The sequence below is a fragment of the Enterococcus sp. LJL99 genome, from assembly GCF_054871725.1.
Genome location: NZ_JBTXLT010000004.1, coordinates 230,687 through 337,679, shown reverse-complemented (window position 1 = coordinate 337,679; position 106,993 = coordinate 230,687). Strand labels below are relative to the sequence as shown.

Here is a 106,993-nt window from a genome sequence, read left to right as displayed (position 1 = left end):
CGTATCGTAAGGTGTGTGTATGAAGTCATAGCTAAATACCTCCTAGTTGATATAATTCGTCAACACCATTATAACAGGATTTTTCACCTTCAATTTATAGTGTTGCACTTAAATTATACATTCTAGTTTACAAAAAGAACATAAGTTCGTATAATGGTTTTATAGCTAAAGTAAGGAGGGATTTTAATGAAATGTTGCTTCACAGGATCTAGTTCAAAAATAAAAATATTGACCTATTCAAAAATGCCTTTAGTTCGTTTTACCCTAAACACATCTAAAGAAACAATCAATTGTATAATTGCGACACACTCTCTAAATTTTTTGGCTGATGCTACCGAAAATACACGAATGACTTTATTTGGACATATGAATCATAAAAAACAATTTATAGTTGAAAAATACTCAATCTTGGGAACGCCAGAAACTTTATGGCATGTAACTCATTCAATCTACCCAAGTAGAGTAAAATCACCTTAGTTTAATTCGCTATTCTTTATTTTTTTTCTTCATTTAATGGTCAAAAGGAGTTTTGCTTGCTCAGAAATTATATGCTATACTATTTTTGAGATTTTTATAAATCTCACCACCTTTCATAATAATTATAAAGAAAGGAGGATCATTATGACGTTTGGTACAAATGTATTAGAGTATCGTGTAGCTCTTGATACCCAAAAGAATTTGTTTATGGCTATTGATGTGAATGACCAATCAAACATCGCCTATGGTATCACGATTACGCAAGCAGTGACTGAATTACAAAAATCAACTATTTAAGGGGTGTTATCAAGCTAAATGAGCGATTCGAGTTTTAATATGATTTAAAGGCATCAGGTGGATAATGACACAGATGTCTTTTTTAATATACTTTTTTGAAAATCAACTTGATAGAACTAAAAAAAACACCTAGCAAAAAGCTAGATGTTTTTGAATGGACAAATTAGTTTTTTTCAACATTAACAGCTTGAGGTCCACGATCTGAATCTTCAACGTCAAAGCTTACAGGTTGACCTTCTTCTAATGTTTTGAATCCGTCTCCTTGGATTGCTGAGAAATGTACGAATACATCGCTACCATCTTCACGAGAGATAAATCCAAAGCCTTTTTCTGCATTAAACCATTTTACTGTTCCTTGTTCCATTCCTGTTCCTCCTCGTGCTTAAGCACAAAATATTGTAACATTGCCCGTACGATAGAGGGTTTTTAAATAAAAAACTTCTATGATGTGCCAAACAAGATTACCCTTTCATTGTACACGCGCCCCCCTGTTTTTGCAAGAAAACTAGCTATTCTTCCGTAAAAAAATTTTCTTCTCGCATACTGATATAGACCTTTTGACCAATAATGATATGGTCTAAAACTTCGATTCCCATCATCTCTCCACATTTTTGAATACGTCTAGTAAATTGAATGTCACTTTCAGACGGTGTTGGGTTACCTGAAGGGTGATTATGAGCTAGAATGACTCTTGCCGCTGAAAACTTAACGGCTCCTCGAAAAATCTCTCTTGGATGTGCCACACTTTGATTTAAGCTCCCTTTAAAAATTGTTTGGCGCTTAATTACTTCATTTTTTGTATTTAAATATAAACAAATCAAATGCTCTTGCTGAAAATCTTGCATCTCTATCATCAAATTTTGAGCAATTTGATAACTTGACGAAATTTTACCAAATTTTTCTTGAGTACTTTGCTGAATCCGATAACCAAATTCAAAAGCAGCTCGTAATTCAATCGCTTTGATTCGACCAATTCCTTTGATTGTCATCATTTCAGTGATGGTTGCATTTCGTAGGTCATACAAATGAATAAAATGATTTAAAAAACTAGCCGAAACTTCCATTACGTTTTTATTTTTGGAACCAGTTCGTAGTAATATCGCCAGTAATTCTTGATTGGATAATGCTTTTTCTCCTACTTCTTCTAAACGTTCTCTAGGCAAACAATCTTCAGGCATTTCTCGAATAAATAATCGCTCTTTTTTCAACAAAAAAACCGCTCCTTTTTTTCTTTATAATTAAAGATACGCAAAGGAGCGATAAAATCATTTTGCTAAATAAGAAGGAACTTTTTTTAAACTATCAAAAATCGCAAGTGTCTTCGTCTCTATTTCAGGTGTAGGTTCAATTAGGTCTGGAATCATAATTACCGGAATTCCTGCAGCTTTAGCAGCTGAAATACCATGTTTTGAATCCTCTAAAACTAACGTCTTTTCGGGTTTTGTACCTAAAAAATCAACTGCTTTATTGAAAATTTCTGGATCTGGTTTGGCTCGAGTCACATCTTCTGCAGAAAGGATACCTGAAAAGCGATCTTGAATCTCAGCGTTAGAGAGTAATAACTCAATTGCACTGCGAACATTACTTGAAGCAACCACTCGAGGAATTTGAGCTTGATCCAAATAATCTAACAATTCTAAAACGCCATCTTTCAAAGGAACTGCACCAGAAGCGAAAACTTGGTAGGTATCTTCGTAAGACCGACGGATAAATTCATCGACTGTTTCTTTTCCATGTTCTTGATAGATTTGATGATAATGAGCTTTCACTTCTTCATCTGAAACACCGATAAAATCCATATAAAGTTCTTTTGTATAAGGGATACCCATCTCATCTGCAATTTTTTGCGTTGATTCATAATAGACTAGCTCTGTATCAAAAAGCAAGCCATCCATATCAAAAATAACACCTTCAAATTTATTCATTACTTCCTCCTACATTTAATAATAATTCTCTCACTTGTGAAACAAAATAAAGTGAGCCAGTAACAAGTAATAAGTCATCTTCTGCCATCTTTTCTAAAATTTCGCCTAAACCAAATTGCCATAATGAAACAATTTCTGTATGCTCATCTTCATAATGCATCATTTTTGATAACTCGATAGCTCTTGGATAGTCGAATGTTGTCAAATATAAATGAACTTTCGGGATGGTTTTCAACTTCGTTAACATTTGATTGATGTTTTTAGTCGCTAATGCTGAGAATAATATATTGATTTCTCGATTTGGAAATTCTTTTTTTATGTTATCGACTAATCGATCAACTGCATGGTCATTATGAGCGCCATCTAAAATAATTAATGGCTCTGCACTTAGTAATTCCATTCGAGCAGGCCAAAAAGCTTTTTTTAGTCCATTATAAATATCACGCTCCGCTAAGTTAAGTTGCTTGATTTGACCATATAAATAGAAAAGTTGAATAGCTACCGCCGCATTTTCAGTTTGATGATGACCTAGTAACGGTACTTTAACATTCGTTAACTTACCTGCCGCTCCATAAAAATTGAATACTTCGCCCCACTCTTTATCCGGATGTAAATATTCTAATGTATATTCTTTGCCGTAGCGATAAATTTTGCTTTCCATTTCATCAGCTTTATCTTGAATAACAAGCATCGCTTCTTCGCCAATATTTCCTGTAACTACTGGGATATTTTTTTTGATAATTCCTGCTTTTTGAAAAGCGATTTTTTCAATTGTTTCACCTAAAATTTCAGTATGATCTTTCCCAATCGTTGTAATTGCTGTCAACATAGGGTGAGCAACATTGGTACTATCTAACAGTCCACCTAACCCGACTTCAATAATAGCGACATCCACTTGCTCCTCATAAAAATAATCAAACGCCATTGCTGTTAACGTTTCAAATTCAGTAATTCCTGCTGTTTCAGGTTCTTTATCCAATTCATTCACTAAGGATTGATATTTTTTCACATAAGAGATCAATTGCTGCTCTGAGATTCCATGACCATTAATTGCAATTCTCTCGTTAAATTCTTCAATATAAGGGGACGTAAAGGTTCCAACTGTTAATCCTACTTCTTGTAGCATGCAACGTAAATAAGTCACTGTTGATCCTTTGCCATTAGTTCCTGCAATATGAATCGTTGGTACCTTTGTTTCTGGATGTTCAACAAGATTTAACAACGCGGCTACACGATCCAAACCAGGCCTTGTTCCAAAAGGTAGTCGACTGTGGACCCAATCAATTGCTTCTTCTATCGTTAAGCTCATTTTTTTCACTCCTCACACCGTTCATTATAACGAAACAAAAGTGGCTTTTCACTAATAAACATCTGATTTAGTAAAAATAGTTTTAAATTTCCTTTTTGAAATCGGATTCTTAGGATTTCACTCTATCCTACTATAAAAACTATGATAAAATGAACATATTGTCTAATAATACCGAGTGAAGTGAAACAAAGTAAAAATTAGCCTACCAGTAATTACTTAAAACTTATTATTATTACGATAACACTCGAAAAACAGAGGAATTCGATAACCATCGGACTTACTTGCTTCTCGAAGCAAACCATTCTTTGTTCCAACGGCTAAAAAAACATTACGAAACTTATCTTTTAGAACGTCTTCAGCGATTTGCTTTCGACTATCAGATGTTTATTCAATTATTTAGAAACAGAGGAATATATATGTCTAAAAAACGAACTACCTTTTTACGATTAATGAGTTTTCTGCTCCCTTTCGCACTCCTTCTTACTCTTTGGTTGATTTTGGGCTTAGCTCCTTTTGGTAAGAACAATCTTTTGGTAAGTGATCTCGGGACGCAATATCTTCCTTTTTTGAGTGCCTTCAAACAATATTTTGAGAGCGGAAATCATTTGACCTATTCCTTCTCAAATGGCATTGGTGGCTCGATTTTATCCTTAGTGGCTTACTACGTAATCAGCCCTTTTAATTTTCTAGTGTTCTTTTTTTCTTCTAGTCAGCTCCCTATTGCAATTTTATTAATTATCACCTTAAAAATTTCATGTATGGGTAGCGCTATGTTTTATTATTTACAAAAAACCTATCAGCGAACTACCAGTGGTTTGCTTCTCTTTTCAACTTCTTATAGTCTTTGCGGGTTTGTCATTGCTTATAGTTTAAATTTCATGTGGTTGGATGCGTTGATTCTATTACCTTTACTGATTTTAAGTATCCAACGTTTATGGGAGCAAAAAAAATGGGGTGCTTATAGTATCCTACTTTTTCTGACAATTATTACCAATTACTATATGGGGTATATGATCTGTATTTTTGCGGTTTGTTATAGTATGTACTGGTATTATCTTTCACCAAATAAAAAAACTAAATCAATCTGGCGCTTTTTTAAATCGGGGAAACTATTTTTCCTTAGTTCGTTTCTATCTGGTGTTAGTACTAGCTTTATCTTACTACCCGCAATTGAAGGGATGCTTCAAACAAAAAAAACTGCATTTGATTTATCTACTTTCTTTCCAAAACCAGTTTTTGGTTTCTCATTTTTATCTCAATTTGGACTGGGAACAATCAATTTTGATTTACGTTTAGATCATTTACCTAGTGTTTTTTCTGGCTTATTAATGACACTGTTGTTCATCACTTATTTCACTTTAAAAGAAATTTCTTTTAAAGAAAAAAAAGCAACCCTACTGGTGATGGGTTTTATCTTTTTAAGTTTTTGGTTAGAAGGATTAGGAACGGTTTGGCATATGTTCCAAAATCCAGCTGGTTTTCCTTATCGAAATACCTTTATTTTTAGTTTTTTACTAATCAAATTTGCTTATGAAGCTTACCTTAAATTAAAAGATGGCGCTATTTTGCCGCTAAAAGTCCCGCTTATTTTTTCTGTTTTACTAAGTATTGGTCAACTTGCCCTAGCAATAAACCATCAGACTTTTCTTTTATCTAACAGTTATTTTTTTATCAGTCTTTTCTTTATTTGGTTGTTCTACTTTATTATCTATGTTCAGCAGAAGACACATTACTTCAAGAAAAGTCTCTCCATCCTGTTGTTAGCACTCGTTTGTTGCGAAATTGGTACAAATTACTGGATTTCTTTAAAAGATATTCCTTTTGGTAATCAGCAAAATTATGCAACAATGTATCAGCAACAAAGTCAAATTATTCGTAATCTAAAAGCTAAACAACCTGAATTATTCCGAATTAAGCAAACATTAGACTCTACTGCTTCTGGCTACAGTGAAAAAAATAATGGGTATAATAACTCAATTTTATTTGGCTATGCGGGTGTTTCGAGTTATACATCAACTCTAGAAGCATCTACTCAAGATAGCCTGAATATTTTAGGCTTATATGCTAAAAATGATCGTCGAATTGGGTATGTGGATAATTCAAAAGTCATTAACTTCTTATTGAATGTCCCATATGAAATTACTCCTGAAACGCTTGATAAAGAACCTTTGGAAGCATTCGAAGAAACGACGGTCTATAAAAATGATGAAGCAATTGGCATGGGAATCTTAGCTGCTGATACATTAAAAGACTTAGAATTGACGACCAAAGATCCTTTGAAAAATCACGAGGATATCTTACAACAATTTAGTCCAAGTACAGAACCGTATTTTGAAAATGTTAAAAAGTTAACAGAAAAAACAACAGCTAATTATTACCAATTAGAAGCACAAGTCAATACAACAGGAGATCTCTATGCCTATATCCCGCATATCAATTGGAAGAATGTCAGCGATATTGAAGTGAATGGTAAAAAAATTAAACCTACTATTGCGATTGCTACCAACCAACTTTTTAATCTCGGTTTCTTTAACAAAAATGAGCCGGTGACTTTAACGATTTACTCTAAGAAAAAACTTGATTTGACCGATTGGACGTTACAAACTCTTAACCAAAATAAATTTGATCAACTTGTTTCTGAAAAACAAGAGCAGTCACTTTCGCTACATAAAGAAAATGGCCGCTATAGTGGACAAATAACGGTCGACGACGATGATAGACTTCTGTATTTATCGATTCCATTTGATAAAAACTGGACGGTCAAAGTCGATGGAAATAAAGTCGCCACTTTCCCTGTTTTAGAAAACTTTACTGGAATCAACTTAGCCAAAGGAACTCATCAAGTGACTTTTCAGTATCATCAAAAAAGCTTTACTCTAGGTATTATGATTAGCATTTTAGTTCTTTTTAGCGTATCATTTTACCAACTGATCAAATGGCGATTAAAAAAAAGAACAACCTCTTCTAATCAGTAGTTCTTGTTCTTACAAGGAGCTATACAAAATGAAATCGATTATCGCATTTTTAAAACGTGTTATCTATCTACTACCAATTTTTGGAATTATTGGTTTTACTGGTTTAGTAGCTTATGGCTATTCAAAAGGAATCTTCCATTCTGTTCATACGTTACAAACCTTTATTGGTCAATTTGGCGACTACGCTGTTGCATTTTTTATTGTCTTACAGATTTTGCAAGTCATCGTTCCTATCTTGCCTGGCGGTATTTCTTCCGTCGTTGGAATGTTAATGTTTGGCAATATTCAAGGCTTGATTTATAGTTATATCGGCTTAATCATTGGCGATATTCTAGTTTATTGGATTGCTCGTTATTACGGAAAACCTTTTGTTAAATTGATTCTGAGTAAAAAACGCTATTCTCAATTTGAACAAATGCTTGACCGACCAAAAGATGGCATTAAGAAACTCATGATTATTACCTTATTAGTTCCTTTTGCTCCAGACGATTTGGTTTGTTTAGTGGCTGGTTTGACCGACTTTCCGTTTAAAGAATACACCAAGATTTTACTCCTTTTAAAACTATGGTCTGTTGGAACATATAGTTTTGCAATTCTATTTATTTTTGAGAAATTTTTGATGATCTGATTATAGAAATCATTCAAAAAAGCAATCACTAAGGTTTTGTTTTCTAGTTAATAGAAAACGGCCTAAGTGATTGCTTTTTATTCTTTTATTTAGCCAACTGTTTTCAATTGGGCAATTCGTTCTTTCACGATTTCTTGTTTTTCTAAGTAGTCTTTTTCTTTCGCTTTTTCAGCAGCGACTACTTCTTCTGGAGCATTAGAAACAAAACGTTCATTGGCCAATTTCCCTTGTACTCGTTTTACTTCTTGTGTCCATTTTTCTAATTCTTTTTCTAAGCGAGCAATTTCTTCCTCGATATTTATCAAACCAGCTAATGGTAAATAAATTTCTGCGCCAGTTAAAACGGCAGACATCGCCAATTCTGGTGCAATGATATCTGGACTAATCGTCAACTCTTCGGGATTACAGAAACGTTCGATATAGTTTGTATTTTCTGCTAAGAAGGTATTGATTTCTTTATCTGTTGTTTTGATTAATAACGTAATTGGTTTTGAAAGGGGCGTATTTACTTCTGCGCGAATATTTCGAACGGAACGAATCACTTCTTTCAATACTTCCATCCCTCTAGCAGCTGTTTCATCTGATAATTCATCTTTAACCACTGGATAAGCTGCAACAACTAATGATTCCCCCTCATGAGGAATATTTTCCCAAATTTCTTCTGTTACAAACGGCATAATTGGATGCAATAGGCGTAAGATTTGATCTAATGTATAAACCAAAATACTCTTAGTTGTTTGTTTGGCAGTTTCATTTTCCCCATAAAGAATTTCTTTACTCATTTCAATGTACCAATCACAGAAATCATCCCAAATAAAGTTGTATAACTGACGACCAGCTTCACCGAATTCAAAACGGTCAAATAAATCAGTCACTCGTTCGATGGTCTCATTTAATCTAGTTAAGATCCAACGATCAGCAACCGTTTTGTCCCCACTAAAATCAATTTCTTCAACAGTCATTCCTTCAACGTTCATAATTACGAAACGACTAGCATTCCAAATTTTATTGATGAAGTTCCAAGAGGCATCCATTTTTTCATAACTGAAACGCATATCTTGGCCTGGAGCAGAACCGTTAGACATAAACCAACGTAAAGCGTCCGCACCATACTGGTCGATGACTTCCATTGGATCGATTCCATTCCCTAAAGATTTACTCATTTTGCGACCATCTTCTGCTCGAATCAATCCATGCATCAAGACATTTTTAAACGGTGCTTTTCCAGTAAACTCTAAACTTTGGAACATCATTCGACTTACCCAGAAGAAGATAATATCATAGCCTGTAATTAAGGTACTCGTTGGGAAATATCGTTGGTAATCAGAAGCCTCTTCATCTGGCCAGCCCATCGTTGAAAATGGCCATAAAGCAGAACTAAACCAAGTATCTAATACGTCTGAATCTTGAATCCAATTTTCTGCATCTGCCGGAGCTTCCATTCCAACATACATTTCTCCTGTTTCTTTATGGTACCAAGCAGGAATTTGATGTCCCCACCAAAGCTGACGGGAAATTACCCAGTCGTGAACATTTTCCATCCAACGTAAAAAGGTTTGATTAAAACGTGGTGGGAAAAATTCCACTGCATCGTCTGTATCTTGATTTTTTATCGCTTTTTCAGCTAATGGTGCCATTTTTACAAACCACTGAGTAGATAAACGTGGTTCAACAACAACACCAGTACGTTCTGAGTGACCAACACTGTGCGTCATTTTTTCGATTTTAATCAAGCGACCGATTTCTTTTAGATCAGAAATAATTAGTTTACGGGCTGCAAAACGATCCATCCCTTGATATTTCCCAGCTAATTCATTCATCGTTCCATCTTCATTCATCACGTTGACACGTGGTAAATCATGACGATTCCCCACTTCAAAGTCATTCGGATCATGAGCTGGCGTGATTTTTACTACGCCTGTTCCAAAATCCATTTCAACGTATTCATCCGCAATAATCGGTATTTCTTTCTCTACTAATGGTAAAGTCACTGTTTTGCCAATCAACTCTTGGTAACGCTCGTCATCAGGATGAACAGCAATCGCAGTATCTCCAAGCATTGTTTCAGGTCTAGTAGTAGCAATTTCCACAACACCAGAACCATCAGTCAACGGGTAGCTCATATGATAAAAAGCACCCTCTACATCTTTATGAATTACTTCAATATCAGATAATGCCGTTTTTGCTTTTGGATCCCAATTAATGATATACTCCCCACGATAAATCATTTCTTTTTCATAAAGAGCAACAAACACTTTGCGTACTGCTTCAGATAAACCATCATCTAACGTGAAACGCTCACGCTTATAATCTAAAGAAAGTCCAATTTTTGCCCATTGTTCACGAATATGGCTTGCATATTCTTCTTTCCAATCCCAAACTTGTTCCACAAATTTTTCGCGACCTAAATCATAACGAGAAATTCCTTGCTCAGCCAATTTCTCTTCGACTTTGGCTTGTGTAGCAATTCCAGCATGGTCCATTCCTGGTAACCATAAGGTATCAAAACCTTGCATTCGTTTTTGACGGATTAACATATCTTGCAACGTTGTATCCCAAGCATGACCTAAATGTAATTTCCCAGTTACATTTGGGGGTGGAATAACGATTGAATAAGGTTTTGCTTTTTTATCTCCACTTGGTTTAAAAACATCTTGGTCTAGCCATTTTTGATAGCGCCCCTGTTCAACTTCGTTAGGTTGATATTTCGTGGGTAAATTTTTCTCAGTTGTCATAGCAATCCTTCTTTCGTTCTATTTAATTTTTATTCGTTTTATTTTAAGACAGAGTGTGAAACAAAAAAAAAGCCCTAAAATACTTTCGTATTCTAGGACGTATAATCTTACGCGGTACCACCTAAATTATGTTTGCTTGAGCAAACATCGCTTCGTTAGTGAGTTAACGATCACCACTCGAATAGTCTTACTAAATGATTCAGACTACTGACTTCCAAGCTACCTTCTGATTAACTGTGTGAAAATCTCTCAGCTTTTGATTTTCTCTCTAAAACGACGTCAATCGTACTCCTCTTGTTCACTGTCTTTGCTACATTTTACAATGGAAAAGTTTGAAAGTCAAACCGTGTTGTAAAACTACTAATCTAGCAAATAGCGAAAAACAACCGTTTCAGTTTAAGAAGCAACTAATGCTTTGGCACTAGCAATTGCTTTAGCATAATCTGGTTCTTCTGCAATCTCTGCCGAAATTTGTTCATAAATAATTTTTCCAGTAGCATCAATCACAAAAATTGCTCGCGCTAATCGACCCATTGCAGGAATGAATAATCCATAAGCTTCGCCAAATGAACCATCTTGATCATGCAACATTTCCATATCTACGCCTTCAGCTGCACACCAATTTTCTTGTTCTTCCTTCGTATTATTAGAAATCGTCACAAATTGAATCCCTGCAATATTACCTGCTTCTTGATTAAAACGTTTTGTTTGTAACGCACAAACTCTCGTATCAATATCTGGAACAACACTAATTAAAACAGGTTTCCCTTCAAATTGGCTTAACGTTATCGCTTCATTCGCTAAATTAGGAATTGAAAAATTTGGTGCCTGTTCTCCCTCAAGTGGTTGAATACCAGTTACCTCAAGAACTTCACCTTTTTTAGTCACTTGCATTTTATTGCTCCTCTCCTACTACTTATTTGCTTTTAGTATAGAGGAAGAGAAAAAGGAAAACAAACTTCTTGCTTTCCTTTAGCGTTTTGTGAGGGAAAAATTCTCATCAAAATAAATCAAGGTTTGTAACTCGGTCGTCAAATCAATATACTGAACATTGACATGTGCTGGAACTGTTACTCGATCCGGTGCAAAATTCAAAATAGCTGTAATACCACTATCAACGATTTGATTGATTGCTTCTTGTGCATACTGGCTAGGAACGGTAGAAATGGCTACAGACACTTCGTTTGATTGAATCGTCGTTGCTAAGTCTTCCATTGATTGAACTACGATATCATCAATAACCATTCCAACTAATTCTGGATTTGTATCAAAAGCACAAGTAATATTTAAATTTTCATTTCTACGAAAATTATTCTTAATCAATGCTTTACCAAGATTCCCACAACCTATCAAGGCAATTCCTTTTTCTTCTTGCGTATTTAAAATATTACTAAATACATCAATTAAATAAGGAACATCATAGCCGTAACCACTGCGACCTAACTCACCTAAATGTGAAAAATCACGACGAATTGTGGCTGAAGGAACTTGAGTGATTTCACTAAATTCTTTTGATTTAATTCGAGTGACCCCTGAATCTCCTAGCATTTTTAAATACCGTAAATATAATGGAAAGCGTTTTGCAGTTGCTTTAGGCATCTTTTTATCTTTATATATAGTCTCCATTAGATACTCTCCTTGTTAATTCGTTCACATACTTAGTGTAGCACGGTTCAGTTTACTGGGCAACTAGTTTGTGAAACAACTATCAGAAAATGAGTAAATACTAATCAAAAAGAATGCAAAAAGAAACTCACGTATTTCTTTCAAGATAACTTCTTTTTTTTAAACTCTTATTTGAATAGAAATTTCACGAATTTTCTCATTTATTGAGCTATAAAAAAGAGCAGAAAGATTTCTGAAATTCTAACCGTCCTCATCGTTAGATTTAGACAAATTTCAGCCTACTCTTTCTACTCTGATTGCAAAAAAATGTTAACTTTATCCATAAATCTTAGTTTTTATAACAAATCTGAAAACTCTTCGGTTTGTTTTGCTTGCTCTGGTTCGACTGTAATTTCACTCACCTTAATCCCAGCTAAAGAACGTTCCATCAATCCTTCAATATCCAATCGAGCTTCATATGAACGAGCCTTATCCAATTTCGGTCTTGTTTTTGGTTGTGGTGGAGCAAAAATAGTACAACAATCTTCAAAAGGTTGAATTGCTAATTCAAATGTATCGATTTTTTCTGCAAGTTCAATGATTTCGCTCTTATCCATTGTTACAACAGGACGAACAATTGGTGTCATGGTCACTTCGTTGATTGCGACCATGCTTTGCAAGGTTTGCGAAGCTACTTGCCCTAAAGATTCGCCATTGATAATCACTAATCCTTTACGGAGTTCTCGCAGTGCATCTGTTAAACGCAACATCATTCGACGAGTAACGGTCATTAAATAGCCCTCTGGCACCACTCGCTTGATTTCTTCTTGAATTTCGGCAAATGGTACTTCGATAAATTGAATACTCCCTGCATAGGGTGCCAATTTAGCTGCCAAATCTTTCGTTTTTTGTAACGATTGCTCACTCGTGTAGGGAGGACTTGCAAAATGGACCGCTTCAATCTCAACGCCACGTTTCATCGCTAAATAACCAGCCACAGGAGAATCAATCCCTCCAGACAACATTAGCATCCCACGACCACTAGTTCCGACAGGTAAGCCTCCAGCTCCTTTGATTGTTTCAAAAGAAAGATAAACTGCTTCTTTTCTGACTTCTACACGAATATTGATATCTGGTTGTTTCATTTGTACTTTAATGTCTGGACAAACTTCAAAAACAGCTCCGCCTAATTCACGATTTAATTCATTAGAATCCAATTCAAATGAATGATCTGAACGTTTAGACGTAATTTTAAATGTTTGGCCAGGTTGGTAAACACTTAAAATAATTTCTTGAACCATTTTACGAATGGCTGGTACCTCTTTTTCTACTTGAATACTAGGTGAGAATGTTTGAATTCCAAAAATTTTTTCCAGTTTTGGTAGTACTTGTTGTCCATCTGCTCCGTTTAAAATCAAATGCATACGGTCGCGATCTGCACGAATTTTTATTTCGGGAAACGCACTTAATGATCGTTTCACATTTTGAGCTAGTTGCATGATAAATGAACGTCTATTTTTTCCTTTTGTTGAAAGTTCGCCATAACGAACCATAATTTCTGTATATTTCATTTTGTCAGTCCTTCTCTAATGATCTCTGATTTACTTGTTTGAAACATTGAACGATGTACTTATCTTTATCCGATAACAGAAAATCGTTTATATAATTGATTAAAAATGACCATGAATTGTTCTGCCTCAGCCATGGTATTACTTTCGTCTAAACTAATTCGGATTGCAGACGTCGCGATATAATCAGGAACTTTCATCGCATGTAACGTACTACTAGCGGTTTTCTTTTTACTGGAACAAGCGCTAGTAGTAGAAGTATAAATTTGCTTTTCTTCTAATGCATGAACCAATACTTCACCTCGAATATTTTTTAATCCGAAACATAAAATATGCGGTGCAAAATCAGTAGTCATCTCTGAAAATAAAGTCACATTTTTATATTCTTTCAGTGCTTCTAATAAATAACGACGAATGATCGCTGTATGATTTGGTTTTTCAGCAATTTTAGTCAAATATAAGCGTAATGCTTTTGCCATGGCAACGATTCCTGCAACATTCTCGGTACCACTTCGATGATTATTTTCTTGTCCACCACCATTTAGCAAGGGTAACAATTTTCTACCTTGTTTCCAATAAATAAAGCCCACGCCTTTTGGACCATGAAATTTATGAGCAGAAAAAGTAGCAAAGTCGACACGTGGGGTCAGCCAAGTTTCAAATGGTACTTTACCGATTGCTTGGACAGCATCTACATGAAAATGAATCTTTGGATAATTTTCTAATATTTGACTGATTTCTTGAATTGGTTGAATTGAACCCACTTCATTATTAACCGCCATAATCGATACTAAAATAGTTTCTTTGCGAATTAATTTTACTAACTCAGAAACACATACTAAGCCATGTTTATCTACAGGCGCAATCGAAACTTCAAATCCATTTTTAGCTAACTGCTTTGCTGATTCAGCGACTGCGGGATGTTCAATACTTGAAATAATAATATGACGTCCAAATGTCTTTTTTGCTAAAGCAGTTCCTTTTAAAATCCAATTATCGCCTTCTGTTCCACCACTAGTAAAAAAGACCTCATCTTGTCCAACATTAATTAATTCAGCTATTTGTTTTCTTGATTGCTGAATCAAACGATTGGACTGATTCCCTAAATCATTCAAACTAGAGGGATTACCAATAATTCGTTGACTTGTTTTTATATAGGCATCAAGTGCTTGAGGATAAATCGGAGTTGTCGCACTGTTATCAAAATAAATCATCTAAAAAACCTTCTTCTCTTAAAATTCTTTCCTATTATATACTTTCTAATTTATGAGTTCAACTATCATTTTTGTTCGTTAGACTTACTTGACTAAAGACCGCACAATGCCTGAAAAGCATTGTGCGGTCTTTAAAAGTTATTTCTTATGTCTAAATCGCATCTAAATTATTAAAATAGAAGTCTTCGATTCGTCTGAAAGCACCTGGCTCAACATGCTCAAGAGCTGTGCCAATTTCATCAAGTGCATCTTGATAACGATATTGTTTTGAGAATAAATTCAAACTATTTTCCATTGCCACGCGAATATTCTCATGTGTATGGCGATAACGATTAGCGTATTGCAACATTTGTTCTGTAAGTGCTGCAGAATTAACTAAATCATTCGTCTTTTTATCTAACATATCTAAATCTTCATTACATAAATCAGATAGTTTGGTAATTTCTTCCATATTAATTCGGATTCGATTTAACGCCTTACTTAATTCTTCAATACGGTCTGTTGCTACAAAGAAAAACTCTAAGTAGTCAGATGGTAAGCCTGGTAAACGTTGCTTTTCAACAAAACGTTTGATATTACGCAATCTGAATTCATATTGATCAACTTTTTCTTGCGCTTTTTTCTCACCTTTTCTTAAATCTTTCAATGAATCATCGATTTCAACTTGTTGATTTTCAATGTCATCTAAAATTTTATAGCAATCTTTAAAGAATGCTTGAACTTCTGAATAAGGAATTGTATGATCTTTGATTTTTGGTTCGAAGTCCTCATAACGACGAATCAATTCTTCGATTTCTGATTGGAAGCCTCTTGAACGTCCTAACTCATTATGGTTCAATGTGTAGCTTTGAGATGTATGATCTAATTCAATCATTAACTGACGATTGTTTCTTAGCGTATGAGCAATATAATCTCCAACAATTTTTTGATTGCTAGTTACATATTTTTTCGCTTTAATCTCGCGTTCCATAATATCATACAGCGCATCAATTGCATTTGCTGTATCTCTATTCGCAACTTCTACTGCATCAACTTCTGTTTTCTCTAAATCAACGGAAGAATTTTTCACACGTTTTTGAACACGTCTTAATTCGTCTTCAAAGTTTTTCTCTGGGAAAACATAATGATCTGCTTTTAATCGTTTATACCCTTCTTCAATCTCTTTTAGTTGATCTGGGAAAGTTCGATTCAATTCATCATATAGTGGCGGAATACGTCTCATAATATCATCTAACTCATACGTGTGACGTTCTGCATTTTCTAATACTTCACGTGCTTCCACAGGATCGCCAGAAGTATTCAATGTAACAAATTGAGTAAATTCGATTTCGATATTTTTGATTTGTTTTTGTAATTCAGAGTATGAAGCGCCAAATTCTTCTTTTTCATCATGAAGTAATTTGCTAATCTCTTCGTAAACATCCAAGGCTTTTTGCACTTCTAATGAATTACGTTCCTCGCTTTCACGAAGTTCTTTCAATCCATTACGAATCACTTCAACTTCTGATTCCATCTCAGCCATTGTCTCATCAGCTTCTTCAACCGCACGTTTTGCTTTCATAAATCTGAATGTTTCATTTAAGTTTTCAACTTCAAAGATTTGACTTTCAAGTTCAGCAAAAGAGCGGGTAGAAATTTCAGTCCAACGTTGATTCCATTCTCTGAAGGTATTCTGACTTTGTCCGACCATATGCATTTTTTTAACTTCATCTACTTCTTCAATCACAGGCAAATCAAACAATGCTTCTTTTCGCCTCTCTAGACTATCCAGTTTCGTTTGGTTTTTCTTTCTCATAAATAACCCAACTAGATACAATGCTGCTGCGATGATTATTATAGCTAAAACTATGATAATGATCAGATTATTCTTCATTAATGGTTCCTCCGTTTATGTGTACGTATATTAGAAGCAAGTTTAATAAATAACAAATGTCATTCACTAAAAATCGCACTATTCATTTATCAAAAAAATATTAGTGTCAAAAAAACACCTACAGAAAATTATATCATAAATCATTCAATCAAGCACTACTTAATTAGATTTTTTTGCTATTTTCTTAACTTTCTATTAAGGTTGTCTATTCGGTAATTGGTCTATTCCTCTTCTTGTAAAATTTTACAAATATCACTTAATTCAACTATTGTTCGCTGAGCCTGTTTTTGATCCATATTAAATTGCGTGTCTTGTAAAGCCCAGACAGTTAAACCAGCTCTTTTCGCTGCTAAGATTCCTCGTTCAGAATCCTCAATAGCAATACATTCTGCAGGTTCCAAACCTAGCTCAGCCACGGCGTATAAATAAATATCTGGCTCAGGTTTACTTTTTTCAAATTGTGTCCCACTAACCACAAGATCAAAATAACTACTCAACTGATCAATTTTCAATACTTCTTCGATTACATCCATTGAAGAGGAAGAAGCTAAACCAACTTTAAACTTTTTACGTTTCAAAAATCTTAAAATTTGCTTTGCATCTTCATCGATTAACGCTGTATAGTCAATTGGATGACTTTTTTTATATTCTTGATATTTTTCATTTAGCCATGATTTGTCATGCTCACAGTCATTTTCTTTAAGCACTAAATCCCACAAGCTACGCATATCGGCCCCTATCATCAGCTGAATCGGTAAATGATCGATGGATAAGTCATACTCACTTAAAAAATCTTTGCGCCGTTGATAATAGAATTGTTCGCTATCAACAAGCACACCATCCATATCAAATATAATTCCTTTAAATTCTTCAGCCACTCAGGCACACCTCATTTTAGACATTTTTATCAATCACGTTCAGTGTAACAAAAATTGAGAAAAAAATGAAGAATTTTATTGAAAGAAAATTGAAAACCCATGAAAAAGATCCTTTTTATTATTGATTTTCCACTAGATTTTCTGTATTCTTTTTACTATATGAAAAAATAATTAAAATTAGGAGTGACTAAGGTGAAAGTTACAAAGTTTGGTGGGAGCTCTCTTGCCTCTGCAACCCAGTTAGATAAAGTGTTCCAAATCGTGAAAGACGACGCTTCACGAAAGGTTATCATTGTTTCAGCTCCAGGTAAACGTTCACCTGAAGATATCAAGGTAACTGATTTATTAATTTCTTATTACAATGCTTTTTTAAATAACGAAGAGACAGCAACTCTCATTAAACAAATTATTGCTCGCTATGAAGGAATTCTAGAAGAATTAGGGATGGAAAAAGATGTTTTAGTAGATATTCAAACATCCATCGAACAATTAGAGCAATTACCTAAAGAAAATAATCCACATCTATTTGATGCCTTTTTAGCCAGCGGTGAAGACAATAATGCCAAACTAGTAGCGGCTTTCTTCCGTCATAAGGGGCTAAATGCTATATACAAAAATCCTTTAGATTTAGGCATTATTGTCTCTGATGAACCTGGTAATGCTCGTATTTTGACTTCTTCATTAGATAAAATCAATCAATTTAAAGATACAACCGAGCTATTGGTTGTTCCCGGCTTTTTTGGCTACACAGAAAATGGTGAGATTTGTACCTTTTCTAGAGGTGGTTCTGATATTACAGGTTCAATTGTGGCGGCTGGGATGCAAGCATCGATTTATGAGAACTTTACCGATGTCGATGGAATTTTTGTTGCTCATCCAGGAATTGTCCATGAACCAAAAACAATTAAAGAATTAACGTATCGCGAAATGCGTGAATTGGCTTATGCTGGATTTGCCGTCTTACACGATGAAGCCTTAATGCCTGCTTACCGCGCAAATATTCCTGTAGTAATCAAGAATACAAATAATCCGCAACATCCAGGAACTTTGATTACAACATCTAGATCAGTTAAACATGATCCTGTTGTCGGAATTGCCAGTGACCAAGGATTTGCTAGTATCTACCTAAGTAAGTATTTAATGAATAGAGAATTGGGATTCGGACGCCGATTTTTACAAATTTTAGAAGAATTAGGTTTGAGCTATGAACATATGCCATCTGGGATTGATGATATTTCAGTCATTATAAGAGAATGTCAACTATCGCAAGACATTGAAGAAGAGTTGATGGAACGTTTGCAACTTGAACTAGAACCCGATGAATTAAAAATTACACACGGTCTTTCAATGTTAATGATTGTCGGTGAAGGAATGCGTCAACGCATCGGGGTCATGGCAGACAGTGCTGTAGCCTTAGCTAAAAATCATATCAACTTAGAAATGATCAACCAAGGTTCTTCTGAGGTCAGCATCATGTTTGGTATTCGAGAAGCACAAGAGAAAAAAGCCATCCAAGCGTTATATGATACTTTTTTTAATTCTGAAGTTGACCATCACTCGAACTAAAACAGTATCAATCCAACCTCCCCCTCAACATGAGGAGAACTGTAGAAAATAAAAGACACTGTGAAAATTGATTCCATTATCCAATCAACTTTCACGGTGTCTTTTTGCTTATTCTTAACTAATTATTTTTAGCGCTAGTATTTTTTTGTTTTTCCAACAACTTTTTAATTTTCGGTTCTGGAGCCCATTCTGCTTGCCAGTTAGCTGGCTTCAACACTTTGTTCGTTACTTCATCATAATGAGGTTTACCGTCAGGAAAAAGTTTGCCCATATTCGCTTGATGAACCACAGCAAATATTTCCGTAGGGTCCACTCCTAATAAAGAAAAAGAGCCATAGGTGAAATACAACAAATCAGTTAACGCATCCACCTCGTCAACTAATGGATCGATGACTTCATGCTCCTTAGCAAGAATTTTAGTTTCAGCTTTTTTTATCGCTTGCTGGAGTTGTTCAACTTTCTCTTTAAATAACGATTGATCATTATTACAAGCCCCATATACAAATTCCACTAGTTCTTCAATTTTGAATTCTGCCCGAAAAGCCGCAGAATCTGCTGAAAAAGCAGTTGGTTGATTTGGTTTTCGATTATCAAATTGTTCATGAAACGCTTCAACCATTTCAAATGGATTATCAATTTTCATAAAAAACGCCTCCTGCTTTTAGATAATTTGGTAATGTTTTAACGCATAATAAATACCGTCTGCTTCATTTGTCTTCGTCACAAAATCAGCTATTTGCTTCACATCAGCTTCGCCATTTCCCATAGCAACACCGATTCCAACACCTTCGAGCATTTCCAGATCATTCCAGCTATCGCCAAAAACCATCACTTCTTCTAAAGAAAGATTGTACGCTTGAGTGAATTTTTCAATCCCTTTTAATTTTGATCCTCCGCTTGGAATGATGTCAACTGTATAAGGATTCGAGCGCGTAAAATGACAGTTCGCTAAATTAGTTTTTAAATAATCAAGCTCTGTTTCTGGGCTTAATAATACACACTGATAAATAGGTTGGTATAAAATGGGTAATTCTCGATATTTATATTTTCTTCTTCGTGGTGAAAGTGCGCTCAATGTATTTTTCAACGCATTTACAGGAAAAAAACTCGGAAAAATATTCGCTAATTTCGTAAGCCATTTCTTTTGCCCCATTTGCATAAAGGCACTTCCAGCTATTTCATACTGACTGCCAAATATAATCTGACGATCGTTAGTATCACAAAAAGCCACAATTTGGTCCAACGTTTCCTTCGCGAAATGGTCAGCATAAATCGTTCGCTCTTTTGTATAGACGAGCTGACCGTTGTAGGTTATGAAGACATCTAAATTAAGAGCATCAATCTGTTGGCTTAAACGAATTGGCGCTCTTCCTGTTGCTATGCCACAAATAATCCCATTTTCTTTAGCCATCGCAATCGCCTGTTTGGTTGATTCTAATACTTTTGCTTGTTTTGTAACTAACGTTCCATCAATATCGAAAAAAATAGCTTTTATCATTGGTTTCCTTTCATCCTCTAACTCGAATATAGATCCAAATAAAGTTACTCATCAAAATAAATTCATTTGTGAGGGATTCAATTTTTCATAATGAAGATTTAAACTAGCTTTCATCTCTAATAAATTTCCAGCTGCATCGCCACCGGAATTATTATTAAAAATCACACCAACTTCTTGTACTTGCCCAGAAACATTTTCTACTATTTCACTTAATTCTTTGATTTCTTTAGCATTATATTTATATAAGGTACGTTTCTTCCGCCAATCTTTGTCATTAGCCAGCCAACCTGAAGCGTTTCTACCATGAAATCTAAACAATACAAAAGAATTATTCGTTATGAGGGGAGAAAACGGAACAGGATTGGTCGGAATTTGAGGTTCATCCACAATGACTAAAGAAAATTTCTTACTACTCATAAATTGCTGCATACTATGAATATGTTTTTCTGAATACCAAGATCCATTTCGTAGCTCAATCGCTACAGGGTACTCTTCAAACCATCGATGAATTTTCTCAAGATATTGAACATTTTCTTTTGTGCAAGCAAAACTACCAGCAAATTGAATCAAAAAAGCAAAGAGTTTCCCACTATCAATCAGCGGCTGCATGCTTTTTAGAAAAGCTGAAACCATTTCTGCTTCATTTTGATAATATTGCTGCCACTCATTTTGTCCGCTAATTCCACTATAGACCTTTACAACAAAACGAAAATCACCTGAAACAGATGCTAGCCATTTTTTTACCGACTCTACTTTGGGAATGCCATAGTACGCTGTATCCAGTTCAACAAGCGGTAATTTCCCTGCGTATTCATACAATGAAGAATTTTTTTTCCCTGTCAAGGTTTCATGTTCAGCAAAAGAGGTCAATCCTAAACGAATCATTTGATTCCTCCTATCTGTTTTACTTTAGCGTACGTCCCACTCAATATTCGCTTCACAGTATGTTTGCTCTGAAATTCGAATTTCATGACGAGATACTTTGCCATTCTCCGTATTCAACACTTCAAAATAACTATCAACCGTTTGGCCATATTCAACTTCTTTATCAAATTTGATATTAATAAACTTAGGACGATAGGTCGTTAAATAATCATAGCCTAAAACATCCAAGATCCAATTAAAATAAATCGCATTATTGACATGCTGATTGCCATCAATATCAAAGTAACGAACGCGATAAGGAAGAGAAGTTCCTTGTTGGACTTTTTCAATTTTCGGCGCACGATGAATTTTTTTGATTTTTTCGCTCTCATACGGTTCAATGATTTCTTGAATGACACTACTCATTTTACGATTTTCTTTATCCATTAAAGCAAATGTCGATTGTATTTCTACACATTCGTTTCCATTTGCATCATGAATCCAAAAATTTCTATAACAAAAATATTTATTATACGCCATCGCTTGAGTTGTCACAGCGATTGTTTCCCCAACTTTAGGTAAACGAGTAATGGTAATTTCATAGTTTGTAATCACCCAACCTAAACCAAAAGAAGCAACAAAATCGGCTCCTCTATCCAAAGCATCGCTTTGTTCTTCAGATGTTTTGATAACAACTGCCAACATTGCTGGAATTGTCATTGTTTTTGTAATATCCCCATCGTAATAAGCAACTTCATAGGGGGTTGTATATTTTTTTGCCATTCAAAGTTTCCCCTTTATATCTGGTTTTCTTATTTTTCAAAATTTACTATAAAACTGATTAAATTATACCACAGAGATGAAAATAAAAATGTTTTCTCTACAAACTTAGCTTGGAATTATTTTAGTAAATAGAAAAGTGAATGTTGCGCATTATACTTACTTGGCTATCAGAACTAACTATTTTTGTTTCAGACCTCACTTTTTAACCTAACTTTATCCTTAATTTTCACTCTATCACCAAAAAAAATCCCATATATATTATTTATTTTTATAAATCCAAGTGAAAACAGATTCAATTTTCATCGTCGCTTAATTTCCAATTAAACTAAAATTTTTTATTATTTAAAATCAAATTTTTACACAATAAATTGTTATGAAAATCATTACATGATGCTTAAAGAGTATTCTTTGCCTCATTATTTAAAAACAGATGTTATTTATCGTTCGAACATCATTCGGAAAAATAAAAACGAAAAAAAAAGAAAATAAAATAAGTTCTTTTTATATTTCTGAAAGATTTTTTAAAAGAACTTTTATATTATTTGTTAAAACAAAAAGAACTAAAAAACAAACCAATTTACCAAATAGGTTGATATTTTTTCTTAATAATTGCACAGCATAATAGTTGCTTATGGTTGAATAATATCATAATATAAACAAAATAATAACTTTATAACGTTAATTTTAGGAGGATATCATGAGAATCAAAGGTGACATTGTTCGATCAATAAGAAAGCAAAAAAAGATGTCTCAGATTGTATTAGCGAATGGAATATGTACACAAGGTACCATAAGTAATATTGAAAATAAAAATGTATGTGATAGTATTGAAATTTTGGATGCCGTTTGTAAAAGATTAAATATTGATCTTGAAAGTGTTCTAGAAGACAATGATGAGAAGAAACTAGCCGCCCTATTAAATCAAGTAGAAGAACTTTGTAATACCCTTAACCATAAAAAAGCTTACTCTCTATTAAAAGAATCCGAAATTTCAATACGTGAATTTAAGAATAAGGATTTAGAGATTCGTTGGCTATATTTTATGGGTATTACTAATCTTATTGGCTTCAACAACACAACAGATAGTCTTTTCTATTTTTATCGTGCCAATGAACTTGGAACAGTCAATTCTATCTATGCGATCCTTTCCGTTAACAGCCTAGGTATTTTTTACGAGATGGAAAATGAATTGGACAAGGCGAAAGTCTACTATGAAAAATCGATTACAATGTTAGAAAATATGACTGCTGAAGTTCCAATCGAAGCGACAAAAATTTATTTTAACACCGCTAAATTCTACTCTACTATCAAAGAATTTACACTTGCACATCGAATTGCTTGTCAGGGATTGATTTTAAATAGAGTTCATCAATCGCTTTATATGCTAGATAATTTAGCTTATGAAGTTGCCTACAATGAATTTATGAAATCAACTGATTTAGAATTTCCTGATTTCTCAATGGCTAAAGAATTTGCAAAATTTAACAATAATAAAAATATTTTAGAAGTAATTAAAAAAGATGAAGATTCACTAGTCCAACTTCGTCAAGACTTACAAAACAATCTGTAGTCACTCATTGAATCGTGGGTGTAAAAGCAGCTCCTTCGAAATAAGCCGAAATTTACCAAAAATTTGAAGAGCACCAAGTAGGAATCATTCAACATCGAAAGGAAACCTTTCGTGTTTCTTGTCATTTCCGGAAATTCCTTCTTATTGCGATAAATCACGAAGAACGTAGTGATTCGATGATGCATCGTACCTACTCGGTTCTCGGAGCTAACCACTTTTGTCCCAACCTCATTTAATTAAATCTAGTAAAAAGGGGAGAAACAAATCGCCAGGGCTGTTTGTCTCTCCCTTTTTTCAATTTTTATCATTTAGATAGGCTAACTAATTAATTTTAAACCAATAACTGAAGAAATAATTAATAAGATACAGGCAATTCTGCGCCAATCTTTCGATTCACCATAGATGATCATTCCCAAGATTGCTCCACCGGCTGCGCCGATCCCTGTCCATATCGCATAAGAAATCCCCATTGATAATTGTTTCATTGCCAAATACAAAAAAAGAAAACTACCACTAAACATTGCAATCAGCAAAAATAAGGCATGGATGTCTCTATTTTTATTTACCTTGTTGATAGATCCTACACCAAACATTTCAAAAATTCCGGCAATTATTAAAGAAATCCAACTCATTTTAGTTCTCTCCTTCTGTCGTTGTCACTAACTTCAAACCAACTACTCCTGCTAATAAAAGCGCAATCAAGCCAATTTTGGCCCATCCTATTGCCTCACCATAGCAAATACAGCCAACCAATATTGTCCCAGCAGTCCCTAAGCCAACAAAAACGGCGTACGCAGTTCCAACCGGTAATGTCTTACTCGCATAAATCAACGCGTAGAAACTAATCACAATTGCTAGTAATGTGAGGAACACCTGTAAACCATTCGCACTGTGTTTCATGCCAATCACCCACAAAACTTCAAAAAAAGAACCCATTACTAAAATTAACCACTGTTTGTTCATAACAACCTTCCTCCACTCATTCAGCCGTGTGTATTTATTCATAGAAAAAAGGTGTTAACAAACAACTCTATCTCAGGCCTAAGAGTTGTTTATCAACACCTTTAAAAATAAATATCCGGCGATATCCATTAAAAGTTTTTTATTTTTTTATCGATAATAATTTTAGCACAATAAAGCTAATTGTCAACTCCTTTTATTCTTTACGCTAAAGCTCCCATTGGATCCCAAGGTGCCAAAATAGTTGGATTGGTTTCCCAAACAGCTTGTAATTCGCTAGACAGAAGCTCTTTTCTAATGACAATTTGATACGTATATTGATCCATCCATTCGTCACTCATTACGAAAAATCCTTTATCACCCACTTTTTCGCCCCAACTGTTTTCAACTTTCCATTTAGTAGATTTTCCGTCAACAATATCTACTCCTGTCAAAACCATCGCATGGGTCATCAAGCTTTCGCCATAGTCTAATCGTTCCGCTTTTGTCATTGTAAAATCTATATCGAATAAATCATTGAGTTCTAGGGCATCTAAAGACATGATGCCACTTTTACGGTTAGAATACTGACCAACATCGCAACCAAACCAAACAGATTCTCCTTGCTCTAGTTGTTTGATAGCTAATTCCTTGAATGTCGTCATATCAACATTGATATATTTAACTTCTTTACCTCCAACTACATTTCCCAACATTTCAACTGAATAGGTCTTATTATACGGTTTATCTGCTGTTGGAGCATTAATGATACTAATATAGTCATTTAAATCTAAACCAACATATTTTTCGTAAAATGTCTGTGGTGTTAAATTTTGCTCTAAATGATATTCTTGTTGCTCATCTCTGTATTCAAAATCAAAAACTTCTGGTGGTGTTCCTAAAGAAATCGCTAAAAGACTATAAACTTCTTTAAGCATTTCCTCTTTTACTTGTTGAATTTCTTTCGTTTGTTGGTTTGTTTTAACCATTGTTCTTAATACAGAAGCGTCTTTACGTAGTTTTTTATTTAGGCAATCATTCAATTCTCTGGAATTAGAACTATTACTACTTTCAGGCATCACTGTTTTTGGCACAACACCGTATTTTTGAAAAATCGATACAATCATATCCCATTGTCCACCATCTTGTTGCGGTGTTTGAAGCAGAAAAGCGACCTTTCGACTATCAGTTGCTTGATTAGCTGTAGCCAGAATATTTTCATAAAAGTAATTTGCTTTTTCATATTTGTCCCAAAAGAAAGTATAGTTTTGAGAAAACTCAAAATCTTTTAATTGAAAACGAGTCAGCATTTGATGTCTAAACGTATTTAGTGCTGCAAACATCCAGCAACGTCCACTTTGTTTTTGATTGGCAACTTTACCAGTCGCTATATCAACAGAAAAAACAGGGACATTATTCACTTGCGCTGATTGACTTTCAGCCGAAGCATTAATCCCATTTTTTATTACACTACGTTGAACCGTAGTTTTTTTATCATTTTTCAAAAAATCTTTGCGAGCTGCAGTTGTAGTTTCTTTATTGATTACTGACATTTACATTACCCTTTCTTTGTTAAGCTATCTCATCCATTATAGGACTGATTTTTTATTTACTCAAGTCATTGCAATCGCTGTGACATTTAGCATAAAAAAATACTGCAGATATCATCATTGATAGCCTATTTCTAGTAAGTATCATTTTCACTATAAAAAAATTGATTCCTCAAGCTCTTTGTATTACAATATATAATACAATTAATAAAAAGAGGTGAAAATATGTTATTGGAAATCAAGACAGAAAGTGAAACCCCTATTTATCAGCAAATCTGTGAGCAATTAATTATCGGTATTGCAAAAGGAGAGCTATTACCTGGCGAAAGTTTACCCTCCGTTAGGCAACTTGCAGATGAAATAGGTGTTAACATGATGACTGTTTCAAAAGCCTATCAAACACTCAAAAATGATGGCTATATTTTAACTGATCGTAGAAACGGAACAAAAGTGGCTACTTTTCAAAAAACAGATGAAGCCTTTTATACTGAATTTTCTAACGCTTTTGAACTACTATTGGCTAAAGCTCATATTCAACAACTAGATGAACAAGAATTGCACAAACAATTGACCGCAATTCATCAAAAATTTAAAAAGTAGAAGGTGTTCCCAATGAATTTTTTATTTTATGGAATCTTGATAACTACTAATTTGGTTATCGCATTAAGTAGTCGTATTCCTGCTAATCCACATAAAAATATTATTTTAGAAACCACACTACCTGCAGATAAACTAAAGAATCCGCTCGTCCTTGGTCTCAGTAAAAAATATAAACAGAGACTTTTGCTAGTAGCCTTTATCTTTTCGATCTTAGCAATCCCGATTATCTGGATTCCTTATGACTCAATTACAATGCTTTACTTTTTTGTGATGCTATTCGGTTTGATTGCAACTACTCAATACGTAGAAACTATCTATATTCGTAAAATGACTGAATTAAAAATAAAGAATAACTGGAGTTTACCAACACAACCACTTCTAATTGATACAAAATTGATTTTAACTAAGAATCGCAAAATGATTTCTTCTTTTTGGTTTCTTCCAACTATTATTTTAACCTTGCTAAGTCTCTTTTTTTCTTGGAAGTCATCAGGTATGGCAGGCAGTTTTTGGCTAATCGCTATATTATCAATTCTTTTTCTCGCACTATTTATTTATTTATACTACATTGTTTCCAGATTCCCTGTTAAACCACTGACAAATGATGAGAAAATCAACCAAAAAATAAATGATATCACGCGTCACTATTGGTCTCTTTTAGCCGTTGTTTCTTCGTTGATTATTAGTCCGTTGGGGTTATTGATGTCGATTTCACTTTCGACTTCCTATCAAGCGCTGATTGTGAGTTCTGCTATTTATTTATTGGCACTTTTTCTTTTTATTGCATTTACCTTATACTCTTTATTTTCAATGAGAAGAAAACAAGATCAGCTGATTGCTCAAACGAATGACTATCGTTATAGTGATGATGATCAATATTGGCGCTATGCTATTTATATAAATCCAAATGATGAACGGACGTTTATTCCAGACCGATTAGGAATGAATGTTTCTGTTAATCTTGGAAAATTAAGTGGTAAAATTATGGTTGGTGTAACGGCTGTTATCATATTCTTTGCTTTGGGAATTGCAACAATTCCTTTAGCACTAAATGATTTTACTGCAAATCCATTTAAACTTGCGATTACAAATTCAGAAGTACAGCTTTCTGCGCCATTAACGAAAACACAAAAGATACCATTAAGCTCAATTGAATCAGTTACTTTACTTGATCATTTGCCTAAAGAAGTCATTCGTATTTTTGGAACTGCAACCACTGATTATTGGACAGGCGATTTTTCTGTTGATGGTAAAGATGCGTATATGTTGGTTTACAAAAAAAGTTCACCAATTCTAGAAATAAAAACAAGTGAAAAAAATTATTACTATACAGATAAGAAAAGTGAGCAGACAAAAAGAGCAGCAGAACTTTTATTAAATGAATAATTCCCATATTCGACTAAAAAACGATCGATCTACAGTTTCTTCTCTCTTATTGAAGAGAATCACTGTAGATCGAATATTTAATTTATCTCGCTAAAAGTTTTTTTAAGAAGAAATACAATTTGTATTTAAGTGGTGAACTGATATACGTAAATTCTCCCATCAATTCAACTGCAACCCCATTAAAAGCTTCTTTGAATTTTAAAATTCCATCTGTTCCGTCAAAAACGCCTTCAATTCCATAAAAATTATACTTAGGTACGTGATTTGCCACAGAATATTTAAGCATATAATCTTGAATCAAGAATGGTGCATATAAGTTTTTGTATTCTTCGACAGTACCTGAAAATAAATAAATCGTTTCTTGCGGACAAGTGATAAATAAGGCACACGCCAAAACTAAACAGTCATCTTTAGCATTTTTTTGCATCGCTTGTGCTTCAGCTATTCGTTTATCGTATGTTTCTGCTTGAGAGGTTAATTCTCGTTTTTGATTTTCTTTCTTTTTATGGCTCATTTTTTGTGCATCTGTATTTACTCGTAAATACTCATTTATTTTTTCAATTTGTTTTTCAAGTTGTTGCTGTTGTTTGAATAAACTTTCTATGTAATTTTTTACATTTAGTTCAGCAATCAAAAATTTCGCGTTATCTCCATATATTTTATACATTTCTTGATAATACGATAATGATTTATCATGAAAATTTCTTCTTTCACTTGTAGCTTCAGTAATTTCTTTAAAAATTGGCAATTCCTCATAGGAAATACTTCTAACTTCGATGCCAAATTGCTTATTCTTTTTAAGATAGTACTTGGCTGATTTGTGATAAGAATCTTCTAAACTCTTTTCATCCATTCCTTGGATATCTTTGACGTAAATCCAAAACGGATTTCCATTTTCATTAAATCCAGTAGTTGGTTTTTCCCAAGTAAAATTCTCTTTTAAGAACAGTTTTTCAGTTTCATTTTTATCATCTGAAATTTTATTGCCTTCATTATCTACTACTTTATGAGCAATATTTGGATCAATCACTAAGTATGTTCCTTGATTCTGTTTGACAAACTTCTTTAATTTCGCCATAAATAAATCAAATTGTTCAATCATTGGTTCTACTTCAAAGCCGGCTATATTAAAAACATAGCCTATTCTTATCTTGATTCGTGTCAATAACGTCGCATAAACTATATCATTCGTTTCATTTTTTAATCCTACAAAATAAAGATCATAGCCTCTTTTCATTTTTAAATCAGCCATTTCAATCGTTTGTAAGTAATTATTTTTTTTCGCATTTTTTGAATACTCTATAAATTGTTCTCTTGTGATATCCGTCACAAATCGCATTTTTTCCTCCAATCGATAGCAACTTCAACTAAAGCTATCTGTCAAAACTTTTCTTCAGTACTATTTTACTATACTTTTAAATAAATGGAACCTCTTCTTTTAGCACCTTCACTAAACTTTAGAAATAAAAAAAGAAGCGGCACAGAATAATTACGCGCCCGCTTCTTTGTCTCTGATTAATTTACATTATGCAGAATGTCCAACAATGACATCTCCTACATAACCAAAACCAACTCTAGTCATATTTGGATTTAATTCCCAATCACGGTGTCCAGTACCCGTAGACGTTTGCATATTGGTTTCATTATACCATGCCATGATTACTGAGTTTCCAGGTGCCCACATAAAGGCAATTACTTCATCCCCTCTGCTCCAATGATCAGAAGGAATATTGAACCCTTGCATACCAGCAGCTCTACTTGTAGCATTAGCCGCTAATCCAGCATCCCAGCTTACAGGATTCAATCCGTGTGACTGACGTAATGCATTCAAGGCGTTCAATGTCGCATCCGATGAATCAGACACAACTGGTGGTGTTACTTGACTACCACCACCGCCACCGCCTCCTGCTGTAGGTGTATCAGTAGGGGTTTGAGCAGGTGTTTCACTTGGTGTTTCAACACTTGGTTGTGTACTTGTAGTTTGTGAAGTGGCAGGTGTTTCTGATGAAGCCGCTGCAGTTTCAGTAGCTTTTTGAGCTTCAGCTTTTTGTGTTGCTGCTTTTTGCTCTTCTGCTTTTTTAGCTGCTGCTTCTTGTTCAAGCTGTGCTTTAAGCGCTTCTTGTTGCTCTTTTACTAATGAATTTTTTGAACTTTCAGCATTTGATGTATCTGCATCTGCTTGTGCTTTTAAGACATTCAAATCCGCTTGTTTTCCAACTAAAGATTCTTTTTCTTGATCTAATTCAGCAGCCGCTTCTTCCATGGCTACTAAATTATCTTGAATCCCTTGTTTTTTATCTTCTACTGCTTGTTTGTCTTCTTTTTGTTGTTCGATTAATTTATTATTTGCTGATAAGATTGAAGAAATTCCTTGAACACGACTGATTGCATCGCTAATAGAATCTGAATTTAAGATTATTTCAAGCATCTTAGTTCCTTGTCCATTAACTTGAACATCACGTCCTTGCTTTTGAATCGCATCTGTTCTTTTTTCAATTCTTTTGTCTAATGTAGTGATTTCTTTTTTTAATTTGTCTGATTCTTCTTGTAAGTCAATTTTTTTCTGATTTAAAGCAACACCTTTGTCATAAATTGTTGCAATTTCTGCTTCTAGTGAAGAGATTTGATCAGATAATTCACTTTGTTTTGCTTTTAAGCTCGAGATTTCTTTATCTTTTTGTTCGATTTTCTCATCTGTTGTTTGTGCTGAACCCACAGTAGGTATTGCAATCATTGAAAGTGTCAATGAACAAATCAACACCATTGATCCTAATCTTTTTTTCAATTGATGGAGCCCCCGCTTCTTTTATTAGTATTTACTTTTACTTATTCAATACTCAACATACAATACTATAACATACTTTCTCTAATCCTAGTTACCAAAATAATTAAATCTATTTTGCAAGTTTATTACAACTCTATATCAGCACCTAAATTTAAGCGATTCTAACTGTCTTATTTCGTTTAATTTCATTTTGGAGTATCAGAAAACGATTAAAGAATTCGAATTTTTCGGAAATTCATGCAGAAATCAAGAAACTATTCGCCACTATCGTTTTCTAACATTCCCTATCTCTATAAACATTTTTGACTGAATGCGACAACATATTTAGATGAAATAAGCTACAAATCACAAAAATTATTTTGTAATTTTTGTGATTTGTAGCTTATTTCCTTATACTCGACGGTTGATAATTCACTGAATTATTGTTCAAACTGCTTCACTTCTTGTTTTGACTTTTGGATTAATTGGATCATTTGATCAAAATTTCGCGAAGCATATGCATAGAATAGTACATCAACCACAATAAATTGGTCATGCAAAGATGTAGTGGCTGCACTTCTGATTACAGCTTCATTGGAACGAACGGTTTGCAGTGGTAAATCCACTTTAGTCGCCAAAGTATTTTGCCCAAATTGTGAAAGACCAATCGTATGAACATGATATTTTTGAGCAATTTCAACTAAGCTAAGAACATCTTTTGTTTCACCTGAATTTGAAATTGCAAAGAAAACGGCATCTTTAGGTGCTGAAACTAAAATGGTTACTAAAATATGAACATCTGGAATACAAATGACTGATTTTCCAACACGATTCCACTTTTGTGCAAAATTTTCTGCAACTAAATAGGAAGCTCCTAACCCGTAAACATAAATAACCGGCGCTGCAACTAATAAATCAACCACTTGCTCAATTCGTTGATCGTTTAATAAAGAAACAGTTTCCTGCATGGATTGATACGCATTCGCTAATAATTTCATTTTTATTTCTTGAATCGATTCATTTTCAGCAATATCTGAATATCCTTCATGTGTCGGCACATCGATTTCTGCTGATAATTTTATTTTTAATTGGGTAAAACTTGGGACATCGATTTTTTTACAAAAACGAATCACCGTCGCTGGACTAGTTCCAGCCACCTTTGAAAGTTCTGCAGCAGTCATATCAATAACTGACGCGGGATCTTTCAAAATAGTCAAACCAATTTTTCTTTCTGAACTAGGTAATAAATCGATAATACTGCGAATCCTACCTTGAATATTTTCTCCACTCATTTTTTTACTCCTTTTTTCACCTTACTAGGGAATATCTGAAAACGATGATGAATCTGTAAGAATAAATTTCAACAAGAATCTGTCATTTTTATCTCAACTTCATCATAGTTAACAGATATACTCTACTATTATCTCATGAAACAGCGCTATTCTAAATAAAAATACAGTAATCATAAGAAAAAAAGAAAGAACATTTGCTTACTTACTACCTGTTAATAGGGAAACTATTCTATTACTTTTAAAGCTGAATAAATTTGTTACTTAGCCTTTAATCACTTCATTTAATTTTGAATTTTTGCTTACTTTTTTAGTAATAGGTAATTCTGCCTAAAGGAACAGATTTTTGTGCACCTGTTGCTGTCCGCACATTACTTGGACGATGATGTAATGTTTGATTAGCTAAAACTGTCATCGCAATCGCTTCTTTCGCATCCGAAGATTCGCCTAAATCTTCTTGGCGTAGGACGGCTACGCTTGGTAGCTCACTTTGAATCATTTCAATAAGTGTTGGATTATAACTTCCGCCACCACCTATGATTAGCTCTGTCTTTTCATCAATAAAAGGAGTAACTGCTTTTGCGATGGAGCGTGCAGTATACATTGTTGCTGTCGCCAACCAATCTTCTTTTGACAACTCCCATTGCTCTAATAAACTAGCTGTAAATTGTTTTCCAAAATCTTCTCGTCCCGTTGTTTTAGGGTACGGACGTTTGATATAAGGATGATCCATCAACGAATTCAATAGGTCTTCATTTACTTTCCCCTGTTTAGCAAACGCGCCATTTTCATCGTATTCTTTTTGATAAAAATGTAAGCAAAGTTCATTCATGATTACATTACCAGGACCTGTATCAAAAGCAATCAAGTCATCCAAAGAAGCCTTTTTAGGGATAACAGTTACGTTACCAATTCCGCCAATATTTTGTAATAATCTAGTACAATCGTCACTTCTAAATAAGATGAACTCTGAATACGGAACAATAGGCGCTCCTTGTCCACCCACAGACATATCTCGTTCTCTAAAATTTGAAACCACCGTTGTTTTTGTTCGTTCCGAAATAATTGAAGGATCACCAATTTGTAAAGTAGACGAGTACAATCCATCTCTTGCTACAGGAATATGAAACATCGTTTGACCATGACTCCCAATAAACTCAAGTTCGTCTAATGAGATTCCCGCTTTTTCACAAACTGCAAGCACAGCACTCGCAAACTTTTCTCCCAATTCAAAATTCAGTGAACAGATTTTTTCGACATTCGATGTTTCGATAGACAATGATTCACGGATTCGTGTTAACGTTCCTTGTTCAAAAGGTAAAGTTAAAAAATCAATTAATTTTACTGATGTTTGTTCATTTTCTCCTGAAATCTCTACTAATGCTGCATCGATTCCATCCAAAGAAGTTCCTGACATTAAGCCAACGGCATAAACCATCGCTGTTCCTCACTCTCTATTATTTATTTGACAAAATAGAGCCTATCTGAGAACTCTAACAACGAATACTTTCAGATACACTCTATTTTATGCTAAGTGTTTTATTTTACTTCATTGAAAGCAAATTTTTGCCATGGACGTAAATATGGAAGCAAGATACGATCTGCTTCAGTAATTGTTCCGACGACATTTGATTTCCCAGAGTTTTCCATTGGTAATAAGGCAATTTGTAATTCACCTGCATAATGAGCATACAATGATGTTTCCACAATGATATCGCCTGTTTGCATATCAACTGTATTGAACGGATCAAACTGATGCCCTTTATATTTCACACGACTTTGTGTAGAACGAACCACATAATCAGAAACATCTCCACGATTGAAGTGGAATTCATCTAAAATAATTGTACGTTCTAATTCAGGTGTACTTTCTTCAATTACACAATCAAACGTTAATTTGTACGGATCAATTTCACTCAATGCTTTCAACTCTGCTTCTGAAGCAAAAGAATTCGCAATGATTACGTCGTCAATCAAATCAGTTGCCCATAAATGTTTCGCTTGTGTTGTAATCGGCCATTCACGGTGCATCTCAAGTGTACATAGTCCTTCTTCTACTGGCCATGGTCCGATTGAAGCAGATGGCGAATTCACAAATGCTGCGGTATGAATGCCGTTTTCTTTATAAACTTTTGTTGTTTCAATAAAATGATCATAACTTAAACCAGTATAACGGTGTGGATAAAAATTATGACAGCCTAATAATTTATCTGGATTTGCTTGGTAGCTTAAAATATTTTCTAAATAACGTGTGCCAGAACTAATGTTTAATTCAATATCTAACTCTTGTGGATTGAAAGTCATAATTGATTCTTCATTACCAGTGAATCCCATGTCTAAGCGAATGCCATCAGCACCAATCATTTTAAAGAAAGATAGATCCTTATAGCTAATTTCTAATTCACCAAAAACTTTAGGACTTACGTCAGCAATGACTTCCATTCCTAAAGATTTAGCATGCATGATGGTTTCAGTAAAATCTTTTACGATTTTTTCTTTGCCATCTTCAACAGAAAGCAAGCATGTAAATACACGTTTAAAGTTATACTTAGCTGCTAAAGTCATATACTCTTTAATTTCTTCTACACTACTGTGGTTTGGATATACAGAAATACCTAATCTTCTCATTACAAATTCTCTCCGTTCTTTTTATAAAAATAATAGGCGCCTTTTGCGCTAGATTCTGTTTTTTCAATTATGTTCGCTTCAAATGAACACTGCTTTAAGTATTCAAAAAAGGCTTGTCTGACTAGTTCATTTTTCTCAATTACACTACCATTTAAACCAATATTGACTTCTTGATAATCTAATCGCATTTTAGCCACTGTTTTTTCGACTTCTTTTGCTAATGCTTTGCCAGATTTTAATAAAATTGTTGCTGCTGTAGGATCTACTTGAGCTAAGTCAGCAACTATTTGAGCGACTTCTGCTAGTTGGTCTTTGGTCAATTGGTACGCTACTTTGATTAGCTCCAAAACAGTCGTCACTTCAAAATGCGTATACAATCGTTGGGTCAATATACCAGGTTCTTGATCTAAATCAAACTCTGCTAAAGCATGTTGAATCGCAAGCTTACCTATGTAATAACCACTACCTTCATCACCGAATAAATGACCCCAGCCGCCTACACGATACCACTCATTTTGGCTTCTGCCAAAACAAACAGACCCTGTTCCCGCGATCACTAGAACGCCTTCTTCACCTTGTAACAAAGCGTAGTGTGCTAACTGAGCATCATTTAATAAAATAACCGGAACGTGAAAAGCAGCCAATTCTTCTGTTAATACTTCCCGCAAGCCACCACTATCAATACCAGCTAAGCCAAGAACTAATAATTGGCAATTATCAGGATTTTGTTCAGCTAAAATTTTTGTTATGGCCAACTTGATATTTGCCAAGCCTTGCTCACAATCGACTAACATATTACCAAAACCGGTTACGGTTCTTTGATATTCATTTCCGGCCAAATCATAAACAATCGCTTCTGTCTTTGTTCCGCCGCTATCGATTCCAATGATATACTTCATTTTACCACACACCTTTTTATATCAATCATTTAACTGACTATTTACAGCTTTTCTGATAAAACCTTTATTTTCGTCGAGTAGTTTAATTCCTTCTTCTTTAGTTGTGTTGGTTAAGATTCGAACGATTGCTAATTTTACTTGTTGATCAGAATCCTCAAAGTAATGCGTTGCTTCTTCTCTAGATACACCTGTTGCTTCAATAATGATATTTTTAGCTCTTTCTACTAATTTTTCATTAGTTGGTTTTACGTCAACCATTAGATTTCCATAAACTTTTCCTAATTGAATCATGCTGATAGTAGAAATCATATTTAAAACTAGTTTTTGAATGGTACCTGATTTTAATCGAGTAGATCCAGTTAAAACTTCAGGTCCCGCAGAAAGTTCAACTGAATATTCCGCATAATCACTAATTTGGCTAGAAGTATTACATGAAATGGCTCCAGTCATTGCACCGATTTTTTTGGCGTAAGCTAAACCGCCAATAACATATGGCGTTCTTCCACTTGCACTTATTCCAATAACAATGTCTTTATCAGTTAGATTACGCTCTTTAAAATCTTGTTCAGCTAGAGTTAAGGAGTCCTCAGCACCTTCCACAGCAACCGTCATGGCAGACTCACCACCAGCAATAATTCCCTGTACTTGCTCAGGATCAATACTAAATGTCGGTACGCATTCTGCTGCATCAAGAATTCCTAAACGGCCACTTGTTCCAGCACCAAAGTAGAATAAACGGCCACCTTGCTCTAAGGATTTAACAACCTGCTCAATCAAAGCCGAAATTGAATCCGCATTTTTATTAATCGTTTCAATAACCTTATTATCTTCTTGATTCATTTTCAAAACGGTTTCTTTAACAGTAAGTTTATCTAAATTTTTTGTCTCTTCATTTCTTTTTTCTGTTGTTAAATTTTCTAACATTTTTTTAACTTCCTTTATTCACTTATTTTTTGTTGCTGGATAAAGTTTTGATACCAAGTAAAGCTATCCTTCTTATATCGTTTATAAGAGCCTTCACCGTTACTATCCGCATCTACATAAACAACTCCGTATCTTTTAGCCATCTCACAACTTCCAGCAGAAACAATATCAATAATCCCCCAAGCAATATACGCTTTTATATCAACACCATCTGATTTCGCTTTCAAAATTTCAGCAAAATGTTTTGCAAAATACTCAATACGATAAGGATCGTGAATTGTGGCATCATCTTCTAAGGTATCTACCGCACCAAACCCATTTTCAGAAATAATTACTGGTTTTTGGTATCTATCGTATACTTTGTTTAACGTTGTTCTTAAACCAATTGAATCAATTTGCCATCCCCACTCACTGGCTTCCAAATAAGGATTTTTAGTCGTAACAACAAGATTTCCAGCTGTTTGTTTTCCATCTTCCTCCATTGTACTAATACTTGATGAATAGTAAGAAAATGAAACAAAGTCACAGGTATATTTTTTTAGTAAAGCAAGTTCCTCCTGTGTAGTATCTAAAACAACTTGATTCTTTTCAAAAAATGGAGTCATATAATATGGATAATAACCTTTAGAAAGGACATCCATACAAAACCATTGATTGACCTGTTCATCTTGAACAACTTTTAAATTATCCTCAGGCTTGGGTGTCAGAGGGTAGTAACAGAAGCAAGAAATCATAGAACCAAAGGCCCCTTTTACACCTAATTTTCTTCCCAGTTTGATTGTTTTTGCACTAGCTACAAATTGATGATGTAAACTTTGAAAAACATCCGTAAACGAATAATTTTCTTCCTTAGGTTTAATCAGTCCAACACCATTGAATGGACTAAAATAACCAGCATTGATTTCATTGAAAGGTAGCCAGTAATCAACATATTCTCCCCAGCGTTTCAAAACAAAGTCAGCAAACCGAAGGTACAGTTCAATGGTTTCTTTATTTTTCCAACCACCATAAGTTTCTACTATATTCAAAGGAACTGCGTAATGATTCATCGTTAGAAAGACTTTCATATTGTTCTCTTTCAATTTTTTGAAAACCTTATCATAATATTCCACACCAGTTTCATTAGGTTCTAGTTCATCCCCATTTGGAAAAAGTCGTGCCCAACTAATAGAAAAACGATAAAGATCGATTCCAAGTTCTGATAGTAAAGCTAAATCTTCTTCTACAAATTTGATTCCTTCAGAACCCTTTCTGAATGGATAAAATAAATCCGTACTTGTATCTTTCGCTTGATTGATTGCTTCTTGTGTTAATAATCTTGTTGCGGTTGTTGCATTACTAGTTCTAGGTAAATAGGGGCGACAATCTTGAGTATCCATTCCTTTTTCACCATCAAAGCCACCTTCATATTGACTAGAGGCAGTGGCACCTCCCCAAAGTATGCGAGCCATGTTCTTATAAAACCACCTTTCATTTTCTATTTATGTTGATTCTATCACTATAGAAATAAAATTTCAATTTTTTATCATCAATAACGATTTTAAAAATCATAAACGAAATTTTATTTCTAATTTCAGTATTTATGTGTTGAATTTTTTTTCATATCATGTATACTAGTCAGTGAGATGTGGTAGTGCTTTCTTGACTAATATATCAAAGCCTATCTCGCCTAAATGATCATTGATCATTTAAACACTACAAATATTGGAGGTGTGACTAGAATCATGGAATCAAGAGAAAACAAACCAAGTATCCCTAGATTTTCATTTAAAAGTTCAATGCTTTTACTTTTAGCGGGGATAGTTGGAGGTATTATTCTTCCTTATCTATTTTTTGAGCTAGGCTGGGATTCCCGAATAGCGGTTATGCTTTTCTTGCCATTACTTATTTCATTAGCAATTGCGTATTCACAATGCTTTATTGAAACAAAAGATGGTTTAAGTAAGCGTTTTATCAGAACTTTTATTATTGCTTTTATTGTTTTAGAAACAGTTTCATATTTTTGGTTGTTTAAAGGCTTTATCTTTTAAAACAAACTATTTTTATTTACAAGGAGTGGAAATATGTTAACAAAATTTACTGATTTTATTGATTCTAAGTTGGCAGGTCCAATGGAAGTACTAGCGAATCAACGGCATTTAAGAGCTATTCGTGACGGTATTATTGCAACTCTTCCTTTAATTATTATTGGGTCGTTTTTCCTTATCGTTGCCTTTCCACCGCTACCAGCTAGTTGGGGAATTTCAAAATTCTTAACTGAAAACGCTGCAACGATTCTTTTACCTTATCGTATGACAATGTATATTATGTCTCTATATGCGACTTTTGGTATTGGTGCTAGTCTAGCTAAGACTTATAAGTTAGATGTTGTTTCTGGGGGAATTTTAGCAACAATCGCATTCTTATTAACATTTATTCCTGTTAATATCCCAGCTGAAGCTTTAGATGCTGCTGGTACAACTGGTTTTGTATTACCAATGGCTAATCTTGGTGGTGGCGGTATGTTTGTTGGTATCATCACATCAATTCTAGCTGTTGAAATCTACAGACTAACAGATAAATCTAAATTTAAAATCACTATGCCTGATCAAGTGCCACCGGCTGTTGCCCGTTCATTTGAATCATTGACACCAACGCTAATCGTTATTTTAGGTATGGCTACAATTACTTATTTCATTGGTTTTGACTGGCATACAGCTATTTCTAAAGTTGTTTCTCCATTAGTAAGTGCAGCTGATACATTACCAAGTGTATTACTATTAATCTTTATGATTACTTTCTTCTGGGTATTTGGTATTCACGGTGTATCCATCATTGGTTCACTTGCTCGTCCAGTTTGGTTACAATTATTAGAAGGTAACACAACTGCTTTAGCATCTGGAGAAGCTTTACCTCATATTGGAGCAGAGCCTTTCTTCCAATGGTTTGTATGGATTGGTGGTTCCGGATGTACAATTGGTTTAGCAATACTGCTAGCATTTACAGCTAAATCTGAGTATGGTTCTAAACTAGGAAAAGCAATCATTACACCGTCTATTTTTAATATCAACGAACCAGTTATTTTTGGTGTACCGATTGTATTAAATCCAATTTTAATGCTTCCATTTATCGTGACACCTATGATTTGCGCAACTATTGCTTGGTTTGCAACTAAAGCAGGTTTAGTTGCTGCAGTTACCGTTACCGCACCTTGGACATTGCCTGGGCCAATTGGAGCATTCTTAGCAACTGGTGGTGACTGGCGTGCAGCTGTTTTAAATGTGATTCTAATAGTTGTTTCTATTATTTGCTACTATCCATTTGTTAAAATTTATGACAAAGATGAATTAGAAAAAGAAAAAGGTGCTGCAGAAGTAGCTAACTAAAAAGCTTTTATACTCTTCCGTCATAATAAAAGAGGGAGCAGTCAGAATATACGCTGACTACTCTCTCTTTTTTGTATAGATTTATTTAGTACTGATATTAGAATAAGTGATCAATTATTCTACGCTCCAACAATAAACTTCGTATCCACTAATGCTTGTTGTAATTCATCTTGTGATAGCTCTCTATCACTTTTAATTACTGCGTTCTTATTTTCTAAGCTGACAGCTACAGATTCAACTCCAGCTATTTTCTCAAAATTTTCTTTTACCTTAGTGACACATCCATCGCATTTCATACCATTAATCGTTACTGTTTTTTCCATCTTCTTTTTCCTTCTTTCAACTTAATTTATTTTCATTGTACTAAAATCGGTGTACTATTTCACTGAAGAGGGCTTAAATCGTTTCAATCTTAAAGCATTTAATAAAACTGAAACCGAACTAAAACTCATTGCAGCTCCGGCAATCATTGGATTCAATAATGGACCGCCAAACAAATGTAGCACGCCCATCGCAACAGGAATTCCTAAAACATTGTATGCAAATGCCCAAAAAAGATTTTCTTTAATATTACGAATCGTCGCTTTACTGAGCTCAATTGCAGTTGGAACATCCATCAAGTCGCTACGCATTAGAACAATATCCGCTGATTCAATGGCGACATCTGTTCCTGAACCAATCGCAATACCAATCGTCGCTTGTGCCAAAGCTGGGGCATCATTGATTCCATCACCAACCATGGCGACTTTTTTTCCTTCATCTTGCAATTTTTTGACTTCAGCAGCTTTATCTTCTGGTAAAACTTCACTTAGAACGCGCTTGATTTCCACTTGTTTCGCAATTGCTTCAGCCGTTCGTTTATTATCACCAGTAATCATAACTACTTCAATCCCCATTTGATGTAATTTTCTAATGGCTTGTAAACTATTCGCTTTAATTGTATCTGCCACAGCAATAATCCCAGCAATTTTTTGATCTTTAGCAATGTACATCGGCGTTTTTCCTTGTTCAGCTAATTCATCGGAAGCAGACACTAAGTCAGCTAAATCAATGCTGTTTTTTTTCATTAATTTTTTATTTCCAAGTAAAAATTGACTGTTTTCAATAGTAACTTCAATCCCATGTCCTGGAATAGCTTGAAAATAATCTGGTTTAACAAACACAAGTTTTTTTTCTTGCGCACGATTGACAATTGCTTCCCCTAAAGGATGTTCAGATCCTTGTTCAGCTGAAGCGGCTAAGCGTAAAAGTTCGTCTTTCTCCATCCCATTAACAGTAATAATATCAGTAACTTTAGGCTTTCCTTCAGTAATCGTTCCCGTTTTATCAAAGACAATAGTTTCAATTTTATGTGTTGTTTCAAGTGCATCACCACTTTTAATTAACACACCATTTTCAGCTCCTTTTCCAGTTCCAACCATAATTGCAGTTGGTGTTGCTAAGCCAAGAGCACACGGACAAGCGATCACAAGTACTGAAATCATAATTGTCAAAGCAAAAATCCATGATTCTTGCCCTAGAAAATACCATGCTAAACCGGAAAAAACGGCTAAAGCAATTACAATCGGTACGAAGACACCGGATATTTTATCCGCCATTTTGGCAATAGGTGCTTTAGAACCTTGCGCATCTTCAACTAATTTAATAATTTGAGCTAACGCTGTGTCTTTTCCAACTTTGGTTGCTTTAAATTCAATGCGTCCATTTTTATTAATACTCGCACCGATTATATTATCACCAACTTTTTTTTCAACAGGGATACTCTCTCCTGTAATCATTGATTCATCAATTGAAGTATTTCCAGTGACCACGATTCCATCTACCGGAATTTTTTCTCCTGGTTTTACAACTACAATGTCGCCGACTTGCACTGTATCAATTGCTAATTCAACTTCTTTTCCATCGCGTATAACACGTGCCGTTTTCGGAGCTAATCCCATCAGTTTTTTTATTGCTTCAGAAGTTTTTCCTTTAGAAACAGCTTCGAAATATTTTCCTAATGTGATCAATGTCAATATAACAGCAGCTGATTCATAATACAAAGCCATCGCGAACTGGTGATCACCAGAAAAAATCATGATTGTTCCATATAAACTATAGAAAAAAGCGGCACTCGTTCCCAAAGCTACTAGTGAGTCCATATTAGGATGTCCTTTAGCTAACGCTTTAAAGCCAACCAGAAAAAAACTTCGACCAAAATAAATAACAGGTAGTGTAAGAATCAATTGTAGTAAAGCAAAATTGGTTGCATGCATCATGGGATCTATCATTTTCGGCAAAGGTAAGCCAATCATATGCCCCATCGCAACATATAGTAATGGAATCGTAAACACAGCAGATAACCAGAAGCGGCGCCACATTCCTTGAATTTGCTCTTGTTTCTTTTCTCGTTCTTTGTCAATCGTTTCATTCGTCCTAATTTCTTCTTCAGCACCATACCCGGCATCCGAAACAGCTGTAATGATCTCTCCAGCAGTTAAAACTGTTGGATCATATGAAACTAGCATTTTCTCTGTCGCTAGATTAACCGTTACTTGTTCCACACCAGATAATTGATTCACTGCTTTTTCAACCGTTTGTGAACAAGAAGCGCAACTCATTCCTTCAATCATAAAACTTTTTTGAATACTATTTTGAATTGCTTGGTAGCCAGCATCTGAAACAGCTTTTTCAATCATCTTCTCTGAAACGGCTTCTTGATCATAGGACACCGTCAATTTTTCTGTTGCCAAGTTTACATTTGCTGTTTTTACTCCTGAAAGATCTGCCACTGCTTTTTCAACTGCTTGCGCGCAAGAAGCACAGCTCATCCCTTCAATCTCAAATGTTTTTGAACTCATGTTTGTCTCTCCTCTTTTCTACTATTCCTTATGTAAATGACATTGACATTGACCAGGTGTACAGTTACACGGAACCTCATCTACTGCTACTTTTCGTTTTTCTTTCAACATTGATTCTATCTTCTCAATATCGGCAAAGCTTAATAAACTATCCGAAATCATTGCTTCAATAACTGTCCCGATTTTTTTACTGCATACTTTACCGAGAATTTCTTGTGAAACTGTTTGGATACTTTGACGTTCTTCTACTAATGGATAATAGATAAATTTATTTCCTAACGGTTTAGTTGCAATCATTTCTTTATCTACTAAACGACTTAATAATGTTTTGACTGTCGTATTTTTCCATTCCGTTTTTTGATTAAGAAGTTGAGTCACTTCTTTGCTCGTTGTTTCGCCTTGAGTCCAAACAACTCGCATAATTTCCCATTCGGCATCTGTGATTGCTAATGAGTGATTTGTATTCATTTCCGCTTCCCTCCTCTATCATACTATTTATTAACGATTACATTTGTAGTCGTTTTTCGTTATAGCTATAGTACCTCTTTATTTTATACTTGTCAATGGATAAACGCTTATTCTATTACTTACACAAAAAAACAGCTCACAATTAAAAGATTTCATTGTGAACTGCGTCGTTTTATCGTTATTATTTTTCATTATTTCCACTAAAAAAGAGAGTTTCTTCCTTTAATAGCTCTATTAGTTTTTTTAGATATCGTCAAAGTCAAATGTATCAAAATCAATTTCTTCATCTTCTATAACTTCTTTTTCATCACGTAGATACTGATCATCCATGACTTTTATGAAAGGATAATAAATAAACATTCCTAGAACAATCAATAAAGCTTGTAAAACTGATGCCTGCCAACCACTTACCAAAAAGCCGGAAATGATTGGTGGGGTGGTCCAAGGTAATTGTAGCCCATTTGTATATGCTACTAATCCCCATTTCATTGCAAAATATGAAATAATAATATTTATAGTAGGGACTAAGGCAAATGGAATCAAAATAATCGGGTTTAAAACGATTGGTAAACCAAAAATAATTGGCTCGTTTATCCCAAAAACACTTGGAACTAAGGAAAGTTGTGATAGCTTTTTGATTCGTTGACTTTTACAAAATAGAACCATTACAAGTACTAAAGACAACGTAGAGCCACCGCCGCCAAATGTAGCAAACATATCTTGGAATTGTCCAGTAATAATATTTGGAATGTGTCGTCCATCTATATTGGCTTGCATATTTTCAACTGATAATGCTCGTAAAACAGGATTAAATACTGCTCCAACTACGCTGCTTCCATTGATTCCAAAAAACCAGAAAAAATGCAAGAACAGATATGCAACAATCATCGCTCCTAATGTGTTTCCTAAACTTAGTAAAGGTGTTTGTAAAAATTTGAAAATTACCTCTTGTAAATTTTCATAAGGAGTTAATGAAACCAACCAATTAACAGCAAACATAATAAAAATAACTACAAAACTTGGAATTAACGCTTCAAATGATTTAACAACAGTTGGAGGAACACCATCAGGCATTTTAATTGTCCAACCACGCTTAATAATTGCAGCAAAAATACGCGTCGATACCAAAGCAATAATCATTCCTAAAAATAAACCGCTTGATCCCATCCATTTTAATGGTAAACTAGCAACATCATAAACTTCCGTACTGTTTTCAGGTGTAAAAGGAGTAGAAAATGGCGTCAGTATAAAAAATGAAACTAATGCTAATGCACCTGATTGCATAGCATCAATATTCAATTGACGTCCTAAACTGTAAGCAATACCAACAACAGCTAAAATAGTCATAACATCAAAACTTGCTGAAGCAGGTACCGAAACTAGCGATTGCCAGTTATCTCCAAGAATTGGCGAAATAATTTCATTCCAATTCGGAATAGGGAAATTAGCAATCAGTAAGAAAAATGAACCTACAATTAGTAACGGTGTTGAAATCAAAAAACCATCTCTAATGGCAATTAAATATTTATTTTCTCCAATAATTTTTGCTAAAGGTGTTAATACTCTTTCCAACCAATCTAAAAATTTTTTCATCAAAGACCCTCCACCCCTTATTTTGTTTTATTTGATTTGATAAGCTTTAATGCCTCTTTTAATGCTTTTTCGCCATCCATCATACCGTAAATTTCTGGCTCAATAACTGCGACTGGAATTCCTTGTGGTGCAAACTGTTCTTTTGTTTTTTCTAATAAAAAACGGACTTGTGGCCCTAAAAGAATTGCAACTGGCTTTTCTTGCTCTACTACTTCTTTCGCTCTTGCAACTGGAAAAGCTGTGATTTGAAGTGGCATATTGTGCTTAGTCACCACTTCCATCATTTTATTGACCATAATACTGGTCGACATCCCGGCATCACAAAATAAATAAATTTGTTTTTTACTCATCGGTTCTCTCCTCCTATTTTCTTAACTTATTAATCAATTGGTGCTTTGATTCGTTTTTCATAGGCATCTAGCCATTCTTGGGTAATTGGTTCAATAATCGTTTGCTGATTTTCACCCATGTTTGCAAGGTAAATAGCTGGTCTTTCTGTATCGGTCGCCACACTAAAGGTAAATTCGACATTTGTTGCAACGCCCCATTCTCCTTGATTATTCATTGCAACTAATGAAAAGGCTCCAGCTTTTCCATAACGTTTCGTCAACTTTTCGTGAAATTCATAAACGGCTTTATCACAAGCGGCTTGAGGTGTATAACCTTCTCCCATCAAGCGCACGATTTCATAAGACAAGCAACCTTTCATTAAATCTTCTCCGAGTCCCGTTGCTGTTGCGCCACCGATTTCACTATCTACATAGAAACCCGAACCAGATAAGGGAGAATCGCCTACGCGTCCAGGTTTTTTCATGAATAAACCAGAGCTTGAAGTCCCAGCAGTCATACTACCTTGTTGATCTAAACAAACGGCTCCAATCGTATCATGCCCATCATAAGGACTTAAATTATTTTTAGCCATTTCTTCAATTCTTTTTTCCCATAAGCGTTTGGCACGATCCGTCAACATGTTTTTGCGTTCAAATCGATTCAACATTGCATATTTGGTTGCTCCTTCGCCGACTCTAAAGCTATTGAATTTCTCATCGCTTAATTTTCGAGCAACCGAGATTGGATTTTTAGTATCTGTGATTCCTGCAACTGCACCGATTTTAAAGGTATCACCATCCATAAAAGCGGCATCCATTTCTAAGATGCCTTCAGCATTTGGTAATCCACCAAAACCAACTGATTTATAATAAGGATAGTCTTCTACCGAACGAATCGTTGATTCGATCGCATCTCCCGATTTTTCTGCTTTTTTTAAAGCCTCACTGGCAGCGACAATCCCATCATGTGCCATGCGCCAAGTTGCTATGATTCCCCAAGGCATCTGCATCAAACTCCTTCTAATTGTTTAAAATTTGTGTTTTTCTATCATTTTTCAAAATAACGGTTTCATCCCTCCTTCATTATATACGATATATACTAGTTTGTATATACTGAATTATTACCGAATTTTAATTTTCAGAACAAAAAAAACACCTGGAAATAGTGCGTTAATCACTTTTTCCAGGTGTTTCGACTCATTTCAACTGAACTATTTTGTCGATACTCACATTATTTTTTTAGAATAGTAACTTTTTAGAATTCAATTGAAATTACTAAAGAAAATACAATTTTCCAGTCGCTCTCTATTCTATTTTTTAGCTAATTCATAAATAGCTCGTGTATAGATTTCTAAGTTTTTTAGCAAATCAGCCAAATCCATATACTCATTTTTATTATGAGCAATTCCTTTTTGACCTGGAAATGACGGACCAAAAGCAACAATATTAGGCATTGATCGCGCATAAGTTGCACCTGTAGTGGTTACTGGCGTCCCATCTAAACCAGTGACTGCTTCGTAAACAGCAGATAGTTTTTTTACATTTTCGTTTTCTTTCGGAAAATTAGTGCTTGGCATACTTCTAATGATTTCTAATTGATAGGACTTAGGCAACACTTTATTGATTCGTTCAATAATTTCTTTTTCCGAAAAAGTCACTGGATAGCGAATCGCAACGGATAGTTCAAATGCTTTTTCGTCATGTTTTAATTCATAAGGAGTTAAAATTAGCTTTCCAGAATCCTCATCCGCAATCGCCAAATTGATCCCTTCACCAAAATGCTTTTCATGAAATGATTGATAAATCCAACGGAAATATGCACGTAAATCGGCAGAAAGAGCTGAATGATCTTGTAATTTTTCAGCGAGTAAAGTGAGTCCATTTAACCCCATTTCAGGCGCATTTGTTGGAGAACGTTTCCCTTTTACAGAAATTTTTTCATTTGTTTCTAGAGTAACTGAAAGCTGATCTGGCACGTGATCTTTCGCTTGGTCCCCCACGATATCACCTATCATAGCAAGTTCAGTTTGTGGAAAAGGTGTGCGAATAGTTACATTTACAATTCCTCTTTCGCCATATACAACTGGATACTTACAATCAGGAGTAAAACCAAAGACAGGTGGACGCTCTTTCTTTAAATAATATGGTAAATCTGCCGAACCACTTTCTTCATCTGTTCCAAAAATAATTCGAACTGTTTTTTTAAGTGGAATTTCAAGGTCTTTTAATAATTTCAATCCATAAAGACAAGCAAAAATTGGTCCCTTATTATCTAAAACACCTCGTCCATAAAGGCGCCCGTCTTTTTCACTCAATGCGAATGGCGGAAAATCCCAACCACTTCCAGCTGCAACGACATCCAAATGACCAACAACGCCAATATACTCTTGATCATTTCCGAACTGAGCATATCCTACAGTATCATCCACAACGGCTGTCTCAAACCCATATTTTTCTGCTAAAGCCAAACCAACAGCTAAAGCTTTACGCGGTTCAATTCCAAACGGAGCATTCGGTTCTGGCGTTCCTTTAACACTGGGAACTGCTAATAATTGATTCAAATCATTTAAAAATTCTGCTTCATTTTGTTTGATCGCTTGTTGTATTTCTTGTTGTATGTTTTTCACTTTACTCACCTTTTTTCATAGTTAATTGATTGAACGATGTAATGTATTTTTAAATGTATATTTGTCCGCTCGATAATATGATTTGTCATATAAGATTGGTGTAGCCGTCATTGAATAAGTAATAGAATTAACTTTTAAAACTGGTTCTCCAATCGCGACCTCTAGTAACGGACTTAGTTTTTCTGGAACTAACATCGCCGCTATTTCTTGGTGAGAATAAGCGATTTCAATTTCTTCTTCGATTAATTTGAATAAAGAGCCTTCTAATTGCTCTTTGGTTACATTTGGTAAATATATTTCTCGAATATATAATTCTTCAACTGTCATAGGTTCATTATCAAAAGATCGTAGACGCACCAAATGATAGACTTCTTCTTTAGGGTTCAATTCTAGCGCTTCACTTACTTTTTCTGGTAATTCAGCAGCCGTTAATAAAGTCAAATCGATAACTTCTGTTTTAGATGTTTTGCCATAAGCTTTGGCTGCTTCAGTAAATCCTTGTAGACCTGCACGTCCACTTTGGATTTTTTGCTGGGACATCACGTAGGTTCCTTTTCCTTTTTGCTTTACCAAAATATTTCTCGAAATCAATTCATCAATAGCCTTTCTGACCGTTAAACGACTGACATCAAACTCTTTTGCTAAATCATATTCTGAAGGTAATCGCTGCGCACTTACATAGATTCCTTTATCTACTTTTTCTTGTATTTGACGTGCAATATCTTGAAAAACACTTTGTTTTTTAGCCATTTTTATTCTCCTATCTACCTGAACGTATTCACACCTTATTTCTATTATAATCTAAACAAATGCTAAGAACTATCTTTACATTTACCACTCGTAAAAAATGGTATTTGTAGACACACCTGATGATATACTTACAAAGGCTTGTTGATCCGATTGTTTCACTGCTTCATTCAATGCGCGCAACTCTTTTTTAGCAACGACCACAACTAACATTTTCTTTTGTTGATGATCAAAAGCACCTTCAACGTCATTGATTACTGTAATGCCACGCTTTAAGGTTTGATGTAAATAATCGATGACTATCTCTGCTTGTTGCGTGACAATCATCACTTGCACTTTTTGCTGTTTAGTATTCACATAATCAACCATTCTTCCGCTGATAAAAACAGAAAGAGCGCTATAAAATGCATATTGCCAGCCATAAAGAAAGCCCGCGAAAAATTGCACAATCAAATTAAATCCAATAAAAACAGTCCCGATACTTTTACCAGTAACTTTTCTGACAATAATACCAACGATATCTAATCCTCCTGTAGAAAAATCACTTTTTAGCGTGATTCCTACTGATAAACCATGAATCACACCACCAAAAATAGCACAGATGACAGGATCAGTCGTGAGTGATACAACGGGAATAATTTTCATGAATATTGACGTAGCAACAACGGCGATAATTGTGTAATACGTAAATTGACGATCAATTTTTAGCCATGAAAGCAATAATAATGGTAAATTAAACAGTAAAACCAATAAAGGAATCGACAATTGTATTCCTTGAGTTGTTTCCATTACCGTCACGATTAATTGTGACAAGCCCGTGATGCCATTCGCATAAATAGTTCCTGGAATCCAAAAAAAATTCAAGGCAATCGATGCTAAAAATGCATATGCTAACGCTACCAATATTTTTTGAGCGGATAAGTACTTGATTTGAATACGCCTCCTTACAACTCATTTCTCTTTCAGTATATACCTAAAAGTATATACTATCAATCAATCTTTTTTGTTTTAGTCGAATAAAACGAAAAAGACTGAATTTTAAATGATTGTTTCTCTTAGTTATTTATTTAGTAAAGTCAGCGAGTTTTCTTATTTTAATGTACAATATTAATAAGATGGCTATATTTATTTAGGAGGGGATTTTTTGTTTGATTTGGAAAAGGTACATTCGCTAAACGATTTAGAAATGATTGTTTATCAATATTTATTAGAAAATACTGAACTGATTCCAACATTAACAATCCGACAACTGTCAGCTAACTGCCATGTATCCACTTCTACGATTTTACGTTTTTGTGCAAAAATGGGTTTTGAGGGATTTTCTGAATTAAAATATAATGTTAAAAAAAATCAGATTCAAAATGCTTCACTTGAAAATTACTATGACCGAACGATACATGTAGACTCCTTTCTCAAAAAAATCAATCGGAAAAATTATCATGAAACACTAAAACCGGCAATCGACTTAATCAAAGATGCTTCACCTATCATTTTTTCTGGTATGAGTACTAGTGGTATTTTAGGAAATTACGGCAGTCGCTATTTTTCAAATATGGGAATCAATGCCCATAGCCTACTAGACCCGTTTACGCCAATCCACTCTCGAGGAATGGAGCAAACCTTAGCTATTATTCTTTCTGTATCTGGCGAAACGAATGAGATGCTTAAACAAGTCAGTGAATTTAAACAAGCTGGTGCAAAAGTTCTAAGCATTACAAATAATGAAAATTCGACCTTAGCGCGATTAGCTGATTACAACATCTCCTACTACATGCCTGAAGAACACTCGATTTATGAAGATCCTTATATCAATATTACCACGCAAATACCGGTGATTGCTTTATTGGAATTGTTGGCCCATCAAACAAGTCAAGAAATTCTTTTGGAAAAGAAGCAACAGAGCAATCCAAAAGAGTAGCCTTTTCCAGCTTAAAAAAAATCTGATGGAACAGAACCCGCTAAATTCTGTTCCATCACTTTGCCACTAATATCATCCTGTGTTGATTTTTGTTTTTTTCCTTGGTACATGTTTCTAAAAAAAGGAAAACGGTTTAAATAAAATGAATAGTCTTTTACAATATTTTTGTAAGCGTATTCCGAATTAAATACCTTACATTAGCACTTATTCAAGTATTTATTTAGACAAAGGAGAGAAGCAAAAATGAACGAATGGATTAATGAGAAAATCTTACCACCTGTATTAAAATTTGTTAATACCAAAGGAATTACTGCTTTACGAAATGGAATGCTGTACACAATGCCCTTTACAATTGTCGGTTCTATTTTTCTACTATTAGCAAATATTCCTTATGAACCTGCTGCAAATTGGGTAACTGAAAGTGGTTTAGCCGTCTACTTTAACCAAGCTTATGGTGCCTCTTTTGCCATCATGTCCCTTTTTGCGGTTATGGGAATTGCTTATTCGTATGTTAAAACAGAAGGTTTTGAAGGTTTGCCAGCAGGAATGATTGCGTTAGTTGTATTTATCCTATTTATGTCCTCTGATATTACCGATGCTGAAAGTGGCGTAACAATTGGTAATATCATCAATAAGGATTGGACTGCAGGCAAAGGAATGATCACTGCAATTTTAGTTGGATTGATTGTTGGCTTGATCTATAGTTGGTTTTTACGTCATGATATTCGAATCAAGCTGCCAGAAGCTGTACCAGAGAATGTAGCAAACTCCTTTACAGCATTAATTCCTGCAGCAGTTATTATTACAGGCGCAATGTTTGTTTATATTTTCTTTGACTTAGTCCTAGACACTACTTTCTTTGATTTTATTTATAAAGTTTTACAATCACCATTACAAGGGGTAACTGATTCACTAGGCGGAGCATTAGTCTTAGGTTCATTGATTCCGTTATTTTGGTTCTTTGGTGTTCACGGCTCTACGATTGTTGGTGGAATTATGGGACCTATCTTGCAAGCCAATTCTTTAGAAAATACCGATATCATTAATTCCGGCAAAGAATTAACGATCGCTAATGGTGGACATATCGTGACCCAACAATTTTTAGACCAATACTTGACAGTCACGGGTGCTGGGATGACGATCGGTTTAGTTATATTTATGGTATTTTTTGCAAAATCAGCTCAATTCAAACAATTAGGAAAATTATCGATTGGTCCGGCTATTTTCAATATCAATGAACCTATCATTTTTGCAACACCAATCGTGATGAATCCAATCATGTTTTTACCGTTTATCTTAACGCCTGTGGTTTCATCAATCATTATGTATTTTGCTTTGTATAGCGGTTTAGTTCCACTATTTACAGCGATTCAAGTACCATGGACTACGCCACCGATTATTTCTGGTTTACTCGTTGGTGGTTGGCAAGCGGCTCTTATGCAAATCGTTGTTTTAGGCTCAAGCTTCTTCATCTACCTACCATTTGCTAGAAAAATGGATGCAATCAATTACGCAGAAGAAACCAATCAACCAATCACAGAAGAATCACTTGAAGCAATTGAACAAAAAAACTAATTATATTATTTGAAAAGGAATGATATTGATGTCTATTTTAAACAAAAATTTTCTGTGGGGTGGCGCGGTTGCTGCTCATCAATTAGAAGGAGGCTGGAATCAAGGTGGCAAAGGAATTAGTGTGGCTGATGTAATGACCGTTGGAGCTAATGGTGTTCCTAGACGAATCACAGATGGTGTACTAGCTAGTGAAAATTATCCAAATCATGAAGCAATCGATTTTTATCATCGTTACAAAGAAGATGTTAAATTATTTGCGGAGCTAGGGTTAAATTGCTTCCGTACCTCAATTGCTTGGACTCGAATTTTTCCAAATGGCGACGAAGCTGAACCTAATGAAGCTGGGCTACAATTCTACGATGATTTGTTTGATGAATGTTTAAAATATGGTATTGAACCGATTGTGACACTTTCGCATTTTGAAATGCCCTACCATTTAGTTACTGAATATGGTGGTTGGCGCAATCGCAAATTAATTGATTTTTTCACAAATTTTGCTCAAGTTTGTTTCGAACGTTATAAGGATAAAGTTACCTACTGGATGACGTTTAACGAAATCAACAATCAAGCCAATTTTGAAGAAGATTTTGCTCCTTTTACAAACTCTGGAATCAAATATACAGAAGATGAAGACCGCGAAAAAACAATGTATCAAGCGGCTCACTATGAATTAGTAGCCAGTTCGCGTGCCGTTAAAATCGGTCATGAAATCAATCCTGATTTCCAAATCGGTTGTATGATTGCAATGTGCCCAATTTATCCTTATTCTTGTGACCCTAAAGATATGATGGCTTCAGTCAGCGCTATGCAAAAACGTTATTGGTTTACTGATGTGCATGTTAGAGGACATTATCCAACCTTTATTACCAAATATTTAGGTCGTAAGAAGTTTGATTTAGATATTACTGAAACTGATTTAGAAGAATTGAAAACTGGTTGTGTGGATTATATTGGTTTCAGTTACTATATGTCCTTTGCAATTAAAGACCATGATAAAGGGCCTGCATTTGATTACGACGAATCAAACGACTTAGTAAAAAATCCGTATGTAGAAGCTTCTGATTGGGGTTGGCAAATCGATCCACTTGGCTTGCGCTACGCAATGAATTGGTTTAATGAACGTTATGAGTTACCTTTATTTATCGTAGAAAATGGTTTTGGCGCAATTGATGAAATCGGTCCTGATCATCAAATCGACGATCAATATCGTATCGATTACCTAAAAGCACATATCGAAATGATGAAAGAAGCTGTTGAATACGATGGTGTTCCTTTACTTGGTTATACACCTTGGGGCTTTATTGATTTAGTTTCTGCTGGAACAGGAGAAATGAAAAAACGTTATGGATTTATTTATGTGGATAAAGACAATGAGGGAAAAGGAACTTTAGAACGCTCAAAGAAAAAATCATTTGATTGGTATAAACAAGTGATTGCAAGTAATGGGGAAGTTTTATAATGTGATGGTCCTTCGTAAAAATAAGTTAGCTCATTTAAACTAGTTTCAAAAATAAAAGAGGAATCTTTTGAATACTTTTTCAAAAAATTCCTCTTTTATTTGCGTGTTCACTTTCCAAGTATTTACTTCATTTTACTTATTTATACAGCTATTCGTAGAAATACTGTAAGCGGGAAGTAATAGGGTATATGTCAAATAGGGATTCACTCATGTATACTAAACAGAGTGAATCCTTTTTTCGTTTATTTACAAGCAAGTTGAACTTGTTTTTCCCAAGGCAAATAAGTTTCAAGTTGGATAGAATTTGAGCAATCCTTAAGATTGTGTAGTTTTTCAAATAAAAACGTTAAGTATTTGGTTGGGTCGACTCCATTAGATTTGGCTATATCGATCAAGCTATAAGAAATATCATTAGCTATTGACCCGCACTTGCTAAAAAATACCAGTTTTTTCTGCCAAACGTCGTTATTCGAATGTTTTGTTCGGCAAGATTATTGGACAGGGCACACCTACCATCTTTTAAAAAGTTCATCATAGCCTACGACTTTGCCCAATTTAAACCCACCCAATACATGAAAGGATTCAATCCAATTCCAAAATTCGTCAAGAACTGGCTGACTCTTTTCTAAGCGAAGATGATACTTCTCTTGTGGTGTGTTCGTTTTGATCTCCCGCTCGATTTGAAAAAGGCGATCACAATAAACAACTCCTTGATCAGCTTTCGATTGGGTGCGTTGGTATCTCTTCGATTCGAAAAATTTTCTTCAAACATAAGTCCAACAATTGACCAGTGGCACCTCGTTAACAGTCCCATACGCACTGTACGCATCGCAATGAAGATAGCCAGAAAAATCGTTCAAGAATTTCTGTGGAACGGAACGATCACGAGTCAATTCATGCTGAAATAAAATGATTGGATGTTTTGCTTGATCGATTGTTCGAAACAACCGGTAGTACGAATGTTGTTTTTCACTAGAAAGAACCCTGTAGTAGGTTTCATCCGCATGAAGTAGTTCTTCTTGAACGAGATGTTCTTTGAGCTTATTCCAAATAGGCTTTAACCATTTTTCTGTACTATTAATAAACCAATTCGCTAAGGTGCGACGTGAAACGGCCAATCCATAATTTGCCCACTCTTTTTCTTGTCGATAAAATGGCAAGCTCATTTCAATCTTTTGGTGATGTAAATGGGCTAGAGGCAAGACTGTGAGTAATGGCTTGCTTAGGAACAGGCGCTTTTTTATGGCATCTGCACCATCTTTTTTACAAGTAAGACATTCATACTCATGCTGATAATAGACTTTTTTATACATCGTTGCAGGAACAAAAATGACTTTTTCATGAACGGACATTTTACCGATAGTATGAAGAGTTGAATTGCACCAATCACACGTGCACTCTTTTCCTTTAAGTTCACAGTGCATTTCTTTTATCGGTAAATCTTTTGTCAATTCAGCTTTATAGCCAATCCTCTTTTTCTGTTTATACTGAATTTCCTCAACTACGTTTTTTTCTTCAGTTGTCTCCGCACAATTAAAAAACGTATCTTCTTCAAATAAATCGACTTTTCCCGCTAAATCACTTGTTTTTTCAGAGGAACGCCCAAATAATTTTTTCGTTAAGAAATCAACTTGTTCTCTCAGAAGAGCCAATTCCTTTGTCAAAGCCTCATTTTGCTTTACTAATTGTTCTTCAAGTTCCGTCAAACTTCTTATCACTTCATTGATTAATTTTTTCTAATAGAATTTCATTTATTACTAATAGAATATCAATCATTACTAATAATGTGTAGATAAATTCACTATTTTTTAATTTAAGATAAATACCTTGGAGTGGCAGTATCTATTTTTTTCCCGTTGATCGATACACAATCCTTCTAACAACCAACGAAGTTGTTGCTGAGTCAAGTCTTTTAGTTCTGACCGTTTTCGTGGCCATTGCAGTTTTCCCGTTTGTAGAGAAGAATAAATCCATCGCCTTCCCAATATAATCCTTTAAATCGATTGGAACGGTTTCCGCAAAATAGAAATAATGCATTGGAATACACGTCCATTTCATATTGATCCATAATAATGGAGACGAGGCCATCGATACCACGTCGCATATCTGTTTTTCCGCAGACGATATAGACAGATTCTAGCTGTTTATAATCAATGATTATGAGAAATCATCCCCTCAAGTGCTGCGTTTAAAATATAATTATTGCAGCCATTGTAAATAGTGAGTTCGATATTGTTCCTTTTAACTTGAAGTGCAACCTTTGGTTGACTAGTAGGAGAGATGTTTTGACTTGCGGATTGTTGTTTGTGTTCATCTGATTTTAAAGTGACTGGGACAATATCTTGAATTTTTTGCATATAAAAAACCTCCAATTACTCTTAGTTGATATAAGAATAACTAAAGGCTCCTTTTTATTAAAGATACTCTATTACTTTCCGCTTACGAAATACTAATTCTTCTTATCATTCTGTGTAGTCACTAACTACAGCATTTAATTCACTCATTTCTCGATTGTGATCAAATTTTACATAAATTGTTTGAAAAACACCTTTCTTACTCTTAGCTTCATCTTTATTTCCAAATAAAACAATATTGCTATTCACAGGACGCTCCTCCACTTTTTTATAATCTTTTTCAAAATTCGTTAACATTTGTTTTTGAGTTTGTTCAGGAATATCAACAATTTTAGCTACCTCTTTTATCAAACTTTCGCCATTAATTTCTGGGAACGAGAACGCCTCATTTGTTTTTGAAATAGTGATGTTTTGAAACGTCAATCGGACTTCTTTATTTTCTTTATCAAATTTATATTCTGATACTATACTTGCTGTAACAACAGGCTTTCTTTCTAAATCCATTGGATAGTATCCAACTAATTTTAATTCATCTCCAGTAGCATACAATGAGTATTCTTTTGCTTCTTCGTTTAAATCTAAAGTAATTAGCTCTTTTTTGAGTAATTCTTCTGTTTTTTCAGCAAAATTAGATACCTTTAAATTAAATTTAGTTTTCATCAGATCTAGCGCTTCTTGTTCTGTTAATTGTGGATAATCAAATCGACCGAAAGGTTTTTCTCTTGTTTCACGCCATAATAATTTTTGATGCTCAACATCTTGCGTTTTAATTTTATTTGTACATCCAATTAATGTAAAAAGAAGAACACTTGCTATTATTCCTATGAAAAAAGTTTTTTTCCTCACTTATTCTCCTCCTGAAGTCATCTCTTGTTTTAATATTTCCAATGGAATAGCTTTCGAATTTGGAAATATCTTTTCCGAAGGTATTAACAATACGTTACTTGTATCTTTTAACTGATATAAAACTACACTTTCTAAAGAATTTCCTACTGAAATTTTTTCAAATCTTTTTTCAAACAATTCTGAAACTTCTAGAACCGCATTGTTTTTAGGTAATTCTACAGTTTCTAATATTGAATCTCCTTGTTTTACTTCTATTGCTTGAGTCCATATCATTGGAGTTATATCCTCTTTATTAGCAGTATTATTTACAGAATATTTGAGTGCCAGTAAATTCGTGTTTTCGGTTCCTTTCATAGTCAAAACACCAGTTACTTGAATAGAAAAGTCATTATTTTTAAATAGAAATGTCTCATCAGAAGTTTCATCTGTCGGGCCAGCATCTGCTGTTTCTTTTATTGATTTAGCTGATTCATCAATAATTTTTGCCCTTTCCTTGTACGAACCATCTTTTGCTGAATAAAAATTTAATTGAACAATACTGTTCTCTGTTTCAATATAGTATAGATGAAGCCAACTCTCTTTTTCATCAAACATTGTATCTAAGGTATATTTAAATCCTTTATTCTTTCCAATTGAGAACTCATCCATATATATTTCGTCAACTTTTTGATACCCATATTGTTTCGCCAGCTTCTTTTTCATTTCTTTTCCAAAAGAATCATTAAACTCCATCTTTTCTTTTCTTTGTGCCATTACTAAAAGCTTTGAATTACTCTTTTTATCTTCTGCACCAAAAATAATTTCTTTACTATATTTGTTTTCAAATCCATCTTTTTTTTCCCAACTATTTGGTAACTGTATTGCATAACTTATTCCATCTGATTCAAATGTATCTACTTTTTTTGATAACGAAGCAGCACACCCAGATATTGTTACTAGCAAAAAAAACAATCCAAAAATGACTTTCTTCGTTTTCATATTATGCTCCTTTTTTGATTAAACGTTTTTTTACTTCTATGGCTATAAAAAACAAATCCGATTATACAAATCAAAAACAAACTACAGCCTATTTTAAAGCCTTGTGGTAAAAAAACAAATTTGATTGTATGTTTGCCTTTGGATAATGGAACTGTTAAAAAAGCATCTTTAAATACTGGTGTATCAACCTTATTGCCATCAACATAGATACTCCACCCTTTATCATAAGGAATAGTTGTAAATAGAACTTGTTCATTGGTTAGATTTACATTTGCAGTTGCTTTTCGTCCATTTGTTTCAATAAAAACTTCGTTCTTTTTAATTTGATCTATAGTACTTTTAAAATTATTGACGTTTAGAAACATTGCAGTAGGTTTTACTAAATTAACTACGTCTTCTCCTAAGAGCAAAACCTCTACTTTGATTTTTTGCGCTTTTTCATAATAACCCAGGTTGTAATATTGACCGCTTGCCTCTAAGTTTCCAATGCTATTACATTGCTTAGTAATGGTTTTTATATCTACTACACCTTGTCCATATAAACTCAAATAGGCTTGTGAGTTTTCAGGAACAGCTATCTCATATGTCATTTTTCTATATTTACCTGGCGTTTCTTTCGAATAGGATAGAACGGTATCATTGTCCTCTATAATAACATTCTCTTTTTTAGTCATTTTAGCTTCAGCATAAGAAAAAAGTTGCATCGATTCTTTTGATAAGTATTGTACCAATTCTGTTTGATTATTGACTACGTCCTTTTCGTAAATCCCCTTATCTGTTAACATTCCTAACGGCAATGCATACTTGTTTTCAAATAACTTATAATTTTTATTCGTTTTAACTTCTTCAAAACCAAATTTATGTGGATTTTTTTTTGCTAGATTATACTTTATCCCTAAAATAGAATCCATAACTAACGTATTATTATTATATTGAATCGTCAAATTAGTTCCTTGCGATCGAAATCCTAATTTATCTAAATATTGAGACGAGTGACGATTTCTAATTGAAGAAAACATTGAAACTCCATTGTAACCATAAACAAAGCTATCGTTTCTACCTGACTTGTCTATATTTTCGAGACGATAAAAATGTTTATTTTCGTATCGAGCCCAATCTACCAACGAAGTAATTTCATCATAATTTTCTGTGTATGCTTTTCTAGGTGTATATGACCATTCCCTAGATATTGCGTCGACTAATAATTTTGCGTTTAACGTCATTTCACTAGTGAATAAAAACATAAATAAAAGCGATGTAACTATTGGTTTTACCTTTTTTTGACCTTTTAATAAAAGTAACAAACAATAAATTAAAAGTATAATCAATGTTAGAAGTATACTCAATTTATTAATATAAAAATATCGTTTTTTGTTAGAAACTATAACAATAACAATATAGGTCAATGCTAATCCAATTATATAATTTACCAATCGATTAAAATCACTATCCTCATACTTTTCTAATCCATATCCAGCTAGTAGTAATCCTAAAAAAGACAATAGAAAACTAAATCTGAATAAAAACATGTATGGAGAATGAAATCCATGCCAAAATAAATTTAACGGCTCAATATAAACACTCGCTATTAATACAATAACTAAACCACCATAAATTAATTTATTTTTCAAGGTAATCTTAGGACTCACGAAATAAAAAATACAAAAAATAGTTGCAAATAGACCAAAATAAATAAATGGCGCACTTCCATATTTACTCGTATCATATGCACCTACCATGGTTTTTACTGGAATATCCCAAAATCCTAAATTTCTTGTAAAAAAATTAGTTGCCTCATTTAAACTTTCTCCATTATTCATTAAATCCAAAACAGTTGGTAAAATGACAATCATAGAGGCACCACCAGCCAAAAATGATGTAATTAAATAATTCAAAATAGACTGTTTATATAGTTGGACATCGGTCAGTAAACGACAAATATAGTATAGGAAACTAAACAGGCCAACCATAAAGGCAATATAAAAATTAGATATAAACAAAAGAAAGTAAAAAATAAAGAGTATTGTCAGTTTGTTTTCATCCATTAATCGATGAATTCCTAATATAATCAAAGGTAAAAAGATAAGGCCGTCCAACCACATTTGTTGTAAAGAGTATGCAATACAAAAACCACTTAATGAATAACTAATGCTTAAACAAACAATTATTTTTTGTGGTAATTTATAAATATTATTTCCCATAATCCAAAAAGTAGTACTCATTGCACCAAATTTTAGTAATAAAATCATATAAAGTGCATCAGGAATCTGCTTATTACTAAAAAAAGCAATACATACACTAAAAATTCCGTTAATATAATATGCCATCAATGACCAATAATTTAAACCTAAAGAAGCATTCCAAGAATAAAGAATATTTTGTTTCCCATGAAGTACATTATTAAAACTTGCAAAAAAAGGAGCAGTTTGAGCAAATGCATCACTTGCAAGAATAGTCTTTTCACTTCCTGGATAAATTCCAATTGAATAGTAAATACCTATCATTATAATTACTGGTACTAGTAAGCTTAAAAAGAAACCAATAAATTTCCCTTTGTTCCAAAATTTTATTTTCACTATCTTTTTTCCTCCAAAATACACTTATATCAATTTAAAAAGCCCACTTTTTTAAATGGAAAATATCGAAAGATAGCTATCCCCTCAATTTGATCTCTATTGATTAAGCCAAAAAATCTACTATCTTTCGAAATTTTACTATTATCACCTAATACAAAATAATAGTTTTTTGGAATAGTATGGATATTTCGCAAGTTTCGAGCAACTTCATCCGTAACATATATTTTTAAAACACCCTCTGGTAACTGATTTATCAGCTCCATGTCTTCATTAAAATCACTTTGTCCACTTTCCTGCACTTTCAAGTATAAGTAATTTTCTTTAACATACAGTTCGTCACCAGCAATACCCACTATTCGCTTAATATAGTATTCTGAATCTTCCATTTGAGAAGCGAACGTTACTACAGCATACCGATTTATAGATTTAGTTTTCCAAATAAGTATTTGCTCATTATTATTTAAAGTAGGTGCCATTGATTCTCCATCTGTATGATGCGTAGCACACTTCGTGAATATGACAATAATAAATAAACTAAATATAAAAATTAATGCATAATGATAAATTTTTGTTTTTAGTGATTCTTGTTTTTTGTTTTGATTCATTACCTTGTCTTTCTTGATAAACATCTATTTCTCCTTGACTAATAAGTGAAAATCCATTACACGATCAATCACTATACCCAATAATTAAAAACTTGTTGCTTGATGAAATGGGAAAAGAATAGCTTTAATAACACCCTTACTCTCTTTTGCATCTACAAACCCAAATTCTCTACTATCTATAGCATATTCTCGATTATCTCCCATTACAAAATAAGCATTATTTGGAACGGTCGTTTCTGTTGAAAAATCTAATAAAGTAAAATCTTCTGTGTACGTACGATTGTTTAAAGCAGCATCACTTTTTTCTGCTTTTATAAATCGTTCTATAACTATTTTATTATTGATCCATAGTTCATCATTTCTATATTCAACTTTTTCACCTGGTAACCCAATAACTCGTCGAACCATATGTTGATTGTTATTGGGAGACTTAAAATAGATGATATCAAAACGTTTAATTGTTGATTTCTTTAACAAAAAAGCGCGCTCACCATCGTTTATAAGAGGCGTCATCCCGTACCCAGTAATTTTAGGAAAGCCAAAAAAAAGCGATTTTAGAATTATAAAAGAAACAAAAATCACCAAGAAACTTATCATTAATTCTTTAAGTAATAAGGTTCGTTTTCTTTTTTTCTTTTTTCTCCTATTTTTTTTAGAAAGTTTGTTTACGTAATTATTCTCTTTCATGATACGTTTCTTTTTATTAGAAAAATTACGACTGGAACGATATTTTTTTCTTTTTTTTGTTATTTCACTTTTATTTAAGTCTTTTTTTTTCATTAACGTGAGTCTCCTAATTTTTTTGCTTAAGTGCAGACTCATTTACTTTAAAATATTTAAATACATCAGATTGTCTTTGTTTTAGTTTATCTATATCTTTCAAGTAAGTCGCTATCGTCTCTTTATCTTCTAATTGCTCTGGTCTAAGGTAAGATAAATTTGATCCAACAGATTTCATCGAAGAATAATAACGTTTTAATAATTTTGTTCCTTCTTCTGACATACCTATAGAAATTGGCTGAACACCATTTGAAGCTAAAAGTGATGAAACTTCTTTGAATTGAGGATAAATTTTTTCTACACTTCCTCCTTCAGATATCGTTTTAAGTTCTTTTTCCAATTCACTGGTCCATAAGTATCCCTGAACAACAATTTTGGAATCGTTGTTGGGTAACGTTGTTAATTGATAATATCTAGTATAAACTGCTGTAACAGCAAAAAGAATAATAGCGAAAAAGAAGATTATACTTCTACTAAGATATTTTTTTCCTTTTTGCAGTAGCATATTTTTTTCCCTCAGCCACTTTTTTCTTTTTTGCTTACTTTTTGGGCGTTGTTTCCATCTAGTTCCTTTTAGTATATTTTTAACTTTAAAAAAACTAAATAGACAAAATAAAGAGAAGAAAAAAGAAAGAATTGATAATGATAACAATCCGATAAAACCATACTCTAACCAAAGCATATTTTATTCCTTTCTACTTGTTCGTTTTATTCATTTTTTTCTTTTTACTTTTCTTGACTTGTTTAATTTTATTCTTTTTAGTCCTATTCATTTTTCGCACAATGAAAAAGACGAATAAGAACAGGACAATAACTCCCAATACAATTCCAGCAATAATTTTCCAATTAATGCCTCTTTCTTGAACCAACCCTACATCCTGTGTATTGTATTTATCCGCTTCTTCTTTTGTTATTTTGAAGTCTTGATTCCATTCCCATTTTTTATTATCTTTTGCAGTTACTAAAATATGTGCCTTATAGTCCCCAGTCTCCATTTTATCTCCATTCATTTCTAACGGAAATTCAATCAACGAATTAGGCGCCATACGCATATCTGTTCTTTTCGTATCATATAAAATAGCCGATGAACCTTTTTTTGATACTTCCATTTCAACGGACATACCTTCCACTATTTCTGATGTTACATTAGAAAAATCAGCAAAAATACTATTACGGTAATTTGCTAATCCAGCGTATACTTTATTTAATTTCAAATTGACTTCAACTGGTGTATCCGTTTCTTGTAGAACCATCCCAACTAAAAAAGCATATTGACTAATAACACCTTTTGCTTTTTTATTTTCTTCTTCTTCTTTCTTCGTCGGTTTAGATTTCATCGTAATACCACCAATAATCTTTCCATCATAACTTACTTCTGGCATATCGATTTCTAACAATAATGACTTTGTTTCATTTGGCGCTAACGTTATTTCATTAGGACCTTTAACAATCTCTTTGAAATCATATTTAAGTGAATCGTCATTTTTTATAGCTAATCCACCATAATCAATAACACCATTTGAATTAGTTTTTGCACCATTAATCTCTACATCTATTGTTTGTTCTTCAGATTCACTATTTGTCACTCTAATTTCAACCGTTTGCTTTTGCCCAGGTGTCATTCGTAAGTTAAAATAACTGACATCTCCTTGTTGATTTTCTGGTTTCACTACTTCATAAGTGAAATTTTGTTGTGCATTCGCGTTAACAGAAAAACCAAAGAATGCGACTATGTATAAACTGAATAAAAGAAGTAAATATCCTTTTTTTTTCATAAATAAAAATCCCTTTCCAACATCGTTATCATTTCAAAAAGAAGCTCAGCTTCGAAGTAGAGACTCAATAGTTTTCTATTTCGAGCTGAGATTCCATTATGATTAATTTAAATACTATCTGATAAAATCCAAGTGATTTCAGCTTTATATTTTCCTGTGAAAATTTGTTCTGCTTGGTTTTGTGGAATATTCAACTCAATTGATTTATCATCAGTATCTTTTAGTGTATTCCCAAAATACAATGCATATTTTCCAGCACCTTTTGATGAGGCATTGGCAGAATCATCATTTGTAAAAATATCTACGACTTCACCAGTGTCTTTTAGTGGATCCATTTTAGTATAGGCAACGGTTGGTTTTAGCGCTTCGTTTGCTTCATCTGCTTGAAGATCAGGATTGCTATATTGAATTGTTGCACCTTTAATTGTTCTTGTTTTCCCAGCTGCTGTATCTGTTTGTGTAAATGGTTGAGAAATTTTAGCTGATAATTTATAAGAATGGTTGTCAACTAAACGCTCATCTTTGAATTGCACCCAATTTGCACGACGTGGTACAGCTGTACCATCAGTCGCTCCATCATTTGCAGTAGTTGGTTTTGCAAATGATGTCACTGCCCCAGTTGTTACTTCTTGTGAAGCAAAGACCAATTTTGACATACCTTGAACAATAAATGATCCATCTGGCAAAGGTCTAGTATCTGTAGTACTTTGAGTAGACTGATCTGGCGGAACAACACCAGATGTATCTGAACTATAGCTTTTCGCTGTAAACTCAATTTCTGCATCTCCAGTTCTTGATGTATCTGCCGCTTTTACTGAACTATTAATTCCTGAAGCAGCTCCCACAGCTACAGTAGCAAGTAATGCAGTACCTAATAATTTTTGTGTTAATTTCATTTCATTTCCTCCTAAAATAATTGTTTTTCTATTTATGGCAACTCGGCTAAAATCCAAGTTAACACCGTTGAGTATGACCCTGCTTCTGTAACTGCTCCTTTAGGAACAGACAATGAGATTGCGTCATTCATCATTACAGGTTTTTTAAAAATTGGATCGATGAGCTCTTTTCCAAATTCATTTTTTCGTTGAGATAACGAATTGGATCTGTCATTAACATTTTCAGAAGAAGCTCCAAAGATAACACTCCATGTTCCAAATCCTTGATTTTCATTAGCTTGTGCTAAACTATACGTATCACCTATATTGTTCATACGAATAACTTCTTTTGATACGTTTGGCGCTAAAGATTTATCATAAATTGAATTCGTCCATGCTTGATCCAATGAAATTACTGCTCCTTTAAGCTCAACGCCTAACCTATCTTTGTTTTTAAACTGATTCTCTTGCCTTACTTGCAATGTCCATCCGGCAGCATTATCTCGATAATCAGAAATTTGAATAAAATTCCCTCTTGCTGTCGTATTATCATGGAATAATTGAGCATTAACAGAAAATTTTGCTGAGTCTTTTGTCATTTTCACTGTATCAAAATTTAAATTAGGAACAAAATCAAATCGCAAATCTCCTTTGGTCTGAGGCGTTTCCCCTGGATCTACCTCATTCTCTGGGTGTTCTGGATCCCGGATTATTGATTCCATTTCTTTATACCGTTTTAAATCAATCACAGCATCTCCTGACTTAGCGTTTTCTGCGTATACTAGTTGAGAATTCACTACTAATATTAGGAATATAGAGAGTGTAAACAAGAGCATGATCTTACAATTTTTCATTTACCTCCCTCTACTTTCTCATTCTTTTTTTTCCACCACAAAATAACGGCAAACAAACCAAGAACTATCAAACAAACTACAAGACTTTTTTGAACGAGCTCCCCAGTAGATGGTAGTTTCCCTTTGGGTTTGCTAACAATTTTGTCAGTTGAAGAAGAGGTAGAAGTTGTCGGACTTGTTGAACTTTCAGTGAAAACAATTTCTCCATTCGTTTTCACTTCCGCATCTACACCATAGCAAATATTGGGCTTTAGTACTAAAAACATACACATAACCACAAAAGAAAATAGGTAAATAGACATTCGTTTATTTTTCATATTCAATCACTACTCTCTCCTTTATAGTTATGGTGCATTTCCAACAGTAAATGTTATTTTAGCCTTATATTTACCTACTTCTTTTACTGAATTAGCAGGAATATCTAATTTAAATCCTTTACTACCTTTTTTCCATGAATTACTCACATTAAGTTGATTATCAGCATTTGTCGCTTTTTCTATTGTTTGATCCTGGTTCAATGGAAAATCAACTTCAACATTCGATCCATTATTGTATCTTAAAATATTGGGTATAACTTTTGATCCATCTGCTGACGTAAACTCTTGTGTAACTTTTGCAGTTAAAACCCACTCTTTCTTTTGAGCTCTCGTATCTGCAACAATCAATTGATTATCAATCGCTACATCTTCAACTCGAAGATCATTGTATGAAGCTGTTTCTAAACCAAAGTCTAAAAGACTAGGTGCAGAGTATAAATATAAGATTCCTTCAAACTCGTATTCTACAGTATTCCCACCAGTTGCCAATGTAAATTGTTCTGTTGGTTTTTTCACTAGTTTATACCCATCTTGTTCAATTTTTGTAATCATATCAGTAACTTCAGTTATAGTGGTAAGATCAATCGGATCTCCAATCATATTATCTGAATTTAAATAATCCGGATACCTAGTATCAACAGTCCCGTTAATCTTATATTGAACTCTTAGATCAGCAGTTGTAGGAACAATTTCTACTTCTACAGGAATATCTTTAGTAATTCCCTTTGATGTTGTTAATGTCAAAGTCACTGTTTGTTTTCCAAGTGCTGCCGTAGAAGGCAACGGCTTTTTATAAGAAACCGTTACTTTTCTATCTACTGAAGCTCCCGTGTTATCATCTGTATCCACTCTAACATTGTCTAAAAATGTTGTTCCTGGATCCGTGTATTGTGTTTCAATATCTGTATCAATAGGGATTTTTACATTCGCTTTTGGATCAGCATCTGGCACCCCTTCATATAAAACTTGCGAAACAGACCTAGTTGTCTTACTAGAAGACAATGTCTTTTTAATGTAACTATTAAACTCATAAGATGTTTTTGTACTTTCGCCTAGATCAAAATTCATAAACCCATCTGAACCTACAGTTTTATATCCATACAAATCTTTATCAAAAGAAAATTGATCATTTGCTTTTGCGACTACTTTAATATCAAATACTTTCCCATTGAATTTGTCACTTGTTGGATCTTTCGCTTCTATGGTCACTTTATTTTTATCTGTTGGATCGACAGTAATAGTAAAAATATCTGTGTATTCATCAGACGTTCCATATTGATAAATCTTTACCTCAGAAATATCATAAAAGTTGGGAACTTCACTTGTTAGTGCAAATTTTGTATTTCTATTTTCTTTGGTATTATCAGCCACACTTTGAATGATTGAATATTGTAAATTTTTATAACCATCCTCTAAATGTTTACTTTCGTTCTTCATTCCAACTACAAGAGGTGTACTTGGTCCAATTCTCGCAATAGATTCATTGGAATACAAAACACCCATCGGATTTAAGGCATTAGGAAATTGATCATCATAATTCATATTTTTCATTATCAAATTAAAATGATTTGCTTCATATAGATAGGTCATTCGACTTTCCATTAAACCAACATCTTCAGAACCACCATAAAACTCTGTTTTCCCAACTTCTGGTGAATTTTCTTTATAGCCAATCGAACAATTACTATCTTTTACATACATATTTTGAAAATCACTATCAAAAATGAATGCAACAGATTTATAAACATTGATATTAGAGAAATTCCAAGAGCCTTTCATATTAAATGCAGTTGTTTCTCCGTGTTTATAGAATTCATAATGATACTCTACCGTATCCCCATAAGAATATACATCATCGCCTATTCCATACCCTCCTGCAGAACCAGAAAAGAAATATAAATCTTCTTTTGTTTTTACATCATAATAAGATCCATTATCATTTTTTTCGGCTGGTGATACGGCAACGAAATTAAAACTAGGCTGTTTATTTCCTGTTTGTACTTTAAAATTCATTTTGTCGATAACAAATTTTACATCAATACTTTCTCCGTTATAAAATCCGGCATTTTCAACAAGGACACTTCTTTCGATATCCCCATCTGCTGGATTAAATTGATAAACAAGTGGATGTTTACTTCCTGGAGTATCATTTAATGTTTTATATACCCCAGTAGGCTTATACACAACATTATCTGTTAATTTCAGCATAGACCCATAGTCACCAGAAATCTCAGTTGTCGAGCCACCACTAACTGGAACTTTTTGAATACCAGGAGCCTCCAACAATGGAGTAAAGCCAGTAGGAACTTGACTCGCAGCATATACTACTCCATTCGTTCGACAAAATAAAATTATAAAGAATAAAATCAAAAAGGTAAGTTTAATTTTCATTTTCCCATCCTTTTGGACTATATGCATTACTCTCCTCCTTCCAATATCAATTCAAGATTAGTAACCGCCACGTGCTAATGAAATTTTTCCATAATTTTCTAATTTAAAACTTGGGTCTAACGTACCACTAATACCCAATGTTTGACTATTACATAATTTTCCGAAGCTAACAGAATAATCAGAACCACCTGTTAAAAGAGTTGCATTTGCTTCATCGTATACAGCACCCGTTTGAGTCCATGTTTTAATTCGTCTAACATTTTTAGCGTTCAGTGTAGTTTTCGTAGAATAAAATAATTTTGCATTCGGCTTTCTATTCTCAACTTCAAAATTTCTAGGAGCATCTAAATTGAAAATAGCTCCCTTGTATTCACTCTCTACAACGGCCTTTTTACTATCACCTGAAATAACTAGTTCAGCACCAGAATCTACATTTACAGTTGAACCATAATATTGTAGTTTCATAGTTGCATAGTTTCCACCACCACGACCATTTAAATGAACTTTACTACCAGATGCTAAATTAAAGGTAGGAATTTTGTTCACATAATCTGCACGTGGGATAAATTGAAATGCCACACCAGCTGCATCTACATTAAATTCAGCACCTTGTCCTACGTCTACTTTTTGTACTTTATCGTAGAACACAGGATAGTAATAGTTCACTGTACTTTGTGGTCCAATTTTTATATTAACTACAGCATCATCACCAATGATCGCTTCCCCAGTAGCTTTGCCTTTAATTAAAGCTCCATTGAAATAAAAAGCAGAGAATTGTCCATGATCTTTATTTGCTGCGACTCCGTTATAAACAGTCCCAGGTAAAAATTCTAAATCATGTACCCAAGCATTTTCAGCACGTGTATTAAGATCGTTTGTTCCGCCAAAAGTCAATTTCCCTTCGCTTAAATGAACGAAGCGTGCTCCTTTGTAAGTTATATCTTCAGCATAAACATCCCAGCCATAACTTGAAGGTCCGTTTCCAGCACCACCTGTGAAGAATCGACCGTCCCCATCATCACCAATAATGTTAGCATTTTTTACTGTAAAGGTATTTTTACCTTTGTAATTTTGTTTCCCATAAATCGAATTGTGCCCTGAATTAATTACCACACCCAAATCTTTGTTTCCATTGATTGTTACATCTCTGTTTGGAATATCTGTGATGTTCCCTTTAAATTGAATACTTTGGTTTACATTGATTACTGAAATTGATGCATTTTTTAATGCTGCTTGAAACTCCGCAATCGTAGCTACTTCTGCTGTATCTGATGCTGCTTCAGCAACGATTGATGAGCCAACAAATGGTGTCGGTACAACCACTGCAACTGCACCTAAAGCAATAGTTGCTGTCAATGCTAGCAACCCTCTCTGTAGCACATTGATTTTCTTCATTAAAAATTCCTCCTAATAGATTATTTATTGTTATGAAACTGAATCAACAATCTTACTTTGAGAATACACAACTAAAAGATACGGTCATTTATCCAGAATCATAACTTGCTATACAGAAAATGCATGTGTTGAACATTTTCATCCCTTCCTTTCAAATCATAAAAACATTTATTCATTTTTTTCTTTTAACATGTATCCTTTTGATCGAGTCGTCTTGATTTCAAATTGATCACTATCATTCACTTTTTTACGCAAATGAAACACTACATTTGAAACACGAAATAGTTTATTCTTACAATCATCCTTCCAAATTTCTTTAAATATGTCATTGTATGAAACTGTAGTATTGAGCCGTTCATATAAGATTTTAAGCAAGCGAAACTCTGTTTTTGTCAGTGATTTTTCCTGTGTATTAATCCAAACAGTTTGATTTTCTTCATTCAAAAACGAATTTTTTCTTACACTCGTTTCTATATCATCATCTGTCCTTCTAGTTCTTGAAAATGTATTTTTGACTATAAAAGGCAACTTAGCTAATTCATTACTTGTCGTTAGCACATCATTTGCACCTAATTCAAGTAAAATATCTTGTTCATGTTTTAATGGTTCTTTATAAACAATCCAAACAAACATTTCAGGGTTTAACTTTGAAAAAAGAAGCCAATCAATTATTTTTGCTAAACAATTCTCTTTAGTCAAATAAATTACTGCCCCATTTAATTGATTGAAGCTCGTTTTTTCTTTAATCGTAAGTAGCTGAAACTTCAATTCTTTGAAAAGCTGCATTAATTCTATTTCAGACTGTTCATTATCTATCAAAATTCCAAGCGATTGCATTCTATATCCTCCCTTGAAAATTTTCTTGCATGTAGGTAATCCAAGAAATATTAATTAAACACCTTTTATATAGGCTTTTTTTTTCAAGTGACGGCTTTCTTGACGGATTATAGATTTGTTTCATTATCAAAAAGTGAAACTTAATTGCTTTTTCACATCACTTTAATAAATATAATCATTTTTTTGTTTGTTATTTTTATGCAAAGAAAGTTAGATGAACTATCTAATCAAGGTGATATTCTAATATTCAGAAGATGATCGAAATTAATTAGGATAGTAAAAAAAATAATACAATTGTATTATTTTAATCAAGGTAAATTATATTTGAATCTTAAAATGACAGCGTATTAATTGGAATTAATAACAAATTTATACTAAAAAGAATCTCATAAAAAATGACGAGCTAATTAAGCAATATATCTAAAATGTTCAGTTTTACAAAGTTTTATTAATTACTTTAAATTCAACATAAATCATAGATGGGGCATTCTTTTTCGTAGTATCCTTCCTCCCACTTGTATTTATTTCTTATAAATACTTTATTTCTAAGAAATAAATCAACTGAATTTATTGACGGTTTCATTGACGGCTATCAATTTTAAACGAACAAAAAAATAGACATCAACGTTTTAAATAAATTATTTTTAGCCTCATTTTTTCTAAAATCAATTTATTTCATTGTATATCTATTACTTTTTTCTCATTTTATTATACTTTGATATAAAAAATTGAAAATAATGGTATAAAAATAATATAGACATTAATAAAAACTTATACTAATATAGTTAATATAAGACGGTATTGTAAAAATAAGCAGAAAAATATTTCTTGGATTACCTACATCTAAGAAACAAAAAAAATAAATAAAAACCAAAAAGATTACCTATTCATTCATAAAAAAATAAATAACGTTCTGATTTTAAATGTAATTTATTTGCTTATTAATTCATAACTTCTCCTCTTTAAGCATGAAAAATAGTATATTTCTAAATTTTGTTTCTCATATAACAGTTCCAATTCCCTCAATCAACTTTCCTACAACTCTTTTGAGAACGCTTTACAGCTTTCAATTATTTTCTATTTTCTTCAATATAGAGAATAATAGATTTGCCCCAGGTACCGTTTTTTACATTTAGTATTTCTTCTTCTAGTATTTTACTGAATAATCAATAACTTTCTTAGATACCAACCTATTTTACGTTGTGATAAGGGCATGACTAAATAGTTATTCCATATTTCTACAATTTTTTGATCTAATTTAGTCTGACTATTCATAACTTATTTTGGGGTGAAGTATAATTATTAGAGGATATATTTTGTCATATAATGCATGTAACTTGCGTCTTGATTGTGCCTTGTCACTCACTCAGACTGGATTTCACCAGCTAACAATTAGCACGCTAAAATAAAAAGGTTCACACTACTGCATACACAGGAGCGAACCTTTTACCTTCAACAAAAAATTTTTCTTATTTATGAATTATTTTTAAAACTATATACTAAAACACAACAGATAGAATGTAGTAATTAAACTGATTTACTGCTAAATGCACTAGAACGTTGTATCAGGAATCGTGAATCTTACAAAGTTAATCGCTTTTTACACATACATATTTATTAAAAACTCTACTTACTATTTGATATATCTAGAATAATGACTTCTAGCTCGTTCCTTATGAATTTGAAAAATAATCATATAAAAGTTTACTTCAGATACTTTAAAAGGCTTCAATTGAGTTAGTAATTGTTCTATTTCTTTTTCATACTTAGAATAATCTGAATATAAATTAACTAGACAGGTAATAAATTTCAGTTGAATCACTAGAAGTAAATCATCCGATTTGCTAATAACTGTCGAATAATCAATCAGAACTTTTTGAGCTTGGGAAAGATTATGTGTCACGAGCAAAGATTGAATGCGATTAAAAAAGAGATCTGCTAACTCCGTGTAGTATCGCTTTAAATCAAATTCTTGATATTTTTTTAGCTCTTTTTGTATACGTAGAAAAATTTGATTGGCGTCTTCTTGATTTTTTTCAGATAACGATAGTAAGACTAGTTTTGCACGTTTTATTTCTCTCAGTGTCCACATCTTGGCATTTTTCAAGTCTGTAATAATCTCTCTAAGTGGTTCGCGTGAAAGTTTATAGAAATTTGTATTTGTAATTAAAACTAACAAATAGGCATTTACAGCTAAATACCTTATTTCTTTATGTTTATCTGTATAATTCGTTTCATAGATATGATATAGTTCTTCAAATTTTCCTTGATTATACAGTTTATCAATCTTTATTTCTAATTGTTTAATTTCATTAGGCTGATATAATTCTCTATAATAACTGAATTCCTCGTATGAAATTCCTAAATTTTCTAAAAGACACTCAAATTTTGAAACCTCAATTGAATATTTTCCAGCTTCGAAATCACTATAGAAAGTTTTCGAAACAATTCCTGCATAAATTTCTTTTTGTGTAAAACCTTTTTTCTTTCTAATAACCTTAAATATATCACCATACATTCTCTCTACCTCTTTTTCCTGTATACAGGAATTATATATAATTTCTTGATTATTGTACATGCTATATTGAATAAAATGATATATGGGGGAATAAATGATGAATAAACTTACTTACTTGAAACTGATTGGATTAAGCTTAATGCTAACGTGTGTCATTAGCTTCGCTAGTGCGTTGGGAGTTATTTTGAACTTAAATATCAATGGAATGATTCTATTACAAACACTAGCGTTCTTATTGTCCGCAAGCTTTCTTACTATGTATATGAGAAAAAAAGATACTACTTTAATTAACTTTGGCTTTATCAGAAAAAAAGTTGATAAAAGAATATATTGTTTCATAATTCTTATTATTTTTATTCAACCTTTTTTTTTAGGAATAGATTTTTCATTAAATTATTCAACTATTTTTCTATTGGTCGTACAAATGCTGTTGGTTGGCTACACCGAAGAAGTCCTTTTTAGAAGCATTTACTATTATTTTTTGAAAAAAAAATCGTCTACCTTTTTTATTTTATTTTCTAGTATTACTTTTGGTATACTTCACATAGCAAGTGTATTAAATCCAAATACGACAATTGTTCTGGTTATTCTTCAAATTATTAATGCTTTATTACTAGGTGTTGTTTTTGCTGTTTTATATTTAATTACTAAAACTATTTATATTGTAATCTTATTTCATTCACTATTTAATATCTTTGCATCGATTTGTTTGCCTGGTATTTTTATAAATAATATGACTGCAGTTTTACTATTAAGTTGTTTGTACCTTCTATTTTTACTTTACTATCGATTGAATAGTAAAATAAAGTTTAAACTTTTAGAAAAAATAGGCGATAAATCAGTAAAATGAACAAAAATATTTAAAGTATTGATTCGCTTTTGAATAGCTACTTTAAATATTTTTTTCAAATCTTTGTGATTTATCGCTTTATCGTTAAGATTATAGAAACTTTTCTGATTAACGGCTTGATTGAAATAACATAACAAAAAAATCAGAATGAAAGAGTCGCTCCTCCATTCTGATTTTCAATTAATCTTGTTTATCAGTCCTATTTGACAAAGAACCACTTTTTTATATCTTTAGAATCAATCCAGTTGACTATGTTCGCTATCGTCTAATACTCGCTCTAAGAAACTATTTTCTGCTTGAATGATATCAAATAAAGCACTCATTCTTTCAAGTTGCTCATAATCGACTTTATAGAGTTTTACACTTGGCTTGATAAAAAGAATACCTGGTCTTATCTTCGCACGTGAAAAAATGCGTTTGGATTGTTCAATCCAAGTTAACATTTTTGTTTTTGAGACTTTTCGCTTAATTTTAGCTACACGTTCTTGATCATAAGATGTATTAGATGTATCTTGAACTGAATTAAAAACTTCAACTAATTCCTTATTTAAATTCCAAATCTGTTCTAAAAATTTCGCTTTTTTACATATTTCATCATATTTGACAAAATCTATTCTGATTGGCTTATACCACTCTGCTTCTTTAAGCTCTTGTCTATTGATTTTCTTGTATTGAGTAATACTACTTTTTAACATGCTATTCTCTGCAGCTAACAAATCTTCTTCTAACTTGTCTTTCACTATTTTCATACGCTGCTTCGAATTCTGTTCTTGTTTTAAGCTTTCTTTCAAAAAAAGAATTTCACTTTTCTCAGAACGAACAACTAAATCTGCATCAAAAAGAACCTCATGGTCAGCTTTTTTCTCAATTTTTTTACTGGTACCATTGTTTTTCTTTTTTGTATTTTTGCTTATAGTTTTCGGCTCAATAGAGGCTGATTTCTTTTTAGTTTTATTCTTAGATTTGGTTTTAGGTTTAGGTTTAGGTTTAGATTTAGATTTAGATTTAGATTTAGTTACAGTTTTTTTCTGCTTTTCAGGCTCAATATCCCGCTCTGGCTCTTCAATCAAAACCTTTACCGGATATGATAAAACATTTTCTGTCGGTTCTTCTTCATCTTTCAATACAGAATCCAAACATTCTTCGACTAATTCGCTAATTGTTTGATTGTGTGGAACATTCATTTGTTTTAAACTTTCAAAAAGATTAATCTCAATTGATCTTATGCCCGCATCAAAAGCAAGAGGAACAAATTCACAATAATAAGTATTAAAAGAATCTTCCACTTCTTCGACAACTTTAATCCATATAAATTGCGGGAAAATTTTAGTTAATTCTTCTAACAAAACATCAATATCTAATTGAACTTGAAAAAACTGGATTTCTATGTATTTTTTTGAACTAGGTAATTTAAATTGGGATAAGAGTTCTTCTTTTTCCCATTGTGCAAGAGTATCACCTATTAGGCGCTCATAGACAAAATCACACTCATCTATAAACTCCTCTGTAGATTCTTTATTAAAAGGGACGGTCCCTGAATTTAAATTCATTGCCTGCTGATGAAAGAAAACATCAAAATATTCACTCAAAAATACCGTCCACCTTTCTGATTTTTACTTTATGCATCTAATTTGTACAATGGGCTTAGGACTAAGAGTTGTCCTTCCGTTAAGAAGTACTGATCTAACTCATTCCATTCTTTTAACGACAAAATCGATACGCCAGTTTTTTTAGAAATACTAGCTAAAGTATCTCCCTCTTTAACTTCATACGTATTTTTTGTCTTAGTTCGAGTTGCACTTACTTTATAGTCTAAAGAAGAATCTGCTGTTTCTTTTTCAGAATCATTGGTATTTTTTCTTGAACTTTTGTTCTTTCTTGAACTATTTGATTTTGAAGTCGCTCTAGAAGTTGAACTGGTTGTACTAGATTCAGTTGAATTTGTTGTACTTGTACTTGATTCACTTGAATCCATCGTACTTGTACTTGATTCACTTGAATCCATCGTACTTGTACTTGATTCACTTGAATCCATCGTACTTGTACTTAATGCACTTGAATCCATCGTACTTGTACTTGATTCACTTGAATCCATCGTACTTGTACTTGATTCACTTGAATCCATCGTACTTGAATCTGTCATCATGTCCGAACTCATATCTGTACTTGAGCTTAAACTACTTGAATCCATTGAAACAGAGCTTGCTGTTGTACTAGACTCTAGCGTTCTCGAATCTTTGGTTCTATTTGAAGCAACTTTTTTATTGTTTCTTCCAGAGAAGGCCATTGAAAGTTTTTGTGCCATCTCAAATGATCGATCAACAACTTCTTCCTTGCTGATTTCATCTGTTGTAATTTCTTGTTTTGGTATTTTAAGTGTTTGGCCGATAAATAACATACGGCGATCTAATTGATTTTTTTCAAGAATTGCTAATGTAGAAATATTATACAATTCACTAATCGATTTTAATGATTCGCCTTTCTTCACAACATGAGTAACAAACTCAATATTTTCTGCTTGTTTTTTATCTTTTTTCGTTACTTTTTTATCCAAACTTGAAACAGTTTTGTCTTCTGCTTTCTTGTCACTAGATTTGTCTTTCAATTCATCATATTGAGTCAAATCGTAGGCTTCAATCAAGCCATTTAATTTACCAGCATAGCTTGTATCCGTCGCATATTTACCTGTTAAAAAGCTGGTTGCATCTTTATGTGATTTTGTGTTTGATTTCCATGTACCACTATAAAAATCACTATTGAAGTCTGTTCCACCACGAAGCAGCTTCACATAATCTTCAAGCGATTCTTTGTAGGAAGGATACTTTCTAAAATCAGAACGAATCGTATACATACTTCCTGAACCATTATCCTCACTCGTTAAAAAGTTAGCACTTGCTCCTTTATAACTTCCCTTGATTCCAAACAAATTATAATTTGGTGCAGCTGCTAAAGTACTATTCCCTGACGCACTCTCTAAAATGGCTTGGGCAATCATTACAGACGCATATAAATTATTAGTTCCTGCAATTTCTCGAGCATCTTCACCGATAACATTAATGAATGCTTTGGTTGTCAAATTAGGACTAACAGAAATAGTTTCATTTGAACTGTTTCCTATAGTTTGAGCTATATTGCCATTTACTGGATAATTAGGTGTAGCTGGCTGAACAGGTCCTTGTACAGAACCAACCCAAGTCGGTTTGTTTGATTGACTTGGTTTGGTTGGTTTTGGTTTTGGTTTTGGTTTTGGTTTTGCCGGTTGTGGCTTACTTGTTGAAGTTGATGTACTTGTCGAACTACTACTCGTCGTACTAGAACTACTGCTACTAGTAGAAGTTTCACTCGTACTCGTCGTACTTGATTCTGTTGTACTATCACTATCAATAGTGCTTGACTCTGTCGAGCTTGTAGAGTCAGTGGTACTTGAATCTGTAGTTTCTTCTGTACTGCTTTCAGTCGTACTTGTACTTTCTTCAGAAGAAGTTGATGTACCTATTGTCTCAGATGTCATTGTTTCTTGGGATATCTCTGTTTCTTCCGCTGTCGATGACAAAATGGTCACTGATTCTTGTTCATCTTGTCCTTGAGTATCTTGAGTTTCTTGAGTTTCTTTTTCCTTTGCAACAATAGGTGCACTATCAGCAACTGAAAGGACAGCACTTGAAGCTAACAAACCCACACTCATTAAACGTAGTTGTCTACTATTTAGATTTCTTTTTTTCATGTGATCCTCCATCGCCTTTATTTTTAATACTTATCTTCATACGTATCTTCTTTAACTAAATCAATAATTTGATTAAACGCTTGTTCAGATTCTTCTTTTACATCTTTGATACGTTTATAGTAGTTATTATATTCTTGTTCAGCTTTTTCTAAACGTTTCAAGAAGCCTGCCTTACGTTTTGTCTCCTCACTAACCAATTGTGCACGATGGTTCGCTTGGTTAACAATTTCTTTTGCTTGACGTTTCGCTTCAAGAAGGACTTCACCGATGTCTTCATTTGATAATTTTGTACCTGACTCAACTTCTTGTTGAGCTAAGCGACGTTTGGCAGCTTCTAATTCTTGTCTTAAATGTGCCAATTCTTCATAAGTAGCATCATCAACTTCACTAGTATCTGACCCCATGATTACAATACGTTCTTCAGATAGTTTATCGATTTCCTCTTGTTTAGTTAATAATTCTTGTTCGTATTGTTTAATTTTATTGGAGAAGCGCTCTGCCTTTTTACGATTTAAATCTAGTTCGTCTAATTGGCGATTATTTTCTCTTAATAAATTATTATACTGGCTCTTTACTTGTTGTAATTCAGACATACGAGAATCGTAGTCTTTCGGTACAGCTTGAATCGTTGCTAAATCGTTCTCTAATTCTTGATTTACTTGCTGTAAATCTTCTACTTCTGCTTGTAGCTTATTCATTTGACGCTTATTTTTACGTAATTCTGCTTTAAAATCACGAATTTCAGCTCTCATTTGTTCATTTTCATCTTGTAGTTCTTTTAATTCGTCATCATCAACAAACGAATCTTTTGATTTTCGAGGAGTCGGTTTTTTAGCTTTAGTTTTTTTCTTTTTAGGTCTAAAAACAGGCGGCTCTTCTTCAAACTCATCATCGTCGTCGTCATCATCATAATCATCGTCGTATTCATCATCGTCATCATCATAATCATCGTCGTATTCATCATCGTCATCATCATAATCATCGTCGTCGTATTCATCATCGTCATCGTCATACTCGTCGTCATCATCATCGTCATACTCGTCGTCATCATAATCATCATAATCATCATCGTCATATTCGTCATCGTCGTACTCTTCATCATATTCTTCATCATCATAATCTTCGTATTTTTTTTTCTTCTTACCTTTTTTACTCTTATTGAAAAAATTTAACATAGATACACACTACCTTCCTTAACTTGGATGACCTACAAATACATCCGTTATTATACAAATAATAGCTATTAATACTCTTCTAAATGCATCGAGTAGCTAAATAATTTTTACACTGCTCTCTCAACATTCTTTTTATGAATCAACCTACATAGATAGATAAAACTATCTACTCAGTTCGTTTCCTATTTTATTGCTATGTAGCTGGTCAAACATAATTGGATAAACTAAAAATTTACGAGCAGGAATTCATAAATAAAAGAACCTGCTAAAATTAAATAACCACTTCTTCATCTGACTATTATAACAATACTGATATTTTTCACTTAGACACTTCATATTTAATCAAACAATGAGATTGATATTTTGCTTTTTAGTAATTTTATAAAAGTATAACATATCATTTACTATTATCCTATTTTATGACGCTTACGTCAACTTACTTTTTACGTTTTATTGTAATTAAATCAATTCTTTATTAAGTTCAAAAAATATAAGAAAAGTTATCACAAAAAATACATTTTTTTTAATTGTTTTATTTTTTTTATATAAGAAAAATCGACTATTTTATATAATTTTCGTTTAGTTCCATTTTTTTATAGTTAAAAGGTAATAAAAAACACCTTTCTCTTTTTTAAGCTCCAATTGCTCAATCTTATCAAATTTTTTTAGAGCGAGTAAATAAACAAGCATATATTTGCAAAAAAACAGAAGATTTTTGCAAATATATGCTTACGTTTCACTACTTTTTCAATTAGCATAAAAAGTGCTCTAAACAGTAACAATTACTAAATGAAACTTGACTCCTACTTACTTTAGATTTATTACTGTTTATTTCTTTTGGAAACAACTAAAATCGCTGCTAAAAAAAAGATTAGTGAAGATAGGAGCAAGATACCAATTTGACAAGAAGTTTGGTTAAGCCAATCATTTTTTTGACCACTTAAGGTAACTCCCATCAAAGATTTAAACGTCTCTACTTCACCTCGATTACTTGCATCAACCGTATTTTCAATAGCTTGTTGAGTCATAATTTTACGAATCAAAACTACACCATAAGTCAATGGAAAACTTTTTACGACTGTTGCTGCAGTTTCTGGCAATGAACCTAAAGGAACATAACAGCCTGTTAAGAAACCAGTTAGCGTAGCAATGATTGTTTGCACAGTAGAAAAAGTCTCCATTTTATCAAAAATACTGACAACAAAAAAGAGCATGGTCGTCGATGCTAAAACCATCAATAGAATCGCTCCAATCAATTGGACTACCTCCATCAGGGTTAACCATTGACCGTTCGCTAAAAAAACCAGACAAAGCTCAGATATTACTACACTAAAGAGGGTCATGATTACACCCCATATATACGAACTTAAAACATATCCACCCACAATTTGCCACTCTTTTAAAGGGGATGTAGCAATGTCTTTATACACACCGCTTTCTTTATCACGAATCATCAAACTAATAGCACCCATTGTTGTACTGATTGACACTAAGGAAATGAAACCTGCAACAATCCAACTATTCATTAAGAAATCAATTCCGTGAATAGATGTAAAATCAGATTTGATATTGTCTCCTAAAAAACAAACGTATAAAAGAATAACAACCATCGCAGCGATGAAAGAACTAATAATTGCTCGTTTGTTTCTAATGTATAATAGACAGTTTCTATGGGCAAATGTACTCATTTTAATTCATCTCCAATCGTTGCTTTAATAAATACGTTCTCAATAGTTTGAACGCCATACTGTTCCTTTAATGCGTTTGGTGTATCAATTGCTAAAATTCCGCCTTCATTCAACAGTAAAATTCTATCGGATGAAGTCGCCTCTTCCATATAATGAGTCGTTAATATAACTGTCAACTGACGCTCTTTTTGCAAAGTTTGAATCATTTCCCACATGCGATAACGAGAAATTACATCCAATCCTGTAGTTGGTTCATCCAAAAACAAAATTTTAGGATTCCCCAATAAAGCACGAGCAATATCAATTCTTCGTTGTTGGCCGCCAGATAGTGTTCCATATGGCTGTTCCCAAAATGCTAGTGCATCTACTGACTGCGCACATTGCTTTGCTCGTTTTTTTGCTTGCTCTTTGTTTTTTTCATAAAAACAGGCCCGAATTTCTAAATTCTCTTTCCCAGACAAAACTTTATCTAAGACACTAGATTGAAAGACAATACCTATTTCTTTTTTTAACGTTTCTCCTGCATCATTCCAAGTTTTATCACCCAACTCTACCTGACCGCTAGTTGGATGAACAAAGCCACATAAAATAGAAATAGTCGTTGATTTTCCCGCGCCATTAGGTCCTAGAATAGAAAAAAGTTCTCCTGACTTTACCGCAAAGCTAATTTTTTTCAAAACGTTCTTTTTCTTATATTTCTTCTCTAAATTCGTTACTTGAATAATTTTATCCATCATTCAATTCCTCCTTTGCCTCTTACCTCTATTAGAATAAATAATTTACAAATAGGAAACAAGACGATTTTGCCAAGAGGTTATATAAGAATACTAAGAGGGATTATTTCAGACTAAGAGGTTGAAAACAAAGCGATATTTTTTCTTATCGGTTTTATTTTGCAAAAAAATAGGGAAAGGTTATTCACCTTCCCGCATTTTTTTTAGTGCTTGATTGATTTTATCTGCTTCTTTTTTATCTTCTGCAAAAGCTACCCAACGAACAACTCCATAGATACTTAAAATCAATAATAGATTTCCAATTAAAGCACTCACGCCTAACTGATGACCATTCGCTCTGATAAGAACAACATCAACAGTTATAATGATACATAGCACATAGATGATTTGGACCAAAAAAGGATTTATTTTAGTAAAAGGAGAAATATCATAAAATAGAATCGATAGTACCGCAGAAACGAGTGCAACAAAGCAGACACTTGTCACAAAGGAGCTAGTCAATCCTTTGCCAAATAGAAAATTAACTAAGACGACAAAGGTAAAAACCATCGAAAAAATTTGAATCACATTTCTAACGTATTTTTTTACCACTTTTTATGCCCCCTCCATTTTAAGTTTTCTCTTTAAGTCAGCTACATAGTTTCGTGAAATAGAGAGTTTCTCACCATTTTCTAAAACCACTTCAAATCGTCCACTTAATGTTGGATAAATCACTTGTATTTTGCGTATATTTACAATCACGGATTTTGATACTCTTAGAAAGTCACTATGCTCAAAACGTTCTTCTAACTGATATAAACGTTCTTTCATTTCATAAACTGATTCCTTTAAATACATAAATGTTTTCTTATCGACAGTTTCAAAATACAAAACATCTGTCTGTTCTACTCGAAAAATTTTTTCGCCAATTGATCCGAGTAATGTTTCTTCTTTTTTTTGGACAGCTGTTATCATTTTTATTAATTGCTCGTCCATTTGGTGAACATATAAATCAATTTTTTCTTCCTCTTGTGGCTCAACTATTTGAATAGTTACTTTCACGTTCGTTGTCCCTTCTTATAATTTCTAAAAATTTTATTTATATTGTCGAATAGCTGGTGGTGTATATGTATCAATAAACTGTTTAATTTCAGTTAAAGACTCAGAAAAAAGAACTTTACTACGATCTTGTTTGGAAAGAAAACCTTCTGAAACCATTTGGTCAAAAAAGTCAGCTACTCGATTATAGTACCCATTTATATTAAAAAAGATACAGGGATTTTTATGTTCACCGATTCTTCCCCATGAAATAACTTCAGCAATTTCTTCTAACGTTCCTGGCCCACCAGGTAATGCTAAATAGCTGTCTGCTAAATCAATCATTTTTCGTTTACGTTCATGCATATCTGCCACAATATGCATCTCACTCAGTTGCTGATGAGCCAGTTCTCGTTCCATTAAAAATGTCGGCATAACACCAATTACCTCCCCGTCATTTTCAATCACGGTATCAGCAATCGTTCCCATCAAGCCGCTTTTGCCGCCACCATAAACTAAGGTATAGTTATTTTCCACCAACCATAAGCCTAATGCTTTCGCACTTTCCTCATAGATTGGATTATTCCCTTTACTAGCTCCACAATAAACAGCCATTTTTTTCAAATGGTTTTCCTCCTCTAAAATTATCTTATTATTTCTACTGATGTGTGCGATATGAAATATCGTTAAAACTTTTTATCACAAATCGGTCTTCTAATGCATTTTGTTCCACAATCGAAATACTAGTATTTTCCAGCGGTCCCCCTTCACGCCATTGAGCCTTATCTTTTCCACTCAACCGATTAATCAAAGTAATCAAAACAACTCCATGAGCAACTAATAAGACTGTTCCATCTGGGTATTCTTCACATAATTGTTCAATGATTGCATCCGTTCTTTCTGCTAATTGATCGAGGGTTTCACCACCAAATAAAGTAGGGTCATATAAATGCGGTTGCGTTCTTAAAAAATTTGTTTGCTCATCCGTAACATCAATTTCCGTTCCTTCTCGTTCACCAAACTTTAATTCTCTTAATCCATCATAGTAGCGGACAGTCAATTCATTTAAATGCTCATTTTCTTTGATAATATAATTTGCTGTATCAACTGCTCTTTTTTGAGTACTGACAGCAACGAAATCAAAATGGATTGGTGCTAAATGTTTCCCTGCTTGAATCGCTTGTTCGATTCCTACTGGCAACAAGGGAGAATCAATAATACCTCCTTGGAAACGTGAGGCTAAGTTAAGCTCCGTTTTTCCGTGCCTTACCAAATAAAAAGTTGTCATTGTACTTCCTCCTTTGTTTACTCAACTAAGTGTACATCCAACTACCTGTTGTCGACAACAAAAATTCTTTTCTACTGTTCATTATTGCGACGGACTAGAGTGATAGATTCGTACTTAATTTTAAGTCTATGGTAACATAAACATTAGCGGAGAAAAAATCTATTTTAAGAACTTTCCGTTTCAAAAAGTGGTAAATACCCCTCCGTTTTAAAAAGTTTCAACTAGCTATTCAAACATTTATTACTAAATAAGGAAGAAGGTCTGCGCTATGTTAAATAAGTTATTTGTACGTCCTTTAGAAGAACAAGATTATCCAGAACTACTTGAAATTGAAAACATTATTTGGACACCTGAAAATTCTCCAGCGCCTTATTACTATGCTTCAGTAGATGAATATAAACAACGAAGTCACAACCATTTATTATTTGTCGCTACCGATGGTCAAAAAATTTGCGGCTTTATTGACGTTCATCATCCAACGGCGCTTGTAGCTCATCAAAAACAATGGATGCTTGGAATCGGTGTACATCCTGATAGTCAATCAAATGGCGTCGGTAAGCTATTGCTTGATTACATAAAACAAGTTGCCCCTAGCCATGGAATCCATAAACTTTCATTGCGCGTTATGGGAACCAATCCTCATGCTATTCGCTTTTACAAAAAAAATGCCTTTGTTCAAGAAGCTTTGTTCAAAGATGAATTCTTTTTTAATGGTTGTTACTATGATGATTATCAATTTGCCTATTTCGTTTCTGAGTAAATTTATTTTCATTTGCTTTTTTAAGCTATTCCGTCAAATGTAAATCAAACAATTAAAGTTGCATACCAATGATTGTTTCTTTTATGATAAATTTCAAAATTCCAGAAAAATATGAAGTTCGCTTTTTTTTTAAACACACTCAAATGAACCGTTGATTTTCGTTTTTGTCATTGTCACTTTTAGCTATGAGAAGCTTGTCATTCTATGAATCTTTTAATTTTTCTTGCTGTCTTGTTTGGATTCTGTTATTTTTATTAAGCGAGTATTAAACTATAGGAGTGTTTATTTTGACAAAAAAATTATCTTGGAAAGACTATTTGTATATAGGTTCTATGCTATTTGGTTTATTTTTTGGAGCAGGAAACCTTATTTTTCCAGTTCATATGGGACAAGAAGCTGGTTCAGCTATCTTTCTGGCCAACCTTGGTTTCTTAGTAACTGGAATTGGTTTACCTTTTTTAGGCGTAATCGCTATTGGAATTTCCAAAAGTAACGGCGTTTTTGATTTGGCCAAACGAGTCAATCATCGTTATGCCGTTGTTTTTACAGTTTTACTTTATTTAACGATTGGTCCTTTTTTTGCTTTGCCTCGACTAGCGACGACTTCATTTGAAATTGGGATTGCGCCATTTATTCATTTAGAAAATCAAAAACTGATGCTGGCTATTTTTTCTGCCTTATTCTTTTTGATTGCTTGGGCTTTTTCACGTAAACCTTCGAAAATATTAGATTATGTCGGAAAATTCTTGAACCCACTATTTTTATTTTTACTTGGTATCTTGCTATTATTAGCTTTCATAAAACCACTTGGAGATGTTGCTTCCACACCAGTTCAAGTAGCTTATGAAGCAAATCCGTTTTTTAAAGGCTTTACTGAAGGATATAATACACTCGATGTTTTAGCTTCTTTAGCTTTCGGAATTATCATTGTTTCAACGATTCGGGGTATGGGCGTTGAAAAACCAAATGAAATAGCGAAAGATACGATTAAATCTGGTGCTATTAGTGTCATTCTTATGGGAATCATTTATACGCTACTTTCTTATATGGGAACATTAAGTTTAGGAGGTTTTGCAATCAGTGAAAATGGTGGTATTGCCCTTGCACAGATTGCGAATTATTATTTAGGAGAATTAGGTAGTCTATTGCTTGCATTGATTGTGATACTAGCTTGTTTAAAAACTGCGATTGGATTAATCAGTGCTTGTGGCGAAACATTTACCGAACTATTTCCAAAAAGATCGTATCCTTTTTATATTGCTGGAGCAAGTATTTTACCTTGTCTCTTTGCTAACATCGGATTGACAAACATTATTCAATTTTCAATTCCCGTATTAATGTTCATCTATCCCCTAGCAATGACTTTAGTGCTATTAGTGATTATGAGCCCACTCTTTAAACATCGTGGCGAGGTCTATCGCTTTACCACTTATGTCACTTTGTTCGCAGCCTTACTAGATGCTCTTAATAACTCTCCAGCATTCATTAAAGATCATAGCCTAGTAACAGCGATTTTAACTTTTGCCGAAAAATATTTACCCTTCTTTTCTATTGGAATGGGTTGGGTCGTCCCAGCTACTTTAGCTTTTGTTATTAGCTTAATCTGGATTACTTTAAAAAAAGAACAACCAGTAAATAACGTATAAATTTCACATACTCAACTTAGTCAGAAAAACTGTTTAAGATTACCGGTGATTCTTTAAAATCGCCAAATCTTAAACAGTTTTTTAACATTTTTCACAAATTTTTTTAAAATCATAGTTTAAAATTGAGCATTTGAGCTAAACATTGTAAAATACGTTTTGTGCAATGAATAAATAGAACGTAATTACGGAAGTTTTATTCCTTTACTTGTATATACTTTCGTACTTTGATGAAAAATTATGGCTAGTCAAAATTTCTCCATTTAACTAATAGCCTCATATTTCCCTCTTTGAATCGCCTTTTTTTCCTAATTTACTTAATAAGTTGCTTCAAAGATGACAAGTTTCACAAAACTCAGTACAATAAGAAATAAGGAGTGATTTTTATGTTATACGAACAATTGATGATGGATTCTGGAACATTGATGAAATTCAAAATTTTTAAATCAATTACCAAAATCAAAGAAAATGAATACTCAATTTCTCGTTTATCAGATGTTTTTTCTTTAAATTATCAGCAAACATTTATGTTTTTATCTGAAATCAATAATGAGCTAAAAAAAATAGATAGGCATCATCCATCTATTCTAAAAAAAGCTGGAAAAATTGACCGATCCTTACTTACTATTACAGTAGATGAGTACCGTTATTTTTTATTAAAAAAATCGGTTCCATTCCAATATCTTCTTTATCTTTTAAACGATGAGTCACCAACGATAGAAGATTTTTGCCAGAAAAATTTTGTTAGTCGATCAACAGTCTCACGAAAAATGCTTCCTTTACAGCAGCACTTAAAGCAGTTTAAATTGCGTTTCACATACACAGAATCTAACCTGATTGGTGATGAACGCTTGGTCAGAGTTGCTTTATACAATTGTATCTGGTTAGGTACCCGAGGAACGGCGTGGCCATTTAAAACCTCTCGTGAAGATGCTGAAAAATTTGCGAGTAATACTAGTGATTACTTCTTTTTAGCCAAAACTTATCTAGGATTCCAAGAAATGATTTATTTTTCTGCTATTTTTCTTAGCCGTATTCGTAAAAAAGAATTCGTGAAATATGATAAACGCTATGACATTATTATGAAGGACAATCCCTACTATGATTATCAAAAATTAAATAAAGAAATAGGTGTTCTAAAAACCTTGCCTGCCGAACAACTCAAAGCCGAATTTAGCTTTATTTTTTTGATGTCTCATTACACACCTTACTACAAAAAAATAGACGATCCTTCTCTGATCCAAACCATTGAAGATTTCACTCAAAAAAGTAATCCTGTCTATGCTTTGGTCAGCGAGTTTTTGGCTTATTCTAAAAAAGAAATTTTCTTACGTAATTCTAAGGTCCCTGAACACCCCTTATTATTAGTTAACTTATTGAATGTTTCCTTCTTATTTTATGTGTTTAGACAACCATTTCCTAATGTACAAAGACTTGTCGAAAAACATGGTAAAAGAAAGAAAGCAGAAGAATTTCTCGAGCAAAAAATTCAAGATTTTTTTGATATAAAATGCCAAGAAAAAGAGTATGCGTACCTTTATAAAGTCAAAAAATATATTGTTCAATTATATCACCATATCTTATTACCTTATTTTGACGAACTTCAAGTATCTGAAACATTAAATGTTGGCATCGCTTTTGGCCATAATTATTTATTGGTTCAACGTATTTATCATTTTCTGAATACTTTAGGATTTATTGAAGCCAGTCCTTATGACGAAAATCTTAATGATACTTATGATTTAGTAATCAGCTCTACTTTACTACCACTGAGAACTTATCCTGATCTTCCTATTTATTATTGGGATCTTTCTGATAGTGAAGAAGAATTATTAGACTTATATAAAGCATTGCTAGACTTATTTAAAACGAAAAATACTGTAAAAAAATAGGCTAAAAAGACTTCTTAAAGCGAAGGATAGTTAACTATCCGCTTTTAAGAAGTCTTTTATTTAACTATTTTATTGGCTTTAGTAACTACTAGAGAAGTCCCACTCAATATTTAACTTCAAGTAAATAAAGTCCCTCTGGATTTGCCGTTTGACCAGCTTTGGTTCGGTCTTTTGCGGCTAAAATCTCAGGAATACATCCTTCAGCCATTCGGTCATTGCCAATTTCAAGTAATGTACCTACTAAATTTCGAATCATTTTATAAAGAAATCCATCCCCTCGAAATGTGAATGTCAGCTCATCGGCTTCTTCATTGACATCCAATTTCGCTTCGTAAATCGTTCTTACTTTATCTTCAACTTCTGTTCCTGAAGCACAAAAGGAAGTAAAATCATGCGTTCCAACTAACTCAGTCAAACCGTGACGAATTTTATCTGTATCTACCGGATAAGGAAAATGACTAGCATAAAATCGGCGAAATGGACTTCTTGGTTTTCCCAAATCAACATGAAAACGATAGGTTTTTTCTACTACATGATAACGCGCATGAAAATCCTCTGCCACAATTTCTACACTTTTAATAGCAATATCTTTGGGTGTTAGTGAATCTAGCGCATATCTCATTTTTTCTAAGTCTCTTGTTTCTGGATAATCAAAATGAATCACTTGCCCGATAGCATGTACTCCGGCATCTGTACGACCAGATCCTGTCACAAAAATAGTTTTACCGTTGTTTAATTTTCTCAAAACACGCTCAAGTTCTCCTTGAACAGTACGGCAATTTGGCTGTGTTTGGAAGCCATTAAATTGAGTTCCGTCATAAGCTATAATCGCTTTATATCTCGGCATTTTTTTCCACCTTTTTTATTAACTTCTTAAGAATAACAAAACAATCGTCAAACCAACGAAAGCCAGCATAACCACCGTATCTCTTTGATGCCAGTGTAAGACGCGATATTTCGTTCGACCATCGCCGCCTTGATAACCACGTGCCTCCATCGCAATAGCTAAATCTTCTGCTCGATTAAAACTACTAACAAACAATGGAATCAGCAAAGGAACTACTGCTTTCATTTTTTGAATCAAATTCCCTTCACCAAAATCTACTCCGCGAGCACGTTGCGCATTCATAATTTTCTCTGTTTCGTCCATTAAAGTAGGAACAAAGCGTAGCGCAATCGATAGCATTAAAGAAACTTCATGAACAGGAAAGCGAATGACCTTTAAAGGACGTAATAAATACTCGATTGCATCAGATAAATCTAGTGGTGGGGTCGTCAACGTCAGCAATGTAGACATAAAAATGATTAGAATAAAACGACTGAACATCAATAACCCATTAATCACACCAAACTCTGAAATCGAGAATATTCCCCATTCAAAATACACTGTACCGCCTCGAGTAAATAAGACTTGTAGGGCAACAGTAAACAGGATTAACCAAATCAATGGCTTTACTCCACGTATAAAGAAGCGCAGGTCGATTTTAGACAACAAGATTGCAAGAAGTGTAAATAATCCCATCGCTACATAAGTTTGCCAATTATTTGCTAAAAAAATGATACCAATAAAATAAAAGCTGGCAATCAATTTTGCCCGTGGATCCATTTTATGAATAAAAGAATCCCCAGGAATGTAACGACCTAATATCAATTTATTCATCATTGCGGATCACCTGCTTTCTTCAAAGCATGTAATAATTCATCCGCTAGTTGATCGGCAGTTAACGGTAAATTTTGAAAAGTAATACCTTGTTTAGTTAGTTTTTCCGCAAATGCCGCTGCTGTCGGAACGCCTAATTGTCTTTTCTTTAACCAGTCGATATCTTTAAAGACTTCTTCTGGCGCCCCTGCCTTAACGATCCGGCCTTTCTCTAAAACAATTACATGATCAGCAAAATTAGCAACATCATCCATCAAATGCGTTACCAAAACAATCGTCATGTCTTTCTCTTGATGTAGACGTAAAAACATGTCCATCATCTCTTTTCTACCTTGAGGATCTAATCCTGCAGTAGGTTCGTCCAAAACTAATACTTCCGGCTCCATTGCCAAAACACCTGCAATCGCCACACGACGCATTTGACCACCTGACAATTCAAATGGAGAACGGTCTAAATAACTTTGATCTAATCCCACCAGTTCTAACATCTCAGCTGCTAATTTTGAAGCATTTTCCTCTGAAACGCCAAAATTTTTAGGACCAAAAGCAATATCTTTTGCGACCGTTTCTTCAAATAATTGCGCTTCTGGGAATTGAAAAACAATCCCTACTTTTTTTCGAATCGGTTTTAGATTTTTATTATCTGTTTCAGGCGTAATTATTCGATCACCGATATTTACCGTTCCTTTTGTCGGTTTAATCAATGCATTCAAATGTTGCAATAATGTTGATTTTCCACTACCAGTATGACCCACAATTGCAGTATATGAACCAGATTTGATGGTTAAATCAAGATCAAATAATGCTCGTTGTTCAAAGGGGGTATTTGGCTGATACGTAAAGTCTACTTGTTTAAAACGGATGTCCATAACCAATTTACCATCCCTTCTTCAGTCAAATAATCTTTTGGTACATTTATTCCACGTTCTTTTAAAGCAATTTTTAGTTTTTCAGGAAATGGCAAATCTAATCCCATTTGAACTAATTCTTCTCCTACAGAAAAAATTTTTTCAGGAGTTCCTTCATTGACTAATTCACCTTGTTTCATGATCAAAATACGATTGGCATTCGCCGCTTCATCTATATCATGTGTAATAGAAATCACAGTCAAATTGCTTTCTTCTTTGATCTTTTTAATGGTAGAAATCACTTCTTCACGTCCCTCTGGATCAAGCATACTTGTTGCTTCATCCAAAATAATGATGTCTGGACGTAAAGCAACGACTCCTGCAATCGCAACTCGTTGTTTTTGACCACCCGATAGACGTGCAGGTTCTTTTGTAGCAAATTCATCCATTCGAACACGTTCTAAAGCATCTTTGACCCGTTTAAGCATTTCGTCTCGAGGAATTCCTTGATTTTCTAAACCAAAAGCAACATCATCTTCAACCGTCGATCCAACAAATTGATTGTCTGGATTTTGAAAAACCATTCCGACCATTCGACGAATAGACCAAACATTCTCTTCATTTAATTCATTTCCGCCTACTTTGATTTTTCCAGAAGCTGGTAAAAGTAAACCGTTGATTGTTTTAGCTAAGGTAGATTTCCCTGAACCATTATGGCCAATGACTGCGACCCATTCTCCTTGTTTAATTTTAAAAGAAACATCTTTTAAAGCAGGAGAAGCATCTTCAGCTTGATAATTAAAATAGATATTTTCAAGTTCTATTATCGATTGCATGTTGCACTCCCTCAGTTATTTACCTATATTATAAATAAATAATTTTATTGTTAGGCTCTAATTTTTATTACCATTCATTATAACAAATTTAAACACTTAATGTGAATTATTAACTGTCAAGACAAGAGCTTTTGCTAAAATATAAATAGATACGAAACAATCTATGATTTTCTTTATTTCATTCTGTCTCAAGCTCTATTTTTGTTTCATTGTTAATAATTCAAATTAATTGTCTAATTCTACTATGTATTTCAAACAAACTATTTTTGGATAAAAAAATAAACTTTAAGAAAAAAAGACTCTTTCCTCAAAGCAAAAAAATCCTTTATATGATGAGTGCCCCCCTACTGAAAACTCAGTAGGGAAAGCGTTGAGCTAGACTAGGAGTCACCTCCAACATCATAACACTCTAAAAGAATCATCTATAAAGTGACGGTATAGTTTGATTATTAAACGAATTCAATAACTACCATTGGTGCAGCATCTCCGCGTCTTGGTTCAGTCTTCAAGATACGAGTATAACCACCTTGGCGTTCTGCATAACGAGGTGCAAGGTCATTGAATAATTTTTGTAAAGCAGATTCAACAACAATTGCTTCGCCTTCTTCACGTACACTAGCAACTTCATTACGAACAAAAGTAGCTGCTTGACGACGAGCATGAAGATCTCCACGTTTACCTAAAGTAATCATTTTTTCTGTAGTTGAACGAATTTCTTTCGCACGAGCTTCAGTCGTAACAATACGTTCGTTAATAATTAGATCAGTAGTTAAGTCACGCAACATTGCCTTACGTTGGCTAGATGTGCGTCCTAATTTACGATAACCCACGTTGGTATTCCTCCTTCGTAAAAAGTATTAATCGTCTTTACGTAAGCCTAAACCTAAATCATGTAATTTTAGTTTAACCTCTTCAAGAGATTTACGACCTAAATTACGTACTTTGATCATTTCTGGTTCAGATTTATTTGTAAGTTCTTGTACAGTATTAATTCCTGCACGTTTTAGACAGTTATATGAACGAACAGACAAGTCTAGTTCTTCAATGGTCATTTCTAGCATTTTTTCTTTTTGTGTTTCTTCTTTTTCAACCATGATTTCAGCGTTTTTCGCTTCATCAGTAAGGTTAACAAAGATGTCTAAATGCTCCGTCATAATCTTAGCGGCTAAGCTAAGGGCTTCTTGAGGGATGATTGAACCATCAGTCCATATTTCCATTGTTAATTTGTCGAAATCATCACGACGTCCAACACGTGTGTTTTCTACTTGGTAGTTTACACGACGAACTGGCGTATAGATAGAATCAACAGGGAGAACACCGATTGGCATATCTTCCTTTTTGTTTTCGTCTGCTTGAACATAGCCACGGCCAGGTTTCACTGTTAAGCGAGCATGGAATGTAGCTCCTTCAGAGACACTACAGATAATTAAATCCTTGTTTAGGATCTCAACATCACTGTCGACAATAATATCACCAGCAGTAACAGTAGCAGGTCCTGTAATATCGATCTCAAGGGTTTTTTCTTCTTCAGCATAAAGCTTTAATGCTAAGCCTTTAATATTCAAGATGATTTGTGTTACATCTTCTCTCACACCTTTAACAGTTGAGAATTCATGCAAAACACCATCAATTTGAATGTTGGTGATAGCAGCTCCTGGTAGCGAAGATAATAAAATACGACGTAGAGAGTTACCTAAAGTAGTTCCGTAGCCTCTTTCCAGTGGTTCGACAACGAACTTGCCATAATCTCTATTCTCATCAATTTTTTCGATTCTTGGTTTTTCAAATTCAATCATTCTTATCTATACCCCTTTCAAAACGAAAAGTGTCTTGTTCAATGACGTTTTTTGGTTCTTACTCAAATGAGTGGCACTCATTAAACACGACGGCGTTTTGGAGGGCGGCATCCATTATGAGGAACTGGAGTCACGTCACGAATTGCAGTCACTTCTAAACCTGTTGCTTGTAATGAACGAATCGCTGCTTCACGTCCAGACCCAGGGCCTTTAACTGTTACATCCACAGTTTTTAGTCCATGTTCTTGTGCTGCTTTTGTTGCAGCTTCTGCTGCCATTTGAGCGGCAAAAGGTGTTGATTTTTTACTACCTTTAAAACCTAATGAACCAGCTGATGACCATGCTAAAGCATTTCCATGAACATCTGTGATCATCACGATTGTATTATTGAATGTAGAATGAATATGAGCTATTCCAGATTCTATATTCTTTTTCACACGGCGTTTACGACTAACTTTTTTTGCTGCCATGAAGTTCTAACCTCCTTCATTTAGGAATTATTTTTTCTTGCCTGCTACAGTACGAGCTGGGCCTTTACGAGTACGTGCATTATTTTTCGTGTTTTGTCCACGAGTTGGTAATCCACGACGATGACGAATTCCACGGTATGAACCGATTTCCATCAATCGTTTAATGTTCAAGTTCACTTCACGACGAAGATCCCCTTCAATTTTTAATTTATCAACTTCCGCACGGATCGCATCTGTTTGTTCATTCGTTAAATCACGAACACGAATATCTTCAGATACACCAACGTTTGCTAATACTTTTTTAGCTGTAGTGTTTCCAATACCATAAATATAAGTAAGCGAAATTACTACACGTTTATCACGAGGGATGTCTACTCCTGCAATACGAGCCATTCTACGTTACACCTCCTATTATCCTTGACGTTGTTTATGTTTTGGATTTGCTGGGCAAATGACCATAACACGTCCTTTACGACGAATTACTTTACAATGCTCACACATTGGTTTTACTGATGGTCTTACTTTCATTGTAATTACCTCCTGTGGTTTTACGGAGTACAATTATTTAAAGCGATAAGTAATACGGCCACGTGAAAGATCATACGGTGATAATTCAACCGTTACTTTGTCACCAGGTAAGATACGGATATAGTGCATACGGATTTTACCTGAAACAGTAGCAAGAACTTGGTGTCCATTTTCTAACTCGACTTTAAACATTGCATTCGGCAAAGTTTCGACGACTGTACCTTCGACTTCAATCATATCTTCTTTTGCCACGCACAGTACCTCCTTGTACTTGTTTCGTGTTTTCACACGATAAAATGGCGGAAACTTCAGCCCCCACCTAGAATTTCTAAACTACACTTCTCAAAATAAAAAAACGAGAAGTCGCACTGATAGATTCTATCATAAAATATTCTTTTTGGCAAGAGAATCTGAGTCCAACCAGAAAGGTAGACTGTAGGCAATTCAGATAACTATATTTTTTCTAAAATTTCTTTCACTTCAGAAAAAACAGTATCGATCTCGCGATCCCCATCAATCGTGTGGACTAGATTTTCATTTTTGTAAAAATCTAAAATCGGTTCACTACTTTTGATGTTGACTGCCAAACGATTCTTAACCGTTTCAGGCTTATCATCTTCTCTTTGATAAAATTCATGGCCACCACAACGATCGCATGTACCTTCCACAGTTGGCGGATTGAAAAGTTTATGATAGGTTGCACCACATTTGCGGCAGATAAATCGGCCTGCTAAGCGCTCAATCAAAACATCTTCTTCAACATGAATGTCAATGACAGCATCAATTTTTTTGTTTAATTCTTTTAGCATTTTTTCTAATGCTTTTGCTTGATCCAAAGTTCTAGGAAAGCCGTCTAGTAAAAATCCTTTAGCAGTATCGGATTCTGCTAAACGTTCTTTAACAATTCCGTTTGTTACTTCATCTGGAACTAGAGCTCCTTGGTCAATATAGGATTTCGCTTCTAAGCCAAGAGCAGTTTCGTTTTTCATCGCCGCACGAAACATATCGCCAGTAGATATATGGGGAAGCCCATAAGTATCAACAATTTTTTCTGCTTGCGTTCCTTTACCTGCTCCAGGTAATCCCATTAAAATGAGGTTCATCTCTTTTCCTCCTAATTTTAAAGGCTGGCTAATGAAGCTAGCCCATTGTGAGGATAACGAATAATCGCTGTCCACCAATTTTCGAAAGCTCTCAATTCTTAGAGCCTTAGCCCTTAGAATTGATGCACTCGAAATGAGTTTTGACACTCTTTAACTAGTTGTAAAACTAGTATTACTTGTTTTTATTTATTGATAAAACCAACGTATTGGCGTTTCAACATCAGACCTTCTAACTGTTTCGCTGTTTCTAAAGCAACACCGATAACAATTAATAAGCTCGTCCCACCTAAGCCAATTGATTGTGGCAGATTCCAAAGCATTTGAGCAATGATTGGTAGTAAGGCAACTAGTCCTAAGAAAATTGCACCAACAACACTTAATCTCATCAGCATTCCAGAAACATACTCTTCTGTCCCTTTACCTGGTCGTACACTTGGAATGTAACTTCCTTGTTTTTGTAAGTTTTCCGCTAATTTCTCAGGGTTTACTTGTACAAAAGCATAGAAGAACGTAAATGCAACGATCAGCACAGTATAGATAATCGCACCTGGAACGGTATTATAGCTAAAAATTGTTTTCATTATATCATACCAATTTTCACCAGCAAATTTGTTAGAAAATGCTTGTAAAATGGCATTAGGCGTTGCAATCAGTGAGCTTGCAAAGATTACTGGAATAACACCTGCAGCGTTCACTTTTAAAGGCAAATAACTGCTAGTTGGTGCACCAGAAACGCGTTTTGTATATTGGATTGGAATTTTACGTTCAGCTTGTTGGAAGAACGTTACAACAGTCACAATAATCAAAATAGCAATAATCAATAATCCAATAAAAATAGCAGATTGCCAAATTCTTGAAGAATCAATATTGATAAAGTAATCTTCATAGATTTCTTTGATGCCTTGCGGTAATCGAGAAATAATCCCCGCAAAGATAATCATAGAAACACCATTTCCAATTCCTTTTTCAGTGATCTGTTCACCTAACCAAGTAACAAACATCGTCCCACCAGTTAAAACAATCGCAATCATAATAAAGGTTGGAAAGCTAGGATTTTTTACAATCCCAGTTTTACTAAGACCTTGGAATCCAGCAGTAATCCCCATAGATTGAGCAATCCCCAAGACAATCGTTAGATATCTTGTTGCTTGATTCAGTTTCTTACGTCCAACTTCTCCTTGTTTTGACCACTCAACAAATTTAGGTACAATATCCATTTGCAACAACTGGATAATGATTGAAGCAGTAATATAAGGCGAAACCCCCATCGAAAAGATAGAGAAGTTTTGCATCGCACTACCACTAACCATATTCAGCATGTTTAAAAATGGTAAGTTACTTAAATCTTGCAGTCCCTTTGCATTTACGCCAGGTACAGTAATATGCGCACCTAAACGAAATACAAATAAAATGAATACAGTAAACAAAATTTTTGATCTAATGTCTTTGACTTTAAAAGCATCTTTTAATAGTTTGAACATTAGATCACCTCGATTGATCCACCAGCTGCAACAATAGCTTCTTCTGCTGCTTTAGAGAATTTAGCTGCTTTCACTGTTAATTTTTTAGTTGTTAATTCACCATTAGCAAGAACTTTAATCCCAGCTTTTTCGTTTTTAACGATTCCAGCTTCAATCAATGCTGTTGGTGTTACTTCAGTTCCATCTTCGAAACGATTTAAGACATCTAAATTGATGACTGCGTAATCTTTACGATTGATGTTTGTGAAGCCACGTTTTGGTAAACGACGGAATAATGGAGTTTGACCCCCTTCAAATCCTAAGCGTACACCACCACCTGAACGAGCTTTTTGTCCTTTTTGACCACGTCCAGATGTTTTCCCATTTCCAGATGAAGTACCACGTCCAACACGGTTACGTACTTGGCGTGAACCTTCAGCAGGTTTTAATTCATGAAGTTTCATTGGTTTGGCACCTCCTTAACAATTTACTTGAGTAAATTAAACTTCTTCTACGTCCACTAAATGTGAAACAGTATTAACCATACCTTTAATTGCATCATTTGCAGGTTTCGTTACAGTACTGTTAACTTTTTTCAATCCCAACGCTTTTACTGTATCACGTTGATTTTGAGGACGTCCGATAACACTGCGTTTTAAAGTAATTTTTAATTCAGCCATTATTGTTGTCCTCCTTAACCGATTAATTCTTCTACAGATTTACCGCGAAGTGCTGCCACTTCTTCGGCACGTTTTAATTGTTTTAATCCATCAACTGTTGCACGAACAACGTTGATTGGTGTGTTTGAGCCTAATGATTTAGATGTAATATCAGCTACACCAGCTAATTCCAATACGGCACGAACAGGTCCACCAGCGGCTACCCCAGAACCTTCTACTGCAGGTTTCATTAGGATGCGTCCGCCACCGAAAACTCCGATCACTTCGTGAGGAATCGTTGTACCAACCATAGGGACTTCAACTAAGTTTTTCTTAGCATCTTCAATTGCTTTACGAATTGCTTCAGGTACTTCTTGTGCTTTACCAGTACCAAAACCAACGTGTCCATTTTTATCTCCTACGACAACTAAAGCAGCAAAACGTAAACGACGTCCACCTTTTACAACTTTTGTTACACGGTTGATAGCAACAACGCGGTCTTCTAATTCCAAATGTTTTGGATCAATATAAACCATGAATGGTATTCCTCCTTCTTTTAAAATTCTAGTCCATTTTCACGAGCTGCTTCAGCTAAAGCGGCTACGCGGCCATGGTAAAGGTATCCACCACGGTCAAAGACTACTACTTTGATGCCTTTTTCAGCGGCACGTTCAGCAATTAATTTACCAACTGCTACAGCTGTTTCTGTTTTTGTTCCACCTGAAATTTCTTTATCTAAGGCAGAGGCACTTGCTAGCGTTACACCCGCTACGTCATCAATGATTTGCGCGTAGATGTTTTTGTTAGAACGGAATACGTTCAAGCGTGGGCACTCAGCAGTACCAGAGATTTTGTTACGTACACGACGATGTCTCTTTTGACGTGTTTTATTCTTGTCTGGTTTTGTTATCACAATTGTCACCTCTTTAATTTATTAAACTACTATGTTAGAAACAATAACTCTAGAATAGAAAACAGCAGAGAACATACAAGTCAAATTTCTTTTAACAAAGAGTTCCTTTATCAAAAGAATTTTTTCTTGTCGTTTTTTGCTTAACTTTTCTATACAGGATTTATTATTTACCAGTTTTACCTTCTTTACGACGTACATATTCACCAACATAGCGAATACCTTTGCCTTTATAAGGTTCTGGAGGACGAACACCACGGATATTTGCAGCTAATTCGCCGACATTTTCTTTATTTGCACCCTTAACAACTACTTGCGTATTTGAAGGTACTTCTACAGTTACACCAGCAGGTGGTGTAATTTCAACTGGATGAGAGTACCCTACGTTAAGGATTAATTTTGTTCCTTGCATTTGAGCACGGTACCCAACCCCGATAAGTTCAAGAGCTTTTTCAAAGCCTGTGCTGACGCCGACAACCATGTTGTTGAAGTTTGCACGAGTTGTTCCGTGAATTGTTTTCATATCTTTGCTATCATTTGGACGAGTGAATGTCACTTCATTACCTTCGATATTCATTTTGATATCAGAAGAAAACGCACGAGTCAATTCACCTTTAGGTCCTTTTACAGTAATGTTGTTTCCTTCTTGCTTGATTTCAACACCAGCAGGAATAACAACAATTTTATTACCAATACGGCTCACTTAGAGACACCTCCTTGTGTATTTTTTATATTACCATACGTAAGCGACAACTTCGCCACCGATATTTTTTGCTCTTGCTTCTTTATCAGTTACTACACCTTCAGAAGTAGAGATAATCGCAATTCCTAAACCGTTTAATACTTTAGGTACTTCGTCAGCTTTTACATAAGCACGTAGACCTGGTTTAGAAATACGTTTTAAGTTAGTGATAACACGCTCATCATTTTTTCCGTATTTAAGGAAAACACGAATCACGCCTTGTTTATCATCTTCGATATATTCTACATCGCGTACGAAACCTTCACGTTTCAAGATTTCAGCGATATCACGTTTGATTTTTGATGCAGGTACTTCCAAACTTTCATGTCTAACCATGTTAGCATTACGAATGCGAGTAAGGAAATCTGCAATAGGATCTGTCATGACCATTGAACTATTTACCTCCTTTATGCGGAATTTACTTGTTTACCAGCTAGCTTTCTTCACGCCGGGAATTTGACCTTTATAGGCAAGTTCGCGGAAGCAAATACGGCAAAGATGAAATTTACGATACACTGAATGTGGACGCCCACAGCGTTCGCAACGAGTATAAGCTTGTGTTGAATGTTTAGCTGGACGTTTGTTTTTAGCAATCATTGATTTTTTAGCCACGTAGTTCGCCTCCTTATTTTATTTTTGGAATGGCATACCTAATTGTGCCAACAATTCACGAGATTCTTCATCTGTGTTTGCTGTTGTTACAATAACGATGTCCATACCGCGTACTTTATCTACTAAATCATAATCAACTTCTGGGAAGATTAATTGTTCTTTAATACCTAAAGTGTAGTTTCCACGACCATCAAAGGCTTTTTTACTTACTCCGTGGAAGTCACGTACACGTGGTAATGAAACAGATACTAATTTATCTAAAAATTCGTACATTCTTTCTCCACGTAAAGTAACTTTCGCACCGATTGGCATTCCTTCACGTAAACGGAAGCCAGCGATTGATTTCTTAGCTTTTGTAATCAATGGTTTTTGACCAGAGATTAATGCTAATTCTTCAACTGCTTTGTCTAAGTTTTTTGCGTTTGATACGGCATCACCAACACCCATGTTGATGACAATTTTATCAACTTTAGGTGTTTGCATTACAGAGCTATAGTTAAATTTTTCCACCAATGCAGGTGTAATTTCTTTGACATATTTTTCTTTCAGGCGGTTCATTCAGTAAGCCCCTCCTTTCTTCGTTTTCTATTTATCTAAAACTTCTCCTGTTTTCTTAGAAACACGGACTTTTTTGCCATCGACTACTTTATAGCCAACACGAGTAGCTTCTCCATTTGAAGGATCAATCACCATTACATTAGAAACATGAATTGGCGCTTCTACTTCTAGAATTCCACCTTGCGGTGCTGCTTGGTTAGGCTTTTGGTGTTTTTTCATGATGTTAACACCTTCAACGATGACTTTATCTTTTTTAGGAAACGCTGTAAGTACAACGCCTTCTTTGTTTTTATCTTTACCTGTGATAACTTTGACTTTATCGCCTTTTTTAACAAACATTGCTGTTTCGCACCTCCTTTGATACGTGTCCTGATTATAATACTTCTGGTGCTAGAGAAACGATCTTCATGAAGTTGTTTTCACGTAATTCACGTGCAACAGGACCGAAGATACGAGTCCCACGCGGGCTTTTATCATCACGAATGATTACTGCAGCATTTTCATCAAATTTGATGTAAGAACCATCAGTACGACGAGCTCCAGATTTAGTACGAACGATAACAGCTTTTACGACTTCACCTTTTTTAACAACTCCACCTGGCGTTGCTTGTTTAACCGTAGCAACAATCACGTCACCAATATTAGCAGTTTTACGACCAGAACCACCAAGGACTTTAATCGTTAAAATTTCACGTGCACCTGAGTTATCTGCAACTTTTAATCGGCTTTCTTGTTGGATCACGATGTGTATCCCCCTTTCAGATTTTATACTTCAATCTATATAGGAAAATCTCGTTTTATTAGATAATAACTGCTTCTTCGACTACCTCTAGTAAACGGAAACGTTTTGTAGCTGATAATGGACGAGTTTCCATGATTCTTACGATGTCTCCAACCTTTGCAGTGTTGTTTTCATCATGCGCTTTGTATTTTTTTGAATATTTCATACGTTTACCATAAATAGGGTGGTTTTTCTTTGTTTCTACAACAACTGTGATAGTTTTATCCATTTTGTCTGAAACAACACGACCTTGGTAAACTTTGCGTTGATTTCTTTCTTCAGTCATACGCGTTTGGCCTCCTTCCACTATTAGTTAGCTTGTTCACGCAATACTGTTTTGATGCGTGCAATCGATTGACGTACTTCTTTAATACGTGCAGTGTTTTCTAATTGACCTGTTGCTAATTGGAATCTAAGATTAAACAATTCTTCTTTAAATTGCTTTTCTTGTTCAAGCATTTCGGCAGTGGTTAATTCTCTGATATCTTTAACCTTCATTCGATTCACCACCCATTTCCTCACGTTTTACGATCTTAGTTTTAACCGGTAATTTGTGGGATGCAAGACGAAGTGCTTCACGAGCAACTTCTTCAGAAACGCCTGCGATTTCGAACATGATTTTTCCACGTTTAACTGGAGAAACCCATCCTTCAGGAGCCCCTTTACCTTTACCCATACGAACGCCGATTGCTTTACTTGTGTATGATTTATGAGGGAAAATTTTAATCCATACTTTCCCGCCACGTTTCATGTAACGAGTCATCGCGATACGGGCAGCTTCGATTTGACGGTTAGTAATCCAATGAGATTCAGTAGCTTGTAAACCCCATTCACCAAATGCTACTTCTTTTCCGCCTTTGGCTTCACCACGCATTTTACCTCTAAACTCACGACGGTGTTTTACACGTTTAGGTACTAACATGATTATTTCCCTCCTTTCTCAGTGTTTTTTTTCGTTGGAAGAATTTCTCCACGGTAGATCCACACTTTAACTCCTAATTTTCCGTAAGTTGTGTCTGCTTCTTCCCATGCGTAATCAATATCAGCACGCAATGTATGAAGTGGAACAGTACCTTCAGAGTAACCTTCTGAACGAGCGATATCAGCACCGTTTAAACGACCTGATACTTGTGTTTTGATCCCTTGAGCGCCAGCACGCATTGTGCGTTGGATCGCTTGTTTTTGAGCACGACGGAATGCTACACGGTTTTCTAATTGACGTGCAATTCCTTCGCCTACTAATTTTGCATCTAAATCTGGTTTTTTGATTTCAACGATATTGATGTGAACTCGTTTGCCAGTAAGTTTATTTAATTCTTTTCTTAGGTTTTCGACTTCAGATCCGCCTTTACCGATAACCATACCTGGTTTAGCTGTGTGGATTGAAATGTTCACACGATTTGCAGCGCGCTCGATCTCAATTGTAGACACAGCGGCATCAGCAAGTTTTGTCGCGATAAATTTACGGATTCTTAAATCTTCGTGTAAGAACTCAGCATACTCTTTTTCAGCATACCATTTTGCATCCCAGTCGCGGATGATGCCTACACGCATTCCAATTGGATGTACTTTTTGACCCACTGATTGTCCCTCCTCTTAATCTTTTAAGATCCGGTAGCTAGTTGATCAAGTACACATGTGTGAACCACTCATGTGACTTAAACCATAGCCCGATTCTTATCTAGTGACATCTGTTCAAGACAGATTATTTTTCTGATACAACTACTGTTAAATGACTTGTACGTTTGTTGATTGGTGATGCTGAACCTTTCGCACGTGGACGGAAGCGTTTCATAGTTGGTCCTTCGTTAACGTAAGCTTCAGATACTACTAAGTTTTCAACGTCTAAGTCAAAGTTATTTTCTGCGTTAGCAACTGCTGACATTAAGACTTTCTCAATGATTCCAGCAGATTTGTTTGGTGTGAATTTCAAGATTGAAATTGCATCTGCAACGCTTTTACCTCTGATAAGATCGATTACTAAACGCGCTTTACGAGGTGAAGTGCGAACTGTTTTAGCAGTTGCCTTAGCTGATGTAATTTGTTCTGACATTTGCTTTTCCTCCCCTCAAATTAACGTCTAGTTTTCTTATCGTCTGCAGCATGGCCACGATAAGTTCTAGTTGGTGCAAATTCACCTAATTTATGTCCTACCATGTCTTCTTGAATATAAACCGGAACGTGTTTACGTCCGTCATATACTGCAATTGTAAATCCAACGAATTGTGGAAAAATTGTTGAACGACGAGACCAAGTTTTGATTACTTTTTTCTTTTCGGCACCTTGTTGAGCTTCCACTTTTTTCATTAAATGATCATCAGCGAAAGGCCCTTTCTTTAAACTACGACCCATGGTGAACCTCCTCTCAAAATGTACGACACACGGTCAAATAGATTATTTAGTACGACGACGAACGATAAGTTTGTCTGATTTTGCTTTTTTATTACGAGTTTTGTAACCAATAGCTGGTTGACCCCACGGAGAAACTGGCGCTTTACGTCCGATAGGTTGTTTACCTTCACCACCACCGTGTGGGTGATCGTTAGGGTTCATTACGCTACCACGAACTGTTGGGCGTTTACGCATCCAACGAGAGCGTCCTGCTTTACCGATGTTGATTAATTCGTGTTGTTCATTACCAACAGAACCGATAGATGCACGGCAAGTTGCTAAGATCATACGAACTTCACCAGAGTTCAAGCGGATTAATACGTATTTGCCTTCTTTACCAAGTACTTGAGCACTTGTTCCAGCTGAACGAATCAATTGTCCACCTTTACCAGGTTTCATTTCGATGTTGTGAATAACAGTACCTACTGGAATATTTTCTAGTGGTAAAGCATTCCCAACTTTGATATCTGCTTCAGGACCAGATACAAGGCGCATACCTACTTCTAATCCTTTTGGTGCTAAGATGTATGCTTTAACTCCATCTTCGTAATGTACTAACGCAATGTTAGCAGAACGATTTGGATCATACTCAATTGTTTTAACAAGCGCTTCAACGTTGTCTTTATTACGTTTGAAGTCAATCACACGGTATTGACGTTTGTGACCGCCACCTTGATGACGAACGGTAATACGACCGTTGTTGTTACGACCGGCATTATTTTTTAATGGCTCTAACAACGTTTTTTCTGGAGTTGATGTCGTGATTTCAGCGAAATCAGACGTTGTCATATTACGACGGCCATTTGTGGTCGGTTTGTACTTTTTAATCGCCACGTCTTTTTCCCTCCCATTTACTTATCAAACATGACCTGCTTATTCAGCAGCGTCGAAAATTTGAATTTCTTTTGAATCTTCAGTTAAAGTCACAACTGCTTTGCGACGTTTTTTTGTATATCCTGCATATTTACCCATGCGTTTGAATTTAGGACGCACGTTGATGATGTTAACGTTTTTGACTTTAACATCAAATGCTGCTTCAACAGCTTGTTTTACTAAAGTTTTGTTCGCGCGAGTATCAACTTCAAATGTATACTTTTTATCATCCATAGCAAGCATAGATTTTTCAGTGATTACTGGGCGTTTGATTACGTCTAGTAAGTTCATTATGCAAGCACCTCCTCAATTTGAGTAAGAGCAGTTTGTGTTGCCAATACTTTCGTATTAGAAACGATATCTAAAACACTTACGTTATCAGCAGTCACTACAGAAACATTTGGTAGATTACGTGCAGATAGTGCAGCGAAATCATTTCCTGCTTCTAAAACAACTAATACTTTTGTATCAATAGATAAGTTTGTAAGAACTTGTTTAAATTCTTTTGTTTTTGGTGCTTCAAAGGCTAAACCTTCAACAGCTACCAAGTTTGCTTCAGCAACTTTTTCTGATAAAACAGATTTCATTGCTAAACGACGAACTTTTTTAGGAAGTTTGTAGCTGTAAGAACGTGGTGTTGGTCCGAAAACTACGCCACCTCCACGCCATTGTGGTGAACGGATTGAACCTTGACGAGCACGACCTGTTCCTTTTTGACGCCATGGTTTGCGACCGCCACCGCGAACTTCGCCACGGTGTTTAACAGCGTGTGTTCCTTGTCTTAATGAAGCACGTTGCATGATGATTGCATCATAGACAACTGTTTCATTTGGTTCGATTCCGAAGATATCTTCGTTTAAAGTAATTTCACCATTTTGTGTTCCGTCTTGTTTGAATAATGCTACATTCGGCATTCCTTAGTTCCTCCTTTCCCTACGCTTATTTAGCTTTCACAGCTGATTTGATTGTAATTAATGATTTTTTCGCTCCAGGAATGTTTCCTTTAATAAGGATTACATTTCTTTCAACGTCCACTTTAACAACTTCAAGATTTTGAATTGTTACGCGATTGCCGCCCATACGACCAGCAAGACGTTTATTTTTAAATACACGGTTAGGTGCTACTGGACCCATTGACCCAGGACGACGGTGGTAACGAGAACCGTGAGACATTGGTCCGCGGCTTTGTCCGTGACGTTTGATAACGCCTTGGAATCCTTTACCTTTCGTAGTTCCTGTAACATCAATAATGTCTCCAGCTTGGAAAACATCTACCTTAATTTCTTGTCCTACTTCATATTCTCCTAGCTCAACATTTTTGAATTCCTTAATGAAGCGCTTAGGAGCCGTGTTTGCTTTTGCAACATGACCTTTCGCAGGTTTGTTTGATAAAACTTCACGTTTGTCTTGGTAACCAACTTGAACAGCTTCGTAACCGTCTGTTTCAACAGTTTTTACTTGTAAAACTACGTTTGGCGTAGCTTCAACTACTGTTACTGGAATTAATTCACCAGACTCAGTAAAGATTTGTGTCATTCCCACTTTTTTCCCTAAGATTCCTTTGGTCATGAGTACACCTCCATCATCTTAATTTTATAGTTTGATTTCAATATTTACACCAGATGGTAAGTCAAGCTTCATTAAAGCATCAACTGTCTTTGGTGTTGGATTCACAATGTCGATTAGACGTTTGTGCGTACGCATTTCGAATTGTTCGCGTGAATCTTTGTATTTATGAGTCGCACGGATAACTGTGTAAAGTGAGCGTTCTGTTGGTAATGGAATTGGTCCTGACACGTCAGCTCCAGTTCTTTTTGCTGTTTCCACAATTTTATCCGCTGATTGATCTAAAATACGGTGTTCATACGCTTTTAAACGGATACGAATTTTTTGTTTTGCCATCTTGTTCCCTCCTTCGCCTATTTTGAAAGTAGACATAGCTCCACGAAAATTTTTCCGTCACGCTCGTTCGTGGCAAAGCGCCCGGGCGTGTCGCAACCTCTCGTTTCATAGCCGGTAAATCAAAACCTTGATGTACCAATGCTTTTCACACTCCTGTAAACAGCACCTTTGTAATTATATTACAGAAACACAGCAATAGCAAGGATTTTTTTCATAAAATATTTTTTTTATTCAATAATAATACACCGCTTTTAAGCATCAAGCATTTTAAAAATTTTCCAAGATATTAAAAGTCATTCTACACCTATATTACGGTCTGTCATCGAGCTAGAACTTCCTTTCTCAAAAAAATATCTATGTAATTACTTAAAATTTTATTCGATGAATGCTATCGGTTTAAATATTTTAAGAACTCACCGTTCAAATGCTACTGCACAATAATTCAAATAACCTCCAATATCGTATTCAACGTCTACAGCATTTGGAGGTCATATGATTTTGATTTGATCGTATCTGGTCATTGCATTAAAAATTTATTTGCTGACTCAACTCAATGATTGTTATACTGATAGTTTGAACAGATAGACTAGAAGCTTCATTATATTATATTTGATCCATAAATCTCAAAAACAGATTCTATTAAATAGGAAGAAAGTTCATTTGAATCGATATTATGTTCTTTCTGGTAATGAAAAAGCAGCTATAAAAAAATTCCCTTCTATATCAAAGCCATAAGAAGCTTTTCGGTATTGCTTAAGTAATTTGGTGAAGATATGAAGTCCTTTGCCTTGATGATTTTTTTTGGTCGTATAATTATTTTTTAGCATCTTCTCAAGTGAAAGATCAGTTCCATAAACATTTTTGACTTCTATAAAGGTGGAATTATTTCTTATATCAATATTTATTTCAATCAAAGGGTCCTCAATGTCTTCAGAAGCTTCTAATGCATTATCTAAAAGAATGGATAAGCAACGGATAAAATCTAACATATTAATAGTAATTTCAAAATCTGTAATTTCCTTCATCGCTACAAATTTTACCGGAACTTTTTTTTCTCGACACTTCTCTAGGAAATTAATTAAAAGCCCTTGAATCGGAGAACTCTTTATTGCTGCTACCTGAGCAAAACCATCAGGTTCAATCAAATCAGTTGAATATTCAATAATCGAAGTGACATACTTTCGTGCTTCTTGGATTTGATTTTGTTCTAGATAAGTTAATAAACTAAATAAAATATTACGATAATCGTGCCTAAACTCATTAGCTAAGTGAACTTTTTCTTCTTCCTCAAATGATTTTTTTGAAAGAATTTGAATGCTTTGCCTTT

111 protein-coding genes, 2 pseudogenes and 1 other annotated feature (1 of these 114 only partly in view) are annotated in these 106,993 nt (G+C 34.2%); of the genes and pseudogenes, 18 read left to right on the top strand and 95 right to left on the bottom strand.

All coding sequences use genetic code 11. The annotated features are described in order from the left end of the window. The first annotated feature begins 186 nt into the window (after positions 1 to 186). Together ACYSNW_RS08815 and ACYSNW_RS08810 are read left to right on the top strand one after the other, a co-directional pair. Positions 187 to 477 carry a hypothetical protein gene (locus ACYSNW_RS08815; RefSeq protein ID WP_461744106.1) on the top strand — a complete coding sequence of 97 codons (291 nt, stop codon included), beginning with the start codon at positions 187 to 189 and terminating at the stop codon, positions 475 to 477. A gap of 144 nt (positions 478 to 621) precedes the next feature. Continuing rightward, the gene (locus ACYSNW_RS08810) at positions 622 to 774 is read left to right on the top strand and encodes a hypothetical protein (RefSeq protein ID WP_461744105.1); all 153 of its coding nucleotides are present in this window, start codon (positions 622 to 624) and stop codon (positions 772 to 774) included. A gap of 163 nt (positions 775 to 937) precedes the next feature. On the opposite strand, the gene ACYSNW_RS08805 is transcribed toward ACYSNW_RS08810, so the two are convergent. The 4 genes from ACYSNW_RS08805 to ACYSNW_RS08790 all read right to left on the bottom strand — a co-directional run bounded on the left by ACYSNW_RS08805 (position 938) and on the right by ACYSNW_RS08790 (position 4,008). Further along, positions 938 to 1,138: a cold-shock protein gene (locus ACYSNW_RS08805; RefSeq protein ID WP_461744104.1), complete on the bottom strand. Its 201-nt coding sequence runs from the start codon at positions 1,136 to 1,138 to the stop codon at positions 938 to 940. Positions 1,139 to 1,283: 145 nt separating this feature from the next. Further along, on the bottom strand, positions 1,284 to 1,952 hold the full coding sequence (gene radC / locus ACYSNW_RS08800; protein WP_461744117.1) for a RadC family protein: 669 nt from the start codon (positions 1,950 to 1,952) through the stop codon (positions 1,284 to 1,286). A gap of 87 nt (positions 1,953 to 2,039) precedes the next feature. After that, positions 2,040 to 2,699 carry an HAD family hydrolase gene (locus ACYSNW_RS08795; RefSeq protein WP_461744103.1) on the bottom strand — a complete coding sequence of 220 codons (660 nt, stop codon included), beginning with the start codon at positions 2,697 to 2,699 and terminating at the stop codon, positions 2,040 to 2,042. Further along, a complete protein-coding gene (locus ACYSNW_RS08790; protein WP_461744102.1) occupies positions 2,692 to 4,008 on the bottom strand; it encodes a bifunctional folylpolyglutamate synthase/dihydrofolate synthase in 1,317 nt (438 codons plus the stop codon). Before ACYSNW_RS08790 ends, ACYSNW_RS08795 begins: the two co-directional genes overlap by 8 nt. 416 nt (positions 4,009 to 4,424) lie before the next feature. Here ACYSNW_RS08790 and ACYSNW_RS08785 point away from each other — a divergent pair, with 416 nt between their 5' ends. Then, on the top strand, positions 4,425 to 6,983 hold the full coding sequence (locus ACYSNW_RS08785; RefSeq protein ID WP_461744101.1) for a YfhO family protein: 2,559 nt from the start codon (positions 4,425 to 4,427) through the stop codon (positions 6,981 to 6,983). Between the two features lie 28 nt (positions 6,984 to 7,011). Next, positions 7,012 to 7,611 carry a TVP38/TMEM64 family protein gene (locus tag ACYSNW_RS08780; protein ID WP_461744100.1) on the top strand — a complete coding sequence of 200 codons (600 nt, stop codon included), beginning with the start codon at positions 7,012 to 7,014 and terminating at the stop codon, positions 7,609 to 7,611. Between the two features lie 89 nt (positions 7,612 to 7,700). On the opposite strand, the gene ACYSNW_RS08775 is transcribed toward ACYSNW_RS08780, so the two are convergent. Next, on the bottom strand, positions 7,701 to 10,346 hold the full coding sequence (locus ACYSNW_RS08775; RefSeq protein WP_461744099.1) for a valine--tRNA ligase: 2,646 nt from the start codon (positions 10,344 to 10,346) through the stop codon (positions 7,701 to 7,703). A 90-nt stretch (positions 10,347 to 10,436) separates the two neighbouring features. Continuing rightward, positions 10,437 to 10,657, bottom strand: a binding site (T-box leader). 85 nt (positions 10,658 to 10,742) lie between these two features. After that, positions 10,743 to 11,240, bottom strand: coding sequence for a thiol peroxidase (tpx, locus tag ACYSNW_RS08770; protein ID WP_461744098.1), 498 nt, complete (start codon positions 11,238 to 11,240; stop codon positions 10,743 to 10,745). A gap of 4 nt (positions 11,241 to 11,244) precedes the next feature. On the opposite strand from tpx, the gene ACYSNW_RS08765 reads away from it, so the two are divergent. Next, complete coding sequence (locus ACYSNW_RS08765) at positions 11,245 to 11,322, top strand: DUF3953 domain-containing protein (RefSeq protein WP_461744116.1); 78 nt, start codon at positions 11,245 to 11,247, stop codon at positions 11,320 to 11,322. On the opposite strand, the gene ACYSNW_RS08760 is transcribed toward ACYSNW_RS08765, so the two are convergent. The 5 genes from ACYSNW_RS08760 to ACYSNW_RS08740 form a co-directional block, all read right to left on the bottom strand. Next, positions 11,319 to 11,972, bottom strand: a complete 654-nt coding sequence (locus ACYSNW_RS08760) for a redox-sensing transcriptional repressor Rex (RefSeq protein ID WP_461744097.1) — start codon at positions 11,970 to 11,972, stop codon at positions 11,319 to 11,321. The two genes, ACYSNW_RS08765 and ACYSNW_RS08760, sit on opposite strands and share 4 nt — an antisense overlap. A gap of 335 nt (positions 11,973 to 12,307) precedes the next feature. Further along, positions 12,308 to 13,522, bottom strand: a complete 1,215-nt coding sequence (gene thiI / locus ACYSNW_RS08755) for a tRNA uracil 4-sulfurtransferase ThiI (RefSeq protein WP_461744096.1) — start codon at positions 13,520 to 13,522, stop codon at positions 12,308 to 12,310. Between the two features lie 65 nt (positions 13,523 to 13,587). Beyond that, positions 13,588 to 14,733 carry a cysteine desulfurase family protein gene (locus tag ACYSNW_RS08750; protein WP_461744095.1) on the bottom strand — a complete coding sequence of 382 codons (1,146 nt, stop codon included), beginning with the start codon at positions 14,731 to 14,733 and terminating at the stop codon, positions 13,588 to 13,590. Positions 14,734 to 14,884: 151 nt separating this feature from the next. Beyond that, positions 14,885 to 16,606: a septation ring formation regulator EzrA gene (gene ezrA / locus ACYSNW_RS08745; RefSeq protein ID WP_461744094.1), complete on the bottom strand. Its 1,722-nt coding sequence runs from the start codon at positions 16,604 to 16,606 to the stop codon at positions 14,885 to 14,887. A 221-nt stretch (positions 16,607 to 16,827) separates the two neighbouring features. Further along, positions 16,828 to 17,484 carry an HAD family hydrolase gene (locus ACYSNW_RS08740; protein ID WP_461744093.1) on the bottom strand — a complete coding sequence of 219 codons (657 nt, stop codon included), beginning with the start codon at positions 17,482 to 17,484 and terminating at the stop codon, positions 16,828 to 16,830. A 192-nt stretch (positions 17,485 to 17,676) separates the two neighbouring features. Here ACYSNW_RS08740 and ACYSNW_RS08735 point away from each other — a divergent pair, with 192 nt between their 5' ends. Continuing rightward, positions 17,677 to 19,050 carry an aspartate kinase gene (locus ACYSNW_RS08735; protein ID WP_461744092.1) on the top strand — a complete coding sequence of 458 codons (1,374 nt, stop codon included), beginning with the start codon at positions 17,677 to 17,679 and terminating at the stop codon, positions 19,048 to 19,050. 118 nt (positions 19,051 to 19,168) lie between these two features. Here the strand turns inward: ACYSNW_RS08735 and ACYSNW_RS08730 are convergent, their stop codons facing one another. From ACYSNW_RS08730 to ACYSNW_RS08715, 4 genes are read right to left on the bottom strand one after another with little or no spacing between them, the layout of a single operon-like run. Further along, positions 19,169 to 19,693, bottom strand: coding sequence for a pyrophosphohydrolase domain-containing protein (locus tag ACYSNW_RS08730; protein WP_461744091.1), 525 nt, complete (start codon positions 19,691 to 19,693; stop codon positions 19,169 to 19,171). Between the two features lie 18 nt (positions 19,694 to 19,711). Further along, positions 19,712 to 20,548, bottom strand: coding sequence for a Cof-type HAD-IIB family hydrolase (locus ACYSNW_RS08725; RefSeq protein WP_461744090.1), 837 nt, complete (start codon positions 20,546 to 20,548; stop codon positions 19,712 to 19,714). Positions 20,549 to 20,599: 51 nt separating this feature from the next. Further along, positions 20,600 to 21,433, bottom strand: coding sequence for a DUF72 domain-containing protein (locus ACYSNW_RS08720; protein ID WP_461744089.1), 834 nt, complete (start codon positions 21,431 to 21,433; stop codon positions 20,600 to 20,602). Between the two features lie 24 nt (positions 21,434 to 21,457). Further along, positions 21,458 to 22,195: an acyl-ACP thioesterase domain-containing protein gene (locus tag ACYSNW_RS08715; protein WP_461744088.1), complete on the bottom strand. Its 738-nt coding sequence runs from the start codon at positions 22,193 to 22,195 to the stop codon at positions 21,458 to 21,460. A 697-nt stretch (positions 22,196 to 22,892) separates the two neighbouring features. On the opposite strand from ACYSNW_RS08715, the gene ACYSNW_RS08710 reads away from it, so the two are divergent. Continuing rightward, the gene (locus ACYSNW_RS08710) at positions 22,893 to 23,765 is read left to right on the top strand and encodes a helix-turn-helix domain-containing protein (RefSeq protein WP_461744087.1); all 873 of its coding nucleotides are present in this window, start codon (positions 22,893 to 22,895) and stop codon (positions 23,763 to 23,765) included. Between the two features lie 317 nt (positions 23,766 to 24,082). On the opposite strand, the gene ACYSNW_RS08705 is transcribed toward ACYSNW_RS08710, so the two are convergent. The 3 genes from ACYSNW_RS08705 to ACYSNW_RS08695 all read right to left on the bottom strand — a co-directional run bounded on the left by ACYSNW_RS08705 (position 24,083) and on the right by ACYSNW_RS08695 (position 26,257). Further along, a complete protein-coding gene (locus ACYSNW_RS08705) occupies positions 24,083 to 24,397 on the bottom strand; it encodes a DMT family transporter (protein WP_461744086.1) in 315 nt (104 codons plus the stop codon). Position 24,398: 1 nt separating this feature from the next. Continuing rightward, positions 24,399 to 24,728 carry a DMT family transporter gene (locus tag ACYSNW_RS08700; protein WP_461744085.1) on the bottom strand — a complete coding sequence of 110 codons (330 nt, stop codon included), beginning with the start codon at positions 24,726 to 24,728 and terminating at the stop codon, positions 24,399 to 24,401. Positions 24,729 to 24,928: 200 nt separating this feature from the next. Continuing rightward, entirely contained in the window at positions 24,929 to 26,257 is a 1,329-nt protein-coding gene (locus tag ACYSNW_RS08695; protein WP_461744084.1) for a C1 family peptidase, read from the bottom strand. Between the two features lie 222 nt (positions 26,258 to 26,479). Here ACYSNW_RS08695 and ACYSNW_RS08690 point away from each other — a divergent pair, with 222 nt between their 5' ends. Both ACYSNW_RS08690 and ACYSNW_RS08685 read left to right on the top strand, forming a co-directional pair. Continuing rightward, positions 26,480 to 26,854, top strand: coding sequence for a GntR family transcriptional regulator (locus ACYSNW_RS08690; RefSeq protein ID WP_461744083.1), 375 nt, complete (start codon positions 26,480 to 26,482; stop codon positions 26,852 to 26,854). Positions 26,855 to 26,866: 12 nt separating this feature from the next. After that, on the top strand, positions 26,867 to 28,240 hold the full coding sequence (locus ACYSNW_RS08685; RefSeq protein ID WP_461744082.1) for a PH domain-containing protein: 1,374 nt from the start codon (positions 26,867 to 26,869) through the stop codon (positions 28,238 to 28,240). Between the two features lie 82 nt (positions 28,241 to 28,322). Here the strand turns inward: ACYSNW_RS08685 and ACYSNW_RS08680 are convergent, their stop codons facing one another. From ACYSNW_RS08680 to ACYSNW_RS08645, 8 genes are all read right to left on the bottom strand, one after another. Continuing rightward, a complete protein-coding gene (locus ACYSNW_RS08680; protein WP_461744081.1) occupies positions 28,323 to 29,579 on the bottom strand; it encodes a peptidoglycan bridge formation glycyltransferase FemA/FemB family protein in 1,257 nt (418 codons plus the stop codon). Between the two features lie 186 nt (positions 29,580 to 29,765). After that, positions 29,766 to 31,025, bottom strand: coding sequence for a coiled-coil domain-containing protein (locus tag ACYSNW_RS08675; protein ID WP_461744080.1), 1,260 nt, complete (start codon positions 31,023 to 31,025; stop codon positions 29,766 to 29,768). A 419-nt stretch (positions 31,026 to 31,444) separates the two neighbouring features. After that, complete coding sequence (locus ACYSNW_RS08670; RefSeq protein WP_461744079.1) at positions 31,445 to 32,296, bottom strand: MurR/RpiR family transcriptional regulator; 852 nt, start codon at positions 32,294 to 32,296, stop codon at positions 31,445 to 31,447. Positions 32,297 to 32,603: 307 nt separating this feature from the next. Further along, positions 32,604 to 33,731, bottom strand: a complete 1,128-nt coding sequence (anmK, locus tag ACYSNW_RS08665; protein ID WP_461744078.1) for an anhydro-N-acetylmuramic acid kinase AnmK — start codon at positions 33,729 to 33,731, stop codon at positions 32,604 to 32,606. A gap of 101 nt (positions 33,732 to 33,832) precedes the next feature. After that, positions 33,833 to 34,921, bottom strand: a complete 1,089-nt coding sequence (locus tag ACYSNW_RS08660) for a DUF871 domain-containing protein (RefSeq protein WP_461744077.1) — start codon at positions 34,919 to 34,921, stop codon at positions 33,833 to 33,835. After that, positions 34,921 to 35,820, bottom strand: a complete 900-nt coding sequence (locus ACYSNW_RS08655) for a BadF/BadG/BcrA/BcrD ATPase family protein (RefSeq protein WP_461744076.1) — start codon at positions 35,818 to 35,820, stop codon at positions 34,921 to 34,923. The genes ACYSNW_RS08660 and ACYSNW_RS08655 overlap by 1 nt, the downstream gene beginning before the upstream one ends. Before the next feature lie 21 nt (positions 35,821 to 35,841). Beyond that, complete coding sequence (murQ, locus tag ACYSNW_RS08650; RefSeq protein WP_461744075.1) at positions 35,842 to 36,744, bottom strand: N-acetylmuramic acid 6-phosphate etherase; 903 nt, start codon at positions 36,742 to 36,744, stop codon at positions 35,842 to 35,844. Between the two features lie 14 nt (positions 36,745 to 36,758). Beyond that, positions 36,759 to 38,195 carry a glycoside hydrolase family 1 protein gene (locus ACYSNW_RS08645; RefSeq protein WP_461744074.1) on the bottom strand — a complete coding sequence of 479 codons (1,437 nt, stop codon included), beginning with the start codon at positions 38,193 to 38,195 and terminating at the stop codon, positions 36,759 to 36,761. Between the two features lie 273 nt (positions 38,196 to 38,468). Here ACYSNW_RS08645 and ACYSNW_RS08640 point away from each other — a divergent pair, with 273 nt between their 5' ends. After that, on the top strand, positions 38,469 to 38,774 hold the full coding sequence (locus ACYSNW_RS08640; protein WP_461744073.1) for a hypothetical protein: 306 nt from the start codon (positions 38,469 to 38,471) through the stop codon (positions 38,772 to 38,774). Between the two features lie 33 nt (positions 38,775 to 38,807). Further along, on the top strand, positions 38,808 to 40,109 hold the full coding sequence (locus ACYSNW_RS08635) for a PTS sugar transporter subunit IIC (protein ID WP_461744072.1): 1,302 nt from the start codon (positions 38,808 to 38,810) through the stop codon (positions 40,107 to 40,109). Between the two features lie 119 nt (positions 40,110 to 40,228). On the opposite strand, the gene ACYSNW_RS08630 is transcribed toward ACYSNW_RS08635, so the two are convergent. From ACYSNW_RS08630 to ACYSNW_RS08590, 9 genes are all read right to left on the bottom strand, one after another. Continuing rightward, positions 40,229 to 40,432 carry a heavy-metal-associated domain-containing protein gene (locus ACYSNW_RS08630; RefSeq protein WP_461744070.1) on the bottom strand — a complete coding sequence of 68 codons (204 nt, stop codon included), beginning with the start codon at positions 40,430 to 40,432 and terminating at the stop codon, positions 40,229 to 40,231. Between the two features lie 54 nt (positions 40,433 to 40,486). After that, on the bottom strand, positions 40,487 to 42,949 hold the full coding sequence (locus ACYSNW_RS08625; protein ID WP_461744069.1) for a heavy metal translocating P-type ATPase: 2,463 nt from the start codon (positions 42,947 to 42,949) through the stop codon (positions 40,487 to 40,489). Between the two features lie 21 nt (positions 42,950 to 42,970). Next, positions 42,971 to 43,417: a CopY/TcrY family copper transport repressor gene (locus ACYSNW_RS08620; RefSeq protein WP_461744068.1), complete on the bottom strand. Its 447-nt coding sequence runs from the start codon at positions 43,415 to 43,417 to the stop codon at positions 42,971 to 42,973. 243 nt (positions 43,418 to 43,660) lie between these two features. Then, positions 43,661 to 45,010, bottom strand: coding sequence for a PTS cellobiose transporter subunit IIC (celB, locus tag ACYSNW_RS08615; protein ID WP_461744067.1), 1,350 nt, complete (start codon positions 45,008 to 45,010; stop codon positions 43,661 to 43,663). A gap of 17 nt (positions 45,011 to 45,027) precedes the next feature. After that, complete coding sequence (locus ACYSNW_RS08610) at positions 45,028 to 45,360, bottom strand: PTS sugar transporter subunit IIB (RefSeq protein WP_461744066.1); 333 nt, start codon at positions 45,358 to 45,360, stop codon at positions 45,028 to 45,030. A gap of 29 nt (positions 45,361 to 45,389) precedes the next feature. After that, entirely contained in the window at positions 45,390 to 46,343 is a 954-nt protein-coding gene (locus tag ACYSNW_RS08605; protein WP_461744065.1) for a N(4)-(beta-N-acetylglucosaminyl)-L-asparaginase, read from the bottom strand. Between the two features lie 306 nt (positions 46,344 to 46,649). Then, entirely contained in the window at positions 46,650 to 47,957 is a 1,308-nt protein-coding gene (locus ACYSNW_RS08600; protein ID WP_461744115.1) for a M20 family metallopeptidase, read from the bottom strand. 30 nt (positions 47,958 to 47,987) lie between these two features. After that, entirely contained in the window at positions 47,988 to 48,716 is a 729-nt protein-coding gene (locus tag ACYSNW_RS08595) for a GntR family transcriptional regulator, LSA1692 subfamily (protein WP_461744064.1), read from the bottom strand. An 81-nt stretch (positions 48,717 to 48,797) separates the two neighbouring features. After that, positions 48,798 to 49,643: a YitT family protein gene (locus ACYSNW_RS08590; RefSeq protein ID WP_461744114.1), complete on the bottom strand. Its 846-nt coding sequence runs from the start codon at positions 49,641 to 49,643 to the stop codon at positions 48,798 to 48,800. A 214-nt stretch (positions 49,644 to 49,857) separates the two neighbouring features. On the opposite strand from ACYSNW_RS08590, the gene ACYSNW_RS08585 reads away from it, so the two are divergent. The 3 genes from ACYSNW_RS08585 to ACYSNW_RS08575 all read left to right on the top strand — a co-directional run bounded on the left by ACYSNW_RS08585 (position 49,858) and on the right by ACYSNW_RS08575 (position 53,665). Continuing rightward, complete coding sequence (locus ACYSNW_RS08585) at positions 49,858 to 50,631, top strand: MurR/RpiR family transcriptional regulator (protein WP_461744063.1); 774 nt, start codon at positions 49,858 to 49,860, stop codon at positions 50,629 to 50,631. Positions 50,632 to 50,874: 243 nt separating this feature from the next. Beyond that, entirely contained in the window at positions 50,875 to 52,206 is a 1,332-nt protein-coding gene (locus tag ACYSNW_RS08580; protein WP_461744062.1) for a PTS sugar transporter subunit IIC, read from the top strand. A gap of 28 nt (positions 52,207 to 52,234) precedes the next feature. Next, positions 52,235 to 53,665 (top strand): 6-phospho-beta-glucosidase, encoded by a 1,431-nt coding sequence (locus ACYSNW_RS08575; protein ID WP_461744061.1) that lies wholly within the window; start codon positions 52,235 to 52,237, stop codon positions 53,663 to 53,665. 415 nt (positions 53,666 to 54,080) lie between these two features. Here the strand turns inward: ACYSNW_RS08575 and tnpC are convergent. The 17 genes and pseudogenes from tnpC to ACYSNW_RS08490 form a co-directional block, all read right to left on the bottom strand. Further along, positions 54,081 to 55,317: pseudogene (tnpC, locus tag ACYSNW_RS08570) on the bottom strand (IS66 family transposase). Positions 55,318 to 55,473: 156 nt separating this feature from the next. Then, positions 55,474 to 55,769 (bottom strand): annotated as a pseudogene (tnpB, locus tag ACYSNW_RS08565) (IS66 family insertion sequence element accessory protein TnpB). Positions 55,770 to 55,815: 46 nt separating this feature from the next. Continuing rightward, positions 55,816 to 56,022 carry a hypothetical protein gene (locus tag ACYSNW_RS08560; RefSeq protein WP_461744060.1) on the bottom strand — a complete coding sequence of 69 codons (207 nt, stop codon included), beginning with the start codon at positions 56,020 to 56,022 and terminating at the stop codon, positions 55,816 to 55,818. Between the two features lie 105 nt (positions 56,023 to 56,127). Beyond that, positions 56,128 to 56,865 (bottom strand): hypothetical protein, encoded by a 738-nt coding sequence (locus tag ACYSNW_RS08555; RefSeq protein WP_461744059.1) that lies wholly within the window; start codon positions 56,863 to 56,865, stop codon positions 56,128 to 56,130. Continuing rightward, complete coding sequence (locus ACYSNW_RS08550; protein ID WP_461744058.1) at positions 56,866 to 57,843, bottom strand: DUF5067 domain-containing protein; 978 nt, start codon at positions 57,841 to 57,843, stop codon at positions 56,866 to 56,868. Next, the gene (locus ACYSNW_RS08545) at positions 57,840 to 60,419 is read right to left on the bottom strand and encodes a YfhO family protein (RefSeq protein ID WP_461744057.1); all 2,580 of its coding nucleotides are present in this window, start codon (positions 60,417 to 60,419) and stop codon (positions 57,840 to 57,842) included. The genes ACYSNW_RS08550 and ACYSNW_RS08545 overlap by 4 nt, the downstream gene beginning before the upstream one ends. A 29-nt stretch (positions 60,420 to 60,448) precedes the next feature. Beyond that, positions 60,449 to 61,048, bottom strand: a complete 600-nt coding sequence (gene lepB / locus ACYSNW_RS08540) for a signal peptidase I (protein WP_461744056.1) — start codon at positions 61,046 to 61,048, stop codon at positions 60,449 to 60,451. 60 nt (positions 61,049 to 61,108) lie between these two features. Next, a complete protein-coding gene (gene lepB / locus ACYSNW_RS08535) occupies positions 61,109 to 61,804 on the bottom strand; it encodes a signal peptidase I (protein ID WP_461744055.1) in 696 nt (231 codons plus the stop codon). A 13-nt stretch (positions 61,805 to 61,817) separates the two neighbouring features. Further along, entirely contained in the window at positions 61,818 to 62,456 is a 639-nt protein-coding gene (locus ACYSNW_RS08530) for a hypothetical protein (RefSeq protein WP_461744054.1), read from the bottom strand. Positions 62,457 to 62,499: 43 nt separating this feature from the next. Next, positions 62,500 to 63,579 carry a DUF916 and DUF3324 domain-containing protein gene (locus tag ACYSNW_RS08525; RefSeq protein ID WP_461744053.1) on the bottom strand — a complete coding sequence of 360 codons (1,080 nt, stop codon included), beginning with the start codon at positions 63,577 to 63,579 and terminating at the stop codon, positions 62,500 to 62,502. Between the two features lie 107 nt (positions 63,580 to 63,686). Continuing rightward, complete coding sequence (locus ACYSNW_RS08520; protein WP_461744052.1) at positions 63,687 to 64,475, bottom strand: WxL domain-containing protein; 789 nt, start codon at positions 64,473 to 64,475, stop codon at positions 63,687 to 63,689. Positions 64,476 to 64,507: 32 nt separating this feature from the next. Next, positions 64,508 to 65,308 (bottom strand): WxL domain-containing protein, encoded by an 801-nt coding sequence (locus ACYSNW_RS08515; RefSeq protein WP_461744051.1) that lies wholly within the window; start codon positions 65,306 to 65,308, stop codon positions 64,508 to 64,510. Beyond that, positions 65,305 to 65,631 carry an LPXTG cell wall anchor domain-containing protein gene (locus ACYSNW_RS08510; protein WP_461744050.1) on the bottom strand — a complete coding sequence of 109 codons (327 nt, stop codon included), beginning with the start codon at positions 65,629 to 65,631 and terminating at the stop codon, positions 65,305 to 65,307. The genes ACYSNW_RS08515 and ACYSNW_RS08510 overlap by 4 nt, the downstream gene beginning before the upstream one ends. A 21-nt stretch (positions 65,632 to 65,652) precedes the next feature. Beyond that, on the bottom strand, positions 65,653 to 68,043 hold the full coding sequence (locus ACYSNW_RS08505; RefSeq protein ID WP_461744049.1) for a WxL domain-containing protein: 2,391 nt from the start codon (positions 68,041 to 68,043) through the stop codon (positions 65,653 to 65,655). Positions 68,044 to 68,073: 30 nt separating this feature from the next. Then, positions 68,074 to 69,411, bottom strand: coding sequence for a pectate lyase-like adhesive domain-containing protein (locus ACYSNW_RS08500; protein WP_461744048.1), 1,338 nt, complete (start codon positions 69,409 to 69,411; stop codon positions 68,074 to 68,076). A 168-nt stretch (positions 69,412 to 69,579) separates the two neighbouring features. After that, complete coding sequence (locus tag ACYSNW_RS08495) at positions 69,580 to 70,248, bottom strand: winged helix-turn-helix domain-containing protein (RefSeq protein ID WP_461744047.1); 669 nt, start codon at positions 70,246 to 70,248, stop codon at positions 69,580 to 69,582. 1,633 nt (positions 70,249 to 71,881) lie between these two features. Continuing rightward, positions 71,882 to 72,766, bottom strand: a complete 885-nt coding sequence (locus ACYSNW_RS08490; RefSeq protein ID WP_461744046.1) for a helix-turn-helix domain-containing protein — start codon at positions 72,764 to 72,766, stop codon at positions 71,882 to 71,884. A 97-nt stretch (positions 72,767 to 72,863) separates the two neighbouring features. Between ACYSNW_RS08490 and ACYSNW_RS08485 the strand changes: the two genes are divergently transcribed. Continuing rightward, positions 72,864 to 73,616, top strand: a complete 753-nt coding sequence (locus ACYSNW_RS08485; RefSeq protein WP_461744045.1) for a lysostaphin resistance A-like protein — start codon at positions 72,864 to 72,866, stop codon at positions 73,614 to 73,616. A 236-nt stretch (positions 73,617 to 73,852) separates the two neighbouring features. Here ACYSNW_RS08485 and ACYSNW_RS08480 read toward each other — a convergent pair whose 3' ends face one another. The 9 genes from ACYSNW_RS08480 to ACYSNW_RS08440 all read right to left on the bottom strand — a co-directional run bounded on the left by ACYSNW_RS08480 (position 73,853) and on the right by ACYSNW_RS08440 (position 83,242). Beyond that, positions 73,853 to 75,205, bottom strand: a complete 1,353-nt coding sequence (locus ACYSNW_RS08480) for a hypothetical protein (RefSeq protein WP_461744044.1) — start codon at positions 75,203 to 75,205, stop codon at positions 73,853 to 73,855. A 29-nt stretch (positions 75,206 to 75,234) separates the two neighbouring features. Next, complete coding sequence (locus ACYSNW_RS08475) at positions 75,235 to 77,340, bottom strand: LysM peptidoglycan-binding domain-containing protein (protein WP_461744043.1); 2,106 nt, start codon at positions 77,338 to 77,340, stop codon at positions 75,235 to 75,237. A 23-nt stretch (positions 77,341 to 77,363) separates the two neighbouring features. Beyond that, entirely contained in the window at positions 77,364 to 78,515 is a 1,152-nt protein-coding gene (locus ACYSNW_RS08470) for a hypothetical protein (protein ID WP_461744042.1), read from the bottom strand. An 821-nt stretch (positions 78,516 to 79,336) separates the two neighbouring features. Beyond that, complete coding sequence (locus ACYSNW_RS08465; protein ID WP_461744041.1) at positions 79,337 to 80,203, bottom strand: ABC transporter permease; 867 nt, start codon at positions 80,201 to 80,203, stop codon at positions 79,337 to 79,339. Then, entirely contained in the window at positions 80,200 to 80,940 is a 741-nt protein-coding gene (locus tag ACYSNW_RS08460; RefSeq protein ID WP_461744040.1) for an ABC transporter ATP-binding protein, read from the bottom strand. The genes ACYSNW_RS08465 and ACYSNW_RS08460 overlap by 4 nt, the downstream gene beginning before the upstream one ends. 177 nt (positions 80,941 to 81,117) lie before the next feature. Continuing rightward, the gene (locus ACYSNW_RS08455) at positions 81,118 to 81,528 is read right to left on the bottom strand and encodes a hypothetical protein (protein ID WP_461744039.1); all 411 of its coding nucleotides are present in this window, start codon (positions 81,526 to 81,528) and stop codon (positions 81,118 to 81,120) included. 3 nt (positions 81,529 to 81,531) lie between these two features. Then, on the bottom strand, positions 81,532 to 81,978 hold the full coding sequence (locus ACYSNW_RS08450) for a LytTR family DNA-binding domain-containing protein (protein ID WP_461744038.1): 447 nt from the start codon (positions 81,976 to 81,978) through the stop codon (positions 81,532 to 81,534). A 33-nt stretch (positions 81,979 to 82,011) separates the two neighbouring features. After that, positions 82,012 to 82,569: an LOG family protein gene (locus tag ACYSNW_RS08445; RefSeq protein WP_461744113.1), complete on the bottom strand. Its 558-nt coding sequence runs from the start codon at positions 82,567 to 82,569 to the stop codon at positions 82,012 to 82,014. A 43-nt stretch (positions 82,570 to 82,612) separates the two neighbouring features. After that, positions 82,613 to 83,242, bottom strand: a complete 630-nt coding sequence (locus ACYSNW_RS08440; protein WP_461744037.1) for a histidine phosphatase family protein — start codon at positions 83,240 to 83,242, stop codon at positions 82,613 to 82,615. A gap of 268 nt (positions 83,243 to 83,510) precedes the next feature. Between ACYSNW_RS08440 and ACYSNW_RS08435 the strand changes: the two genes are divergently transcribed. The 3 genes from ACYSNW_RS08435 (at position 83,511) to ACYSNW_RS08425 (ending at position 87,537) form a co-directional block, all read left to right on the top strand. Then, positions 83,511 to 84,002, top strand: a complete 492-nt coding sequence (locus ACYSNW_RS08435; RefSeq protein ID WP_461744036.1) for a GNAT family N-acetyltransferase — start codon at positions 83,511 to 83,513, stop codon at positions 84,000 to 84,002. Positions 84,003 to 84,289: 287 nt separating this feature from the next. Then, positions 84,290 to 85,648: a branched-chain amino acid transport system II carrier protein gene (gene brnQ, locus ACYSNW_RS08430; protein WP_461744035.1), complete on the top strand. Its 1,359-nt coding sequence runs from the start codon at positions 84,290 to 84,292 to the stop codon at positions 85,646 to 85,648. Between the two features lie 383 nt (positions 85,649 to 86,031). Next, positions 86,032 to 87,537 (top strand): helix-turn-helix domain-containing protein, encoded by a 1,506-nt coding sequence (locus tag ACYSNW_RS08425; RefSeq protein ID WP_461744034.1) that lies wholly within the window; start codon positions 86,032 to 86,034, stop codon positions 87,535 to 87,537. A gap of 103 nt (positions 87,538 to 87,640) precedes the next feature. On the opposite strand, the gene truA is transcribed toward ACYSNW_RS08425, so the two are convergent. From truA to ACYSNW_RS08255, 34 genes are all read right to left on the bottom strand, one after another. Beyond that, positions 87,641 to 88,384, bottom strand: coding sequence for a tRNA pseudouridine(38-40) synthase TruA (gene truA / locus ACYSNW_RS08420; protein ID WP_461744033.1), 744 nt, complete (start codon positions 88,382 to 88,384; stop codon positions 87,641 to 87,643). An 18-nt stretch (positions 88,385 to 88,402) separates the two neighbouring features. Then, a complete protein-coding gene (locus ACYSNW_RS08415; RefSeq protein ID WP_461744032.1) occupies positions 88,403 to 89,200 on the bottom strand; it encodes an energy-coupling factor transporter transmembrane component T family protein in 798 nt (265 codons plus the stop codon). Continuing rightward, positions 89,197 to 90,066 carry an energy-coupling factor ABC transporter ATP-binding protein gene (locus tag ACYSNW_RS08410; RefSeq protein WP_461744112.1) on the bottom strand — a complete coding sequence of 290 codons (870 nt, stop codon included), beginning with the start codon at positions 90,064 to 90,066 and terminating at the stop codon, positions 89,197 to 89,199. Before ACYSNW_RS08410 ends, ACYSNW_RS08415 begins: the two co-directional genes overlap by 4 nt. Continuing rightward, positions 90,042 to 90,881 carry an energy-coupling factor ABC transporter ATP-binding protein gene (locus ACYSNW_RS08405; RefSeq protein ID WP_461744031.1) on the bottom strand — a complete coding sequence of 280 codons (840 nt, stop codon included), beginning with the start codon at positions 90,879 to 90,881 and terminating at the stop codon, positions 90,042 to 90,044. The genes ACYSNW_RS08410 and ACYSNW_RS08405 overlap by 25 nt, the downstream gene beginning before the upstream one ends. A 449-nt stretch (positions 90,882 to 91,330) precedes the next feature. Then, positions 91,331 to 91,711, bottom strand: a complete 381-nt coding sequence (gene rplQ, locus ACYSNW_RS08400) for a 50S ribosomal protein L17 (RefSeq protein WP_461744030.1) — start codon at positions 91,709 to 91,711, stop codon at positions 91,331 to 91,333. A gap of 27 nt (positions 91,712 to 91,738) precedes the next feature. Continuing rightward, positions 91,739 to 92,677: a DNA-directed RNA polymerase subunit alpha gene (locus tag ACYSNW_RS08395; protein ID WP_461744029.1), complete on the bottom strand. Its 939-nt coding sequence runs from the start codon at positions 92,675 to 92,677 to the stop codon at positions 91,739 to 91,741. 80 nt (positions 92,678 to 92,757) lie between these two features. After that, positions 92,758 to 93,147, bottom strand: coding sequence for a 30S ribosomal protein S11 (rpsK, locus tag ACYSNW_RS08390; protein WP_461744028.1), 390 nt, complete (start codon positions 93,145 to 93,147; stop codon positions 92,758 to 92,760). 27 nt (positions 93,148 to 93,174) lie between these two features. After that, on the bottom strand, positions 93,175 to 93,540 hold the full coding sequence (gene rpsM, locus ACYSNW_RS08385; protein WP_461744027.1) for a 30S ribosomal protein S13: 366 nt from the start codon (positions 93,538 to 93,540) through the stop codon (positions 93,175 to 93,177). Positions 93,541 to 93,558: 18 nt separating this feature from the next. Then, positions 93,559 to 93,675, bottom strand: coding sequence for a 50S ribosomal protein L36 (rpmJ, locus tag ACYSNW_RS08380; RefSeq protein ID WP_002288710.1), 117 nt, complete (start codon positions 93,673 to 93,675; stop codon positions 93,559 to 93,561). A 33-nt stretch (positions 93,676 to 93,708) separates the two neighbouring features. Next, the gene (gene infA / locus ACYSNW_RS08375; protein WP_010767960.1) at positions 93,709 to 93,927 is read right to left on the bottom strand and encodes a translation initiation factor IF-1; all 219 of its coding nucleotides are present in this window, start codon (positions 93,925 to 93,927) and stop codon (positions 93,709 to 93,711) included. 200 nt (positions 93,928 to 94,127) lie between these two features. Beyond that, positions 94,128 to 94,778, bottom strand: a complete 651-nt coding sequence (locus ACYSNW_RS08370; protein ID WP_461744026.1) for an adenylate kinase — start codon at positions 94,776 to 94,778, stop codon at positions 94,128 to 94,130. A 182-nt stretch (positions 94,779 to 94,960) separates the two neighbouring features. Further along, complete coding sequence (secY, locus tag ACYSNW_RS08365) at positions 94,961 to 96,259, bottom strand: preprotein translocase subunit SecY (protein ID WP_461744025.1); 1,299 nt, start codon at positions 96,257 to 96,259, stop codon at positions 94,961 to 94,963. Further along, positions 96,259 to 96,702: a 50S ribosomal protein L15 gene (gene rplO, locus ACYSNW_RS08360; RefSeq protein ID WP_461744024.1), complete on the bottom strand. Its 444-nt coding sequence runs from the start codon at positions 96,700 to 96,702 to the stop codon at positions 96,259 to 96,261. Before rplO ends, secY begins: the two co-directional genes overlap by 1 nt. Before the next feature lie 36 nt (positions 96,703 to 96,738). Next, positions 96,739 to 96,918, bottom strand: a complete 180-nt coding sequence (gene rpmD / locus ACYSNW_RS08355) for a 50S ribosomal protein L30 (protein ID WP_461744023.1) — start codon at positions 96,916 to 96,918, stop codon at positions 96,739 to 96,741. Between the two features lie 14 nt (positions 96,919 to 96,932). Beyond that, complete coding sequence (rpsE, locus tag ACYSNW_RS08350) at positions 96,933 to 97,433, bottom strand: 30S ribosomal protein S5 (protein WP_461744022.1); 501 nt, start codon at positions 97,431 to 97,433, stop codon at positions 96,933 to 96,935. A gap of 20 nt (positions 97,434 to 97,453) precedes the next feature. Beyond that, positions 97,454 to 97,810, bottom strand: coding sequence for a 50S ribosomal protein L18 (rplR, locus tag ACYSNW_RS08345; RefSeq protein ID WP_461744021.1), 357 nt, complete (start codon positions 97,808 to 97,810; stop codon positions 97,454 to 97,456). A gap of 163 nt (positions 97,811 to 97,973) precedes the next feature. After that, positions 97,974 to 98,510, bottom strand: a complete 537-nt coding sequence (gene rplF / locus ACYSNW_RS08340) for a 50S ribosomal protein L6 (protein ID WP_461744020.1) — start codon at positions 98,508 to 98,510, stop codon at positions 97,974 to 97,976. A 30-nt stretch (positions 98,511 to 98,540) separates the two neighbouring features. Beyond that, positions 98,541 to 98,939: a 30S ribosomal protein S8 gene (rpsH, locus tag ACYSNW_RS08335; protein ID WP_461744019.1), complete on the bottom strand. Its 399-nt coding sequence runs from the start codon at positions 98,937 to 98,939 to the stop codon at positions 98,541 to 98,543. Between the two features lie 36 nt (positions 98,940 to 98,975). Then, complete coding sequence (locus tag ACYSNW_RS08330; RefSeq protein ID WP_002356214.1) at positions 98,976 to 99,161, bottom strand: type Z 30S ribosomal protein S14; 186 nt, start codon at positions 99,159 to 99,161, stop codon at positions 98,976 to 98,978. Between the two features lie 18 nt (positions 99,162 to 99,179). Then, positions 99,180 to 99,719 (bottom strand): 50S ribosomal protein L5, encoded by a 540-nt coding sequence (gene rplE / locus ACYSNW_RS08325; protein ID WP_461744018.1) that lies wholly within the window; start codon positions 99,717 to 99,719, stop codon positions 99,180 to 99,182. A gap of 27 nt (positions 99,720 to 99,746) precedes the next feature. Then, entirely contained in the window at positions 99,747 to 100,058 is a 312-nt protein-coding gene (gene rplX / locus ACYSNW_RS08320; protein ID WP_461744017.1) for a 50S ribosomal protein L24, read from the bottom strand. 34 nt (positions 100,059 to 100,092) lie between these two features. Next, positions 100,093 to 100,461, bottom strand: coding sequence for a 50S ribosomal protein L14 (gene rplN / locus ACYSNW_RS08315; RefSeq protein ID WP_010766218.1), 369 nt, complete (start codon positions 100,459 to 100,461; stop codon positions 100,093 to 100,095). Between the two features lie 58 nt (positions 100,462 to 100,519). Beyond that, a complete protein-coding gene (rpsQ, locus tag ACYSNW_RS08310) occupies positions 100,520 to 100,786 on the bottom strand; it encodes a 30S ribosomal protein S17 (RefSeq protein ID WP_010761681.1) in 267 nt (88 codons plus the stop codon). Positions 100,787 to 100,809: 23 nt separating this feature from the next. Beyond that, on the bottom strand, positions 100,810 to 100,998 hold the full coding sequence (gene rpmC, locus ACYSNW_RS08305) for a 50S ribosomal protein L29 (RefSeq protein WP_069697071.1): 189 nt from the start codon (positions 100,996 to 100,998) through the stop codon (positions 100,810 to 100,812). Beyond that, positions 100,988 to 101,422: a 50S ribosomal protein L16 gene (rplP, locus tag ACYSNW_RS08300; protein ID WP_461744016.1), complete on the bottom strand. Its 435-nt coding sequence runs from the start codon at positions 101,420 to 101,422 to the stop codon at positions 100,988 to 100,990. The genes rpmC and rplP overlap by 11 nt, the downstream gene beginning before the upstream one ends. A gap of 2 nt (positions 101,423 to 101,424) precedes the next feature. After that, entirely contained in the window at positions 101,425 to 102,081 is a 657-nt protein-coding gene (gene rpsC, locus ACYSNW_RS08295; protein WP_461744015.1) for a 30S ribosomal protein S3, read from the bottom strand. A 124-nt stretch (positions 102,082 to 102,205) separates the two neighbouring features. Next, positions 102,206 to 102,553 carry a 50S ribosomal protein L22 gene (rplV, locus tag ACYSNW_RS08290; RefSeq protein WP_461744014.1) on the bottom strand — a complete coding sequence of 116 codons (348 nt, stop codon included), beginning with the start codon at positions 102,551 to 102,553 and terminating at the stop codon, positions 102,206 to 102,208. Positions 102,554 to 102,573: 20 nt separating this feature from the next. Continuing rightward, positions 102,574 to 102,852 carry a 30S ribosomal protein S19 gene (gene rpsS, locus ACYSNW_RS08285; RefSeq protein WP_271493795.1) on the bottom strand — a complete coding sequence of 93 codons (279 nt, stop codon included), beginning with the start codon at positions 102,850 to 102,852 and terminating at the stop codon, positions 102,574 to 102,576. 42 nt (positions 102,853 to 102,894) lie between these two features. After that, positions 102,895 to 103,725 (bottom strand): 50S ribosomal protein L2, encoded by an 831-nt coding sequence (rplB, locus tag ACYSNW_RS08280; protein ID WP_461744013.1) that lies wholly within the window; start codon positions 103,723 to 103,725, stop codon positions 102,895 to 102,897. A 39-nt stretch (positions 103,726 to 103,764) separates the two neighbouring features. Then, positions 103,765 to 104,055 (bottom strand): 50S ribosomal protein L23, encoded by a 291-nt coding sequence (locus ACYSNW_RS08275; protein WP_461744012.1) that lies wholly within the window; start codon positions 104,053 to 104,055, stop codon positions 103,765 to 103,767. Continuing rightward, positions 104,055 to 104,678 carry a 50S ribosomal protein L4 gene (gene rplD, locus ACYSNW_RS08270; RefSeq protein ID WP_461744011.1) on the bottom strand — a complete coding sequence of 208 codons (624 nt, stop codon included), beginning with the start codon at positions 104,676 to 104,678 and terminating at the stop codon, positions 104,055 to 104,057. The genes ACYSNW_RS08275 and rplD overlap by 1 nt, the downstream gene beginning before the upstream one ends. 25 nt (positions 104,679 to 104,703) lie before the next feature. Then, positions 104,704 to 105,333: a 50S ribosomal protein L3 gene (gene rplC, locus ACYSNW_RS08265; RefSeq protein ID WP_461744010.1), complete on the bottom strand. Its 630-nt coding sequence runs from the start codon at positions 105,331 to 105,333 to the stop codon at positions 104,704 to 104,706. 24 nt (positions 105,334 to 105,357) lie between these two features. Further along, positions 105,358 to 105,666 (bottom strand): 30S ribosomal protein S10, encoded by a 309-nt coding sequence (rpsJ, locus tag ACYSNW_RS08260; protein WP_002389727.1) that lies wholly within the window; start codon positions 105,664 to 105,666, stop codon positions 105,358 to 105,360. Positions 105,667 to 106,337: 671 nt separating this feature from the next. Then, positions 106,338 to 106,993, bottom strand: partial view of a GHKL domain-containing protein gene (locus tag ACYSNW_RS08255; RefSeq protein WP_461744009.1) — the 3' portion only. The gene runs 424 nt beyond the window's last position; the window shows 656 of its 1,080 coding nt (coding positions 425–1,080); the start codon falls outside the window, past its right edge; its stop codon occupies positions 106,338 to 106,340.

Coding starts and splice junctions, on each gene's coding strand:
- ACYSNW_RS08695 (WP_461744084.1), bottom strand. CDS start 26,257: ATGTCAGTAATCAATAAAGAAACTACAACTGCAGCTCGCAAAGATTTT.
- murQ (WP_461744075.1), bottom strand. CDS start 36,744: ATGTTAGAAAATTTAACAACAGAAAAAAGAAATGAAGAGACAAAAAAT.
- ACYSNW_RS08495 (WP_461744047.1), bottom strand. CDS start 70,248: ATGCAATCGCTTGGAATTTTGATAGATAATGAACAGTCTGAAATAGAA.
- ACYSNW_RS08605 (WP_461744065.1), bottom strand. CDS start 46,343: ATGCCTTGGGGAATCATAGCAACTTGGCGCATGGCACATGATGGGATT.
- ACYSNW_RS08670 (WP_461744079.1), bottom strand. CDS start 32,296: ATGAGTGGAGAAAATATTCAAGGTAGGATTCGCAGTATTATCGATTTA.
- ACYSNW_RS08275 (WP_461744012.1), bottom strand. CDS start 104,055: ATGAACTTACTAGACGTAATCAAACGCCCAGTAATCACTGAAAAATCT.
- rplD (WP_461744011.1), bottom strand. CDS start 104,678: ATGCCGAATGTAGCATTATTCAAACAAGACGGAACACAAAATGGTGAA.
- rpsH (WP_461744019.1), bottom strand. CDS start 98,939: ATGGTCATGACAGATCCTATTGCAGATTTCCTTACTCGCATTCGTAAT.
- ACYSNW_RS08470 (WP_461744042.1), bottom strand. CDS start 78,515: ATGTTAAATTTTTTCAATAAGAGTAAAAAAGGTAAGAAGAAAAAAAAA.
- ACYSNW_RS08655 (WP_461744076.1), bottom strand. CDS start 35,820: ATGAAGTATATCATTGGAATCGATAGCGGCGGAACAAAGACAGAAGCG.
- ACYSNW_RS08640 (WP_461744073.1), top strand. CDS start 38,469: ATGGAATCAAGAGAAAACAAACCAAGTATCCCTAGATTTTCATTTAAA.
- ACYSNW_RS08550 (WP_461744058.1), bottom strand. CDS start 57,843: ATGAAAACGAAGAAAGTCATTTTTGGATTGTTTTTTTTGCTAGTAACA.
- ACYSNW_RS08790 (WP_461744102.1), bottom strand. CDS start 4,008: ATGAGCTTAACGATAGAAGAAGCAATTGATTGGGTCCACAGTCGACTA.
- ACYSNW_RS08760 (WP_461744097.1), bottom strand. CDS start 11,972: ATGGAGACTATATATAAAGATAAAAAGATGCCTAAAGCAACTGCAAAA.
- ACYSNW_RS08415 (WP_461744032.1), bottom strand. CDS start 89,200: ATGATGAATAAATTGATATTAGGTCGTTACATTCCTGGGGATTCTTTT.
- rplC (WP_461744010.1), bottom strand. CDS start 105,333: ATGACCAAAGGAATCTTAGGGAAAAAAGTGGGAATGACACAAATCTTT.
- ACYSNW_RS08645 (WP_461744074.1), bottom strand. CDS start 38,195: ATGGCTCGCATACTTTGGGGAGGTGCCACTGCCTCTAGTCAATATGAA.
- ACYSNW_RS08690 (WP_461744083.1), top strand. CDS start 26,480: ATGTTATTGGAAATCAAGACAGAAAGTGAAACCCCTATTTATCAGCAA.
- ACYSNW_RS08440 (WP_461744037.1), bottom strand. CDS start 83,242: ATGACAACTTTTTATTTGGTAAGGCACGGAAAAACGGAGCTTAACTTA.
- ACYSNW_RS08720 (WP_461744089.1), bottom strand. CDS start 21,433: ATGATTCGTTTAGGATTGACCTCTTTTGCTGAACATGAAACCTTGACA.
- ACYSNW_RS08485 (WP_461744045.1), top strand. CDS start 72,864: ATGAATAAACTTACTTACTTGAAACTGATTGGATTAAGCTTAATGCTA.
- rplP (WP_461744016.1), bottom strand. CDS start 101,422: ATGTTAGTACCTAAACGTGTAAAACACCGTCGTGAGTTTAGAGGTAAA.
- ACYSNW_RS08610 (WP_461744066.1), bottom strand. CDS start 45,360: ATGAGTAAAAAACAAATTTATTTATTTTGTGATGCCGGGATGTCGACC.
- ACYSNW_RS08700 (WP_461744085.1), bottom strand. CDS start 24,728: ATGAACAAACAGTGGTTAATTTTAGTAATGGGTTCTTTTTTTGAAGTT.
- ACYSNW_RS08445 (WP_461744113.1), bottom strand. CDS start 82,569: ATGGCTGTTTATTGTGGAGCTAGTAAAGGGAATAATCCAATCTATGAG.
- ACYSNW_RS08580 (WP_461744062.1), top strand. CDS start 50,875: ATGAACGAATGGATTAATGAGAAAATCTTACCACCTGTATTAAAATTT.
- tpx (WP_461744098.1), bottom strand. CDS start 11,240: ATGCAAGTGACTAAAAAAGGTGAAGTTCTTGAGGTAACTGGTATTCAA.
- rpsS (WP_271493795.1), bottom strand. CDS start 102,852: ATGGGTCGTAGTTTAAAGAAAGGGCCTTTCGCTGATGATCATTTAATG.
- ACYSNW_RS08715 (WP_461744088.1), bottom strand. CDS start 22,195: ATGGCAAAAAAATATACAACCCCCTATGAAGTTGCTTATTACGATGGG.
- rpsE (WP_461744022.1), bottom strand. CDS start 97,433: ATGGTTTATATTGATCCAAAACATTTGGAATTAGAAGACCGCGTTGTT.
- ACYSNW_RS08560 (WP_461744060.1), bottom strand. CDS start 56,022: ATGCAAAAAATTCAAGATATTGTCCCAGTCACTTTAAAATCAGATGAA.
- ACYSNW_RS08750 (WP_461744095.1), bottom strand. CDS start 14,733: ATGATTTATTTTGATAACAGTGCGACAACTCCGATTTATCCTCAAGCA.
- ACYSNW_RS08435 (WP_461744036.1), top strand. CDS start 83,511: ATGTTAAATAAGTTATTTGTACGTCCTTTAGAAGAACAAGATTATCCA.
- ACYSNW_RS08410 (WP_461744112.1), bottom strand. CDS start 90,066: ATGGACATCCGTTTTAAACAAGTAGACTTTACGTATCAGCCAAATACC.
- ACYSNW_RS08520 (WP_461744052.1), bottom strand. CDS start 64,475: ATGAAATTAACACAAAAATTATTAGGTACTGCATTACTTGCTACTGTA.
- ACYSNW_RS08525 (WP_461744053.1), bottom strand. CDS start 63,579: ATGAAAAAAAAAGGATATTTACTTCTTTTATTCAGTTTATACATAGTC.
- rpsK (WP_461744028.1), bottom strand. CDS start 93,147: ATGGCAGCAAAAAAAGTTAGTCGTAAACGCCGTGTGAAAAAGAATATA.
- ACYSNW_RS08620 (WP_461744068.1), bottom strand. CDS start 43,417: ATGAATACAAATCACTCATTAGCAATCACAGATGCCGAATGGGAAATT.
- ACYSNW_RS08680 (WP_461744081.1), bottom strand. CDS start 29,579: ATGCGATTTGTGACGGATATCACAAGAGAACAATTTATAGAGTATTCA.
- rplO (WP_461744024.1), bottom strand. CDS start 96,702: ATGAAACTTCATGAATTAAAACCTGCTGAAGGTTCACGCCAAGTACGT.
- rpsJ (WP_002389727.1), bottom strand. CDS start 105,666: ATGGCAAAACAAAAAATTCGTATCCGTTTAAAAGCGTATGAACACCGT.
- rplV (WP_461744014.1), bottom strand. CDS start 102,553: ATGTCAGAACAAATTACATCAGCTAAGGCAACTGCTAAAACAGTTCGC.
- ACYSNW_RS08635 (WP_461744072.1), top strand. CDS start 38,808: ATGTTAACAAAATTTACTGATTTTATTGATTCTAAGTTGGCAGGTCCA.
- ACYSNW_RS08460 (WP_461744040.1), bottom strand. CDS start 80,940: ATGATGGATAAAATTATTCAAGTAACGAATTTAGAGAAGAAATATAAG.
- secY (WP_461744025.1), bottom strand. CDS start 96,259: ATGTTCAAACTATTAAAAGATGCTTTTAAAGTCAAAGACATTAGATCA.
- ACYSNW_RS08785 (WP_461744101.1), top strand. CDS start 4,425: ATGTCTAAAAAACGAACTACCTTTTTACGATTAATGAGTTTTCTGCTC.
- ACYSNW_RS08515 (WP_461744051.1), bottom strand. CDS start 65,308: ATGAAAAATTGTAAGATCATGCTCTTGTTTACACTCTCTATATTCCTA.
- ACYSNW_RS08810 (WP_461744105.1), top strand. CDS start 622: ATGACGTTTGGTACAAATGTATTAGAGTATCGTGTAGCTCTTGATACC.
- ACYSNW_RS08405 (WP_461744031.1), bottom strand. CDS start 90,881: ATGCAATCGATAATAGAACTTGAAAATATCTATTTTAATTATCAAGCT.
- ACYSNW_RS08575 (WP_461744061.1), top strand. CDS start 52,235: ATGTCTATTTTAAACAAAAATTTTCTGTGGGGTGGCGCGGTTGCTGCT.
- ACYSNW_RS08395 (WP_461744029.1), bottom strand. CDS start 92,677: ATGATTGAATTTGAAAAACCAAGAATCGAAAAAATTGATGAGAATAGA.
- ACYSNW_RS08505 (WP_461744049.1), bottom strand. CDS start 68,043: ATGCATATAGTCCAAAAGGATGGGAAAATGAAAATTAAACTTACCTTT.
- ACYSNW_RS08795 (WP_461744103.1), bottom strand. CDS start 2,699: ATGAATAAATTTGAAGGTGTTATTTTTGATATGGATGGCTTGCTTTTT.
- thiI (WP_461744096.1), bottom strand. CDS start 13,522: ATGAAATATACAGAAATTATGGTTCGTTATGGCGAACTTTCAACAAAA.
- ACYSNW_RS08705 (WP_461744086.1), bottom strand. CDS start 24,397: ATGAGTTGGATTTCTTTAATAATTGCCGGAATTTTTGAAATGTTTGGT.
- ACYSNW_RS08815 (WP_461744106.1), top strand. CDS start 187: ATGAAATGTTGCTTCACAGGATCTAGTTCAAAAATAAAAATATTGACC.
- ACYSNW_RS08775 (WP_461744099.1), bottom strand. CDS start 10,346: ATGACAACTGAGAAAAATTTACCCACGAAATATCAACCTAACGAAGTT.
- rpmJ (WP_002288710.1), bottom strand. CDS start 93,675: ATGAAAGTAAGACCATCAGTAAAACCAATGTGTGAGCATTGTAAAGTA.
- rpsM (WP_461744027.1), bottom strand. CDS start 93,540: ATGGCTCGTATTGCAGGAGTAGACATCCCTCGTGATAAACGTGTAGTA.
- ACYSNW_RS08370 (WP_461744026.1), bottom strand. CDS start 94,778: ATGAACCTCATTTTAATGGGATTACCTGGAGCAGGTAAAGGAACGCAA.
- ACYSNW_RS08710 (WP_461744087.1), top strand. CDS start 22,893: ATGAGAATCAAAGGTGACATTGTTCGATCAATAAGAAAGCAAAAAAAG.
- ACYSNW_RS08805 (WP_461744104.1), bottom strand. CDS start 1,138: ATGGAACAAGGAACAGTAAAATGGTTTAATGCAGAAAAAGGCTTTGGA.
- celB (WP_461744067.1), bottom strand. CDS start 45,010: ATGAAAAAATTTTTAGATTGGTTGGAAAGAGTATTAACACCTTTAGCA.
- rpmD (WP_461744023.1), bottom strand. CDS start 96,918: ATGGCTGAATTAAAAATTACTTTAAAACGCAGTGTTATCGGACGTCCT.
- ACYSNW_RS08425 (WP_461744034.1), top strand. CDS start 86,032: ATGTTATACGAACAATTGATGATGGATTCTGGAACATTGATGAAATTC.
- ACYSNW_RS08465 (WP_461744041.1), bottom strand. CDS start 80,203: ATGAGTACATTTGCCCATAGAAACTGTCTATTATACATTAGAAACAAA.
- rplX (WP_461744017.1), bottom strand. CDS start 100,058: ATGTTTGTTAAAAAAGGCGATAAAGTCAAAGTTATCACAGGTAAAGAT.
- lepB (WP_461744056.1), bottom strand. CDS start 61,048: ATGTTTATCAAGAAAGACAAGGTAATGAATCAAAACAAAAAACAAGAA.
- lepB (WP_461744055.1), bottom strand. CDS start 61,804: ATGAAAAAAAAAGACTTAAATAAAAGTGAAATAACAAAAAAAAGAAAA.
- ACYSNW_RS08725 (WP_461744090.1), bottom strand. CDS start 20,548: ATGATAAAAGCTATTTTTTTCGATATTGATGGAACGTTAGTTACAAAA.
- rpsQ (WP_010761681.1), bottom strand. CDS start 100,786: ATGACTGAAGAAAGAAATCAACGCAAAGTTTACCAAGGTCGTGTTGTT.
- ACYSNW_RS08780 (WP_461744100.1), top strand. CDS start 7,012: ATGAAATCGATTATCGCATTTTTAAAACGTGTTATCTATCTACTACCA.
- ACYSNW_RS08490 (WP_461744046.1), bottom strand. CDS start 72,766: ATGTATGGTGATATATTTAAGGTTATTAGAAAGAAAAAAGGTTTTACA.
- truA (WP_461744033.1), bottom strand. CDS start 88,384: ATGCCGAGATATAAAGCGATTATAGCTTATGACGGAACTCAATTTAAT.
- ACYSNW_RS08660 (WP_461744077.1), bottom strand. CDS start 34,921: ATGAGAAGATTAGGTATTTCTGTATATCCAAACCACAGTAGTGTAGAA.
- rpmC (WP_069697071.1), bottom strand. CDS start 100,998: ATGAAGGTTAAAGATATCAGAGAATTAACCACTGCCGAAATGCTTGAA.
- ACYSNW_RS08630 (WP_461744070.1), bottom strand. CDS start 40,432: ATGGAAAAAACAGTAACGATTAATGGTATGAAATGCGATGGATGTGTC.
- ezrA (WP_461744094.1), bottom strand. CDS start 16,606: ATGAAGAATAATCTGATCATTATCATAGTTTTAGCTATAATAATCATC.
- ACYSNW_RS08685 (WP_461744082.1), top strand. CDS start 26,867: ATGAATTTTTTATTTTATGGAATCTTGATAACTACTAATTTGGTTATC.
- ACYSNW_RS08500 (WP_461744048.1), bottom strand. CDS start 69,411: ATGAAGAAAATCAATGTGCTACAGAGAGGGTTGCTAGCATTGACAGCA.
- radC (WP_461744117.1), bottom strand. CDS start 1,952: ATGCCTGAAGATTGTTTGCCTAGAGAACGTTTAGAAGAAGTAGGAGAA.
- ACYSNW_RS08595 (WP_461744064.1), bottom strand. CDS start 48,716: ATGGCTAAAAAACAAAGTGTTTTTCAAGATATTGCACGTCAAATACAA.
- ACYSNW_RS08475 (WP_461744043.1), bottom strand. CDS start 77,340: ATGAAAAAAAGAAATCTAAATAGTAGACAACTACGTTTAATGAGTGTG.
- ACYSNW_RS08730 (WP_461744091.1), bottom strand. CDS start 19,693: ATGAAAATTGATAATCCATTTGAAATGGTTGAAGCGTTTCATGAACAA.
- ACYSNW_RS08625 (WP_461744069.1), bottom strand. CDS start 42,949: ATGAGTTCAAAAACATTTGAGATTGAAGGGATGAGCTGTGCTTCTTGC.
- anmK (WP_461744078.1), bottom strand. CDS start 33,731: ATGGTTTATGCCGTTGGCTTAATGTCAGGAACTTCTTTGGATGGAATC.
- rplE (WP_461744018.1), bottom strand. CDS start 99,719: ATGAACCGCCTGAAAGAAAAATATGTCAAAGAAATTACACCTGCATTG.